The organism is Psychroflexus torquis ATCC 700755 (genome assembly GCF_000153485.2).
Lineage (GTDB): Bacteria > Bacteroidota > Bacteroidia > Flavobacteriales > Flavobacteriaceae > Psychroflexus > Psychroflexus torquis.
The window spans coordinates 1-115,343 of sequence record NC_018721.1; the positions used below are offsets into that span (position 1 = coordinate 1).

102 protein-coding genes and 2 pseudogenes are annotated in these 115,343 nt (G+C 34.2%); 44 read left to right on the forward strand and 60 right to left on the reverse strand.

What is annotated here, in order from left to right; all coding sequences use genetic code 11:
* Positions 1-1,371, reverse strand: a complete 1,371-nt coding sequence (gene ltrA / locus P700755_RS00005; RefSeq protein ID WP_015022701.1) for a group II intron reverse transcriptase/maturase — start codon at positions 1,369-1,371, stop codon at positions 1-3.
* Positions 1,372-1,614: 243 nt separating this feature from the next.
* Between ltrA and P700755_RS19745 the strand changes: the two genes are divergently transcribed.
* Positions 1,615-1,776 (forward strand): hypothetical protein, encoded by a 162-nt coding sequence (locus tag P700755_RS19745; protein WP_157609228.1) that lies wholly within the window; start codon positions 1,615-1,617, stop codon positions 1,774-1,776.
* Between the two features lie 175 nt (positions 1,777-1,951).
* Here the strand turns inward: P700755_RS19745 and P700755_RS00010 are convergent, their stop codons facing one another.
* Positions 1,952-2,572 (reverse strand): hypothetical protein, encoded by a 621-nt coding sequence (locus P700755_RS00010; protein WP_015022702.1) that lies wholly within the window; start codon positions 2,570-2,572, stop codon positions 1,952-1,954.
* A 376-nt stretch (positions 2,573-2,948) separates the two neighbouring features.
* Between P700755_RS00010 and P700755_RS00015 the strand changes: the two genes are divergently transcribed.
* Both P700755_RS00015 and P700755_RS00020 read left to right on the forward strand, forming a co-directional pair.
* A complete protein-coding gene (locus P700755_RS00015; RefSeq protein ID WP_015022703.1) occupies positions 2,949-3,725 on the forward strand; it encodes a tyrosine-type recombinase/integrase in 777 nt (258 codons plus the stop codon).
* Complete coding sequence (locus P700755_RS00020) at positions 3,725-4,858, forward strand: IS91 family transposase (protein WP_015022704.1); 1,134 nt, start codon at positions 3,725-3,727, stop codon at positions 4,856-4,858. The genes P700755_RS00015 and P700755_RS00020 overlap by 1 nt, the downstream gene beginning before the upstream one ends.
* 300 nt (positions 4,859-5,158) lie before the next feature.
* Here P700755_RS00020 and P700755_RS00025 read toward each other — a convergent pair whose 3' ends face one another.
* From P700755_RS00025 to P700755_RS00040, 4 genes and pseudogenes are all read right to left on the reverse strand, one after another.
* Complete coding sequence (locus P700755_RS00025; RefSeq protein WP_015022705.1) at positions 5,159-5,662, reverse strand: hypothetical protein; 504 nt, start codon at positions 5,660-5,662, stop codon at positions 5,159-5,161.
* Positions 5,663-5,673: 11 nt separating this feature from the next.
* The gene (locus P700755_RS00030; RefSeq protein WP_245535975.1) at positions 5,674-6,069 is read right to left on the reverse strand and encodes a hypothetical protein; all 396 of its coding nucleotides are present in this window, start codon (positions 6,067-6,069) and stop codon (positions 5,674-5,676) included.
* A gap of 57 nt (positions 6,070-6,126) precedes the next feature.
* Positions 6,127-6,657, reverse strand: a pseudogene (locus P700755_RS00035) (tyrosine-type recombinase/integrase); the annotation flags it as partial.
* 127 nt (positions 6,658-6,784) lie between these two features.
* Positions 6,785-7,363, reverse strand: a complete 579-nt coding sequence (locus P700755_RS00040) for a phage integrase N-terminal SAM-like domain-containing protein (protein WP_245535976.1) — start codon at positions 7,361-7,363, stop codon at positions 6,785-6,787.
* A 118-nt stretch (positions 7,364-7,481) separates the two neighbouring features.
* On the opposite strand from P700755_RS00040, the gene P700755_RS00045 reads away from it, so the two are divergent.
* Entirely contained in the window at positions 7,482-7,835 is a 354-nt protein-coding gene (locus P700755_RS00045) for a DUF2116 family Zn-ribbon domain-containing protein (RefSeq protein WP_015022707.1), read from the forward strand.
* A gap of 514 nt (positions 7,836-8,349) precedes the next feature.
* On the opposite strand, the gene P700755_RS00050 is transcribed toward P700755_RS00045, so the two are convergent.
* The 7 genes from P700755_RS00050 to P700755_RS00065 all read right to left on the reverse strand — a co-directional run bounded on the left by P700755_RS00050 (position 8,350) and on the right by P700755_RS00065 (position 15,150).
* A complete protein-coding gene (locus P700755_RS00050) occupies positions 8,350-9,540 on the reverse strand; it encodes an MFS transporter (RefSeq protein ID WP_015022708.1) in 1,191 nt (396 codons plus the stop codon).
* A gap of 512 nt (positions 9,541-10,052) precedes the next feature.
* A complete protein-coding gene (locus tag P700755_RS00055; protein ID WP_015022709.1) occupies positions 10,053-11,096 on the reverse strand; it encodes an IS5 family transposase in 1,044 nt (347 codons plus the stop codon).
* Positions 11,097-11,402: 306 nt separating this feature from the next.
* On the reverse strand, positions 11,403-11,981 hold the full coding sequence (locus P700755_RS00060) for a cytochrome b/b6 domain-containing protein (protein WP_015022710.1): 579 nt from the start codon (positions 11,979-11,981) through the stop codon (positions 11,403-11,405).
* A gap of 103 nt (positions 11,982-12,084) precedes the next feature.
* Positions 12,085-12,225 carry a hypothetical protein gene (locus P700755_RS19750; RefSeq protein ID WP_015022711.1) on the reverse strand — a complete coding sequence of 47 codons (141 nt, stop codon included), beginning with the start codon at positions 12,223-12,225 and terminating at the stop codon, positions 12,085-12,087.
* Complete coding sequence (locus P700755_RS20470) at positions 12,225-12,383, reverse strand: hypothetical protein (protein ID WP_245535977.1); 159 nt, start codon at positions 12,381-12,383, stop codon at positions 12,225-12,227. The genes P700755_RS19750 and P700755_RS20470 overlap by 1 nt, the downstream gene beginning before the upstream one ends.
* Positions 12,384-12,393: 10 nt before the next feature.
* Positions 12,394-12,531 carry a type II toxin-antitoxin system HigB family toxin gene (locus tag P700755_RS21150; RefSeq protein WP_425357625.1) on the reverse strand — a complete coding sequence of 46 codons (138 nt, stop codon included), beginning with the start codon at positions 12,529-12,531 and terminating at the stop codon, positions 12,394-12,396.
* A gap of 360 nt (positions 12,532-12,891) precedes the next feature.
* On the reverse strand, positions 12,892-15,150 hold the full coding sequence (locus tag P700755_RS00065; protein ID WP_015022712.1) for an FUSC family protein: 2,259 nt from the start codon (positions 15,148-15,150) through the stop codon (positions 12,892-12,894).
* Positions 15,151-15,562: 412 nt separating this feature from the next.
* Here P700755_RS00065 and P700755_RS00070 point away from each other — a divergent pair, with 412 nt between their 5' ends.
* Genes P700755_RS00070 through P700755_RS00080 form a run of 3 tightly spaced genes read left to right on the forward strand, consistent with a single transcriptional unit; the run spans position 15,563 to position 18,737 of the window.
* The gene (locus tag P700755_RS00070) at positions 15,563-16,921 is read left to right on the forward strand and encodes a dihydroorotase (RefSeq protein WP_015022713.1); all 1,359 of its coding nucleotides are present in this window, start codon (positions 15,563-15,565) and stop codon (positions 16,919-16,921) included.
* The gene (locus tag P700755_RS00075; RefSeq protein WP_015022714.1) at positions 16,918-17,874 is read left to right on the forward strand and encodes an L-threonylcarbamoyladenylate synthase; all 957 of its coding nucleotides are present in this window, start codon (positions 16,918-16,920) and stop codon (positions 17,872-17,874) included. Before P700755_RS00070 ends, P700755_RS00075 begins: the two co-directional genes overlap by 4 nt.
* Before the next feature lie 14 nt (positions 17,875-17,888).
* Entirely contained in the window at positions 17,889-18,737 is an 849-nt protein-coding gene (locus P700755_RS00080) for a DC1 domain-containing protein (RefSeq protein WP_015022715.1), read from the forward strand.
* Between the two features lie 456 nt (positions 18,738-19,193).
* Here the strand turns inward: P700755_RS00080 and P700755_RS00085 are convergent, their stop codons facing one another.
* The 6 genes from P700755_RS00085 to P700755_RS00110 form a co-directional block, all read right to left on the reverse strand.
* On the reverse strand, positions 19,194-19,925 hold the full coding sequence (locus P700755_RS00085) for a hypothetical protein (protein ID WP_015022716.1): 732 nt from the start codon (positions 19,923-19,925) through the stop codon (positions 19,194-19,196).
* A gap of 125 nt (positions 19,926-20,050) precedes the next feature.
* Positions 20,051-21,220 carry a DUF6268 family outer membrane beta-barrel protein gene (locus P700755_RS00090; protein WP_015022717.1) on the reverse strand — a complete coding sequence of 390 codons (1,170 nt, stop codon included), beginning with the start codon at positions 21,218-21,220 and terminating at the stop codon, positions 20,051-20,053.
* A gap of 45 nt (positions 21,221-21,265) precedes the next feature.
* On the reverse strand, positions 21,266-21,712 hold the full coding sequence (locus P700755_RS00095; RefSeq protein WP_041758532.1) for a DUF2147 domain-containing protein: 447 nt from the start codon (positions 21,710-21,712) through the stop codon (positions 21,266-21,268).
* A gap of 16 nt (positions 21,713-21,728) precedes the next feature.
* Positions 21,729-22,202 carry a hypothetical protein gene (locus tag P700755_RS00100; RefSeq protein WP_015022719.1) on the reverse strand — a complete coding sequence of 158 codons (474 nt, stop codon included), beginning with the start codon at positions 22,200-22,202 and terminating at the stop codon, positions 21,729-21,731.
* A 1,206-nt stretch (positions 22,203-23,408) separates the two neighbouring features.
* Positions 23,409-24,443, reverse strand: a complete 1,035-nt coding sequence (locus P700755_RS00105) for an IS630 family transposase (protein ID WP_015022720.1) — start codon at positions 24,441-24,443, stop codon at positions 23,409-23,411.
* Positions 24,444-24,480: 37 nt separating this feature from the next.
* Entirely contained in the window at positions 24,481-25,320 is an 840-nt protein-coding gene (locus tag P700755_RS00110) for a hypothetical protein (protein WP_015022721.1), read from the reverse strand.
* Between the two features lie 556 nt (positions 25,321-25,876).
* Here P700755_RS00110 and P700755_RS00115 point away from each other — a divergent pair.
* Positions 25,877-28,747 carry a TonB-dependent receptor gene (locus P700755_RS00115; protein ID WP_015022722.1) on the forward strand — a complete coding sequence of 957 codons (2,871 nt, stop codon included), beginning with the start codon at positions 25,877-25,879 and terminating at the stop codon, positions 28,745-28,747.
* Positions 28,748-28,903: 156 nt separating this feature from the next.
* Here P700755_RS00115 and P700755_RS00120 read toward each other — a convergent pair whose 3' ends face one another.
* The 3 genes from P700755_RS00120 to P700755_RS00130 all read right to left on the reverse strand — a co-directional run bounded on the left by P700755_RS00120 (position 28,904) and on the right by P700755_RS00130 (position 31,648).
* Positions 28,904-29,092 (reverse strand): hypothetical protein, encoded by a 189-nt coding sequence (locus P700755_RS00120; protein WP_041758087.1) that lies wholly within the window; start codon positions 29,090-29,092, stop codon positions 28,904-28,906.
* Positions 29,093-29,458: 366 nt separating this feature from the next.
* The gene (locus P700755_RS00125) at positions 29,459-30,826 is read right to left on the reverse strand and encodes an alpha/beta hydrolase family protein (protein ID WP_015022723.1); all 1,368 of its coding nucleotides are present in this window, start codon (positions 30,824-30,826) and stop codon (positions 29,459-29,461) included.
* A gap of 66 nt (positions 30,827-30,892) precedes the next feature.
* Positions 30,893-31,648 carry an MBL fold metallo-hydrolase gene (locus P700755_RS00130; protein WP_015022724.1) on the reverse strand — a complete coding sequence of 252 codons (756 nt, stop codon included), beginning with the start codon at positions 31,646-31,648 and terminating at the stop codon, positions 30,893-30,895.
* Positions 31,649-31,883: 235 nt separating this feature from the next.
* On the opposite strand from P700755_RS00130, the gene P700755_RS00135 reads away from it, so the two are divergent.
* From P700755_RS00135 to P700755_RS00150, 4 genes are all read left to right on the forward strand, one after another.
* Complete coding sequence (locus P700755_RS00135) at positions 31,884-33,317, forward strand: IS4-like element ISPto3 family transposase (protein ID WP_015022725.1); 1,434 nt, start codon at positions 31,884-31,886, stop codon at positions 33,315-33,317.
* Positions 33,318-33,327: 10 nt separating this feature from the next.
* Positions 33,328-33,849 carry a GNAT family N-acetyltransferase gene (locus P700755_RS00140; protein ID WP_015022726.1) on the forward strand — a complete coding sequence of 174 codons (522 nt, stop codon included), beginning with the start codon at positions 33,328-33,330 and terminating at the stop codon, positions 33,847-33,849.
* A gap of 361 nt (positions 33,850-34,210) precedes the next feature.
* Positions 34,211-34,720, forward strand: a complete 510-nt coding sequence (locus P700755_RS00145) for an NADPH-dependent FMN reductase (protein ID WP_015022727.1) — start codon at positions 34,211-34,213, stop codon at positions 34,718-34,720.
* Positions 34,721-34,782: 62 nt separating this feature from the next.
* Positions 34,783-36,939 carry a T9SS type A sorting domain-containing protein gene (locus P700755_RS00150; RefSeq protein WP_015022728.1) on the forward strand — a complete coding sequence of 719 codons (2,157 nt, stop codon included), beginning with the start codon at positions 34,783-34,785 and terminating at the stop codon, positions 36,937-36,939.
* A 515-nt stretch (positions 36,940-37,454) separates the two neighbouring features.
* Here P700755_RS00150 and P700755_RS00155 read toward each other — a convergent pair.
* From P700755_RS00155 to P700755_RS00165, 3 genes are all read right to left on the reverse strand, one after another.
* Positions 37,455-38,132, reverse strand: coding sequence for a dienelactone hydrolase family protein (locus P700755_RS00155; RefSeq protein WP_015022729.1), 678 nt, complete (start codon positions 38,130-38,132; stop codon positions 37,455-37,457).
* A 167-nt stretch (positions 38,133-38,299) separates the two neighbouring features.
* Positions 38,300-39,010, reverse strand: coding sequence for a DUF3307 domain-containing protein (locus P700755_RS00160; RefSeq protein ID WP_015022730.1), 711 nt, complete (start codon positions 39,008-39,010; stop codon positions 38,300-38,302).
* A complete protein-coding gene (locus P700755_RS00165; RefSeq protein ID WP_015022731.1) occupies positions 39,007-39,606 on the reverse strand; it encodes a hypothetical protein in 600 nt (199 codons plus the stop codon). Before P700755_RS00165 ends, P700755_RS00160 begins: the two co-directional genes overlap by 4 nt.
* A 272-nt stretch (positions 39,607-39,878) precedes the next feature.
* Here P700755_RS00165 and P700755_RS00170 point away from each other — a divergent pair, with 272 nt between their 5' ends.
* The 5 genes from P700755_RS00170 (at position 39,879) to P700755_RS00190 (ending at position 44,034) form a co-directional block, all read left to right on the forward strand.
* On the forward strand, positions 39,879-40,751 hold the full coding sequence (locus P700755_RS00170) for a PPK2 family polyphosphate kinase (protein WP_015022732.1): 873 nt from the start codon (positions 39,879-39,881) through the stop codon (positions 40,749-40,751).
* A gap of 105 nt (positions 40,752-40,856) precedes the next feature.
* Positions 40,857-41,744, forward strand: coding sequence for a phospholipase A (locus P700755_RS00175; RefSeq protein ID WP_015022733.1), 888 nt, complete (start codon positions 40,857-40,859; stop codon positions 41,742-41,744).
* Between the two features lie 243 nt (positions 41,745-41,987).
* Positions 41,988-43,259, forward strand: a complete 1,272-nt coding sequence (locus P700755_RS00180; RefSeq protein WP_015022734.1) for a DEAD/DEAH box helicase — start codon at positions 41,988-41,990, stop codon at positions 43,257-43,259.
* Between the two features lie 18 nt (positions 43,260-43,277).
* Complete coding sequence (locus tag P700755_RS00185) at positions 43,278-43,505, forward strand: VF530 family protein (RefSeq protein WP_041758088.1); 228 nt, start codon at positions 43,278-43,280, stop codon at positions 43,503-43,505.
* Positions 43,498-44,034, forward strand: coding sequence for a DinB family protein (locus P700755_RS00190; protein ID WP_015022736.1), 537 nt, complete (start codon positions 43,498-43,500; stop codon positions 44,032-44,034). The genes P700755_RS00185 and P700755_RS00190 overlap by 8 nt, the downstream gene beginning before the upstream one ends.
* Positions 44,035-44,043: 9 nt before the next feature.
* On the opposite strand, the gene P700755_RS00195 is transcribed toward P700755_RS00190, so the two are convergent.
* On the reverse strand, positions 44,044-44,505 hold the full coding sequence (locus P700755_RS00195; protein WP_015022737.1) for a YehS family protein: 462 nt from the start codon (positions 44,503-44,505) through the stop codon (positions 44,044-44,046).
* A 137-nt stretch (positions 44,506-44,642) separates the two neighbouring features.
* Between P700755_RS00195 and P700755_RS00200 the strand changes: the two genes are divergently transcribed.
* The 3 genes from P700755_RS00200 to P700755_RS00210 all read left to right on the forward strand — a co-directional run bounded on the left by P700755_RS00200 (position 44,643) and on the right by P700755_RS00210 (position 47,738).
* Positions 44,643-45,215, forward strand: a complete 573-nt coding sequence (locus P700755_RS00200) for a Crp/Fnr family transcriptional regulator (RefSeq protein WP_015022738.1) — start codon at positions 44,643-44,645, stop codon at positions 45,213-45,215.
* Between the two features lie 126 nt (positions 45,216-45,341).
* Positions 45,342-46,025, forward strand: a complete 684-nt coding sequence (locus tag P700755_RS00205; protein WP_015022739.1) for a type 1 glutamine amidotransferase domain-containing protein — start codon at positions 45,342-45,344, stop codon at positions 46,023-46,025.
* A 120-nt stretch (positions 46,026-46,145) separates the two neighbouring features.
* Positions 46,146-47,738 carry an NAD(P)/FAD-dependent oxidoreductase gene (locus P700755_RS00210; RefSeq protein ID WP_015022740.1) on the forward strand — a complete coding sequence of 531 codons (1,593 nt, stop codon included), beginning with the start codon at positions 46,146-46,148 and terminating at the stop codon, positions 47,736-47,738.
* A 54-nt stretch (positions 47,739-47,792) separates the two neighbouring features.
* Here the strand turns inward: P700755_RS00210 and P700755_RS00215 are convergent, their stop codons facing one another.
* The gene (locus P700755_RS00215; protein ID WP_015022741.1) at positions 47,793-49,367 is read right to left on the reverse strand and encodes an asparagine synthase-related protein; all 1,575 of its coding nucleotides are present in this window, start codon (positions 49,365-49,367) and stop codon (positions 47,793-47,795) included.
* A 119-nt stretch (positions 49,368-49,486) separates the two neighbouring features.
* On the opposite strand from P700755_RS00215, the gene P700755_RS00220 reads away from it, so the two are divergent.
* A complete protein-coding gene (locus P700755_RS00220) occupies positions 49,487-49,933 on the forward strand; it encodes an Lrp/AsnC family transcriptional regulator (RefSeq protein ID WP_015022742.1) in 447 nt (148 codons plus the stop codon).
* Positions 49,934-49,949: 16 nt separating this feature from the next.
* Here P700755_RS00220 and P700755_RS00225 read toward each other — a convergent pair whose 3' ends face one another.
* Positions 49,950-51,500, reverse strand: coding sequence for a hypothetical protein (locus P700755_RS00225; protein ID WP_015022743.1), 1,551 nt, complete (start codon positions 51,498-51,500; stop codon positions 49,950-49,952).
* A 146-nt stretch (positions 51,501-51,646) separates the two neighbouring features.
* Between P700755_RS00225 and P700755_RS00230 the strand changes: the two genes are divergently transcribed.
* From P700755_RS00230 to leuB, 4 genes are all read left to right on the forward strand, one after another.
* The gene (locus tag P700755_RS00230; RefSeq protein WP_015022744.1) at positions 51,647-52,822 is read left to right on the forward strand and encodes a 2-isopropylmalate synthase; all 1,176 of its coding nucleotides are present in this window, start codon (positions 51,647-51,649) and stop codon (positions 52,820-52,822) included.
* Between the two features lie 10 nt (positions 52,823-52,832).
* Positions 52,833-54,215 carry a 3-isopropylmalate dehydratase large subunit gene (gene leuC / locus P700755_RS00235; RefSeq protein ID WP_015022745.1) on the forward strand — a complete coding sequence of 461 codons (1,383 nt, stop codon included), beginning with the start codon at positions 52,833-52,835 and terminating at the stop codon, positions 54,213-54,215.
* A gap of 1 nt (position 54,216) precedes the next feature.
* Entirely contained in the window at positions 54,217-54,822 is a 606-nt protein-coding gene (leuD, locus tag P700755_RS00240) for a 3-isopropylmalate dehydratase small subunit (protein ID WP_015022746.1), read from the forward strand.
* A 127-nt stretch (positions 54,823-54,949) separates the two neighbouring features.
* Positions 54,950-56,059 carry a 3-isopropylmalate dehydrogenase gene (leuB, locus tag P700755_RS00245; RefSeq protein WP_015022747.1) on the forward strand — a complete coding sequence of 370 codons (1,110 nt, stop codon included), beginning with the start codon at positions 54,950-54,952 and terminating at the stop codon, positions 56,057-56,059.
* Between the two features lie 63 nt (positions 56,060-56,122).
* On the opposite strand, the gene argH is transcribed toward leuB, so the two are convergent.
* The 22 genes from argH to P700755_RS00350 form a co-directional block, all read right to left on the reverse strand.
* Positions 56,123-57,397: an argininosuccinate lyase gene (gene argH / locus P700755_RS00250; protein WP_015022748.1), complete on the reverse strand. Its 1,275-nt coding sequence runs from the start codon at positions 57,395-57,397 to the stop codon at positions 56,123-56,125.
* Between the two features lie 19 nt (positions 57,398-57,416).
* Entirely contained in the window at positions 57,417-58,490 is a 1,074-nt protein-coding gene (locus tag P700755_RS00255; RefSeq protein WP_015022749.1) for a M20 family metallo-hydrolase, read from the reverse strand.
* The gene (argB, locus tag P700755_RS00260; RefSeq protein WP_015022750.1) at positions 58,487-59,269 is read right to left on the reverse strand and encodes an acetylglutamate kinase; all 783 of its coding nucleotides are present in this window, start codon (positions 59,267-59,269) and stop codon (positions 58,487-58,489) included. The genes P700755_RS00255 and argB overlap by 4 nt, the downstream gene beginning before the upstream one ends.
* A 25-nt stretch (positions 59,270-59,294) precedes the next feature.
* Entirely contained in the window at positions 59,295-60,236 is a 942-nt protein-coding gene (locus P700755_RS00265; RefSeq protein WP_041758089.1) for an N-acetylornithine carbamoyltransferase, read from the reverse strand.
* Between the two features lies 1 nt (position 60,237).
* Positions 60,238-61,362 (reverse strand): aspartate aminotransferase family protein, encoded by a 1,125-nt coding sequence (locus P700755_RS00270; RefSeq protein WP_015022752.1) that lies wholly within the window; start codon positions 61,360-61,362, stop codon positions 60,238-60,240.
* Positions 61,359-62,159, reverse strand: coding sequence for a pyrroline-5-carboxylate reductase (gene proC / locus P700755_RS00275; RefSeq protein ID WP_015022753.1), 801 nt, complete (start codon positions 62,157-62,159; stop codon positions 61,359-61,361). The genes P700755_RS00270 and proC overlap by 4 nt, the downstream gene beginning before the upstream one ends.
* A 63-nt stretch (positions 62,160-62,222) precedes the next feature.
* Positions 62,223-63,200: an N-acetyl-gamma-glutamyl-phosphate reductase gene (gene argC / locus P700755_RS00280; protein ID WP_015022754.1), complete on the reverse strand. Its 978-nt coding sequence runs from the start codon at positions 63,198-63,200 to the stop codon at positions 62,223-62,225.
* Positions 63,197-64,381, reverse strand: a complete 1,185-nt coding sequence (locus P700755_RS00285) for an argininosuccinate synthase (RefSeq protein WP_015022755.1) — start codon at positions 64,379-64,381, stop codon at positions 63,197-63,199. Before P700755_RS00285 ends, argC begins: the two co-directional genes overlap by 4 nt.
* Positions 64,378-65,001 (reverse strand): GNAT family N-acetyltransferase, encoded by a 624-nt coding sequence (locus P700755_RS00290; protein WP_015022756.1) that lies wholly within the window; start codon positions 64,999-65,001, stop codon positions 64,378-64,380. Before P700755_RS00290 ends, P700755_RS00285 begins: the two co-directional genes overlap by 4 nt.
* A 367-nt stretch (positions 65,002-65,368) precedes the next feature.
* Positions 65,369-66,634 carry a threonine ammonia-lyase gene (gene ilvA, locus P700755_RS00295; RefSeq protein WP_015022757.1) on the reverse strand — a complete coding sequence of 422 codons (1,266 nt, stop codon included), beginning with the start codon at positions 66,632-66,634 and terminating at the stop codon, positions 65,369-65,371.
* Between the two features lies 1 nt (position 66,635).
* Positions 66,636-68,132: a ketol-acid reductoisomerase gene (ilvC, locus tag P700755_RS00300; RefSeq protein WP_015022758.1), complete on the reverse strand. Its 1,497-nt coding sequence runs from the start codon at positions 68,130-68,132 to the stop codon at positions 66,636-66,638.
* A gap of 17 nt (positions 68,133-68,149) precedes the next feature.
* Positions 68,150-68,671: an acetolactate synthase small subunit gene (gene ilvN / locus P700755_RS00305; protein WP_015022759.1), complete on the reverse strand. Its 522-nt coding sequence runs from the start codon at positions 68,669-68,671 to the stop codon at positions 68,150-68,152.
* 1 nt (position 68,672) lies between these two features.
* Entirely contained in the window at positions 68,673-70,406 is a 1,734-nt protein-coding gene (gene ilvB / locus P700755_RS00310; protein WP_015022760.1) for a biosynthetic-type acetolactate synthase large subunit, read from the reverse strand.
* 33 nt (positions 70,407-70,439) lie between these two features.
* Entirely contained in the window at positions 70,440-72,116 is a 1,677-nt protein-coding gene (gene ilvD, locus P700755_RS00315) for a dihydroxy-acid dehydratase (RefSeq protein WP_041758090.1), read from the reverse strand.
* 607 nt (positions 72,117-72,723) lie between these two features.
* Positions 72,724-74,016, reverse strand: coding sequence for a threonine synthase (thrC, locus tag P700755_RS00320; protein WP_015022762.1), 1,293 nt, complete (start codon positions 74,014-74,016; stop codon positions 72,724-72,726).
* Positions 74,017-74,037: 21 nt separating this feature from the next.
* Positions 74,038-74,967 (reverse strand): homoserine kinase, encoded by a 930-nt coding sequence (locus tag P700755_RS00325; RefSeq protein ID WP_015022763.1) that lies wholly within the window; start codon positions 74,965-74,967, stop codon positions 74,038-74,040.
* Between the two features lie 50 nt (positions 74,968-75,017).
* Complete coding sequence (gene thrA / locus P700755_RS00330) at positions 75,018-77,465, reverse strand: bifunctional aspartate kinase/homoserine dehydrogenase I (protein ID WP_015022764.1); 2,448 nt, start codon at positions 77,463-77,465, stop codon at positions 75,018-75,020.
* A 70-nt stretch (positions 77,466-77,535) separates the two neighbouring features.
* A complete protein-coding gene (locus P700755_RS00335; protein WP_083858537.1) occupies positions 77,536-78,651 on the reverse strand; it encodes an ISAs1-like element ISPto5 family transposase in 1,116 nt (371 codons plus the stop codon).
* Between the two features lie 673 nt (positions 78,652-79,324).
* Complete coding sequence (locus P700755_RS00340) at positions 79,325-79,774, reverse strand: c-type cytochrome (protein WP_015022766.1); 450 nt, start codon at positions 79,772-79,774, stop codon at positions 79,325-79,327.
* Positions 79,775-79,776: 2 nt separating this feature from the next.
* Entirely contained in the window at positions 79,777-80,889 is a 1,113-nt protein-coding gene (locus tag P700755_RS00345; RefSeq protein ID WP_015022767.1) for a PQQ-dependent sugar dehydrogenase, read from the reverse strand.
* Between the two features lie 63 nt (positions 80,890-80,952).
* Complete coding sequence (locus P700755_RS19760; RefSeq protein ID WP_157609229.1) at positions 80,953-81,102, reverse strand: hypothetical protein; 150 nt, start codon at positions 81,100-81,102, stop codon at positions 80,953-80,955.
* The gene (locus P700755_RS00350) at positions 81,102-81,878 is read right to left on the reverse strand and encodes an MBL fold metallo-hydrolase (protein WP_015022768.1); all 777 of its coding nucleotides are present in this window, start codon (positions 81,876-81,878) and stop codon (positions 81,102-81,104) included. The genes P700755_RS19760 and P700755_RS00350 overlap by 1 nt, the downstream gene beginning before the upstream one ends.
* Positions 81,879-81,971: 93 nt before the next feature.
* Between P700755_RS00350 and P700755_RS00355 the strand changes: the two genes are divergently transcribed.
* Positions 81,972-83,306 (forward strand): hypothetical protein, encoded by a 1,335-nt coding sequence (locus tag P700755_RS00355; protein ID WP_015022769.1) that lies wholly within the window; start codon positions 81,972-81,974, stop codon positions 83,304-83,306.
* 52 nt (positions 83,307-83,358) lie between these two features.
* On the opposite strand, the gene P700755_RS00360 is transcribed toward P700755_RS00355, so the two are convergent.
* The 3 genes from P700755_RS00360 to trkA form a co-directional block, all read right to left on the reverse strand.
* Positions 83,359-84,594: an IS4-like element ISPto2 family transposase gene (locus P700755_RS00360; RefSeq protein ID WP_015022770.1), complete on the reverse strand. Its 1,236-nt coding sequence runs from the start codon at positions 84,592-84,594 to the stop codon at positions 83,359-83,361.
* Between the two features lie 293 nt (positions 84,595-84,887).
* A complete protein-coding gene (locus P700755_RS00365) occupies positions 84,888-86,348 on the reverse strand; it encodes a TrkH family potassium uptake protein (protein WP_015022771.1) in 1,461 nt (486 codons plus the stop codon).
* A gap of 37 nt (positions 86,349-86,385) precedes the next feature.
* Positions 86,386-87,750 carry a Trk system potassium transporter TrkA gene (gene trkA, locus P700755_RS00370; protein WP_015022772.1) on the reverse strand — a complete coding sequence of 455 codons (1,365 nt, stop codon included), beginning with the start codon at positions 87,748-87,750 and terminating at the stop codon, positions 86,386-86,388.
* Between the two features lie 104 nt (positions 87,751-87,854).
* Here trkA and ubiE point away from each other — a divergent pair, with 104 nt between their 5' ends.
* Together ubiE and porT are read left to right on the forward strand one after the other, a co-directional pair.
* Positions 87,855-88,586 carry a bifunctional demethylmenaquinone methyltransferase/2-methoxy-6-polyprenyl-1,4-benzoquinol methylase UbiE gene (ubiE, locus tag P700755_RS00375; protein WP_015022773.1) on the forward strand — a complete coding sequence of 244 codons (732 nt, stop codon included), beginning with the start codon at positions 87,855-87,857 and terminating at the stop codon, positions 88,584-88,586.
* Between the two features lie 2 nt (positions 88,587-88,588).
* Positions 88,589-89,287, forward strand: coding sequence for a type IX secretion/gliding motility protein PorT/SprT (gene porT / locus P700755_RS00380; protein WP_015022774.1), 699 nt, complete (start codon positions 88,589-88,591; stop codon positions 89,285-89,287).
* 1 nt (position 89,288) lies between these two features.
* On the opposite strand, the gene P700755_RS00385 is transcribed toward porT, so the two are convergent.
* Positions 89,289-90,017 carry a TrmH family RNA methyltransferase gene (locus tag P700755_RS00385; protein WP_015022775.1) on the reverse strand — a complete coding sequence of 243 codons (729 nt, stop codon included), beginning with the start codon at positions 90,015-90,017 and terminating at the stop codon, positions 89,289-89,291.
* A gap of 31 nt (positions 90,018-90,048) precedes the next feature.
* Here P700755_RS00385 and tamL point away from each other — a divergent pair, with 31 nt between their 5' ends.
* The 3 genes from tamL to accD are packed head-to-tail and all read left to right on the forward strand — an operon-like array spanning position 90,049 to position 94,599.
* Positions 90,049-92,604 carry a translocation and assembly module lipoprotein TamL gene (gene tamL / locus P700755_RS00390; RefSeq protein WP_015022776.1) on the forward strand — a complete coding sequence of 852 codons (2,556 nt, stop codon included), beginning with the start codon at positions 90,049-90,051 and terminating at the stop codon, positions 92,602-92,604.
* A 48-nt stretch (positions 92,605-92,652) separates the two neighbouring features.
* Entirely contained in the window at positions 92,653-93,720 is a 1,068-nt protein-coding gene (gene fbaA / locus P700755_RS00395; RefSeq protein ID WP_015022777.1) for a class II fructose-bisphosphate aldolase, read from the forward strand.
* A gap of 18 nt (positions 93,721-93,738) precedes the next feature.
* On the forward strand, positions 93,739-94,599 hold the full coding sequence (accD, locus tag P700755_RS00400) for an acetyl-CoA carboxylase, carboxyltransferase subunit beta (protein WP_015022778.1): 861 nt from the start codon (positions 93,739-93,741) through the stop codon (positions 94,597-94,599).
* A gap of 241 nt (positions 94,600-94,840) precedes the next feature.
* Here the strand turns inward: accD and P700755_RS19765 are convergent, their stop codons facing one another.
* Positions 94,841-94,987 carry an integrase core domain-containing protein gene (locus P700755_RS19765; RefSeq protein ID WP_342626364.1) on the reverse strand — a complete coding sequence of 49 codons (147 nt, stop codon included), beginning with the start codon at positions 94,985-94,987 and terminating at the stop codon, positions 94,841-94,843.
* Between the two features lie 532 nt (positions 94,988-95,519).
* On the reverse strand, positions 95,520-96,143 hold the full coding sequence (locus P700755_RS00405; RefSeq protein ID WP_015022779.1) for an NUDIX hydrolase: 624 nt from the start codon (positions 96,141-96,143) through the stop codon (positions 95,520-95,522).
* Positions 96,144-96,151: 8 nt separating this feature from the next.
* Here P700755_RS00405 and pyrE point away from each other — a divergent pair, with 8 nt between their 5' ends.
* The 6 genes from pyrE to P700755_RS00435 all read left to right on the forward strand — a co-directional run bounded on the left by pyrE (position 96,152) and on the right by P700755_RS00435 (position 105,958).
* Entirely contained in the window at positions 96,152-96,796 is a 645-nt protein-coding gene (gene pyrE / locus P700755_RS00410; RefSeq protein ID WP_015022780.1) for an orotate phosphoribosyltransferase, read from the forward strand.
* 3 nt (positions 96,797-96,799) lie between these two features.
* Complete coding sequence (locus P700755_RS00415; RefSeq protein WP_015022781.1) at positions 96,800-97,192, forward strand: hypothetical protein; 393 nt, start codon at positions 96,800-96,802, stop codon at positions 97,190-97,192.
* Positions 97,193-97,308: 116 nt separating this feature from the next.
* Positions 97,309-101,286: a PAS domain S-box protein gene (locus tag P700755_RS00420; protein WP_015022782.1), complete on the forward strand. Its 3,978-nt coding sequence runs from the start codon at positions 97,309-97,311 to the stop codon at positions 101,284-101,286.
* Positions 101,287-101,420: 134 nt separating this feature from the next.
* Positions 101,421-102,326, forward strand: coding sequence for a sterol desaturase family protein (locus P700755_RS00425; protein ID WP_041758538.1), 906 nt, complete (start codon positions 101,421-101,423; stop codon positions 102,324-102,326).
* Positions 102,327-102,366: 40 nt separating this feature from the next.
* A complete protein-coding gene (locus tag P700755_RS00430) occupies positions 102,367-103,398 on the forward strand; it encodes an IS1595-like element ISPto1 family transposase (RefSeq protein WP_015022784.1) in 1,032 nt (343 codons plus the stop codon).
* A gap of 88 nt (positions 103,399-103,486) precedes the next feature.
* A complete protein-coding gene (locus P700755_RS00435; protein WP_015022785.1) occupies positions 103,487-105,958 on the forward strand; it encodes a M14 family metallopeptidase in 2,472 nt (823 codons plus the stop codon).
* 8 nt (positions 105,959-105,966) lie between these two features.
* Here the strand turns inward: P700755_RS00435 and P700755_RS00440 are convergent, their stop codons facing one another.
* From P700755_RS00440 to P700755_RS00450, 3 genes are read right to left on the reverse strand one after another with little or no spacing between them, the layout of a single operon-like run.
* Entirely contained in the window at positions 105,967-107,262 is a 1,296-nt protein-coding gene (locus P700755_RS00440) for a hypothetical protein (RefSeq protein WP_015022786.1), read from the reverse strand.
* A complete protein-coding gene (locus P700755_RS00445; protein ID WP_015022787.1) occupies positions 107,234-107,776 on the reverse strand; it encodes a hypothetical protein in 543 nt (180 codons plus the stop codon). Before P700755_RS00445 ends, P700755_RS00440 begins: the two co-directional genes overlap by 29 nt.
* Positions 107,760-108,305, reverse strand: a complete 546-nt coding sequence (locus P700755_RS00450) for an RNA polymerase sigma factor (RefSeq protein ID WP_015022788.1) — start codon at positions 108,303-108,305, stop codon at positions 107,760-107,762. The genes P700755_RS00445 and P700755_RS00450 overlap by 17 nt, the downstream gene beginning before the upstream one ends.
* Positions 108,306-108,713: 408 nt before the next feature.
* Between P700755_RS00450 and P700755_RS21155 the strand changes: the two genes are divergently transcribed.
* From P700755_RS21155 to P700755_RS00465, 5 genes are all read left to right on the forward strand, one after another.
* Positions 108,714-108,959: a pirin family protein gene (locus P700755_RS21155; RefSeq protein ID WP_169314473.1), complete on the forward strand. Its 246-nt coding sequence runs from the start codon at positions 108,714-108,716 to the stop codon at positions 108,957-108,959.
* Positions 108,960-109,091: 132 nt separating this feature from the next.
* Entirely contained in the window at positions 109,092-109,733 is a 642-nt protein-coding gene (locus tag P700755_RS00455; RefSeq protein ID WP_015022789.1) for an SDR family oxidoreductase, read from the forward strand.
* A gap of 40 nt (positions 109,734-109,773) precedes the next feature.
* A complete protein-coding gene (locus P700755_RS00460) occupies positions 109,774-109,998 on the forward strand; it encodes a hypothetical protein (protein WP_041758091.1) in 225 nt (74 codons plus the stop codon).
* 243 nt (positions 109,999-110,241) lie between these two features.
* Entirely contained in the window at positions 110,242-110,382 is a 141-nt protein-coding gene (locus P700755_RS19770; RefSeq protein ID WP_157609230.1) for a hypothetical protein, read from the forward strand.
* A gap of 85 nt (positions 110,383-110,467) precedes the next feature.
* Positions 110,468-110,989: a DUF4468 domain-containing protein gene (locus P700755_RS00465; protein WP_015022790.1), complete on the forward strand. Its 522-nt coding sequence runs from the start codon at positions 110,468-110,470 to the stop codon at positions 110,987-110,989.
* Positions 110,990-111,162: 173 nt separating this feature from the next.
* Here P700755_RS00465 and tnpA read toward each other — a convergent pair.
* A pseudogene (gene tnpA, locus P700755_RS21160) lies at positions 111,163-111,606 on the reverse strand (IS200/IS605 family transposase).
* A gap of 443 nt (positions 111,607-112,049) precedes the next feature.
* Here tnpA and P700755_RS00475 point away from each other — a divergent pair.
* Together P700755_RS00475 and P700755_RS00480 are read left to right on the forward strand one after the other, a co-directional pair.
* Positions 112,050-114,311, forward strand: a complete 2,262-nt coding sequence (locus P700755_RS00475) for a T9SS type B sorting domain-containing protein (protein WP_015022791.1) — start codon at positions 112,050-112,052, stop codon at positions 114,309-114,311.
* A 2-nt stretch (positions 114,312-114,313) separates the two neighbouring features.
* Positions 114,314-115,240 (forward strand): PorP/SprF family type IX secretion system membrane protein, encoded by a 927-nt coding sequence (locus P700755_RS00480; protein ID WP_245535978.1) that lies wholly within the window; start codon positions 114,314-114,316, stop codon positions 115,238-115,240.
* Positions 115,241-115,343: the final 103 nt, after the last annotated feature.

Genomic DNA, 115,343 nt, shown 5'->3' on the forward strand with positions numbered 1-115,343 from the left:
TTATTGAGCTTTCGCAAGGGTTTTCAAACGTGCATACTTTTCTATGTCAAATAGGTTGTAAAATTTAACCAAATTCTCATAGGGTCGCTGGCGTAGCTTCCGATGCGCTTTCCTTCCTTTGCACTTCATCCATTTAAATAATTTGTAATCCAGATGCTTTTTAATGATTTTTATGGTTTCCCAAATATGTGTAACCTTACTGATAGAAAAGTAATTTAGCCAACCTCTTAATAATTGATTAACCTTCCATACTATCCACTCAATTGTCCAATGTTTTCGATTTGCAAATAATTCTCGCAATTTTGAAAACAATTTAGACCGTGACTTCATACTGGGTCGTACATTGGTGTAATTCTTGGCATTCCATCCAAATTTGGACTTTATACTTCTAAATTCAAACCCCAAAAAGAATAAACTGCTCTTGCTACTATGCAGAAGTTTTGTCTTTTCTTTATTTAACGTTAATCCCATATTGTCCATTATACTAGTGATATAGTCCAGTATCTCTTTGCTGAAATACCATTTACCCATCAATAGAAAATCATCTGCATAACGAACTATGCGGATGTTTGCCTTGGCAAACTTCCCCTTTGGATTGTTTACAATCTGGTCAAATGCATGGAGATATATGTTGGATAATAATGGCGAGATAACTCCCCCTTGTGGACTTCCTTTGGTACTCGCTACTAGCTTTCCGTTGGGTAGCCGTACAGGCGCAGTTAACCATTGATGTATCAAACTTAAAATACTATGATCTACCAACCTTTTCTTTAGTAAAATAAATAATTTAGTATGCGGGATGGTGTCAAAATACTTCGACAAGTCCGCATCATAGACAAATTGATGCCTATCATAAATATTTTGTTTTACTTGCTTTATGGCGTCTTTTGCTCCTCGTTTGGGTCTAAATCCAAAAGAGGTATGCTCAAAATCTGCCTCCCAAAGTGGCTCTATTAGCATCTTTACTGCCATTTGAACCACGCGGTCGCGAATTGTTGGTATTCCTAATACCCTAAAATCTCCTTCCTTTTCCTTGGGGATGAGCTTTTGCTTTACTGCTTGGCTCCTGTAGGTGTGACCTTGTAAGTCTTGTTGAATCTCGCCAAGAAAAACAGATATTCCTTGCTTTTCAATAGCGTCAAAACTTTGATTGTCTACACCTACCCCTTTAGAATAGTTGCTCCTAACTCGTCGAAAAGCTTCTATAAGCGTATTGCCTTCACAGAGTTTTCCGTAAAGACTATAAGCCTTGAAGCCCTTATCTTGCTTGGCTCTAATATATAGCTTCCTCTGAAAAACACGAATAGCTGCATCGCTTTGCGATGGACTTGTTAATAGATTTACATCAATACTTGTCATTCTGTCTTTCATATAAGCATATCTAAAGTAGTGTCCCTTTCCTAATTAGAGTTTTGTTGTCTCTAACATCATAGGTACTATGAACACCTCCGACTTCTCTTGCTACAGCTAGTAATTTCGTAATACTTATGTACTAGCTTTTATAGTTGCCACCATTTGTAACAAGAGACCTCCCACGTTTCGTAGTTTTCCATCTATAACCACGCCATCCCTATGACTCCGGTAGATTGTTACACTTCATACTACTGTTTATCCATGCAACATAACAGGGTTCGAGAACGTCGAAACTCTCCCCAATCTACAGATACACTTATCGAAGCTACTACGGGTTCACACTTGCGTATTACAGCTTGGTTATTTGAACATGCCCAGCTTCAGCGAAATCCTCACAAATTTAACTGTCGGCAGCTCTTCTAAATGAACAGCAAATTATTTAGGTAGGATTTACACCTACTGGAAAACCACAACTTCGTGGCGCACCAACGTGTTTGTATAAGGTTAGTGGCGTGTTTGAGTAACTAATTTAGTAAAGAAAAGCCGAGTAGAAAATCTGCGAGGATTTTCGTAAGTAGGCGAGGACTAGCCATTAATTTTATACGTTGTTGGCAACTGTTTTTTTTATAATTTCACTTAATAATCCAATATTCAATATGTTTATAAATAAAATCAAAAGTAGTGTTCCTCCGTTTTCCAATAAATAGTTAAATATGTAAAATTGTGTTTTAGGTTTTTTAATTTTCCCTTCACCTCTTTTAAGCTTAAAAAAAAGTTTTTCAACTTCATAAAAGTCTGTTTTACTCAAACTTATTAATTCAATTTTTTCTGAATTTTTTAGTGAAATTATAGTTTTATAATTAGATAACAAAAATCCCTTTTCAAACATATTCACTCCTGAGTAAATTTTTGTTTTTTCCTCAGTTTGTTTTATAGTTTTTATTTCCTCAAACTTTAAATTAGTTTTTTGAGGAAGTAAATATTTTTTTATTGTTATTCCATTTCTAGATATTTTTAATATTCGGATTTTAAATAATTGGTATAAAATTATAATAGAAAATAAAGCAAAAATTCCAGCAAAACAATAGCCAATTATTTGATGTTCACCATTTGAAACTTGTAAACAAAAAAGTGCCACAATTAAAAAGAAAAAGAAACCGGAAATAAGTCCGCCAAAAAGGAATAATCTCGGTTTTGTTTTAAATAAAATATCCTTCATTCTTCAAATTTCAGTTTGTTACACAAATAGTTGCCAATGGTTTGTGTATGGTTAGTTGCGTGGTTAAGCAACTAAATTAATAAACAAATACGGACTAGAGAAAATTCCGAAGGAATTTTCCAAATAAGCACTTGCCAAAGCAATTAATTATACACCGTGTTGAACTAATCCTCGTACCTCGGAAGCTTCTAGAGTCAAGCTAAAAATACATTATCTTGATGGATTCACAAAAAACCTATAATGATGTATTTAAAAAAAAGTCAAAACGATTTTAGAAACGGCCTTAGACCAAGTTCCCGACTTTAAAGAACTTGCCCTTACTTTAGAAAAAAGCTTTGCCATCAATGGTAAAGCAAAAAGCACCTTAAACAATTACTTGCGCTGCCTTGCTCACTTGGCTATTTACTATAAATGCAGTCCTGTCCACCTTAGTGAAGAAGAGATCAACGACTACTTATTCCACTGCCAGAACCTACACAACACGCCTTCCGAAAGCTTTTTTAAACACACCATCTATGGTCTTCGATCTGCTTACAAGGTGATGGGAATGGATAAAAAGCGCATCCAGCTTCCGCAAATAAAAAGGCAGAATGATCTTCCCATTGTGCTCAACAAAAAGGAAGTTCGCGAGTTATTAAAGGCTCCTAAATACCTAAAACATCAATTGATGTTAGCTATGCTTTACGGCTGCGGATTGCGTAGCTACGAGCTTTGTAATTTGTTGCAGGCTGATATTGACTTTGAGCGTAAAACGGTATTTGTAAAAAAACAGAAAGGAAAAATAGACCGCTACGTTCCTTTGAGTGCTCATTTAATTAGAGGCTTACAAAAATATTTTAAAACAGAAAATCCTGTAAAACATGTTTTCAACAGTCAGAAAACCACAGATTGTCTGCCAGGACCGATCACTACAAGAGCTCTCCAATGGGTTATTAAAGAATGTCGTCCTAAGGTAAACACACAAAAGAAGTTCACAGCCCACACTCTTAGACATTCCTACGCCACCCATTTGCTTGAAGATGGGCTCAATATTATGTGTTTAAAAGAGCTTTTGGGGCACGCTCATATAGAAACTACCATTGTGTATTTGCAAGTGTCCAATTCTGGAAGTTCAGTTAAATTCAGTCCCCTGGATACCTTGTTTACAAACTAATGCAACCCAAACATAGAGTAGCAGATGTATTGAATCTAGAGGTAGATCATCTACAAGAAATAGCCCATACCAGTTGGAATGAAAGAGCTTTGCATGCGATAAGAAAATGCCGCACTAAAGCTCTTGGTGGACATTTAGATTGGTGTATGAATTGCAAGAAGCTCCATTTGCAATTCAATTCCTGTCGCAATAGGCATTGTCCTACTTGCCAAGGGCATAAGCAGCATGAGTGGGTTGCTGCAAGAACGCAAGAACTCCTTCCTGTGCCTTATTTTCATGTTGTTTTTACACTCCCAGACCATCTCAATTCTGTGGCAATACCTTATCCCAAAGTGCTTTATAAGATCTTATTTGATAGCGCTTGGGAAACCCTATCTGCCTTTGGACACAACCCCAAACATCTAGGTGCAAAACTAGGGATGATTGCCGTGCTACATACTTGGGGTCAGAATTTGCAATTGCACCCGCATTTGCACTGTATTGTTCCAGGGGGAGGTGTTTGTGAGGCAGGATTCTGGAAAAAAGGAACAGCAAAAGATGATTTTCTATTTTCAGTAGAGGCGATGAGTGATAAATTTAGAGGTCGTTTTGTGTCCAAATTACGAAAAGCACTTCCCCAATTACCCCAATCTTTATATGATAAGTTGTTCAAAAAAGAGTGGGTGGTGTATGCCAAATCTCCTTTTGGAAAACCAGAACATGTGATTGAATATTTAGGTAGGTACACCCATAAAATAGCGATAAGTAATCACCGTATCTTGTCGATTGATAAAGAAAAAAGGAGGATTACATTTAGTTTAAAAGACTATAGAAAAGGTGGGCAAAAAACCACACTAACACTCTCCACTAAAGAGTTTATAAGGCGTTTTCAACTCCATATTCTTTCCAAAGGCTTTACTCGAATAAGGCATTATGGGTTTTTGAGCAGCAGTTGGAAAAAAGAGAAGTTGCCGCTACTACAATTGCAATTAAGAGATAAAAACTTGGCACACATATTAACCTTTGCCACTCAAGAGAAGTCCTTACATCGCTGTTGTCCAAGTTGTAAAAAGCAAACCTTGATCACACTTTTTACTTTTGACAGTCGCGGGCCGCCAAAGGATCACAAAAAAATTATAAAGGATAAACTATAATACAAAAATTAAAAAACAGTTCTAAAAAGAGCCTTGACTTACTAGTGCCTAAACTGAAGGAAAATGATAAAAAACAGCAGATTCTAACACAAAAAAAGCATGATCTCACTAAAAAGTACCTTATTTAGATAAGCAACTGAATAAAAAGGGATGCAAAGCACTCTAAAAACAACCTTCTCCTCTTGTAAGGTTCCTGCCAACTCATCGAATTCCCCCTTACCAGCAATCCCGGATCAGTCAACAAATCATATAGCTTTGGCCTATCGGCAAGCCATATGCTTAGTTATTGTAAAACGTTTTTTATTCAGACGGGAATTTATATTTACCATCTATTAACTCCCAATTATTTTTCTTTCGGTCAAACACAAATCTCATATCAGGAACGTAGCCATTTGTTCCGCCACATTCTAATGCAAAATCCGCTTTTTTAAATCTCAGTCCGTTGTTGAAATGAATTTTCCGCTTTCCTGTAATATTTACAATTCCAAAATTCACGTCAACTGTATCAATTCCAATTATTTTGTGAGTAAGACGCAAAACCCGAATTGTCTTTTTTCCTTTAATTGACAAATCAATTAGTTCTTCATTAGTCAAGAATTTGTATCGGTCAGATACATTCAGTTTGGAAATTCGTTTTCCGTTTTCATTTAGTTCGATATATTTCCAACCGCTGGAAAGCAAAAGATCAAATCTACTATTCAATACTTGGACATAAATACTGTCCAATTCGCCTTTTTCAATCGTATTCAGTTCGTTTTCTTGTCCAAAAGTCAAAAACCCAATTAAAGTCAATATGATTGTCAAAATATTTTTTTTTATTTTATTCGTACAAATTTTCCAGAATGTGAAATCACGTGTAAATTCACTCGCATTGTAAAATCAATCGTATCATTTTTACAATCCGTAATCTCATAGTATGGTTTTCCATTTGACATTAGGCTTTTTTGGAATTCAGTCAACGAGTCTTTTGGTTTTTCAATAGTTTTTAATCTAAAAGAGTTCTCTCCAAGACTTTCAATCTTATATTTACGGTTCAATTCAGAGTTTGTTTCGGTTAAGTTTTGTCCGTTTATTTCGAACTCAAATTTTGGATAGTTAGAAAACTGTTTGTCATAAATAACTTTATACTTACCGTTATTCAAATCGCAATTGGTATCAGCGCATTTAAATCCGAAACAGAATAATATTAATATGTACAGAGTTTTTTTCAAAATGTTTTACAACGTACGGATAACACAACAAGTTGTGTTATCTCCATTATTAAAACACTAATCTAAGGGATTTTTTATTGATTTAAATGTATTTGTTGCCACATGAGTGTAAATTTCTGTCGTTTTAGTGGATTGATGCCCTAATAATACCTGTATTTGTCTTAAGTCAACTCCTGCTTCTAGAAGATGTGTAGCAAAACTATGCCTGAGCATATGAGGAGTTACAGGAATTCTAATCTTTGCTTTAAAAGCCGCTTTCTTTACAACGTTAACGACCGCTTGACCACTGTACTTACCAACCTTCTGCCCTTCAAATAAATACGCTTTCGGTTTCCAGTTTCTGTAATAGCAGCGTAAATCTAACAATGCATTTTGCGATAATAGGGTAAGCCTATCCTTATTCCCCTTGGCCTTTTTTATCCGCACAAGCATACGTTTACTATCTATATCTTCAAGTTTTAAATTAATCAATTCACTGCGGCGTAAACCAGAGCCATACAGAAGTTCAACAATACACCTGTGTTTAAGGTTATTGGTGTGAGCAATAAGGGCCAGAACCTCTTCCTTGGAAATTATAGTAGGTAGCTTATATCAATTTAGTTTTTAAATGTTGTATTAAAAATTTGAATTATTTTTTACTTAATTGAGGAAAAAAATATAAGCATAGCATTAGTTACGGTTCTATTTTATGACGATTAATAAGTGAAAAAGAAACTTATTTTATCCGACATTTAGATACTATATTGGTATGAAACTCCTTTCTAGGTCTTTCTATCTCATAAAACCGATTAGGCATACCCAATACAACTTCATAATAAAATTTGATGGCGTTAATGGCTTGATTAACGCAAGAGTTGGACTTACCTTGGCGAATAAGCAGTTGTAGATACGCCCGTATGTGGCTTTCATTAATGGCCTGCAAATCTATATGTGGATACTGGTTTATAAAGTGTTCAAAAAAATGAACATAAGTTCGTATCGTGCTATTCGCATACCGTTTAAGCTCTAGTTTTAGTAAGTATTCTTCCGGACAAACACGGTGCTGTTTGGTGACTTTCCGTTTTCTGTACCAGTCAATATCTACCTCTTCATTAGAGGTATGAATAGGTCTATTGGTTAGAAATCGGTTATAATTAATCCAAGCCACTCCTTTAAAAGTAGTGTAAATAGTAGACAGGTTGTTTTTGGTATTTAAAACATAGGCCATATTATGATCTGCACTCCATTTAGGATTATCCAGACTTTTTATAAGCGCCTGTAAAACCTTATCTGGTGTAAACTTGATACCTATCATTTTTTTATTGTTGAGCATCAAATGATAGAGAGTAATGTTCTTGAGCATATTCATAATTCAATACTACATTAGTTTTAGATTTTAAATGGTATATTAGTCGTATAATATACGTTTAAAAATGATTGATCATAAAATCTGTCCAGTCTGTGAATCTCCCCTAAAAGGAAGATCAGATAAGAAGTTTTGCTCTACAAAATGCAAGTCGATTCACCAGTACGAAACTCGGCAGAAAAAAGAAGCCTTCTATTTGGAAGTAGACCGACGATTGAAAACGAATCGGAAAGTATTAAAAACATATAATTTTAGGGGATTTACTACTGTGCGGAAAGAATTGCTTATCAACGATGGGTTTGATCCTAATTTTTTCACACACTACTGGAAAAATAGCAAAGGAGATATCTATCTTTTCGTTTACGATTATGGATTTTTAGACCTTAAAAAGTCAGGGAAGGACAAATACCTTATTGTTTAATGGCAAGAGTATATGAGGAAATAAATACTCTTGTACACTTAGCCAGTTTCTGAGCAATTAAGAAAAAAAACTCCTGCCAACCTCTAGGATAGATTAAAGATGTTTCACTACAGAAGTCATAATCAAAAGAAACCTTTTGAAATAGAGGGTTAGTGTCTTAACTGGTGGAAACTTGACTTCATCCTTGGAAGGCAAGTCGAACCACTTACATGAATTTTGATTGTAGTAATTTCAGTTTTTTTTTACCACTTTTTCTCTTCCCCTAGCTTCTTTTCTGTGGAAACAGTCTTATACTTAAGTAAATTTATAAAGACGTGTAAATAAATTGAATTATACGACGACCTAACTCAGCAGAAATTTTTTATGGATTGAAGTTAAAATAATTTGCATTGCCTTAGCTACGGTAATCATTTTTGATAAAAAGTAGACGAAAAAAGCCTGTGCCTAAATCGTTTCAGTAAAACGATATCTGGCACATTATAGGTTTAAATTAGTATAGTAGGTTTGGTGAAATTTAGGTCTTGTGGGAAAGAACACCTATAGTTTTGCGTCTTAGCGCAATCAAACCTAGAATAGGGCCTAGAGCTAAAATGACATAAATGCTATTTGAATCGGTTAACTTAATCATCATAGTCATTATTTGAATGCTAATTATGGTTATGGAATACCCTATACAATTAACGATAGTAAGTGCGGTGCCTTTCATCTCTGCTGGTGCATTCTGAGCAACAAGTGTTGATAAAAGGGGTGAATCTGCAATGACTACTATTCCCCAAAACATAAGAAATCCAAGAAACAAGCTTTCAAATTCACTAGTAAATACCCATGGAGAAATAAGGCAACATCCACAGGATAAAAGAAGGACCATAAAGGCTGTCCGTTTGGTCCCTAAAACTTGTGAGAGATAGCCGCCAAATAGACAGCCCATCGCTCCTACTCCAATAATTAGAAATGATAGTAGAGGAATATTAAATATGACTTGTGGATGTTCTACGTTGTATTTTTTTAGCATAATGGGTATAAAGGCCCAGAAAGCATATAACTCCCACATATGTCCAAAATATCCAAAAGCCACAGACCGAAATTTTAGATTGCGGAATACGCTAAAAAATGCTGATAAATCCGTTCGCTTGCTTTGTTTTCTGAACGGACCATCAGGCACCAGTATAAACATTAACAAGCCCCCTAAAACCCCAAGAGATGAAGTTGTTATCAGTACCGATTTCCAAGAATATACAAGAGTCATTTCGCTTAACAAATGAGGAAATGCAGTTCCCAACACTAAGGCACCAACTAAAAATCCCAGCGACTTACCAAGTCCTTTTTCATAATAATCCGCGGCAATTTTCATCCCAACTGGATAGATACCCGCGAGAAAAAAGCCTGTAAAGAAACGAAGTGTAACTAAGCTCAATAAATTGTTTGCCTCCCATATGACTCCTAAATTGAAGAGTGATCCCAATAAAGCACTCACTAAAAAAACTTTTGAAGGTGGAAAGCGATCCGCGATTGTCAAAATAGCGAAAATCAAAGTGCCGATGATAAATCCAAACTGTACGGCTGAAGTTAAGTGCCCCAAAGCACTCACACCAAGATCAAAACTTATAACAAGATCGTTTATCACACCATTCCCAGCAAACCAAAGCGAAGTGCAGCAGAACTGAGAAAAAACAATGACGGGAAGTATTAATTTAGAGTGTTTCACTTAGAATAATATTCAATTTTACTTAACGCCTTAGTAAAATGAATACAGCGTTAAAACATCTAAACTAACACATACTCACCAAACCTACTAGCTAAAAGACTCATAGAATAATTAATCGTTGCAACCATGTTTCAAGACGCCTATTTCCAACTGAAGTATATTGATTTTGGACATTATAAATGCTTTGAATAGTTCTGAATTTTTGATAACCAAAGATGATATAATGCCAAATTATATTTATAATGCCGTATGAATAAATTGAATTATTTTTTGATTGATTGAAATCAAAAATAACTAGCATAGCCTTAGCTACGGTAATTATTTTTGATGAAAAGCAGGCGAAAAAAACCTGTGCCGAATTCGTATCGGTAAAACGATTTAAGACCGTTGCATAATCCAACGATTTCGCTATAATCTCTTTTTTATGCTGATTATTTTTGGTGTTTTGTCTAAAACCTTCTTTTTAAGTTCTATTTCTAGCCTTTATAGTTATTTTTCTTATTGTTTTTCTCCTAAATTTTACAATTAGACGCAATTATCCCTGGACTTCGATACAAATTGTAACACATGGCTTCCATAAGATTTTGGGTATGCATTTTTTCTATTCCTCGATATCTTGCTAACCCTCCGTTAAACCATCTTTTTATTCCTCCAAATGTACGCTCTACCTTGAATCTTGTTTTACCTATTAATTTATTGAACTTCCTTTCCCAACGTGTTAAAGGTTTGTTCTTGTAAGCTTTTCTTAGAATATGATTTTTTAGATTTCGCTTTTTGAGTAGTCCTGCATTTTTCTTTGACTGATACCCTTTATCTGCTTTTAATGGGATGCCTTTTGGTAAATCTATATTCACTGTTTCTAGCACGTCTTCTAAATTGGCTATCTCATTTTTACTTGCCGTAGTGGTTAAGACTCCTATGACAAGACCTTCGTTATCAGTCACATGATGTTTTTTAAATCCAAAATGATACTTCCCTCTTTTCTTTAGCCATGTTCCATCTGTATCTACACTGTCAGCATACTGCTTTTTTACCTTTATCTCTTCTTCGCTGCGATCTTCGGTTACCTCGTGATTGGTCTTTCCTTTTGGTCGAAGTGGGGTATCGATGACACTAGCATCGACTATGATCCCCTTTTTAACAATGATGTTGTGAGCTTCCAATTGTGCATTAATGATGCTGAATAGCTTCTCAAAAGTTTTAGTTTTTGTTAACGCGGTTCTAAATCTACTCAAGGTGCTATGATCTGGCGCAACTTCATCTATATTCATCCCGCAGAAATAACTGAAAGAGATGCTGTCGTTCAACCTATCTTCTACTTCATAATCACTCAATCCATACCAACTTTGCAAAAGACACATTTTAAACAACAGTAGACCGCTATAGGAAGGTTTACCTACAGCACTTTTACCTCTAGAATAATCAGTATCTATTAGCTTTTCGATGTTATCCCAATCGATTAGTGTATTTATTTGGCTGAAAAACGTTCTTTTTATCTTTCTTGATCGCAAATCACAAATTGTGTCTGCTATTGTAGGCTGTTTCTGTAGTTTCATACATTAAAAATAAGACTTAATACCCTTATATACAAACAATTAAGGTGATTTAAAAACTTTATTTATTAGATTTTACCTTGCAACGGTCTTGATTTATTGCGTCATTATAGGTCTAATTTGGTATAATATATGCATGATAAAAGCTTTAGTAAACATTAGCGCCTAAGCATTAAAAAAGAAGAACTAATCCAGGAAGAGTTGTTAAGTTTCGATTCACTTTATGGGATTCAAATTTGAAATAAATTTTGCAGAGTTTTAGGTTAGGCTTTAAAGCTCATGAGAGCCATTGAAAGGACGAATTACAACTTATTTTTCCTTTTTGGAGCCACTTACTATCCTAGAAACAATTCCTTTTTGGTCTGTAAATTCTGCTATCAGGACACCCGACCAATGGAGAACGATAAAGCCAACTAAGTAATAAACACCAAGCTCATGAATCTCTTCCATTGACTTTTTGAATGCTTTGGGACCAAATTCTATAATCAGCCCAGTAGCTAATGAAACAACTACACAGATGTAAAAAAAGATATAGGTCCATTTCTGAAATTTCTCTTTGATGGATAGGTTATTCGCAAAAGGATTTTGAAATTTCATTTTTCCAAAAAGAGGAAGAATAAAACGAATACTGAATAAACCAGTCAAGACATATCCCATATATATATGCCAGTCCCACATAGGTTGTCTTATTTTCTTAGCTAGAGAAATAAGTTGGTCTTGAGTAAGTGTAAAGTCTGTATCACTAAGGTAAGTTTCAATAATAGCAGCGACACTATACTTATTCAACCAGGTTAACCTAAGGAAAATCGTAATTAACAAAAGCAAAAAAGCAATAGAAATTGCCCAGTGAACTAGTCTATACAGGTTAGAATACTTTTTAGTCCTCATGATTTTTTACTTATAGGATGATGCATTAGTATTAAATAATATATAAAAATACCCCTATAAAATAGATAACTGAACTTCTATAGCAGTAACATTTTAAAATGATCTAAAAGTAGAATGATTTCTTTAAAGCATCCATCGAACCTCTAGAATTTTGAAATTTTGGATTAATTGGGTCAAAATGATGCAATCCATCTGATAATAGATTACTAGGGTTGTCTTCATAGCTATCAAACTTTTCAATCATTAATTTGATGAGGATATATTTTTATCATTTAAATATGAGATGGAAGTATTTAACTGCATGGACCTTTCTTTTATGTCAATTGGAGAATCGAAAATCGCTTCCAATCGCTCAAGTGCGTTTCGGTAATCTTTTTCGGATTTAATTGGCTTTAATTTCATAATATTATTTTTAAATCGTTTCAGCCTCTATTTTGTCATACCCGCCTGCCTGAAGTGCAGGTTCGGCGTGTGTAACAATAAAACCGATGAATGCCCCTTGTTTTTCATTACTGAATTTGACAATCAGTCGATAAGAATTTCCTTTTATATTGAAAACTACTCGACCATTTTTTTTAGAATACTTGCATTGATGTAAGTCTGTTTTACATCATTTGGTGAAAACCATTTTACACCTTTAGCCGTATCATAACAAGTCTTCAACTACTGTTCTGAATCAGAGTGCTTTTTCTACTATTCCCAAAGTATGCTCTTTGCAATTATTCGTTTCATTTATACGGCTAAACAACGCAAATACAAAAGTTCTTATATATAGAACCTGTATCAATATTTTTCACTTGAAGGCTAGCTTAATAAAAATCAATAATATTATAAAGTGCTTTTAATTCAAACCTTTGAAACGCTTTTATTGTAGTATAAGAATAACCATATATCCAAAACATCCACCCCTTCACGACTGTTTATCGATGATAGAATACCGATAGCGTTCTGTTGCCTTTTCTAAGCTTTCTGAAAGCGATTTTAACCAGCCCATGTGATTGGATATCAAATAGGCTTCCTGAAGGGCATGAAGCGTTTCAGTGTCTAATTCAGTATAACCTTGTCTGATGTTTTCATCTCTCTTTTTTGATAAATGTTGGTAGTTGCCCAACAACTTCTCCTGTGCATCTTCCCCGGTTTCTTCAGAAACTTTTTTCTTTAATTGAATAGGGTCCAAGCTATCACAAGCCATCTGTAGCGTGTTGGCAATTTTTTGGATAAGTAGATTAAACTCTACAGAAGCAGGAGTGGTTCTATGATTAATGATAAAATTGCCGATGGACGCAATGGCAGAAATCATAGTCTGATTGAGTGTCACCATTTCATAAATTAATTGGAATTCATTTTGTTTCGATTTTGGATCTTGCGTCAATCGTTGGAAGGCTGCATTTAAATTACTAATCGCCAGAAAAGCGTCTTTCCTTGCCAGATTATAAGAGAGTTTGTTTGTTGAGGGATCTTGATATAATTCTTGTGTTGCTAAGAGGTATTTTTTATTCATTTCTAAAGCATTCAAAAGCACCTGTTTGAGATTGTTTGCTTCCCAACTAGGAAATATGGTGTAGTTTGCAACAACGGCGATTGCCGCTCCAATTAGGGTGTCGAGGACGCGGTATTGAATTACCTCGAAGGCATCGGGATTGATTAAGGAATACACAAAGACAATACTGATGGTGATTAATGCAGCTGCAGACTTATAATTTTGCTGAATTAATGCAAATGCAAATATCAACGATACTAATGCTAATACAGAATAGACCACTACATTTTGAGTAATAAGCACAATACCAACAGCCACTCCAGCGCCTATAAGGGTTCCAATGATACGATCTTTTGAGCGCTCTTTGGTTAAGCCGTAGCTAGGGCGCATAATAACAACGATCGTTAGCAAAATCCAATAGGTGTTTTGAATATCCAAAAGAAAACCTAATAGATAGGCCAGAACAATAGCAATGCTAAGACGTAAGGAATGTCTAAACATGGTGGAATCCAAACTCAAGTTTTGAACAAGAACATTCAATCTGTATTCTTGGAGTGTTAAAAACTGACTCGAATCTTGTCTTTTTAAGGAGACTTTGGAGGCTTCTTGGACATTTGCCATCACCCGTCTAATAGCTTTGATCTCTTGAAGTAACTGTTTTTGATAATCGTATAAATTTTTCAATACCAAAGCACCCTCGCGCGCTTGGGGTAATTTCACAGCATCGATATAATTTGAGATGGAATCATCAGCATTTGAAAGCGCCTTTAATAAATGTTCTTTATCTGGCATTTCATCATTTTGAATCAATAATTCTGACAAGCGTATGAGATGGTTACCCATAACTTTATTCAGGGTTTTGAAGGCTTTTAGAAATTCTTTATGCTCGCCAAAAATTCCATCGATTGTCTTATAATCTAAATGTTTAGCTTCTATCAATTCAAAAATCTTGATGGAAGAAAGGAAGATCAATAGTTGCTTCTCTTCATAACGCGAACGCCCAGAACGTTTACGGGCTGTAAGAAGTGTTTCTCGAAGTGTCTCGTGCTTATCGTTGATTTGATGTTGAAGGACGAAGGTTTGATTGAGGCGTCCATCCCGCTTGTTTTTCTTGGTTAATAGTTTTGCTCGTAATTTTAGGTAGTCCCCTATGAGATGGAGCGTATCTGACAAGAGTTGATTCTGATCTTTTTTAGGAAAAATCTTTTGAAAAATTAAAGATAGGGTCAAATACCAAAGCCCTCCAACTCCCATCAAGGCGACATGAACAAAAATTTCATGTGCTGTTTCTTTTTGAGCGGCAAAAGCGAGGACCATGGCCAGCAAACCAGAAAAGGAAACCAAAGACGCTCTAAAACCATACACTGAAATGAGTGATACTACAAACGAAATAACTATAATGACCAACAGCAAAAGAGGTAAGAAAGGTTTTGAAAATAAGATGATACTAGTAATAAGCATGGTTAGCCCAATACTTATCAAGACAGCATTAACTTTACGCTTATTACTTCCAGGAATGTCTCCAGGTGCGTTTAAAAAAGCACCTACGGCAACAGGTAACGCATATTCAAAATATCCTAAAAAATACATCACACCAAAAGGCACAGCTACCCCAACCCCAAGCCGAATACCACGGTCAAAATTGGTGCTTTTTAAAAATAATTCTAGTTGTTTGAGTTTTTCTTTCAAGCAGTTATTTATGTTTAAAAACAAAGTTAAGGTAATTGTGGGGGAAGCATTGTCTAGTAAGTTTATTTTAGTAGGTGTTCAAACATGACTATAAAATCACCAAACATTAACTGTTTTTAAAACCCTTTTCAGTACTGACTGATTTTGTGTTGTAGTCAATTGAAGAAATCAGCTGTCCGAAAACAGATTTACTTGAAAAACAATTACTTTTACCCATCGTGTATTGTATTTCACAATACTAAATTACAATTCATTTAAAAAAGCCCTCTTTTGGGTTTCTTTTTTATCGGACAACAAGGATTAAAAATATAATATGGTTTGCTTTTTTAAAAAATCCACTTATAAATGAGGAGTAAATGTAAAGAACAGCCTTAATTAAATACAAAAAAAATCTAACTCTTAGACAAATAAAATGAATGAAAGCACTTTAATTAAAAATGTAACTCTTGTGAATGAAGGGAAAATACAAGTTGTAGATGTACTCATTGCTGAGGGACTTATACAGCAAATTGGAAAGATTGAGGTTAACCCAAACCACAAAATAATAGACGGCACTGGCAAACACCTCTTCCCAGGAATCATAGATGGTCAAGTTCATTTTAGAGACCCAGGCCTAACCCATAAAGGCGACTTATACACCGAAAGCAAAGCCGCTATAGCTGGTGGAGTGACTTCTTTTATAGATATGCCAAATACAGTTCCAAATATCTTGACTGTTGAAAGCTTAAAAGAAAAATTTGACATTGCTTCCAAAAAATCACTAGCAAACTACTCCTTCTTCCTCGGTGTAAATGGTGATAATATAGATGAGGTTGTAAAAATGGATACAAGCCAATTTATTGGTGTTTCTGATGATGGCTTGTATTTTACCAAAAAAGGAAATCTACTGGCAGATAATCCTGAAATAATGGAAAAACTATTTGCCAACTGCAAATCTATTATCGCCATTCATTCTGAAAAGGAAGAAATTGTAGAAAAAAACGAACAGGCCTTTAGAGAGAAATACGGCGATGATATACCTGCAAAATTTCATCCTGTGATCAGGAGCACTGAAGGCTGTTATGAAGCTACCAAACGCGCTATAGATTTAGCAAAAAAACACGACGCCAGATTGCATATTTTGCATTTAACTACGGAAGCAGAAACTCATTTATTTCGTAACGATATCCCACTGAAAGAAAAAAAAATAACAACCGAAGTTTCTGTACATCACCTCTGGTTTTCAGACGTCGACTATGAGCGATTAGGAATGCTTATTAAATGGAATCCAGCCATAAAAACAAAAAAAGACAAAGAAGGCTTATTAAAGGCACTACTTGATGATAGAATAGATCTTATAACCACAGACCACGCCCCGCATACGTTGGAAGAAAAACAACAACCCTATTTTCAATCTATGTCGGGTGCACCCATGGTTCAGCATACGCTCAATTGTATGTTGGAGTTTTATAAACAAGGCCTCATTTCATTAGAGAAAATTGTCGAAAAAATGTGCCATAACCCTGCTATTTTATATAGTATGACCAACAGGGGATTTATCCGAGAAGGGTATTACGCTGACTTAACCTTAGTAGATTTAAACAACCCGTGGACAGTGACCAAAGACAACCTGCTTTACAAATGCGGTTGGTCTCCTCTGGAAGGAACAGCATTTCAAACAAAAATTGAACACACTTTTGTAAATGGAAATTTGATTTATGACCATGGTAGTTTTAAGGAAGATACATTTGGGATGCCCATAGATTTCAATACTAAAGAGAAACAAAAATGACCCAAATTTCAAGTGACATTTCAAAAGCAATTGAACTCCTAAATAAAGAAGATGTCGTAGCAATACCTACCGAAACTGTTTATGGATTGGCAGGAAATATCTATAGTGAAAAAGCAATTCGAAAAATATTTCAGGTCAAACAAAGACCTTTATTTAATCCGTTAATTGTTCATATACCTTCTATCGACCAACTTGAAAAAGTAGCACGTGAATTTCCGATTAAGGCTCAAAAGCTGGCTGAAGCCTTTTGGCCTGGTTCTTTAACGCTAATTTTGCCTAAAAAATCAAACATACTTGAGATAGTAACTGGGGGTAAAGATACCGTTGGCGTTAGAATTCCAAACCACCCCGTTACTCTAAGTTTGTTAAAACAATTATCTTTTCCACTAGCAGCTCCAAGCGCAAATCCCTATAACAGGATTAGTCCCACAAGTTCTTATCACGTTGAAGGGTATTTTGGAAACGCATTACCTATGGTGCTTGAAGGTGGTGAATGCAAAAACGGAATAGAATCTACCATTATTGGCTTCGAAAATAACGAAGCTATACTCTATAGGCTAGGAGCTATTTCTGTAGAAGAAATTGAAAAAATAATTGGAAAAATTCAGATAAGAAACAAAAGCGACACAACCCCTAATGCCCCAGGAATGTTAGCAAAACACTACGCCCCCAAAACAAAGATGTACCTTTTGGACGATATTGATGAATTTATTGAAAATAACAAAAGTAAGAAAATTGGTGTCCTAAGATTCCAAGGAAAGCTGAATACCACGCGTTTTGAACATATAGAAATCTTATCAAAATCTGGAGATTTAAAGGAAGCTGCTTCCAAGCTCTACAGTACATTACATAAACTAGATAACTTAAATTTAGATATAATTGTAGCTGAAAGATTTCCAGATGTTGGTCTAGGTAAATCTATTAATGATAGATTAGAAAGAGCCATAAAATAATTATTACTTACTTCATGGATACTGCTTTATTTAAAAATAGACGTCTAGTCATAGCCACAAAACACGAAAAGGAAAGAGTGATTGCACCTCTTTTAGAGGAGGCTTTAGGAGTATCATGCTTTATAAAAGAGGGTTTCGATACAGACAAGTGGGGAACTTTTTCTGGCGAGGTAGAAAGAAAACAAGACCCCATAGCTACTGCAAGGCAAAAATGTTTGAAGGCAATGGAACTAAGCAATTGTGAGTTAGGTGTAGCTAGTGAAGGTTCCTTTGGCGCTCATCCTTCCGTATTCTTTACAAGTGCTGATGATGAGTTTTTGATTTTTATTGATAAGAAAAACAACTTGGAAATTATAGCCAGAGAATTAAGTATGGAAACCAATTTTAATGGTCAGGAAATTAAAACAGAGACAGATCTATTGGACTTTGCAGAATTGGTAAAATTCCCATCGCATGGCCTTATACTTCGTGAGTCAAAAACGGACACTACTACTATAATAAAAGGGATAACAGATGTAAGTCAATTAAAAAAGGCCTTTAAAGAACTGATGAACACGTTAGATTCTGTTTATGCAGAAACGGATATGAGAGCAATGTTCAACCCAAGCAGAATGGCTGTCATTGAAAATGCAACCAAAAATTTGATTGCTAAAGTAAATTCCTGCTGTCCCCGATGTACTAGTCCTGGTTTTGGAATATCGGATGTTAAGAAAGGATTAAAATGCAGCTGGTGTGGATTGCCTACCAACTCGACATTAAGTTTTATATATAGCTGCCAGAAATGCAATTTTACTAAAGAAGACATGTATCCACATAAAAAAAGAACAGAAGACCCCATGTATTGCGATTATTGCAATCCATAAATGAATGAATAATAGGAATAAGGCATGGAATAGAAATTTTTTTAATGACCAAAATGGATTTTAAAATTGAGTAAGCAAAGAAAATATAATTTGAACGAAATTGGATGTCATGTTAAGTAGTGTAAACTAAGACTTTAACATTCCAAATTGAAAGTTGGTCTTCTGCTCAAACTGGTGAAATAATACCACATAGAAAATTCAATCATAGCAGTAAATCTAAGTTGGAAGGAAATCTCAACCGAACGCGCTGAACAAACTGAATTTAAAGAAAATCAAAAAAAATACCTTAGGTCTATAATTGCAATCAATTTTATCTTTTTTACTATCGAAATGTCTACGGCTTATTCTCAAAACCCAAGGGTTTTGTTGTCGATAGCTTATATATGCAAGCAAATAGCTTAGTCCACAAAATTGGTTTATTTAAGAACTGGAATAATGCTATCTCCAAAATCACACTTATTTTTGGTAAGCCTTCTGGTAAGATGACCATATTTCGTAGATGGGCTGTCCTTTGGAACTATTCCCTTGGTGATGCCATTCTCCCTTTATAACCTCATAATTAAATTCTAGATCTGCCCCTACTCGATCTTTATCCTTTGAGAAAAAAGTAATACGCTCGGTATAAATACCGTTTTGGGCAGTGTATGTTCCACCACCACTAGCTCCTAAAGTTTTAGTATCAGAATTAAACGCTATCCATTGAAAACGACCACCTCCCAGAATTTTAACGGTACGTCTATCACCTGGTGTCATAGTCTTCATCTCTCCATCGCGTTGCCTACCCGTAATGACCCAATTACCATTTAGATCGTCATTATTTATAGAAACCCTTTCCCAAACCTTGTTCGAGGTTGCACTTGAAAGTTGAATACTACTTTCGTTAACCCAAGTCATTAAATACTGGTGCTCTATCCCGATCTTAGAATCATCATAAGTATCAAAGTCTCTAATTTCTATAAGATTTTTATTATCTATACGAAACTCACCTCCGGCTGCTCCTAGAAATGAATTATCCAATACATCCCTAGATCCTAAAGCAAAGTAACCCTCCTGTACAATCTTTATAACTTCTCGATTGGTTACAGCCTCACCGTTTAGATAGGTAAGCGTCCAAGCTCCATCCATAGTTTGTGCCTTTGAAATAAATAGACCTAGAAAAAGGACACATAAAAAGAGTAGGCATTTCATCAGTTTTGGAATTAGATTAGAACTCTTAATTTAGAAAAATAAGAGTTCTAATGGTTAAGTGAACCAATACAATTATGGTCTAAACATCTACTCTAAGGATGCTATTGAAGTCGCACTGTTACACGTTATGGACTTACAAAATTAAGCCCTACATTAAAGAAAAAAGGATTTTCAAAACTATTTACCATTCCAAAATCCTGGTCGCCAAAAAATCCTCTAAAAAAATCTGCATCACCGTCTAATTCATCAGCATCATAAGACCAATCATATCTGAGTCCAGCTTGGACACTTGCCCAGATGTATCCTGAAATTTTAGTTTGAAATTCCAATTTAGGTCTAACTTCTCCTCTTCGTATTTCATAAGAATTTCCATTAACTGAATAATCATCTATGCGGTAACTTTGACCCTCTAAATCAAATCCTGCAAGAAGAAGTGAGTTTTGGTTGATGTTGTAACGCAAATACGCTCTAGCTGGAAATAAGATCTCTGTTCCCCATTTTTTATTATCAGAAGTCCAATCAAACATGATAACAGGCACATAATTTAGATTTCCGACTCTATATGTTCTAGATACACCTACTCCCCATCGGAAATAATCATTTACCCGTCTTCCATAGATAGCAGCTGCACTATATCTAATGGTGCTCAAAGACTGGAATTCGTCCAAACCGTAATTACCACTTAAATCCATCTGAGTTTGAAACACTAAAAATTCTGTCTCATTCAGAGGGAAAAAGAAGGTATTGGTCCAGTTGATATTTCGAAGTCCATCCTCATTTAGAATACGACCTAAACTTCTTGCTTCGGTCCCATCTGGAAGGAATGTTGGAGACCGAGGAGAATTCAAATTTTCTCTTATATTATAACGCGTATCCATAAAATTAATTCCCGATTGCCAAACAAAACTACTTTTTGAAATAATAGGAATGTTGGTGTTCAATCTGAAACCACCAGTAAAATTTGCTCGCCCAGTTTCATTAATAGCTGGATTCTCCTCATCTACATCAAAACCATTATCAAGAGATTGAGGAAAGGTGACATTTGAAAACTCATACTTATAGGGCATCTGAGCATCAAAACTAACCCCTATAAATTTCTGGGGACTCATCCCAGAAATTTTAGGACTAGCATAGCGTTTTACCGGAGTGTCATCCTCCAATTCAAAATCATCATACTTACTGTAATCTTCTTCATCCTCTTGAGCTTGAATTGTATTCATACCAAAACCAAAAAGTACAAGCAGCGCAAAAATTTTGTAATTGTAATTCATATGTCCAAGATTGATTAAAAACATTTAGTAAAGGTATTAACCTCAACAACTTAATGTTTAAATTGATAGTTATTTTTTTCTAATAAGTCTTCTCCAAGTGTCTGTTCTACCAAAGGTTTTTACCCCCACATAACCTCGAATATCTAAGGTGTTTTCATCTTTCATAGTAATTATACAGCTGTAGCTTGTTCCATTTTCTGGATCGTATATAGTACCTTCTTCCCATATTCCTTCGCCTTGATATTCAAAGTCTTTTAAAATACGGAAGCCACGCAAAGGTGCATTTTGCATACTTTCATCTGGATTATTTTTATCTACTTTAGGCTCTCCAGTAACTGGATCGATAGGCTCTTTTAGCCAAACAATTTTTCCGTAAAATTTGTTATCAATCTTATCGATTTTCACCTTTGCCTTACCGTGTCCTGGTTCCCATACTCCAACAATATCGCCTGCTTCTTGAGCAAAACTAAAGTAACCTAATAAACAAAATGTGATCAAAAAAAGCTTAGTCTTCATAGTTTTCAATATTAAATTAATTTTTGGTTTCAATTTCTAAAGTCACTATTAAATCGAAGATAACATCTTCGTAATATTCATCTTCTAGCATGTCAAAATCTCCAATAAAAGTGATACGCTCGTCTGAAATTGCTGTTTGCAAATCTTCTTGCTCATCTGCCACTTGAAAAGTGTATTTTTTGTTGGGTTGAATATTATCGTCTAAAAGACCAATCTTAGTCATATCTGTATACTTAGATGTCATTTCAATTACCATTTTCCCAATCTTTGGAAAATCCATTCCCTCTCGAGTCTGAATTTGAATTGACTTTACTTGCGCTTTTTCAATTTTGATAGTCTCTTCGAGTTTTGGAAATAAATCTTCCAAAGAGAATTCCCAAGTTGCCGTTGCTGTGTTTGACCCTTCAAAAAGAGGACCTATAGCCTTTAGATCAAGAACAGGTGTTGTGATTTCATGCTTTTCAGTCTCCACAGAACGTTGTGATTTCATGCTTTTCAGTCTCCACAGAACATGAAAACATAAAACAAATGAGAAGTAGATAACTTCCTAATATTTTTAAATTATGATACATTGGTTGTTTTTTTTAAAATAAATCTTTATAAAATATACTTATTTCCATAAATAAGAATTTAAGGAATTTATTTATTCAAAAAAAGTTAATATATATTATAAATAAATTTTATATATCATTTTTATCAAATGAATAATAGTGAGTTATAGCTCTTAAAACAAAATTCAGAAGTGAAAATTGACGGCTAAATTTATTTTGTAAAAGTTATACCTATTAAAAATAAGTCTTAGTGTTCATTAGTCATATAAGTTCGGTGAACCCAAAGTGAATTTAAATTGAGAACTTTAAATAATTCTTTTGGCTCGAATGTGGTTTGGATGTTAATTAGTCTGGTTCCATCGATATGGTATTGGTTGAGCTGTAAACGTCGGACTTTGGCACCGCTTAAATTTTAATAACCAACACTAAAATGAAGGTTGAATTTTGAAAGTGGGTAATCAATTCTAAGACTGAACACATCCACACCACCAAGAGCTTCTAATCTTGACTTAGAGATAGAAATGACACCACCCAAACTCTTTTGAAAACAAAAAACGACCTACTTAAAAGCTACTATTTAGGCAGCGCCAACTTCCACTTTGGAAATAAATCAATTCAGCTTAAAACTCAAAACATTTGTACTTTATCCTGATTGTACCTATCGGTTTACCTTATCGAATTGTTAGTCTTAAAATAAAGATTGAGACTGTGCTTATTGTAATCCAAGCTCATCTATCCATAAGAAGTCTTCAAATTCCTTCTTTATTAAAATATCATAGAACGAAAATCCCACTAGTCTTCTCTTCCTAAAATTGGATCAACTGTGTTGAGATCGATTCCTATTGTTTTATAAGTGAAACTGGTTTAACTTTTCAGATTCCCATGAGATCCATTATGCTTAAATCGCAAGTATTAATGAAAAAAATGTAAAAGGATACTTTATGTATACATAGAGAATAGATGTGGATAGAGAACAGTTCTAGTTCAATCAATGAATATTTAAAAGAGCATCTATTGATTTTTTATCTTCAGAATTTTTATAATTTCACTTTTAGCTGAAGCGGAATTGGTAATTCTTAAAAATAATGGTCCCATAGGTATAATTCATTTAAAGATATTAACCTCGCACTTAAAGATCTTTAATTTTATGCAGCATATTTGATGCTCTCATGTTTAAAATATTTTGCTACCCTTTCGCTATCATTTTGAAGCATTTTCATATGATTCTCTAAATTTTCTTTCATTTTTTCTTGTGTTTTTGGTGCCGGTTTATCCGAGAGTCCATACTTTAAATCGCAATTCAGATATTCATCTGGGTTTCGCTCAGGTGAGTATGATGGCAGGTAAAATAGTTCTATGGTTTCGCCATTTTCTTCCGCCCATTTCTTTACAACTTTACTATGATGGACTCGTAAATTATCAAGGATTAAGAATACTTTGGTTTCTTGCGATTTGATGAGCTGTTCTAAAAATTGAATAAATACATCTGAGTTCATATTTTCTTTATATATCATAAACTGAATTAAACCCTGATTTGTAACTGTAGAAATCATGTTGATTGAAAACCGCTTCGACATATGTTTTTTAACAGGAGTTTTTCCTTTTGGAGCATAGGAACGTCCATGATGATTATTGTTTTTTACACCCGTTTCATCCCCCCAATGGATAGTTGCCTTCTCTTGTTTTGCCTTCCCTTTTATTGCTGGGTATTCTTCGTCTAACCATTTTTGAACTTTTTTGGAACATTGTTCATAAGCTCTCTTTTTTGGCTTTTGAGGCGTGAATCCCCAAGCGTTGAGATAATTACCGACAGCTCTTCTTCCGATTGTAATACTAAACTCTCTTGCTATCAAATCCCTTACTGCCCTTGTAGTCCACAAAGCATAATCTAACTTTAGTTGATCGGGCATTACATCAATAATCATTTTTTGGATTGCAGCTTCTTGATCTTTATTGAGTAGTTTTCGATCTTCTGATTTGACTCCTCGTTTTTGATATGACAAAGATTTATGACCTTCTTTATTGTAAAGCTTCCACCAATCTCTAACAGTATTTACATGAACACCGTAAAACAGAGCTATGTCTTTTTTTTTATCTCCACGTTTTATCATTTTTACAGCATCCCTTCGAATTATACCTCTTTCCTGATCAGAAACACTCCTTAAGTCTATTTTTTCCATCTATAAATATACGAAATATTTAACTATAAATAAAGAACTATTGATTCGAAGTTAATAGTTCATTTAGATTCGACACCTCATTTTGATATAAATCACTACCAGTTGCGGAAAATAGACTGATATTCAATTTATTATAAGTACTTGAAAATTGAATTTTTGAATCTTTTGTAATTGGATTAGGATAAACTACTGCCATTTTTGTTGGTTTATTTTCAAAAGAGTCTAGATTTAAAAGACCCCCTTCTTCAATGCAGACGAAAAAATCAAGAGAATTTAAAAACCCTCCCATCATTTCACCAAATTCTTCAAAAGACCTAAGAAAAACAACTCTAGCCAACAAAGGCGAAAGGGTGCCTGTAAAGGCATTATCAGCATCGATAATATTCTTTTCAAGATAATTGATGTCATCATCAGAAATTTGATCATTGGCGATAATAAAGTTGATGAACTCTTCTTTCTGAAAATCATCAGGCAAACTACTAATTTCAAGAACAACATAATACTGATAGACCCCTTCAATGGGCAAACACTCATAATCAAAACAACTAAAAAATTTGAAGGAATCATCATAATCAACTAAAATGGAATACATTTCCTGATTAGCCTCTATTGAAACTCTTCGAGAATTTGAGTTCTCAGGATTAATTTTTTCAACATTGATAATATCATCATTCAAAGTAATGATCTCTTCTTCTGATATATTTTCTTTAAGAGTTATAAAATCAATCAAGTCATTTTTATTGAAATCATCACTCAAAATTTCTATGTCTAATTGAGCAGTGTATTGAAACAATCCCTCTTCTGTCTGACAAGAATTTTGAGTATAGGATATGTTCACTAAAAGAATAATACATAAATAGGTGAAGTTTAATTTCATAAAAAATACTTAATATTAAAATAAACAATTGATAATCAGATAAATATAGTTAGATAAAACATCATAATCTAAAAATAAAAAGCTTTTTCAGAATTTACAGTTCTTATTTTACGGTTTTTTCAAATCCATTCTGAAATCAATTTTAAAACCACCGGAGACATCGTTTGCTCTATAAGTTGATATTCAAAATATCTCCTGTATCACTGTCTTGGAAAAGGTGATTTAAGCCTTTAAGCTCCTAGGTCTTCACATTTATAATTTCTTACTTTTTAAAATTCAATGGAGAACACTCAATATGTTTTACTATGAATGAATCAATTTATTAGATGCATCCTAACAAAACATAAATCAACTATTCAATTTTTCTCTAACAGGATCGAGGGAGAAACCCTCAATTAGTATTTTACTTAACTTTTCTGAATGAAATTAATCGCTAAGCCTTCTACAAACGCTTATGTATGTTAAACATTTTTAATAAAAATAAATTAAAACTTAATTTTAACATAAATTATCTTATTTTAGCATAAATTAGTCTAATAAATCAAAAAATGTTAACATGAAAAAAAATTATGTATTACGATTAATGGTAATGTTTTTATTCAGTTTTTCTTTCTTTGCACAGGAAGTTGAAATAAAAGGAGTAATCACAGACCAAGACAACCAGCCGCTCCCCGGAGTTACTGTGGTGGTTGAAGGAACAAATAGAGGAGCTACAACAGATTTTGATGGCAACTACACTATCAAGGTAGAAAAGGGAGAAACACTTTTATTTTCTTATATTGGTTTTGACCCACAAAAGATCAAGATTGAGAATAATACGACTATTAATGTCACCTTAAAGATGGGTATGCAGCTTGATTCTGTAGTCGTTATAGGTTCCAGGAGCCCTGGAAGAACGACTGTGAATTCTGCAGTAGCTATAGATGTCTTTGATATTCAACAACTTACCAAAGCTAGTCCGCAGGTAAACTTGAACCAAATATTAAATTATGTGGCACCATCTTTTACGTCCAACACACAAACCATATCGGATGGAACAGACCATGTTGATCCAGCTTCTTTAAGAGGTTTAGGTCCAGATCAAGTTTTGGTTCTTATCAACGGAAAAAGAAGACATACGTCTTCTTTGATCAATGTCAACGGAACCTTTGGTCGGGGAAGTGTAGGAACAGATCTTAATGCTATACCAGCGGCGGCTGTTCAGAATATTGAGGTGTTACGAGACGGTGCCGCGGCTCAATATGGTTCTGATGCTATTGCTGGTGTTATCAATATAATTTTAACAGATAAAACAAATGAGCTTCAACTCAATGTAACTTCTGGAGCCAATTTTTCAAGAAATGCCAACAGCCAAACTGGAGGTGTTGATGGAGAGACTACAAATGTTAGTGCCAGTTACGGTTTGGACTTGGGAGATAAAGGTGGATTTATCAATTTTAGTGGAGACTTCGATATTCGTGAAGATTATAACAGAATGAAAGAATGGGAAGGTGATGTATACAATAGATACAACACTGTAGAGCGATTTGCCAATGCTGATGGTTACGATATCACCAATCTTCTAGATAATGATGTTTCTGATGTGATCCAATACGGTAATCAAGCTGGTTTTAATTTGGATCCAAATGCAACAAAAGAACAACTACAAGATATCTTATCGGTAGACAATACCTCTGCTGAACTTGAAGCAAGAAATCAGGTAAGAAGTGATTTCAATATGAGAGTTGGTCAATCCAGGCTTAGGGGTGGTCGCTTGTTTGTAAATTTTGCTTTACCTCTTGATGATGATGGTACAGAATTATACTCGTTTGCAGGAATAAGTTCAAGAAACGGAAATTCTGCAGGTTTCTACAGGCTACCGAATCAGAGTAGAACATTTACACCTACTTATATCAATGGATTTTTACCAGAAATTAATTCTAAAGTAAAAGATGAATCTCTTTCAGTTGGTATTAAAGGTTCAGTTGGTGACTGGAATGTGGATTTCAGCAATACTTATGGAAAAAATAGTTTCCTTTATGTCATTGGTAATACTTCCAATGCGTCCTTGCAAAATGCATCTCCAACTGTTTTTGATGCTGGTGGATTTTCTTTTGCTCAAAACACTACCAATCTTGATGTCAGTCAATTTTTTGAAGATGTATCTAAAGGGCTTAATGTTGCTTTTGGTGGAGAACACCGTTTGGAGACTTACGAAATTGTTGCTGGACAAGAATCATCTTATTCTCAATATACCTCAGCAGGAGAAGTTATTACTTTAGCTTCGCAACAACCAGCAACAGACTTTTTTGGAGCAGCAAGGCCTGGAGGTGCTCAGGTTTTTCCTGGTTTTAGCCCAAAAAATGAATTAAACAGAAGTCGTTCTAGTGTTGCCGGTTACGTAGATGTAGAGCTTGATGTCAGTGAGGAATTTCTATTAAGCTTTGCTAGTCGCTATGAAGACTATTCAGATTTTGGTTCAACTGTTAATTTTAAACTTGCATCTCGTTATAAACTTACAGACAATGTCAACTTAAGGGCTTCTGCCAATACTGGATTTAGAGCACCATCTTTGCATCAATTAAATTTCAACTCTACGTCTACTATTTTCGATCAAAATGGCGATCCACAGGAAGTGGGTACCTTTGCCAACGATAGCAGAGCTGCTGAATTACTAGGTATTCCCGAATTAAAACAAGAAATTTCCAGAAGTATAAGTTTAGGATTAACGGGGAAATTTCCTGAAGCTAATCTTACATTCACAGCAGATGCCTATTGGGTAGGAATTGATGATAGAGTGGTTTATACGGGCCAATTTACTGGCCCAGGAACGGGAACTGAACTGGATAATCTCCTAAGACAAGCTAATGCTTCGAGAGCTTCCTTTTTTGCTAATGCTATTGATACAGAGTCCAGAGGTTTTGATTTTGTCATTACTCATAAAACCAATATCGGTACCAATTCCAAGCTTAACACAGACCTTTCTGGAACTCTATCACAAACACGACAAGTTGGCGACATTAAGGCCTCTGAAGTCTTAACTAATGCAGGACTTGTTGATACTTATTTCCCACAAGATAGCAGAGTTTATCTTGAAGAAGCTGTGCCTAGAACCAAAATTAATCTAACCAATAATTATACAGTTGGAAATTTTAATGTTTTCCTTAGAAACGTATTTTTTGGTAAGGTCACTGAAGCAACTCCAACAATAGAAAATCAGCAAATTTTTAGTGAAAAATTAGTCACCGATTTATCCTTCGGCTATGTTGCGTCTCCTAGTTTAACTTTTACTCTTGGTGCTAATAATATATTCGATATTTATCCAGACCGTGCAGAAGATGCATTTGGAAATAGAAGCGGTGGTCGTTTTGACTGGTCAAGGCGTGCTCAGCAATTTGGCATTGCCGGCCGTTTCCTTTTTGCTAGAATGAGTATTACACTCCAATAAAATTGTTTAATCTATAAAATAAGAGACCCTATTTCAAAATTGAAATAGGGTCTCTTATTTTATAATGAATTGATATATGTAAATTTAAAAAAAGATGATTACCCATTAAGTTCTAAAAATTAGTACTTATTATGAGCTGTTTTTGAAAAGATTTCTTTAATATACTTCGTGACTTGAAGAGATCTTTTCTATAATACCATACTCTTTACTATCCTCGGTTTCTATCTTCTGGAAAAGAGGGTTTAAACTTTTAAACTCCATAGTCTCCACATTTGTATTTTCATCCTTTTTAATTTCCAACTCTATAACTGCAAGATTTTCTTTAAGAGTTATAAAATCAATCAAGTCATTTTTATTGAAATCATCACTAAATATTTCTATGTCTAATTAAGCAGTGTATTGAAACAATCCCTCTTCTGTTTGACAAGAATTTTGAGTATAGTATAAATTCACTTAAAGAATAATACATAAATAGGTGAAGCTTAATTTCATAAAAGAACATTTAACGTTAAAATAAAAAATTGATAATCAGATAAATAAAATTGATACATCTAAAAAGCAAAGAATCCTTGGGGCAAGCCCACGAGGCATTTAGATGGTCGTTTTTGATTGATGAAAACCATCCGTTTTCAAACTTTTCTTAAAACACGAGGCAAGCCTCGTGGAATTAAACCCAATAGAGATTAAAGCCTTTTTCGGAATTTACAGTTTCTATTTTACAATTTTTGACACCCATTCTGTAATCAATTGTAAAACCACCGGAGACATTATTTGCTCTATAAGTTGATATTCTAAAATATCTCCTGTATCGCTATCTTGGAAGAGGTGATTTAAACCTTCTAGCTCGTGAGTTTCAACTTCCGTATTACCGCCATCACCCAACGCTTTATCTATAGCTGCTAAATTCTCTTTGGCAGACACTTGAAAGTCTTTACTTCCGTTAAGGGCAAGTACAGGACAAGATACTTTTTGGAAGTAATTGGCAGGACTAGATGTTAGGATCGCCATCAATTCTAGATTATTGACGATAGAATTTACCATATCGTTAAGCTCCTTTTCAGGTATAGTAGTTTGGTATTTAATTGCTAGATTTTTTTGTAATTCTGATTTGAGAGCTTCGCCTTCTAGATTTGATTTTCTAAGTTCTGAGTATAGGCTAGCTAACATTTCATTGGTCCCATCAATTTGTTTATCTGTCGCCCCTCTTAGTATAAGGAGATCTTTGCGCTGCTTAAGCATCATCACATCACCGTTAACCCCCGGAGCAGCTAGTAAAACTAAAAAGTCAATGTCGTTTTCAATAGCGAGTTTTGGGGCGAGTATACCTCCCAAGCTATGTCCTAACAAACCTATTTTAGTACTATTTATTTGAGTGTTGGATAAAAGAAAATTGATGCCCGCTTGTGCATCTCCCATTTGAGTAGCTATAGTCATTTCTGAAGTTCGTCCACCAGACTCTCCTACCCCTCGCTCATCGAATCTCAAAACTGCAATCCCACTTTGGGTAAGTTCATGAGCCAAAAGCAAAAATGGCTTATGACCAAATATATTGCTATCTCTATCCTGAGGTCCACTGCCACTCAAAAGCAATACAGCAGGAAATGGACCGTCTCCTTTTGGTAAGCTAAGTGTCCCTGCCAAAACGACATCGTCACTTGTGCTTTTATAACTCACCTCCTTAATCACATAAGCATATGGTGGCTTTGGTTCTTGAGGTCTATTCGGAAGAGTGTTCCCTCTTTTAAAATCAAGTTTGAAAGACATTCCATTTTGTGAAAAATTACCAACGATGGTATCTTTTAGGGCTAATTTTCCCTGATACTGAATACCTAACTCCTTAATTTTGATGGTTAACAAAGAATCAATATAAGTGGTGGCGTCAGACTTATATCCTTCTACACCTTGTAAAGGGACATCCATCGTTGAAGCAAATCCGTTTTCTGTTGCATTAATATGGAAATTTATACCAAGAGAATTCCCTTGAAACTTCAACTCACCTTGCCAGTCTCCTGTAATGTCTTGAGCTAAAGTAATTGAGGATAAAACTAGTGTTAATAAAAAAGTGCAAAGTGTTTTCATAGGAATTTATTTAATTTACAAATTTGGTTGCCATTTTAAATATGCCTTCAAAAGAAGTCAAGTAAGTTAAGTATACTCTTTTTTCGCTCCATCTTCAGGAATCCATAAGGTATCCAAAGAGATATTATTTTTAAGATCCTTTCGCTGAGTAGGGCAATGATTTAGAGCTTCCAAATGGTTACAAATCACTTGACCTTTACTTTCCTCCACAAATTTTATAATATCTACCATAGTCATCAAAATTGGGTCGTGCTCATCGAGTTGAGCAGACCCGCAGGGGATCACACTTACATCAGGTTCTTTTTTGAACACAATGTCCTTAACCTCTTGGGTGTAAATTGTATCAGAACTTAAATATAGACTAGGTTCATTCGGCAATTCTATATAAAATCCCATCACGTTACCCATTAATTCAGCTACTTTACCATAACCATGAGTCGCAGAAGTGCCTTGTATAGTTCCTCCCAAAAAAGAAACGGCTTTGTTATACTCCAATTCTTGGACGACATGTAAACCTTTGGACTTTAGAGCATCCGCATCCAACTTACTGCAAGTTATAGGGATTTGTCTTTCTTTTAAGAAATCGATTCCAGCTTCATCTATGTGGTCTGCATGTTGGTGAGTAATCAAGGCATGCGTGGTTTTATCTAATACGTCTGAGGCTTGTTCTGGTAAAGCGACTAAAGGATTCCTAAAAGGCGGAAAGCGTTTAGAAGTGAATGTTTCTATGCTTCCCACTTCGCCAAGCATAGGATCTACTAAGATATGCTTAGTTTCTGTTTCGATAACAGCAGTAGCATTTCTAAGGTGATGATATGTCATTATTCTGATTTTGTTTTTAATTGGCCCAATGCTCAAAGATAATTCAACTTTTATTATGAAGTTAAATTGATGCTATTGCTTTTATTTGCAGAAAAATCAAAAGATGCAGATAAGTATAAAACTCAAGTTTCGCACCCATTATTCACAGGGTTTAATTGGAAAAAAATAGCATGAAAACCAAGGGAAACCCCTGGTTTTACTGTATCTTTAAGTAACTAAACACAAAGTACAAAACATGCTACAACACGAATATATTGCAAAAGTTCAAGAAATAAAAGGGAAGTTTAATAAGGTTTGGTTTAATTCAGACTATTTACGGGCACATCTAAATATTTTAGGCTTCAATAGAATAAAAAAACAATTCAGTTGGTGCAAAAAGGCGGGTTTTTCATTTGAGGATTTGATCGCTACACTCTTGATTTTGCCCCTTATTGGAATTAATTCTATTTATGGACTTACAACTGACAAAGATCCAGAACTTAATAAATGTGGAAAAGATTCATACTATCGAATCTTGGCAAATCAAAAAATTAATTGGAGAGCTTTTTTGGCCCAGTTTGTAAAGCAATATCTATTGAAAGATGAACTCTTCACCCCCTCAGCAGACCCTACAAGATGCTTGATCTTTGATGATACTGATCTTTCAAAAACAGGAAAGACTATTGAAGGAGTCTCAAAGATCTACAACCATGTGTCAAAGACCTACTATTTAGGTTTCAAGCTACTTGTGGCTGGGTATTGGAATGGAAGTGTTTTTATCCCCATTGATTTTAGTCTGCACCGTGAGAGCAAAACATCAAGATTAAAATATGGTCTAACCGCAAAGCAGCGTAAGGCCCAAAAGAAGACACCAAGATGTAGTAAAACAGTTGCGGCAAAGAGGTATAGGGAACTCAATAAAAAGAAAACAGACCTAGTAGTGCAAATGTTTTCCAGGGTTGTAAAGCGTAAAATTCCTGTAGACTATATTTTAATAGATACCTGGTTTACAAGTGTGGGATTACTTAAAAAGTTACGAAGTATTTGCAGTTCGACCCATATTATTGGGATGTATAAATACAATAGTAAAATTGAAGTCAGATCAAAGGTCAAAACTTTAGCACAACTTAAAAAACAGAAAGCAAAGCCCAAGCGCTGTCGTAAATTCAATTACTACTACCATCATTACATAGCTGAAATTGATGGGCTCAAGGTTGCTCTCTTTATTTCAAAGCGTGGGAAGAACGGCAAATGGCACACCTTAATAACCACTGATACATCACTCAAATTTGTAAAAGCAATTGAAGTATATAGTATTCGATGGTCAATTGAAGTCTTTTTTAAAGAAGCCAAGCAGCTCTTTGGTCTTGGAAAGTGTCAGTCTACCAATTTTGATGTCCAGATTGCACAAATAACAATTGCAATGACCCAATATCTGCTTACAAGTATTCGGTACAGAATGGAGGCTTATGAAACCATAGGCGGATTATTTAAAGATTTAAAACAGGATTATATTGAAAATAAGCTGAATATCAGAATATTGGCAGTTGTCAACTTAATTTTAACCAATTTGGAAAAACTAGTAGAATCAATTGATATTGAACTTATTACATCCAAAATAATAGAGGATATTGAGAGTTATGGGTTTCTAACAAATACCCATAGCTTTAATCATCAGGGTGTTAAGTGAAATTGATTAGGTGCGAAACTTGAGTATAAAACCTTTTAGTTCCTCTGAAGTTGAATCCCTCGAAGAGTTGAGCCAGAAGACCTTTAAAGAATCCCATGGACATAGTGCTACTGAAATAGATGTCCAAAACTATGTTGATTATCACTTCAACACCCACACTTTATCAAAAGATCTTGATGACTCCACTATCTACTTCAATAAAATACTTTTTGACGACCAACTGGCTGGATATTCCAAATTAATAGTAGACAAACCTCATCCTCTTTCCGATATATCGCCAATAGCTAAATTTGAAAGGCTTTATCTTTTAAAAGATTTTTACGGACTTGGTCTTGGCAAAGAGCTTCTAAAACACAATATAGAAATCGCTAGAACACATCAACAAAAAGCCCTTTGGATATTTGTATGGACTGAAAATGAAAACGGACTTAAGTTTTATAAAAAAAATGATTTTAAAATTATTGGCACTCACAACTTCAAAATAAGTGACCAACATTCCAATCCCAATTTTGTAATGTTGAAATTATTATAAGTTTTTCAAAAATTGTAATGCCCTCTATAAATTCCTTACCTGTTTGAGAAGAAACTGTAGCCAAATCTCCCCGTTTTAAATAGGAATCTTCATATCATGACTCGTCAAAATCTTAAGAGCCTCATAGTTTTTGAAATTTTAAGCTTAAAAGAAAGCACCTAAAATCTCATTTGGATTTTAAACCACCGTTACAAAGGATATGATTCGTGAAAAAATAATTAAATAGAACTAAACTATGACCAGCAGATTTTTTAAAGATATAAGACATTTCAAACTCTAGCAAACCTTATGATATTGCAGCTATTTTCTTTTGAATTTAGGGACAAATCGTCTTATCTTTCCCTAAATAAACTTAGAACCTATGAAAGTACTTGGTATTTCAGGCTCGGCTAGTCGGTATAGTAGTAATTACTATCTTCTTAAAGCGATACAAAGTTACGCTGAAGGTGAGCATACTATGAGCGTTTACGATCTCCTACCAAACTTTGAATTGTTTACCCCTGATAAACTTAAAAACGGAGTCCCTCAAAACATTTTAACATTCAAAACCCAAGTAATAGATGCTGATGCTATCATTATTTGCACACCAGAATACACCCATAATATCCCAGCTGTTTTAAAAAATATGATAGAATGGTGTACCGCTTCTGGTGAATTTGCTCATAAGAGAATCTTGCCCATTACCTTTACACCTATTGCTCCTAGAGGTGAATTTGCGATGTCCTCTTTACTGATGTCGTTACAAACTATGGATGCTAAAGTCGTTTCTCAACTTCCGCTTTATAAAACCGATGTGGATATAGAGCACCAGCAGATTGAACTTTCAGAAGACGTCCGAGACCTCGTTGGAGCTGCTCTGGAATTGTTTTAAAGTATTGTTTTAAATTTAACAGTTTTATAAATTAAAGTTAAATATATTGTTTCAAAAATAGCATGAAAATAATTTATTTAATAGTTTTTTTAATATGTGCTAATACTTTCTCTCAGAACTTCTCATCCATTGAAGAAGCAATGGAAAATGCTAGTAAAAAAAGTGAAAACTTTAAAGAGTATGCTGTTTTTGAGCAGTCTACACAAAAAATAAATTCTTCACTTAGAGACATTGCCCCAGACATCCAGTCTATTTATGTAAATAAATTAGCTCTTACAACTATTCAAAAAGAAACCCCTGAGTTTATTCACTTTTATGTTTACCATCAAGGGGATACATTATCTGTTAAAATGCAAAGACATCAAGTTTTAACAGATGACTTTAAAGTTCGTAATCAAGACGGCGACATTTTGAAATACAAACCCGGACTATATTACCGTGGAATAGTTAATAATGACTTTAAATCTTTAGCTGTTTTTAGTTTTTTCGATGAAACTGTGAATGGAATAATTTCAATCCCCTCTAAAGGGAATAGAATTGTCGCTCAGCTTCTTAATAAAGATCAATTTGTCATATACAACGATGCGAAAATGACTATGGACCACGATTTTTCTTGTCAAGTATATGAAATTGAACACTTTGGAAATTTAGTCCCTCAGACAGATTTTTCAAATAGTACTTCTGCCTCTGCAAATTGCGTTAAAGTATTTTATGAACTGACGAATGATATTTATGTAAACAATTCTTCATCTACGAGTTTAACTTTAAACTGGTTAACATCGGTGCATAATATTGTTGCAACATTGTATAGTAATTCCGATATTCCAACTGCATTAAGTGAAGTCTTAATTTGGCAAGTTGAAGACCCATATACAGGAGACAATATAGATAAATTGATTTTTTTCAGAGAGAATAGAATTGCATTTAATGGGGACATAGCTCATCTCTTAGACTTACCAGCAACTGGAGGTGTTGCTTATATAGATAGTTTGTGTCAAGATTTTAACCATGCCTTTTCAGGACTATTTTTAAATTATCAAGAATTACCCACTTATTCATTTACAGTAATGATTATATCACACGAGATGGGCCATTCTCTGGGATCGCCTCATACTCATGCGTGTTTTTGGAATGGGGACAATACAGCCATTGATGCCTGTGGTCCAAATAATGGATTTTCAGAAGGATGTGATGATGCCGAGATACCATCAGAAGGGGGGACTATAATGAGCTATTGCTATCTTGATGCAACTGGAACCAACCTTGCCTTGGGATTTCATCCGCAGGTTGAAGCATACATGAACAGTAATATCGATACAAAATCATGTCTTGGCACTGACTGTATAAATTCATGCACAAGAACTATTGCAGGAGTGACTGTAAGCCAATCTAATGAAAACTCTTTTACTGTAAATATCGAAGATGTTATCTCTAATTCTTGGATATATAGAATTTATGAACAAAATACAGTTCCTGGTCCTATCAATTCTACCAATAGCAATTCAATCCTATTTAACGAAGATGTAAAGCCCAACACGTATTATATAATCCAAGTAGCTAATAATTGCTCTAGCGGTGATGTGGGCGGATCATTTCAATCAAATTATCTAACTGATGATGATTGGTGTTCTGGAAGACTATTTACAGATATAGGAGGTTTAAATGGTAATTACCCGAATAATCATAATTTCCTAAAAACATTCTATCCTGAAGATTCTGCAGATAAGATTAGTTTGACTGTAAATGATTTTGATCTTGAAGATGGAGCTGATTTTATGACGATTTACGATGGAGAATCTATCAACTCACCTATATTTTTGGAGGGTGAGAATCTTACTGGAAATAATTTAACGACAACTTATTTCGAGGCTTCCAATACCACTGGTGCTATTACTGTAAGTTTTACATCCAACTTTGCAAATGCTAATAATTCTGGATGGGAGATTTTAGTTTCTTGTGAGACTCTATCAACACTAGAGTTCTCTGAAGATGATATCGCTATCTATCCAAACCCTTTTAATGATAAATTATTCATCACTTCTAATGTAAATTTCGATAAAGTATTGATATATGACATAAATGGTAAGCAAGTTTATAAAAAAAACATTGAGTCTCTATCAGAAAATTATCTGAACTTGAATCAGCTGAATACAGGCATCTACTTTCTTGAGTTGATTAGCAAAGACTCTTCTTATATAAAAAGAATCATCAAAAGATAACCTGAACTTCTAAAAAAAAAGTTCAAAACGATTTGAATTTTTTAATTAAAATATGATCTCTGTATTATCTATAAACTGACTTTCAACTTATAAATAATGCAGAGATTTTTTTTATGTTAATTCTACTTCGTTGTATTTTAGACTCACTATAATCCAGAGGTTTATAAAATAATTAAGCATACATGTTCTTCTAATACCAAATTATATTTATAATGCCGTATGAATAAATTGAATTATTTTTTGATTGATTGATTGAAATCAAAAATAACTAGCATAGCCTTAGCTCCGGTAATTATTTTTGATGAAAAGCAGGCGAAAAAAGCCTGTGCCGATTTCATATCGGTAAAACGATTTATTGCGTCATTATAGGTCTAATTTGGTATAACCAATTACAGGAGTATGTTGTGGGTTTCAAAAGTAAAAAACATAAAATCTCAATGTTTTAAGACAGTTTGTGTCTTATTTCAAAAAGACTAATCAATTTTATAAGACTCAATTTGAATTTAAATTAAACCCTATTTTAAAATCTTTAAAAGCCGATCCCATGCCTTTTCTCTAGCTTGGCTATTTTCCAAAGAGGCGTCTGGTTGTGCACCACTTCTCATAAACCCATGTCGGCCACCTAGGTAGATGTCATAGTCATAAAAATTTCCAAGTTGATTCATACCTTCTTCTGTTTTTGGTATAGTTGCATTTACTCTAGCATCGTTACCTCCATAAAATGCGTATACTGGAACTTGAATCTTTGCTAGATCTGCTTTATCTTTTGGAGCAGTACCGTAAAAGACAATAGCCTCTTCCAAATCTGGATTGTGAGTAGCATAGCTAAAACTTTGTGAGCCCCCCCAACAAAATCCAACGACAGAAATTTCTCCATTTCCTGCAGGAATAGATCTAGCATAGTCGAAGACAGCATCCAAATCTGAAGTTACTTGCTTTGAGTTCAATTCATATAAGGCATTACGAGCAGCATCAGAATTTTCAAAATCGCTAGTTTTGGACATATTTTCTGAAGTGCTGGATAATAAATCTGGAGCTATGGCTATAAATCCTTTAGCAGCCATCTCATCTGCAAAACGTCTTGCCCAGTCGTTTAGCCCTCTATTTTCATGAATGACTAAAATCACTTTTGCTTTTTGGGATACTTCTGGATAAACGACAAAATTGTAGAAGGTGCGCCCATCATTCTCCAATTCTAACCATTCGTGATGCCTCTATGACTTTTCTAAGACTTCTAAATCCGATTACGCAGATATTGTAAGGCTAATAAACAGCAAGCCAATTGTCAAAATTTTTGAAAGCATCATTTCTATGATTTAAGCTCAATTTTTAAGTTTAACAATTTAATAAATTTAGATCACTACTGCCGAAGGACCCATAAAGCTCCTAAAGCAATAACAATAGCGAGTCCGTAACTCAACAAGGTCCCAATAAGCACATATTCTGTTAGCTTTCTGTCCTTAGATCTAGATAGATCGCTAAAGCGAAATATAGATTTAGCTGCAATCAAAAACCCTATACCAGCCCAATACTCCATAACTACAAATCCAAAAATGAATAAACGTTCTAATATCCCTATATATAAGCCTGCCTTCTCCAGAGCTTCACCATCGAAGGTTTTGAGATCCCATTTGGATAAAGCTACTTTCAAAATAACAGCAGAAACGGAAGTAAGCATTATAAAAGCTAAAATCCATATCATCCATTGCTCTGAAGGATTTAAAAAGCTAATCCAATTGATGTCAAAATAAATCCCTAGTGCCCCTACAAGAATAAGAAGGTGCAACAATTGATCTCCAAAAAAAAGATAGGAAGCCGGTAAGCGATGCTTTAGTTTTATTTTAATGACATCTATGATTAAATGACTAAATCCAATAGCTACGATGACTGGAATTAATTTGATCTTAAAAGCTGTAAAAACAAACATCAAAAGGAAGTGAATACCTATATGCAGCCATAAGTAGATAGACTTCAATCCTTTTTCTTCTTTATCTTTTACCCACTTGTTAGCTTGCAAGACAAAATCTCCCAAAAAGTGTGCTAGTAAGAATTGAAGTAAAATCGTTGTCATTGTTTTAACATAATTGATTTATAATACTTCAATAAACTTTGAATTTCCTTATATCCAGCCTTCTGAAGTGTAAAACTTAATGTACTTGGCGACTTTTTGAGCAGTTCTGCAATTTGCTTTTGAGTATAGCCTGGATGTTCTAAAATAACTTTAAGAGTAACCGAATCTACACTTGACCAGGCATTGAAGGTAAGTAAACCCAAATCCAGCATTAAATTCAAAATTATATCTTGTTGTTCATCCCCAGTATTTACAGCTAAATGATCTGATTTTAAATTTTCAAAACACTCACCCGACCTGTAAAATGCGTCCCCTTGCTCCTCTGTTATTTTGCCAATAGGCCCTTTTGAATTTCCTATGCCTATAGCCAATCTTACATCTAAAGCACTAAATTGTTTAATGCAGGCTTTAATGTATAAACAAGCTTCTAAACTAGATTCTATGTTGGTCTTTAATTGAAAGCTATCTCCTCTATAAACTTCCCAATCTTCAGAAGAATTTCCATACCGATTCAAGGCATTCTTTAAAGACTCAAGCCAATCTAAAGATTTTCCTTCTCTAGAATTAATAATGTCTCCAGTGATTACAGCTATCATAAAAATTATTTTGAACAGTATAAAAATACAAAAATATTCGATATATACATCGGATTACTAGTTATTCGTTATATGTATCGAATTATTAATTATTCGATACATATAACGAATTTAATTCAATTCCAGGATTTATTTTTAAGTTTAAGTTATAGCTTGGTCAATTAAATGAAGAAGAAAGCATTGATTTAATATTGAACATAAACCAATAGACTTATCTACTCCAATTTTACAAATAGAAATTCTATATTTAATTGCATTTAAAACTTGATCTAATGACCAAAAAAGCAAACGAATTTCAAGTCACTTCAAAGATAAATTTAAGAAAAACCCCCACTTCTTTAACTCCAAAAAAGGGAGATAAAAAAATGAAAAAAGAGTTGGAAAAAGTAAGGAGAGAATTAGGTGATTTGCAGAATATACTTTACGCTCACGGAAAATATTCTGTACTTGTTTGTATACAAGGCATGGATACTTCAGGAAAAGATAGCTTAATTCGTGAGGTGTTTAAAGACTTCAACATTAGAGGGATTATTGCTCACAGTTTCAAAAAACCAACATTACAAGAACTTAAGCATGATTTCCTTTGGAGACATTATAAAGCTTTGCCTGCTCGTGGAAAGTATGCCGTCTTCAATCGGTCACATTACGAAAATATTATTATCTCAAGAGTTCACCCAGAAATTATTCTCAATGAAAACAATCCATACATCAACTCTATTGAAGACATAACTGAAGAGTTTTGGACCAAAAGAATTCAGCAAATTAAAAATTTTGAAAATACTATCAGTAGCAATGGGTGTATCATCTTCAAATTTTATTTACACATTTCTAAAGAGGAACAAAAACATAGGCTTTTGAGGAGATTAAATAAGCCAGATAAAAACTGGAAATTCGCCCCAGAAGATATAGAAGAGCGCAAATTGTGGGAGGATTATAGTCTAAACTATGAGAAAGCCATTAATGAAACCTCCACAAAAAGTGCTCCATGGTATGTCATCCCTTCAGATCATAAAGATCAAGCCCGGCTATTGGTTGCTAAAATTTTAAAAGAAAAAATGTCGTCTTACAAGGATATTCAAAATCCAAGCTTGCCTCCTCATTTGGAAATGAAGCTAGATGAATACAAAAAAATATTAAAAGAGTAATATATCTTAACGTGTATTATCCTGGAGACATCCACTTGAAACTAAATATAAAGTAAGCTTACCTTATTTTACAGTAGCTTATATTTGCGCTTGATACTAGCTTCAATGAAAACTAAAATTCTCATATTATTTATTTTTGCATTTCAAATTAGCCATTCTCAATCCATATTTGGAGAGGATAAAGTCATTACAAAAAGCATGTCAGAGCGCTGGGAATTAGATGATGAAGATAAAAATGGGACCTTTAAATTAACTTATTACAATCCTGTGTATGTTTTACCCACACGATGGTCCAACAACCCGAACGAACTACCACAAAGTGAAAACCCAGAGAATAGCTTTGAAGACCCTGAAAATTATAATCAGATAGAAGCCAAATTTCAATTGAGTTTAAAAACTAAGCTCATTCAATCCTTTTTATTCGGTCATGGTGATATATGGTTAGGTTACACTCAGTTAGCAAATTGGCAAGTTTACAACGACCCCATCTCAAGACCTTTTAGAGAATTAAATTATGAGCCTGAACTTATTGTCAACTTTCCGCTCAACATCACTCTATTTGGGCTGGATTTGAGAATGGCTGGTTTTGCCTTTAATCATCAATCCAATGGTAGAGATTTACCAAGATCTAGAAGCTGGAATAGATTAGTATTCCATGCCGCTTTCGAAAGAGATAACTTTCAAATGTACCTAAGACCATGGATAAGAATAGAAAGTTCCGACAAGGACGACAACCCTTCTATAGAAAATTATATAGGTCGTCTGGAAGCCACTTTTATATATAATATAAATAAGCATAGCTTATTAGTTATTGGAAAAAATGCAATGGATTTTGATGAAAACCGAGGGAGTTTGGAGGTTAACTATTTATATTCTGTAAAATCTAATCTTAGACTTCACTTACAAGTATTTACTGGCTATGGAGAAACCTTGATCGATTATAATCACAAGCAAACGACCATTGGTCTTGGAGTTTCCTTTATAGACTGGTAAGACACCGCAAGTCAATTTTTATTATACCCGTCTGTAAATCTTTAGCGGGTGGATTTAAGAAAATAAAAAGGATTAAAATAACATCGTAAACAAGATTAAAATTACTCTTATTTTGTGGTTTGTTTTATAAAAACTAAGCAGATTTTATGAATAATTCTTTTGCGCAGGATTAAAATGTACCTTTGCAAATAATTATATAAATGACCTATAATCCTATAGATTGTCATTTCAAAAAAACACTTTATGTTATTTAAGTCATTAGGACTCTCTGAAGCTCTTGTAAAAGCTGTAAGCTCACAAGGCTATGATACCCCAACACCTATCCAAGAAAAATCGATCCCTGCAGTATTGGAAGGGAAAGATGTTTTGGCATCTGCCCAAACAGGGACGGGTAAAACCGCAGGTTTTACTTTACCCCTACTCCAATTGCTATCTCAAACACCACCCTTAAGAAATAGACCTGTTCGTGCATTAATTTTGACACCAACCCGAGAGTTGGCTGCCCAAGTTCATCAAAGCGTAAAAGACTATGGGAAATTTGTTGATTTAAGATCTACCGTTATTTTTGGTGGTGTCAATCAAAAGTCTCAAGTGTCTACCCTTCGAAATGGAGTAGATGTTTTAGTTGCAACTCCAGGTCGACTTATAGATTTGAACAATCAGGGTTTATTATCTCTCGCAAAAGTTGAAATCCTAGTTTTGGATGAAGCAGACCGTATGCTTGATATGGGCTTTTTAAGAGATATCAAAAAAATAATGAAACTTATTCCAAAACAAAGGCAAACTCTACTGTTCTCTGCTACGTTTTCTAGAGAAATAAGATCGCTAGCGAGTGAGTTTTTGAAAAACCCTGTGTCTGTAGAATCCACTCCTGAAAATACGACTGTGGAAGCTATTGAGCAGCAAGTCTATCGCGTTGCTAAAGAAAAAAAGACAGACTTGTTGATAAAATTAATTTCTGAAGGGAATTGGGAGCAAGTTCTTGTGTTTTCAAGAACTAAACACGGCGCTAATAAGTTAGCTAAGAAATTGGAAGCTGCTAAAATAGGAGCTGCTGCTATTCATGGTAATAAAAGCCAAGGTGCTAGAACCAAAGCTTTAGCGGGTTTTAAAAGTGGTAGTGTAAAAGTATTAGTAGCCACAGATATCGCTTCTCGTGGATTAGATATTCCATTATTACCCTATGTAGTCAATTTTGAATTACCTAATGTATCTGAAGATTACGTGCATAGAATTGGAAGAACAGGAAGAGCAGGTGCCAGTGGACTTGCCGTTTCTCTAGTAAGTGCAGACGAAACCGTTTTTCTAAAAGATATTGAAAAGTTAATTGGTGATAAAATCCCTATGGATATTATTGAAGGTTTTGAGCCAGACCCTAACGCTTCCACCAAACCTTTTAATCCTCAGCAGCGAGGAAGAAAACCACAATCCAATTCTCGTTCTGGACAATCTAATAGACCTCAAAGAGAAAAATCTGGTAGCTCTAGACAAAGTTCGAACAAGCCAAGGCGATAAACTTCAAAAAAGGGAAACATGAGCGTTCAAAAGAATAACCCTTTGCACGGCATTACTTTAGAGCAAATCTTAACCGATTTGGAAGCTTTTTATGGGTGGGAATACCTTGGAGTGACTATCAACATACGGTGTTTTAAAGAAAACCCTTCTGTAAAATCTAGCCTTAAGTTTCTTCGTAAAACCCCTTGGGCAAGAACTAAAGTAGAGCAGTTATATCTGAAGTTTCAAAGAGAAATTAATGGATAAGGCTCCACCAGAATATTGGCTTAGGGGCTCTATTAAAGGTGTTCCAGATTTATTACAGCCTGCTGCTCATGCCTTATTACAATCCAAACTAGAAGCCTACAAATATACTAAGTCATTTGATGAAACCTTGCTTTGGAAAACGCCTCATAGTAGAGCAAGTGTTGGATTTCACTTACAGCATATCACCGGAGTTTTAGACAGAATGCTATCCTACGCGCAAGAAAAAAGTTTATCTGAAGTTCAATTTAAGGAATTAGAAAACGAAGGTGTCCCTAATGCTGAAATTACAATAGATACCTTATGTCGTAACTTCGATACTAAAGTGGAAAAGGCGATAGACTATTTTAAAAAACTTCACCATACCGAATTAACCAGTAAGCGATGTGTTGGTAGACAAGAATTACCATCCACACTTATTGGAGTCTTATTTCATGCTGCTGAACATAGTCAACGTCATATTGGACAACTTCTCGTCACTGTAAGTAGTCTTAAATCTAAAGATAGTGAGGCGAAATCTGCTCTTCTTTAGTTCTTATAATTAAGAGTTTCTATGCTTTAATTGAAGCCCATAGAGAAAATTTCTTAAGTATTGGTCCATAAGTTCTCTGTATTGAGGTTGAGTAGGTCTCCTTAAAAAAGCACTTAACTCGTGCTTACTCACTTTTTTTCCTGCTAATTGATAAAGCTCTATAATCTCGTCTGACTTTAATTGAAACGCTATTTTTAATTTTTTAAGCACATCGTTATTATTCAAAAAAGTTTCTAACGCTGGTTGAGGTCCCTCCTTTTTTCCTCGTTTATCAACAATAAGTCCATTTAAGAAGATGGCAAGCATCTTATCTTCCATTTCCACATAAGCCTCATCTTCCTCATCCTTCAACCAATCGCTCACTTCTGCCCTAGTGACTTCTTTGCTCCCCATGGCAAAAAGAGACATCATTTTGGAATCGGAATAATCGAATGTATAACGTAGTCTTCGCAAAATATCATTAGTGGTCATAATTCATCATTTAAATAAGCCAGGAAGTCTCCTTCTCTTATACTTGTTATATAATAGTTGTCAAAAATAAAGAAGACTATAAGAAGATGTTCGTTTTTTTATGGAATATATATGTAAACTTGTATTTTTATTTTTTCATGTACAAACAACTACTTAAGCATTTATCCAAGGATATTGAACTCACACCAGAAGAAGAACAAGAGTTCCTCAGCATATTAGAGCATCATACTTTTTTTAAAAAAAGTCTCCTTATACAGCCTGGCCAAAAAGTTGCCAAAGAATATTATGTACTCAAAGGTTGCTTAATAGCCTATTATCTAGATAAAGCTGGACAAAAACATATTATACAATTTGCTATAGAAGATTGGTGGATCAGTGACTTTGAGGCATTTTTCAATGCTTATCCAGCTCAATTGTTTGTGGAATGTATTGAGAATAGCGAAGTTTTAAGTCTTGACATATCGGTTTTAGAGGATTTATACTTTAGAATCCCAAAATTCGAGCGTTTTTTCAGACTTAAAATTACTAAAGCCTTTGTGGCCTTAAGAAACCGAATACTTTCTTCACTTCAAAAAGATAGCAAAACACGGTATCTAGAATTTTGTGAGCAATATCCAAACCTTCAAGGCAGAGTTGCCAATTATCATATTGCCAATTACCTTGGCATTACACCCGAAAGTTTAAGTAGACTTCGAAAAGGACTTCATTAATTTACGGTATTGAATTCATAACTAGCACTTTAATATTGACAGATTAACATAGATTAACGCTATGAATTGATCTACATCAATTTTTAAGGAGACCTGAGTCAGTATATTTGTATAAAATAAAATACCATGAAAAAAATACTTTTTGTTATAACAAGCAACGATAAATTAGGAGATACAGGAAACAAAACTGGATTTTGGATAGAAGAATTTGCAGCCCCTTATTATAAGTTAAAAGATGCAGGTTTCGACCTTACTTTAGCGTCTCCAAATGGAGGACAACCCCCAGTAGATCCTAACTCTGAAACTGAAGATGCTGCTACAAAAGCAACAGAGCGTTTCAATTTGGATAAAGAAACTCAAGCCTTACTTGCCAAGACCCATTCTTTGTCAGAAATTAAAGAATCTGATTATGATGCTATTTTTTACCCTGGAGGTCATGGTTTACTTTGGGACTTAGTGGAGGATAAAAAATCGAAAGAATTGATTGAATCTTTTAACGCCAATAAAAAACCACTCGCCTTTGTGTGTCATTCCCCAGCAATACTAAAAAATATAAAAGGCACAGATGGGCATCCATTAGTAAAAGATAAAAAAGTAACAGGCTTTACCAATCAAGAAGAGGACGCTGTTCAATTATCGAGTGTTGTTCCATTCCTATTAGAAGATATGTTAATTGAAAATGGTGGTGTATACACTAAGATTGAAGATTGGCATCCTTATGCTGTAGAAGATGGCAACTTGATTACTGGTCAAAATCCTGCTTCATCAGAAAAAGTAGCTGAACTTTTAGAAAAACAACTTAATGCATAATTTCATGCTTTGAGTATAATCAACTTAAGCCTCCTTTTGGGAGGCTTTTTTAATGGGTAATACCCACTTTTCCATATATTTCAACATGGATTTGGTTACCTTTGCGTTATAATTTAGATCATGCCATCCCTACCCCATCATATTGATATAAGAGTTAATCCAGAAGTTGCTCATGATACTGAAGGCTTAAAAAAAGCCATTACTCAGTATCTCGACATTCCATCAAGCGACCTTTTAGATTTTAAAATTCTTAAACGTTCGATTGATGCTAGAGCGAGACAAATTAAGTTTCAGTTACGCATAGCCTATTATTCAAAAGGAGAAGAGGTGAATTGGCCATCACTACCGGTAAAAAAATATCAGCATACCAACGAACAGAGTCCTAAAGTCATTGTAGTGGGAAGTGGGCCCGCAGGACTCTATGCCGCTTTAAAACTTCTTGAAAAAGGTCTAAAACCCGTTGTCATAGAACGTGGAAAAGAAGTAAGAGCCAGACGCCGAGATTTAGCAAAAATCAACAAAGAGCATTTGGTAAATCCAGAATCCAACTATTGTTTTGGTGAAGGAGGAGCTGGCACTTATTCAGACGGAAAATTATACACCCGTTCCGGTCATAAAAAAGCCATAAAAGAAGTGCTGGAAATTTTTGTTGAGCATGGGGCTAGTGAAGATATTCTCGTAGATGCACATCCGCATATCGGTACTAATAAGCTACCAAATATCATCACTAAGATGAGGGAAACAATTTTAGAATTTGGTGGAGAAATACACTTTAACAGTAAGCTAACCGACTTTATCATAGATAAAGACCGCCTTACAGGTGTGGAGATTAACCAGAACCTAACTATCTATGCAGAGGCTTGTATTCTAGCTACTGGACATTCTGCAAGGGATATATTCTATCTGCTTCATGATCGAAACATAAAAATAGAATTTAAAACCTTTGCTATGGGAGTTCGTGTGGAGCATCCTCAATCACTTATAGATCAAATACAATATAAAAAACCAGAACGTGGAGAATACTTACCCCCTTCGGCTTATAGTTTGGTCGAGCAGGTAGATGACAAAGGAGTTTATTCCTTTTGCATGTGTCCTGGTGGCATAATTGCCCCCTGTGCCACTTCCCCTGGTGAAGTAGTCACCAATGGATGGTCACCCTCCAAAAGGAATAATCCTTATGGCAATTCTGGCATTGTAGTGACTGTTGATGACGAACAATTGGAAGATTATAAAAAATATGGACCATTAAAAGGTTTAAAATTTCAGGAATATATTGAAAAAAAATGCTGGGCATTAGCTGGAGAATCTCAAAATGTTCCCGCTCAGCGTCTTCAGGATTTTATTAAAAAAAGGAAATCTGACTCTATCCCCAAAAATTCATACCAACCAGGAACAACTTCAGTAGAAATGGATACTATTTTTCCTGAAACCATAACAAAGAGACTTCGACAAGGGTTTATAAATTTTACTCAAAAGATGAAAGGCTTTGATCATCCTGATGCTGTTATTTTGGCTCCAGAGTCTAGGACGTCCTCTCCTGTGAGAATTCCAAGAGACAAGGATACGTTAGAACATCCTGATTTAAAAGGCTTATATCCTTGTGGTGAAGGAGCAGGTTACGCTGGAGGAATTGTTTCAGCGGCATTGGATGGCGAGCGTTGTGCCAATGCCATAGCAAAAGTAATGATGGACTCTCCTCAAATTTCTAAATAAAAAAACTGCCTATTTGAGATAAATAGGCAGTAACAAACTAAAATTAAAAATAAATTAATCGGCTTGATATATCTCTAAAACCCTAGCTGAAGGATCTTTAACATCCCCACACCATTTAGGCAACCACTGATAAGGGGTGAGTTGAAAGTGTGATTTATAATAATATTCAAAGGTTTTGAGATAATAATATGCTTCTTTTGTTGCGGGTTCAGGAGAATATTTAAACTTTTCAGTTTGAAATTCTTCGTCAGAGACTAAAGTATTGACGTGTTCTTGGATGACTGTACTCCATGATTTTTGCTTACTGCTCACACTATCTGAAAATCCGTTTTTACGACGCCATAGTATTTCTTCTGGAATTAAGTTTTCCTTTTCAAAAGCTTTTCTGATCAGGTACTTTTCAATTTTTTGGTCAGAAAATAGTCTGCTTTCAGGAGGTATAGACATGAAGAATTTCACAAAAGCTTTGTCAGCAAAGGGAACTCTTGCTTCTAGTCCCGCATTTGAAATTGACCTATCCGCTCTCTTCATATCAAAAAACTGAATATCCTTAAGCAATCTTATGGATTCATGCTGAAAGCTTTCTGAGTCTGGTGCATTTTGAAAATACAGATAAGATCCAAATTCATCTGCAGTTTCTCCAGAGAATAAGACTTTCACATCGGAGTGGTCTCTTACATATTTGGCGACAAGTTGGTGACCCACCGAAGCGCGTATAGTCGTGACATCATAACTTCCTAGCATATACACTGTATGCTCTAGTTCGTCTAAGAAATCTTGTTCTGTACAAACGATGCTATGGTGAATACTTCCTATATGATCTGCTACTATTTTGGCAGCAACAATATCTGGGCTTCCTTCTAAACCAATAGAAAACGTTTCTAATTGTTTCCCTTTTTCTTTTAATTTTCTAGCCAGTATTCCTGCTACAAGACTGCTATCTAACCCTCCGCTTAATAAGCAGCCTAGAGGTCTTTCACTCATCATCCGTTTTTCAACAGATCGAGTTAATAAGGTATTGATTTTTTCACAGTACTCCTCTTCAGTGAGATCTGTAGTGTCATAATCATGAAAGAAGTAAGGTGTCACTTTATCCGTATAGGAATTCCAATAATGCCCTGGAGGAAATTGGTTTAATTCTTTTGAAAAGAGAATAGCTTTGGCTTCTGAGGCAAAATAAATTTCAGAGTCGTCATATCCCATATACATGCCTCTCACGCCTAAGTGATCTCGTGCAGCGATATATAGATCTTTGGATTCGTCATAAATAACAAAAGCAAACTCCCCGTCTATTTCTTGAAGCATTTTCTCTTCACCTATCAATTGATATAAATCGATAAGAATTTCACAATCCGATCCTGTCTCTAACTTAATATCATATTTATCTGCTAATTCTAAATAATTAAATATTTCTGCGTTGGCGACTAGCCAAACACCATTTTTATACATCGGTTGGTTTCCCATTGGTGTTAAGCCATTTATGGCTAAACGATGAAAACCAAAATAGGTATTTTCTTTAATGGTCTTAAAGTCTGAGGAGTCTGGTCCACGGTGTTTGATTTTCATGAACTCATCCACTAAGAATTGACTAGATTTTGCACTTTCGATAGCTACAAATATTCCACACATAACAGATTATATTTAAATTATTTAAAGCAAATAAGAGATAATACTTAATATAAAACAACTTAAAAGACATAATTATTAAAAATAAGTTTTAATTTAGCTAAATACTAAAAATTATAAAGATGCTAGATGTAACTGATAAGAAAATCTTAAATATATTAAGTAAGGACGCTAGAGCTCCTCTAAAGCAAATTGGAAATGAATGCAACATGAGTCCTACAGCGGTTCATCTGCGGGTGAAAAAACTAGAGGAACAAAAGATTATCACTGGTTCGAAGAGTGTCATAGACACGTATTTATTGGGCTATCAAACTCAGAGTTTTATCGGTATTTACTTCAATAAAGCCAATATTTATAGGAAAGTAAGTCAAGCTTTGTATAAAATTGATGAAGTGGTAGAATGCAATTATACAACAGGTAACTTTTCACTATTAGTCAAAGTGATATGCAAAGACAATAAACACCTCACCGAAGTTTTAAGCAACAAGATTCAAACAATAGATGGCGTCGCTAGGACAGAAACCTTTATTTGTTTGGAACAGACCTTCACTAGAGAAATAGAATTTTAGAGTTAATAATACCGAGTTAATGCATTGATTTTTTTTCTAAAAACTTATTCCTTATGATTTGGTCTACAGATACGTTTGTAATTTTACTTTCTAACCAAGATATAATATCTAGATATAAAAATGCTCTACGCTCGTAAGGGTCATCTTCGTATGTCTTGAGTTTTTCTAAAACTTCTCTAAAAGCTGATTTGAGGTCGTGAGGAAAAATATCTGGTAAGGCTTTCATAAAACTGATAATTTCCATTTGTACATCATTCAACTCATTCATTTTGATAAGAAACTTATAAGTACTTCTTAAATGTGACTCCAAGTGGTAATCCATACCAGCGTCATAATGTGCGAAGAGATTTAATATTCTTGAGAAACACATCAAATCTTCTCTCATGGTTAAAGATTTGTTGGAAATAATTTTATCCAAATAATGTATACACTCTTTATTGTTTCCTACACAAAAATAAAGGCTCGCTATTTTGTAATAGAAAACCATAATGTGGTGTTCATCAATTCTGTTTTGAAAATGTTTTATACCCTTTAGGATATCAGTCACTAAGCTAAGCCCCTCTTCAAATAAACCTTTTATAAAACAGAGGTTTAATCTATCGGTATTTAGATATAAAAAGACCAGCCCCTCAATATTATCATCTTTTGGAAAGGATTTTTTTGAAATATTCATTTCCATGTCTTCCAACACAGCTTCAAACCTTTTGTGATCTTGTATGTAAAATAAAGATTCCAACAGATATTGATTTCCTTTTAAAAACCAAACAGGGTTGAGGGAAATCATTTTAGGATAGTCTTGAAATAATTCTACCCATTTTTTGGAATATTTGTAACAGGCTATAAAATCTTGGATTAAGAAACTCAACCATAAGTAAGAATTATAAAGCCATAGTTTTTCTCTAAATCCTAAATCCTTTACATCAAATTTTGGCAGATTAGAATTAAAGTAATCAAGAACTTCAACCTTCTCTTGGTCACTTTTTACATAGCCTGACTTTAAAATAATACTATAAAGTTTAAGTGACAAATTAGATAAACTACTCGCAATCAAATTAAGATTGCTAAATCTGCTGGACTGTTCAATCAAATCATCTGCCCTACTTTCGATACTTCTAGTAATATACTGTGACTCTATAAGTTTTTCCAACTCAACAATCTCAAATACTAAATTCTTTTCTTCATGACTTACCGCTATTTCTTTAGCTTTACCTAAGATTTTTAGGCTTTGCTTATACAAACCCTTATGGTAAAGAATAGTAGCAAATTCTGTTTGTTCTCTTATTTGTGAACGTACATTCTGATGAAAAGGATTAAGCTTAAGGCTGATTAAAATCTGCTTATATAAATGTGCTTTTACATTGGCTAATTGTTGTTTTTTCACAAAGCCCGTCGTCAAAATATCCTTTTCCTTATACTTAGAAGCCTTTTCCAAAAAGTTGAATAAATTCAAAAATTTTGAATCCTCATTATCTTCCAATCGACCTACATATAGCTTAAACTGGCGCTTTTCAGATTTGGTTAAAGACTTTATCAATAAAAATAGGTTGTCTTTTTGATCTTTAATCATCAATGAAATTTTTATATACAATATTAATTATCAGTGTCTTACTTGAAAAAAACTGAAATTGAACGTCGTAAAAATACCAATTATCGGTTATTTTTCAACGCTAATAACATATAGTTTTGAAATAGAAACATATAAATAATTTTGATATGTCACATGATAAAGTTGAAATTTTCGATACTTCATTAAGAGATGGAGAGCAAGTCCCTGGATGCAAACTCAATACCGAGCAAAAGCTCATTATTGCCAAAGAGCTTGATGAGTTAGGCGTAGATGTTATTGAAGCAGGATTTGCCGTATCGAGTCCTGGTGACTTCAACTCTATTGTTGCTATTTCTAAACTCGTTAAAAATGCTAGAGTATGTAGCTTAAGTCGAGCGGTTGAAAACGATATTAAGGTTGCTGCAGAATCTATTACCTACGCTAAAAGACCAAGAATCCATACAGGTATAGGGACTTCAGACTCTCACATAAAATATAAATTTAAATCCAACAGAGAAGAAATCATACAACGAGCTTACGATGCCGTAAGTTATGCTAAAACTTTTGTCGAAGATGTTGAGTTTTATGCTGAAGATGCTGGTCGTACCGACAACGACTACCTAGCTAAAGTATGTGAAGTTGCTATAAAAGCAGGAGCTACTGTATTGAACATTCCTGATACTACAGGTTATTGTTTACCTAGCGAATATGGTGCAAAAATCAAGTACCTTAAAGAGAATGTAAAGAATATTGATAAAGCCATTATTTCTTGTCATTGTCACAATGACTTAGGGCTTGCCACTGCCAATTCTATAGAAGCCGTTATAAATGGAGCAAGACAAGTGGAATGCACCATTAATGGCATAGGAGAACGTGCTGGAAATACAGCTTTGGAAGAAATCGTAATGATTTTGAAACAACATCCTTACTTAAATTTTGACACTAATATCAATACCAAACATCTTTTTAAATTAAGTCAGTTAATTTCTAAGCACATGGGTATTAGCCCACAACCTAATAAAGCAATAGTGGGAGCCAATGCCTTTGCACATAGTTCTGGAATTCACCAAGATGGGGTTATCAAAAGAAGAGATACTTATGAAATAATAGACCCCGCAGATGTAGGTGTTACAGAATCTGCTATTATCCTTACAGCTAGAAGCGGTAGGGCTGCTCTAGCTTATAAAGCTAAAAACGTCGGGTATGATTTAACTAAACTACAACTGGATGAAGTCTACGCTAACTTCTTAAATTTTGCAGATCAGCGTAAAGAGGTTAATGATGAAGACATTCACCAAATTATAGAAACAAGCAAAGTCTACAGAGATATTATGTCGGCTTAAAGATAAAACTATGAGTAAAACATTATTTGAAAAGGTCTGGGATGCACATGTTGTAGATACAATCGAAGATGGTCCCCAGATTTTATATATCGATAAGCATTTAATCCACGAGGTCACCAGCCCACAAGCTTTTCAAGAACTAGAGAGAAGAAATATTCCAGTTTTCAGACCTGAAGAAATTGTTGCCACAGCAGACCATAATACCCCAACTGTGGATCAACATTTACCAGTGAAGGACGAATTGTCAAGAAAACAACTTGCTCAATTATCCGAAAATTGTAAAAAGAACAACATAAAGCTATACGAACTTGGACATAAATACAATGGAATAGTCCATGTTATAGCTCCAGAATTGGGGATTACCCAACCTGGCATGACTATAGTTTGTGGTGACTCACACACGTCTACACATGGGGCCTTTGGTAGCATTGCATTTGGGATTGGAACAAGCCAAGTGACTCAAGTATTTGCAAGTCAGTGTTTGTTACTGACCAAGCCAAAAAGCATGAGAATAAAAGTAAATGGAACTTTGAAAAATGGTGTCCTCCCCAAGGATGTGATTCTATACATCATCTCGAAGCTAGGAACCAATGTTGGAACTGGATATTTCTGTGAATACGCAGGAGAGGTATTTGAAAATATGTCCATGGAGGGTCGAATGACCGTTTGTAATATGAGCATTGAAATGGGTGCTCGAGGAGGAATGATTGCTCCCGACCAAACTACTTTTGATTATGTGAAAGGTAAAAAGTTTGCCCCTAAAGCTGAAAAATGGAAGTCTTCACTTGATTATTGGAAGACTTTACCATCTGATAAGGCTGCCATTTTTGATAGAAAATTCGTTTTTGATGCTGAAGATATTGACCCGATGATCACCTTTGGTACAAATCCTGGAATGAGCATTAAAGTAGGGCAGAAAATTCCTGACAAAAAAGATGCTTCTTTTGAAAAATCTTTGAAATATATGAACTTTCAAAAGGGTGAAGCTATGGCAGGCAAACCTATCAATTATGTATTTATAGGGAGCTGTACAAATTCTAGAATCGAAGACTTTAGAGTTGTTGCCCATTATGTAAAAGGAAAGCAAAAAGCAAAAAACGTGACCGCTTGGCTTGTTCCAGGCAGCAGACAGGTAGAAAACCAGATTGAAAAAGAAGGCTTAAAAGATATATTCCAAAAGGCAGGATTTGAATTACGACAACCTGGCTGCAGTGCTTGTTTGGCTATGAATGATGATAAAATTCCCGAAGGTGAATATTGTGTATCTACCTCAAATAGGAATTTTGAGGGAAGACAAGGTCAAGGCTCTAGGACTATTTTAGCAAGCCCTTTGGTTGCAGCTGCTGCAGCTATTGAAGGTAGAATTGTAGATATTACTAAACAACTGAACTAAAATGGAAAAGTTTACAACCCTAAACTCAAGAGCTATTCCGCTAGATATTGAAAATGTCGATACAGATCAAATCATCCCAGCGCGTTTTTTGAAAACTACAAGTCGAGAAGGTTTTGGAGAAAACCTTTTTAGAGATTGGAGATACGATAAAAAAGGATCAGAACGATCTGATTTTATTTTAAACGACAAACTCTACTCTGGTAGTGTATTAATAGCTGGCGATAATTTTGGCTGTGGATCCAGTCGAGAACATGCTGCGTGGGCACTTTCAGATTATGGTTTTAAAGCCATAGTGTCTAGTTTTTTTGCGGATATTTTTAAAGGTAATGCCCTCAATAATGGTTTGTTACCCATTCAGGTAAGTCCGGATTTCCTTAAGAAAATTATGAAATTGATTTCTGAAAAGCCTGAAACTCTAGTAAGAGTAGATCTTGAAAGCCAAACTATTTCTATAGAAAATTCAAAGCTTAAGGAAAGTTTTAAAATTGATACTTATAAAAAAACTTGCATGATCAATGGGTATGATGACATTGACTTTTTATTGAGTAAAAAAAATAAAATAGAACACTTTGAGAATCAAAGAAAGTTACTTAACGTTTATGATTGATGGGTTTGTGCGAGTTCTGTTTCTTTTAATTAAAGAAAAAAACGAGTTGTGTAAGCACGACTTTATTCTCGTATTTATAAATATAAAGAAACGCTAAAAATAATAATAATTATAAAAAATATTAAAGATGAAATTGAATATAGCTGTTTTAGCTGGAGATGGAATTGGGCCAGAAGTAAGCGATCAAGCTATTAAAGCATTGAATGCAATTGCTTTGGAATTTGACCACAAGTTTTCGTTTAACTATGCCAAGGTAGGAGGTGCTGCGATTGACGACTGCGGAGATCCCTTCCCACAAAAGACCTTAGAGCTTTGTAAAACTAGCGATGCTATATTGTTTGGGGCAATTGGTGATCCAAAATACGATAATGCTGAAATACGTCCAGAACAAGGTTTACTTAAAATGAGAAAAGAATTAGGTCTATTTGCAAACATAAGACCTGTAAAAGCTTTTGACTCATTATTGGATAAGTCCCCTCTAAAAACCCATCTTATAAAAGATGTTGACATTAGTATTTATCGAGAATTAACGGGTGGAATTTATTTTGGAAAAAAAGAGGTAAGTCAAGATGGTAATTATGCCTCTGATTTGTGTGAGTATTCCAAAAAAGAAATTGAACGCGTAGCTCATTTAGCTTTTAAAGCAGCTAAAGCTAGACGCCAAAAGGTCACCTTAATTGATAAAGCAAATGTCCTAGAAACTTCTCGCCTATGGAGACGAACCGTTACTGAACTTTCCAAAGCTTATCCTGAGGTAAAACTGGAGTATTTGTATGTAGATAATGCTGCCATGCAAATGATATTAAACCCTAAACAATTCGACGTGATTTTGACAGAGAATATGTTTGGCGATATTATAAGTGATGAAGCAAGTGTTATCGGTGGCTCTATAGGTTTAATACCCTCAGCTTCTATTGGAGATAAGTATGCCTTATTTGAGCCTATTCATGGCTCCTACCCTGAGGCTAATGGAAAAGGCATTGCCAATCCTATCGCAGCTATTCTATCTGCAGCTATGCTTTTAGAACATTTTGGACTATTTGATGAGGCTGAAATAATTAATTATGCCGTAGAAAAATCACTGAAATTAGGCATCACTACCCCAGATTTAGGTATAAAACATGAGGAAATCTCGACTTCTAAAGTCGGTGACTTTATAGCGGATTTCATCAGTAACCCGACTGACTCCAATCATAATTTTTTAAATATTCATATTGGACAGTCGACCATAATTTAAGCTTTAAAATCTCTTTTTATTAACAACTTTCAAAACACAGCATTTCTTAAGAAATGCTGTGTTTTATTTTGGAAATTTAGCTTTTATTTCTTCTAAACAGAGATTTCCTATACTGCCTTCGTGAGTGTGGCTTTTAGCAGAATCCGAAGTATAGGTCCCTTCTTGAACTTGCTTCCCTATAGTTTGATAAGCTTCTCTAAATGACATTCCTTCAATTACCAGATTATTTATGCTATCTACAGTAGATAAATGCTGGTACTTTTCATCTGTTAAATCAATGTCTTTTACAATCACTTTTTGAATAGTATAATTAAAAATGTCAAGTATGTCTTTTACATCTTCAACTGCTGCAATGCTGTTTTCTTTTAATAATTGGAAGTCTCTATGATAACCGCTTGGCAAATTATTGGTAATTAAAACCATCTCGGTATGTAAAGCTTGAATTTTGTTGCATTTCCCTCTTATAAGCTCAAAAACATCAGGGTTTTTTTTATGTGGCATAATGCTACTCCCTGTAGTCAATTGGTCTGGAAAGGAAATAAATCCAAAATTCTGACTGTTATACAAACAGATATCCATAGCAAAACGCGACATAGTATTGCATAAACTTCCCAGAGCTAATGCTAAAGTTCGTTCGCTTTTACCACGACTCATTTGAGCAGCTACCACATTGTATTTTAATGTCGAAAAGCCTAGTTCTTTGGTTGTCAACTTTCTATTTATGGGGAATGAACTTCCATATCCAGCAGCGGAACCCAAAGGGTTCTGGTCTACCGTTTTTAAAGCCGCATCCAATAAAAAGACATCGTCTATTAACTGTTCAGCATAGGCTGAAAACCACAAACCGAAAGAGGATGGCATAGCCACTTGTAAATGAGTGTAACCAGGAAGCAAAGAGTTTTTATAGGTGTCTGCAAGCGATAGAAGCGTATCAAAAAAAGTTTTCGTTTTCGTTTTAATTTCCTTCAAATGGTCTTTATAAAACAAGTGTAAAGCAACCAAAACTTGATCGTTTCTAGAACGTGCCGTGTGAATTTTTTTACCAACTTCACCTAAACTAGTGGTCAATTCAAATTCAATTTTAGAATGAACGTCTTCAAACTGAGGTTCAATTTTAAAAGTACCTTTTTCAATTTGTTGTGCTAGACCTTTTAAACCTTGTTCTAATAGAATTAATTCGTCACCAGTTAAAATACCGATGTGCCTTAACATTTTAGCATGTGCTAGAGATGCTTGAACATCGTATTTAGCAATATGTAAATCGATTTCACGGTCGTTACCAACAGTAAATTGTTCTATTTTTTTGTCGATTGAAATACCTTTGTCCCAAAGTTTCATAAGTGTAGTTTTACTAGTTTCAAATCTCAGTTTTATAGTACTTTTTTAGTAAATTAATGTAAGTTTTAATCCCATCTTCAATTTCATTTACATAAATAAATTCATCTGCAGTATGCGATCGCGTACTGTCGCCTGGACCTAATTTTAACGAAGGGCAAGTTAATATCGCTTGGTCTGAGAGTGTTGGCGAGCCATAGGTTGTCCTTCCCAATTCTGTACCCGCTTTCACCAATTCGTGTTCGAGAGGAATAGAAGAAGAATTTAATCGAGTACTTCGAGGTATAATACTTGAGCAAGGTGCATTTTCTTGAAGAGTTTGTACAATTTCCTCGTTGGTATAGCATTCGTTCACTCTCACATCGACGACCAACTCCACCTCCCCTGGTATCGCGTTGTGTTGTTTACCTGCTTTTATTTGTGTTACGGTCATTTTTACATCACCTAAAACAGTTGATGTTCGTTCAAATTTATAATCTTGAAACCATTGCAAAACGGGTATGCAGTTATAAATAGCATTGTCGGTATTAGGATGAGCAGCATGACTAGGTGTGCCTTTTATTTTAGCATCAAAAACCACCAAGCCTTTTTCGGCAACAGCAAGCTGCATTAAGGTGGGTTCACCAACAATAGCCACCTCTATTTTTGGAATAATGGACAACATACTATTTAAGCCATTATCGCCGCTGTTTTCCTCTTCAGCAGAGGCTACGATGACTAAGTTGTACTTCAAGTCTTTCTTTGCATAAAAATAGGCGAAAGTGGCTAGTAAAGAGACCAAGCATCCACCAGCATCATTACTTCCAAGTCCATATAGCTTTCCGTCTTCAACCACAGCCTTAAATGGATCCTTGGTGTAACTACTATTAGGTTGTACAGTATCGTGATGAGAGTTGAGTAAGATCGTAGGTTTACTTTCATCAAAATATTTATTGGTTGACCAAATATTATTTTTGTGACGGTTAAATGGAATGCCTTGATGTTGAAACCAATGCTTTATAAGTTGCGCTGTCTGTTCTTCTTCAAAAGAAAAGGATGGCGTTTCTACGAGTTGTTTCAATAAGTTGATGGCTTTAGTTGTTAATTTGTCTATCATTTTGTTATGCTTGTAAAATATGTAAATGGGTTAAAAATCATTTCAGATTTGCCAATGCAGACTTTATTGACTTTATGATTAACGGCGTTTATGCTATTCTTAATTTTAGGAAGCATACCATCGGAAATTATTTTATTTTGAATTAACTCTTGCACATTATCTGGAGTTATAGATTCTATAACTGAAAATTCGTCGTTTATATCTCTTAAAACTCCACTTTTTTCAAAACAGTAATATAATTCTGTTTGGTAGGTCTTAGCCAAAGCGATAGCTAATTCTGAAGCAATGGTATCGGCATTGGTGTTTAAAAGTTGTCCATTTTTATCATGTGTAATGGCGCAAAATACAGGCGTTATATTTTGGTTAATCAATAATTCCAGAACTTCTGTATTGACTTGAGTCACATCGCCTGCAAATCCAAAATCAACTGGAGTAGTAGGTCTTTTTGTAGAGATGATGCTATTTCCATCTGCGCCTGAAAACCCGATAGCATTGCACTGGTTAGCCTGTAGATTTGCAACTATATATTTATTGATTTTACCGGCATACATCATAACAATTATATCTAGAGTGTGGACATCGGTTATACGTCTACCATCAATCATTTTAACTTCTACACCCATTTTTTTTGCCAAATCTGTCGCCGATTTTCCACCACCATGGACCAAAAGTTTAGGGCCTTTAAGGTTTGAAAAGTCTTTTAGAAACCCCAACAAAGCTTCATTATCATCTATAATATCCCCGCCTATTTTAATGACTTTAAGTGTTTTCATTCCCATACTAATCTTCCCAGAGGGAAGGGTTTTATTTATTCAAATTTTCTACGAGTTGCTTCAAAACCACTTGTGCAGCGAAGGTTCTGTTATTGGCTTGTTGCATCACAATGGACTGATTACTATCTAAAACAGCATCTTCAACCACAACATTCCGCCTTACAGGTAAGCAATGCATAAATTTCGCATTGCCTAGTTTAGCTTTGGTCATTCTCCAGTTGTCATCTTGAGATAAAATCTGACCATATTCCTTATAACTACTCCAATTTTTTACATACACAAAATCAGCATCTTTCAAGGCTTCTTCTTGATTGTAATTAATCTGTGAGTGTTTAGTAATTTCAGGGTTTAACTCATAGTCTTTAGGATGCGTGATACAAAAATCAACCTCCAAAAGCTGCATCATTTCAACAAATGAATTGGGTACAGCTTGAGGCAAAGCTTTTGGATGTGGTGCCCAAGACAATACCACTTTAGGTTTTCGTTTTGTGGTTAATTCTGAAATTGTTATCGCATCTGTCAATGCTTGTAAAGGATGTGACGTTGCACTTTCCATATTAATAACTGGAACCGATGCATATTTTACAAAGCTATTCAACACATATTCAGACTCATCCTTTTTTTTGTCTTTTAGAGTTGGAAATGCCCGAACTGCAATCACGTCTGCATATTGCGAAATAACTTGAGCCGCCTCCTTAATATGCTCAGAAGTGTTGGTATTCATAACCGTGCCATCTTCAAATTCTAACTGCCATGCGTCGTTTACATTTAAAATCATGACTTCCATACCCAAGTTTCTAGCAGCTTTTTCTGTGCTTAATCGGGTACGTAAGCTGGCATTAAAAAATAACATGACTAAGGTTTTATGCTTGCCTAATTCCGAATAAAGAAAAGGATTATTTTTCAGCGATATGGCTTGCATAATAGTCTCACTAAGATTTGAAATATCTGATATATTGGTATATTTTTTCATTTTACAATTCTAGTTTTAGGGCTTCAAATAAGAGGTCTATATGTTTTTTTTGAATAGTCAAAGGTGGGAGAATTCTAATGAGATTAGGATTTTTAGAACTTCCTGTAAATATGTGTTGATGATAAAGAAGATTTTTCCTTAAGGTAGCAACGGGAAAATCAAACTCCAGACCTAGCATTAATCCACGTCCTTTAACAGCTTTTAATTTTGGGATTTTTTCAGCTTTACCAACAAAATAATTAGACATTTCTTTGGCATTTTGCATCAAGTTTTCTTTCTCTAAAACGTCTAGGACAGAAAGCGTAGCTGCACAAGCTAGATGGTTTCCTCCAAAAGTAGTGCCTAAAAGTCCGTAAGATGCCTGGATACTTGGGTGGATTAAAATACCACCAACGGGGAAGCCATTGCCCATGCCTTTAGCTATTGAAATAATATCCGGTTTAAAATTATGCTTTTCAAAAGCGAAAAAATCACCAGTTCTACCAAAACCAGACTGTACTTCATCAGCAATTAGTACTGTATTGTATTGTTTACAAAGTTTTTCTAAACCTTGACAAAACTCAGTTGTACTTTGGTCTAAACCACCAACACCTTGAATGCATTCAACAATGACTGCACAAGTTTCGTTTTGTTTTAGAATATCTTCAACTGCATTTAAGTTACCCAACTCTACAAAATCAACACCTTGTTGAGCATTCAAAGGCGCTACAATCTTTGTATTATCTGTGGCAGCCACCGCTGCCGAAGTACGACCGTGAAAGGAATTTTTAAAAGCTAAAATTCTGTGCTTTTGATTATGAAACGATGCTAATTTTAGAGCATTTTCATTAGCCTCTGCTCCAGAACTACACATAAATAAGTGGTAGCCTTTACAAGCAGAAAGGGCTTCGAGTTTATTAGCCAATTTAGCTTGTAACGGATTCTGAATAGCATTACTATAGAATCCGAGAGTTTGAATTTGTTCTGTGATTGCAGCTACATATGTTGGGTGGGAATGCCCAATAGAAATTACTGCATGTCCACCATAAAGGTCTAAATATTCAATGCCTTTATCATCGTAAACGTAAACATCTTTTGCACTAACAGGTGTGACGTCAAATAATGGATATACTTTAAATATACTCATATCTGTTCTTTTTTAATGTTGTTAATCTTATTAAATGAAGCGACCATACCTTGTATTAGAGATGAGCTCAATCCTTTATGCTCCATTTCATTTAAGCCTTCAATGGTACACCCTTTAGGCGTAGTCACACGGTCAATTTCTTCTTCTGGATGTAGACCATTTGTAATCAATAAATTGGCAGCACCTTCACTGGTATACATAGCCAGTTCCTGGGCTTCTTTAGCATCAAAACCTAGTTGAATTGCGGCTTGAGTTGAGGCGCGAATGAGTCTCATCCAAAAGGCAATTCCACTTGCACAAATTACAGTTGCTGCTTGCATTTGAGATTCTGGAATAGCCAAAGTATGTCCTAATCTATTAAAAATAGCTTCAGCAACTTTTATGCGTTTAGCGCCTTTTTCATTACTACATAAACAAGTCATAGATTTTCCAACAGCAATTGCTGTGTTTGGCATAGCTCGAATAATGAACTGGTCGTTACCAACTAAACCTTCAATCTTTGAAATTAAAAATCCAGTTATGGTTGAAATTAAGATGTGATTTTCTGTTAGATAAGGCTTTATATCTATTAGGATTTGTTCAAAATGTGTTGGCTGAACTGCAAAGATTAAAATATCGGATTGTTTTACAGCTTCAAGGTTTTCTGTAGTTAACGTTACATTTTTATAGCCATCAAATTCTTGAATATCATTCAAATCTCTTTTGGTTAAATATAAAGATGTAATCGCATTATTTGTAAGGAGTCCTTTTGCAATGGACTTCCCTAAATTTCCTGTTCCTATGATTGCAATTTTCATGTTGTTGTGTTTTTTATTAACACCTGACAGGTTTTTAGAACTAACAGGTTTTTGGTGAACTTGTTAAAAATAATTTGCTTTCAACTGTAAGCCTTCTTTTTCATTAAAACCAAACATCAAATTCATGTTTTGAACCGCTTGCCCTGAAGCCCCTTTTAAAAGATTATCAATAATACTTGTAACTAATAGTTTGTCGTTGTGTTTATGTAAATGAAGAATACATTTATTGGTATTTACCACTTGCTTTAAATGAATAGGATCGTCGGAAACAAAAGTAAATGCTGCATTTTTATAAAAATCTGAATACATTTTTTTTGCTTCTTCTATACTTCCTTCAAACTTTGTGTATAGTGTAGAGAAAATTCCTCTTGAATGGTTCCCGCGATTTGGCATAAAATTAATTTCTGAATTAAAATTAGACTGTAATTGATTTACAGTTTGGTTAATCTCCGCTAAATGCTGATGTGTAAATGCTTTGTAATGCGAAAAATTGTTGTCCCTCCAAGTAAAATGTGTCGTTGCTGATAGAGAGGTTCCTGCTCCAGTAGCTCCTGTCACTGCGTTAATATGTACATCATCTTTTATACCATTGGACTTGGCTAGTGGTAATAATGCCAATTGAATTGCGGTTGCAAAACATCCTGGATTTGCAATATAATTCGCTTCTTTAATAGCTTTTTTTTGTAATTCTGGCAAACCATAAACAAAGGCTTTTCCATTTAAATTAGAATCTGCTTCTAATCTAAAATCAGTGCTTAAATCAATAATTTTTGTGGTTTCAGAAAAGCTGTTTTTTTCTAAAAATGCTTTAGAATTACCATGACCTAGACATAAAAACAAAACATCGATCTCCGAATTTATTTTGCTTGAAAACACCAAGTCTGTTGACCCAATTAAATCCTGATGGATTTTACTGATTTTATGTTCAGCATTGGAAGTGCTATAAATAAAATTAATGTGAGTTTCAGGATGATTGAGTAGTAGTCTTATCAATTCTCCCGCTGTATATCCTGCACCGCCTATTATACCTACCTGTATCATGATTCTGAATTTACCTGTTGATAGATTTTATTCTGATTACCAAATATTTTAATGAATCCTTTGGCTTCTTCTGCCGTCCATCCTTTGTTCTCTTCTCCATAACTCCCGAATTTGGCATTCATTAAATCATGCTTAGACTCTATACCATCCAACATAAAATGATAAGGCTTTAAACTCACAACCACATTTCCAGAAACTTTGGCTTGACTGCTTTCTAAAAAGGCCTCCGTATCTCTCATCACTGGATCTAAATACAGACCTTCATGTAAATGCATCCCATAGAAACTAGATAAGTATTCTTTATGCTGAAGTTGCCATTTGGTGAGTGTATGTTTTTCCAGTAAATGATGAGCTTTGATAATAATTAGAGCTGCAGCGGCTTCAAAGCCAACCCTCCCTTTAATGCCAACAATGGTATCCCCTACATGAATATCTCTACCAATTGCGTATGCCGAGGCTAGTTTGTTTAATAACTCGATATTTTTCTCTGGTGAATTTTTAGTGCTGTTTAAAGCTACAAATTCACCTTTTTCAAAGCTTAAGATAACTTTTTCACCTACTCCTTTTTTAAGTTGTGAAGGATATGCTGATTCTGGTAATGGATTTTGAGAGGTCAAAGTCTCCTTGCCACCAACACTTGTACCCCACAGTCCTTGATTGATAGAATATTTTGCTTTATCCCATGGCATCTCAATACCATTGGACTTCAAATAATCTATTTCTTCTTGTCTGGTTAATTTTCCATCTCTTATTGGTGTTATAATTTCTATTTCAGGTGCTAAAGTTTGAAAGATCATATCAAAACGCACTTGGTCATTACCAGCACCTGTACTGCCGTGAGCTATATATTGGGCATTGATGCTTTTAGCGTATTGAACAATTTCAATAGCTTGAATAATACGTTCAGCACTTACAGACAATGGATAAGTATTGTTTTTTAGAACATTACCATAAATAAGATATTTAATCACCTTTTGATAATACGATTGAATAGCATCGATATTTTGATAGGTTGCCACACCCATTTTAAGGGCTTTAGCTTCGATTTTTTTAATTTCTTCTGAAGTAAATCCTCCTGTATTTACACTTACGGCATGTACTTCGTATCCTGCTTTTGATAGGCTTACTGCACAATATGACGTATCTAAACCACCGCTGTAGGCTATAACTAATTTTTTCATTTTTTATCTTTTTTTAGAAAAATGGACTGTTTCAATTCTTTTATTCGCTTCCATATTTTTTTATCAAATGGGTGTTTTTTTGTTTTAGGTTCTTTTTCGGCTTTAGGGTCAAAAAGCATTCCTGTGCACAAGCACATTTTCTGATTTGTTCGTTGAAGTATATCGTAATTTTTACAGGTTTGACAACCGTTCCAAAAAGACTGATCATCTGTTAATTCAGAAAAGGGCATAGGTTTGTAACCCAAATCGCTATTCATTTTCAAAACAGCTAATCCCGTAGTAATGCTAAATATTTTAGCGTCTGGGAATTTAATTCTGGATTGATCAAAAATTTTCTGCTTAATCTGTTTTGCCAAGCCAATATTTCGATAATCGGGATCTACAATTAAGCCTGAATTGGCTACAAATTTACCATGGCTCCAAGATTCAATGTAACAGAAGCCTGCAAACTGATCTCCGTCTAAAGCGATAACAGCATCACCCTTTTTCATTTTAGCGTTAATGTATTCAGGCTCTCGCTTAGCGATACCAGTACCCCTAATTTGTGCAGCTTTAGCAATAGCTTGGCAAATAATTTCAGCATAAATACTATGCGACTTATCAGCAATAAGAATTCTCATTGTGATTGATGTTTTAAAAATTAAGAAAAAAAATTAGAGTTTGAAAAGTAGAACCGAACACATCTAAGTTCTGAAAATAGAATAGCCCCTAAGGGCGACGAAATAGATTAAAAAAACTAATCGAAGTTATAGCAGTATTAAAACTGACTAGTGAATTTTTATATGTGATGTGAATAGACATAATGATAAAATAAAATTATGATAAAAGAAATTATAGCTTTGGAGAGATAAAAACTAGCTACGGCGGAGAATTTCTATTATTAGATTGTGTGGTATAATTTTATTTTTGGGTGATTCCATATTTCAAATATAAAATTATTATTCATATAACCAATTAAAGATCAAATATTTATTCCAATTATTAGCGTTAAACTAAAAATTGAAACAAATCTGGTTTATTGTTTAAGTAATCTCCATAAAACTTTTTGTCTTTCATACGCTTTATTAAAGGATCGAAGTCTTCTTTCGATTTCAGTTCTAATCCTACTACTGCGGCACCGTTTTCTCTATTGGTTTTTTTGGTATATTGAAAGTAAGTAATATCGTCATCAGGCCCTAAAATTTCAGCAACGAACTGACGCAAAGCTCCAGCCCTCTGAGGGAATTTGACAATAAAATAGTGTTTTAACTGAGCATACAGCATAGCTCGTTCTTTTATTTCTGCAGTTCGCGTAATATCGTTGTTACTCCCACTTATAACGCAAACTACATTTTTACCTTCAATTTCTTCTGCATAACGCTCTAAAGCAGCGATACTAAGAGCTGCTGCAGGTTCCGCAACAATAGCCTCTTTATTATATAAATCTAATATAGTCTGGCAAATATGACCTTCATCTACAGTTATCATATCGTACAAGTTTTGCTTAGCGATAGAAAAAGTCAAATCACCTACACGTTTCACAGCTGCTCCTTCTACAAAGTTTTCAATTGTATTCAGTTCAATATTTTCATCATTCTTTATAGAATTTGACATGGAAGGAGCTCCTTTAGGCTCTACCCCAATTATTTTGGTAGACGGAGATAAATGCTTAAAAATAGAGGAAAGTCCTGACGCTAATCCACCGCCCCCAACGGGAAGAAACACGTAATCTATTGTTTTTTCTTCAGATTGGTTTATAATTTCAAGACCAACCGTAGCTTGTCCCTCAATGACCTTTGGATCGTTAAACGGGTGTATAAAGGTCTGGTTTAATCTGTCGCTTTGTTCCATAGCTGCATGATAAGCGTCATCAAAACTATCTCCAATCAAAATGATATTTACAAATTCTTCCCCAAACATTTCCACCTGATCTATTTTTTGATTGGGTGTTGGGGAAGGCATAAAGATTGTTCCTTTAATCTTTAAAATTTTACAAGAAATAGCAACACCTTGGCCATGATTTCCGGCACTAGCGCAAACAATTCCGTTTTTTATTTCATCTTCTAAAAGTGAAGACATTTTATTGTAAGCTCCTCTTATTTTATAAGAACGAACTTGTTGTAAATCCTCTCTTTTGAAAAAAATATTGGACTTGTATTGCTTCGAGTATCTTAAATTATGGCTTAAAGGAGTAACAATAGCGACCCCTTTAAGATTTTCGGATGCTTTTATCACATCCTCAAGTTTTGGGAAATAAGCAGTTTCTACTTCCATATTATAAAGTGACTTTTTCTTTAGATTCTTTTTTGAGACCTTTCATGGCTATCATCGCTGTTCTCAAGCGTTTACCTACCTTTTCTATAGGGTGATTTCTTATCTCAGCATTTACCTCTATCAATTTAATGTTATCGAGTTCATCTGCGTTAGGATAAGGCTGCCCAATAACTGAAGTATCTAGAGACTCCATAAAATCGGCTAACAACGGCTTGCTGGCATGATCAAATAAATAGCAACCATACTCTGCTGTATCAGAAATGACTCTATTCATTTCAAATAATTTTTTTCTCGCAATAGTATTGGCTATTAAAGGTAATTCATGTAAAGATTCATAATAGGCAGAATCTTCAATTATCCCAGCACTTACCATGGTTTCAAAAGCTAATTCAACTCCTGATTTAGCAAAAGCAACGAGAAGGACAGCGTTGTCAAAATACTCTTGTTCATTGATATGTGCTTCGGTTAATTTTGTTTTTTCGAAAGCAGTTTCACCTGTTTCAGCCCTCCATTTTAAGAGATTAGCATCATCATTAGCCCAGTCTTCCATCATAGTTTTAGAAAAATGACCAGAAAGGATATCGTCCATGTGTTTTTCGAATAAAGGTCTTAGAATAGTTTTTAATTCTTCGGAAAGTTTAAAGGCTTTTATTTTAGACGAGTTAGAAAGACGATCCATCATATTGGTTATCCCTCCGTGTTTAAGAGCTTCGGTAATGGTTTCCCATCCGTATTGAATTAATTTTACAGCATAGCTTGGCTCTATACCTTCATCTATCATTTTGTCGAAAGATAAAATAGCACCAGTTTGTAGCACTCCACAAAGAATCGTTTGTTCTCCCATCAAATCACTTTTCACCTCAGCAATAAATGAAGATTCTAGAACACCCGCTTTATCTCCGCCAGTGCCTACTGCATAGGCTTTTGCTTGTTCCCAGCCTTTCTGTTCAGGATCATTTTCAGGATGAACCGCTATGAGAGTTGGAACCCCAAAACCTCTTTTGTACTCTTCTCTGACTTCTGTTCCAGGACATTTTGGTGCGACCATAATCACGGTGATGTCCTTTCTTATGTCCATTCCTTCTTCCACAATATTAAACCCATGAGAATAACTTAAAGTCGACCCAGTCTTCATCAGAGGCATAATACTTTTAATCACATGAGTATGTTGTTTATCTGGGGTTAAATTCAAAACCAAATCCGCCTCTGGGATCAATTCTCGATAAGTTCCCACTCTAAAATCGTTTGACTTCGCATTTTTAAAAGAATCTCTCTCCTCATCAATAGCCGCTTGTCTAAGAGCATATGAAATATCGAGGCCAGAATCCCTCATGTTAAGACCTTGATTTAAGCCTTGAGCTCCACAACCAACGATCACGATTTTCTTGCCTTTAAGGACTTTTACTCCACCTTCAAACTCAGAAGATTCCATAAACCTACATTTACCCAACTGTTTGAGCTGTTGTCTTAAGCTTAGTGTGTTAAAATAATTTGCCATTTTACTGTGTTTTAGTTTTAAAATACCTTGAGCATTTCACTTATTTTCATTTCATCCTTGGTTACCGCTATGCGACCAGATCGAGTAAATTGCATGATTCCAAAGGCTTTTAATTCTCTATGAAATAATTCGATATCCTCAGTTCTCCCCGATTTTTCTAAAACAAAAAACTCTCGGTTCACGTGAACTATCTTTGCATTGCTATCTTTGATAATGTTTTGAATTTGTCGTTCTTCAAAAAGGAATTCTGATTTTATTTTGAACAAACACGATTCTTGGTAAATGATCTCATCTTCTTTATGATAATAAGCCTTGATCACTTCCACTTGTTTTTCTATTTGTCCGATGATTTTCTTCATTCGATCTTCTGACAGTTCTACAACAATAGTCCATTTTGAAATATGGTCAATTTCAGAAGACGACGTATTAATACTTTCAATATTGATATGTCTTCGTTGAAAAATAGCAGAGATCCTATTTAGTAATCCAATGTTATTTTCGGTATAAATCGAAACGGTATAGACTTTATTTTCACACATATTATTCTAATCTTATTTCTGAAACACTCGCTCCTGAGGGTATCATTGGAAATACATTACCTTCTTTTTCAACACAAACTTCCAAGAAGTAAGGACCAACACTTGCCATCATTTCTTGAACAGCCAACTTTAATTCTGATCGCTTAGTCACTTTTTGAGCATCTATATAATATCCTTTAGCAATAGCTACAAAATCTGGATTTGTCATTTCTGTAGAGGCATATCGTTTATCAAAAAACAACTGTTGCCATTGCCTTACCATACCCAAAAACTCATTGTTTAAGACCACTATTTTTAGGGGTATTCTTTGTTGAAACACAGTTCCTAACTCTTGAATAGTCATTTGGTAACCTCCATCACCAATAATTGCAATGACATCGCGTTCTGGAGCAGCCATTTTAGCTCCAATGGCCGCCGGAAGAGCAAAACCCATAGTTCCTAATCCACCGGAAGTAATATTGCTTTTTGTAATATTAAAGTTTGAATATCGGCAAGCGATCATTTGATGTTGACCTACATCACTTACAATAGCGGCATTACCTTTTGTCTGGAGATTGATCTGGTGAATAACTTCGCCCATAGTGAGGCCTTCTTTTGTAGGATGAATATCATTCTTGATAACTTTATCATATTCAATAGCATATAAATCTTTGAATTTCTGATGCCAATCGGAGTAGGTTTTTTCTTCCAAATAAGGTAATAACTGAGTCAAACTATCCTTAGCATCGCCAAGAATTGCAATATCCGCAGTCACATTTTTATCAATTTCAGCAGGATCAATTTCAAAATGAATGACTTTAGCCTGTTTGGCATAAGAGTCTAGATTACCTGTGACTCTATCATCGAATCTCATGCCTATAGCAATAAGGACATCACATTCGTTTGTGAGCATATTGGGGCCATAGTTACCATGCATACCGACCATCCCAACATTCAAGGAATGAGAAGTAGGCAAGGCAGAAGCTCCTAGAATAGTCCACGCTGCTGGAATACCTGATTTTTCAACTAGGGCTTTAAAAATGTCTTCAGCTTCACTTAAAATGATCCCTTGACCCCAAACAATAAGAGGCTGCTTTGCCGAATTTATTAATGCTGCTGCTGCTTCAATTTGTTTTTTGTTCACTATAGGAACAGGCTTATAGCTTCGTATACCTATACATTTTTGATAAGAAAAATCAAATTCTTCAAACTGAGCATCTTTAGTGATATCGATTAAAACAGGACCTGGTCTTCCGCTTTTAGCAATGAAAAAAGCTTTAGCAAGAACCTTGGGAATGTCCTCAGCTTTTGTAATTTGGTGATTCCATTTGGTAACAGATGTAGAAATTCCTATAATATCTGTTTCTTGAAAAGCATCACTTCCTAATAAGTGAGAAGATACTTGACCCGTAATGCAAACCAAAGGAGTAGAATCTATTTGAGCATCTGCAATACCAGTTACTAAATTTGTCGCTCCTGGGCCTGATGTTGCTATGACTACTCCTACTTTACCCGAAATTCTAGAATAGCCTTGAGCCGCATGAGTCGCTCCTTGTTCGTGGCGAGCCATGACATGGTGAATTCGATCTTGATATTTGTAAAGTTGATCATAAACAGGCATTATAGCTCCACCAGGATAACCATATAAGGTTTCAACTCCTTCTGCCATCAAGCATTTCATCAATGCCTCACTACCCGAAATACTTTCTTTAGTGATTGTTTTTTCTTTTTTTTCAAGGGTATAACTTTCTTCCATTCTTGCCGATTTTTTCTTCTTTTTAAACTATTCTTAAAATTCGTCTGTTACGCACCCTTTTGATGCAGAATTAACCATTCTCGCATATTTATAAAGAACACCTCGTTTAAATTTTAAATTTGGTGCCTTCCAATTTTTTTTCCTTTTGATGAGCTCCTCATCAGATACTTCTAAATTGATACTGTTTGTCTCGGCATCAATAGTGATATAATCCCCTTCTTCAACAAGGGCAATCGTGCCGCCTTCTTGGGCTTCTGGAGTGATATGCCCAACTACAAAACCATGAGTTCCTCCAGAGAATCTTCCATCGGTAATCAAAGCGACATCTTTGCCTAACCCTGCTCCCATTATTGCAGCAGTAGGTTTCAGCATTTCTGGCATACCTGGACCTCCTTTAGGGCCTTCATAACGGATAACCACTACATCTCCTTTTTGAACTTTTCCATCTCTAATTCCGTCATTAGCTTTGTATTCCCCTTCAAAAACCTTGGCCTTTCCTCGAAATTTTAAACCTTCTTTTCCTGTAATTTTAGCAACACTGCCCTCTTCAGCTAAATTCCCAAAGAGCATTCTTAGATGTCCTGAGATTTTAATAGGGCTTTCTATTGGTTTGATGACCTCCTGACCTTCTTTAAGATCCTCTACATCACGTAAATTTTCTGCTAAAGTTTTTCCTGTAACGGTTAGGCAGTCTCCATAAATAAGGCCTTTTTTAAGCAAATATTTCAAAACTGCTGGAATTCCACCTACCTCATGTAAATCTTCCATAAGGTACTTACCACTCGGTTTTAAGTCTGCTAAAAAAGGAGTATTATCGCTAATCGTTTGAAAATCAGTTAAAGTGAAATCAATTTCAGCGGCTCTAGCAATTGCTAAAAAATGTAAAACAGCATTTGTAGATCCTCCTAAAATTGTAATTAACCGTATGGCATTTTCTAAAGATTTTCTTGTAATTATATCTGAAGGTTTGATGTCTTTTTCCAATAAAACTCTCAAAGCTTCACCTGCTTTAATAGACTCTTGTTTTTTTTCTGGACTAAGCGCTGGATTGGAAGAATTATAAGGTAAAGTCATTCCTAAAGCTTCTATAGAAGAGGCCATCGTATTAGCAGTATACATCCCTCCACAAGCACCAGCTCCAGGACACGCTTTTTCTACAATGCTTTGGTATTCTTCTTCTTGCATGGTTCCAGCCACTTTACTTCCCCAAGCTTCAAAAGCGGAAACCACGTCCAATTTTTTTCCATTATGACAACCAGAATCGATGGTTCCTCCATAAATCATAATGCAAGGTCTGTCGAGTCGAATCATCGCTATTAATGCACCGGGCATGTTTTTATCGCAGCCTACGACAGTAATTAAACCATCATAACTCATAGCTTGAACAACAGTTTCCATGGAGTCTGCGATGATATCCCTAGAAGGTAGAGAGTAACGCATTCCTGGTGTGCCCATAGAAATTCCATCACTCACCCCTATGGTATTAAATATTAAACCTATAATATCTTCATTTGCTGTCCCTTGTTTAGCGAGTTTAGCGAGATCGTTTAAATGCATATTACAAGGATTCCCTTCGTATCCAGTACTAGCAATACCAATGATAGGCTTAAAAAAATCTTCTTTAGTTAGACCTATAGCATGCAGCATAGCTTGAGCAGCTGGTTGAGTAGGATCTTGAGTAACGGTTTTGCTATACTTATTTAGTTCCATTGTATCTGTTTCATTTTCAAAAATCAAATCTAAATTTTAAAGGGATGATGACTCTTTTGAAATGAAAGTAATTGTTAAATTCAATCACCAAAAAATAAACACAAAACATTAATGTTCAGATGTTTAATCAATACATATTGGAATACTCAACTCTTTAAATTTTTATTTTTTTTTGAACATGATGAAATCGCTTAGCCCAAGATTTAATTTTAGAGTGTTGTGATCGCTTTTGGAATGGAGTAGAAAAGTCTTTCTACAGGCATTAAATACTAGTCAGGCATAGACAATCTGTTATGCCAATTTAAACCTATAATGTCGCAATAAATCGTTCTACCAAAACGAATTCGGCACAGGCTTTTTATCAAAAATAAGTATTGCAGCTAGAGCTATGCTTGTCATTTTTAACTTCTATCAATCAAGAAACCTCTGCTTAGCTAGGTTGCAGTAGACTTCAATTTTGTGTCATTTATATATTTCCAAGCTTCAGTACTATCGATGTCCAAGTTGCTAGAAAAAGTGAACTAAACGGTTAACACGAGTAATATCTCATTAGCAGTATTGGGAGTAAATTCAGAAGAAAATATAATCTGCTAAAAGCTCAACTCCTTTAGTTGAGTAAAATAGATTTAAGTTCATCGTAAGTAGAGATTTTGATGGACTTTTTCTCTTTATTAATCACAGCCTTAATCTGTGATGGCAGCTCTACTTTCGTGTCAATAGCTTTTTCTACAGTTTCCAAAAATTTGCTAGGATGAGCGGTCTCTAAAAACACACAATGGGTATCTGGATATTTTTGTTGATACTCTTTTGCAGCTAAAAAACCGATAGCTCCATGCGGATCTGCTATATAATTATAATCGCTATAAAGCTCTTTAATCCCTTCTACAGTTGAACTATCTGAAAAGCTACTCGAAGACAAGTGAGCCTTGAGATTGCTAAACTCATTTTTGAATAGTTCTTGAATTCTAATAAAATTACTAGGATTACCAACATCCATAGCATTACTTATAGTTTGTACTGTAGGTTTTGGCTGGTAATTTTCGGTTTCCAAATAGTCCGTAACAACTTGATTAGTGTTGTTGGCGGCAATAAAATGATGAATAGGTAAGCCTAATTTTTGTGCCATAAGCCCAGCGCAAATATTTCCAAAATTGCCGCTAGGGACAGAAAAAACAATTTTTTTATGATTTTTATAAAGCTGTTTGTAAGCAAAGAAAAAATAAAACATTTGAGGCAACCAGCGAGCCACGTTGATGGAATTAGCCGAAGTGAGTTGAATGTGATCTGTAATTTGACGATCTAAAAAGGCTTTCTTCACCATGTCTTGGCAATCATCAAAAAAACCATCGACTTCCAGTGCGGTAATATTCTGTCCCAAAGTAGTGAGTTGCTTCTCCTGTACTTTGCTCACTTTATCCTTAGGGTAAAGTATGACCACCTTGACACCTTTTACGCCTAAAAAACCGTTAGCGACTGCTCCCCCCGTATCTCCGGAGGTAGCCACCAAAACCGTTATATCATTTTTTTGTTCAGAATGAAAAAGCCGGAGGCATCTGGACATAAACCTCGCGCCAACATCTTTAAAAGCCATCGTTGGACCATGAAATAACTCTAGAGAAGATATGTTTTTATCTAAAGTCACCACGGGGAAGTCGAAACTAAGAGTTTCAGAAATAATCCGTTTTAAGTCCTCATTTGAAATTTCTGCTGTAACAAATTGATGAATAGCTTCAAAAGCAATCTCTTCATAAGATAAATCCCCTATGGATTCGAAAAATGAATTTGGTAATGGTTTTATTGAGGTTGGAAAATATAAGCCTTTATCTGATGCTAGTCCTTTGAGGACCGCTTCTTTAAAACTTACTTCTGGGGCTTGTTTGTTGAGTGAATAAAAATTCATTTTGGTATTTTTTATAGAAACTTATGCCTCTATGATTTTAATGCCTTTGGAGTTGATTTTGGAAACGTAAGTTTCGAATTGAATGGCTGTTTTGGTATATACTTTGCGCATAGCATCTTCCACCTCTTTTGCTGTTTTTTCTCCTTTGGACAAAGCAAAAATTGAAGGTCCAGAACCAGAAATACCAATTCCAAGGGCTCCTGAAGCTAAAGTGGCTAATTTTATATCTTCAAAATGAGGAATAAGCTTACTGCGGTAAGGCTCCACAATGCTATCATGAAGAGACCGCTGCAAGAGTTCATAATCTCCATTATGTAAGGCATGGACTAAACTCCCCAAGTTTGACCACTGTGTAATAGCATCGTGCAATGGAACAGATTTTGGTAAAATAGCTCTGGCTTCAGCAGTTTTAATCTCAATTTGAGGATGTATAATGGTCGCATAAAGCTCATCTGGGATTGGAAGCTTTAAGATTTCTAAAGGACAAAGACTTTTCACCAATGTAAAGCCACCAAAAAGGGCTGGAGCTAGATTATCAGCATGTTCACTTTGACTTGCTAAGGCTTCACCTTTCATTGCAAAACGAGTCAATTCTGTTTTGGTATAAGGTTTTCCCATGAGTTCATTAATAGCAAACACGCTACCTGCAGCACTTGCAGCACTACTTCCTATTCCGCTACCTGGTTTTATAAATTTATAGATTTCAATTTCAAAACCACAGTCTGGTTTTAGATCAGCGATGAGCGCTTGCGCAGAAACTCCAGCTACATTTTTATGTGTTTCAAAAGGCAAATCAAAACCTTCAATCTTTGTTATTCGGATCCCTTTTTCTGAAGATATTCTCACGACCATTTCGTCACCAACGGTATCTAAGCAAAACCCCAAAACATCAAACCCACAGGATACATTGGCAACCGTACCTGGGGAAAATATGCGTATTTCTTTATTCAAAACCACTCTATTTTATAAAGTTATCAAAAATTCTACTTTTCTTAGTTCATTTATCTATTGCTTACTCTTATGATATCTGCAAAGAGTCCAGAGGCTGTAACCTCTGCTCCAGCACCAGCACCTTTTACAATGATAGGCTGTTCTGGATATCGCTGAGAATAAAACATAACGATGTTATCTTTGCCTTCTAGATTGTAAAAAGGATGACCTTGAGGAATCTCTTTTAAAGCGACATTAGCTTTTCCCTGGTTAAACTGGGCAACATATTTCAATTGGGAGTCATTGGCTTGAGCAGAATCGAATAGGTCCTGAAAATGCTTTTCATCTTCGATAAGTGTTTTATAAAAATCGACCACACTGTCGCTTTTTAGATTGGCTTGAGTCAAAAAAGATTTGTTCGCAATATCGTCTAGATTCATTTCATAGCCGCTTTCCCTTGCAAGAATAAGTATCTTTCGAGCGACATCTACACCGCTTAAATCTATTCTAGGATCTGGTTCTGTAAAGCCTTCTGCTTGGGCTTGCTTTACGACATCATGAAATTTTGTTGAACTGTTGAAATTATTAAAAACAAAGTTTAAACTTCCAGATAAAACAGCTTCAATAGATGTTATTTTGTCTCCTGAAGCCACTAAATTATTTAGCGTATCAATTATAGGTAAGCCAGCTCCGACATTGGTTTCGAACAGAAATGAAGCATTGTATTTTTTGGCAAGGTCTTTAAGGTTTTGATAATTTTTGTAATCACTAGAACAAGCAATCTTATTACAAGCAACTACAGAAATACTTCGTTTTAAATACTCTGCATACATGTTGGAAACAGATTCACTTGCTGTAATATCTATAAAAATACTGTTTCGTTTATTCAATAAAGTAGTTTTCTCTAAAAAACTATGAAGGGATGCTGGTTCACCAAATGAAAGCAATTCTTTCCAGTTTTCTAGTGGAATGCCATCGTCATCAAAAACCATTTTTTTAGAATTCGAAATTCCTATAACTCTCAAATTAATATGCAATTCTTTTTTTAAAAATTTGCTTTGTTGGTGAATCTGAGACAACAATCGTTCTCCAACATTTCCTACACCAGCAATAAAGACATTAAGTTGTTTCGTTTTAACTTCAAAAAAAGTTTCATGAAGAGAATTCAAGGCCTTCTTGACGTCTTTCTTAAAGATAACTGCCGATATATTTTTTTCAGATGCTCCTTGAGCTATTGCTCTAACATTAATATTGTTCTTTCCTAAAGCACTAAACATCTTGCCGCTTATACCTTGATGGTTTTTCATATTATCCCCGACCACAGCGACAATTGACAAGTCTTTTTCGACAGTTACAGGTCTGATTTTTCGTTTTGAAATTTCATATTCAAATTCCTCATCTACAGCAGTGGTGGCAAGCATTGCATCATATTCTGAAATTCCGAAGCAAATAGAATGCTCGGAGGAAGCCTGAGTAATAAAAATGACATTAATTTTTTCAAGAGCTAAAACTTCAAACAAACGTTTAGAGAAGCCTGGAATGCCAATCATTCCATTACCTTGGAGCGTAAGCAAAGCAATATTATCTACGCTGGATATTCCACTCACTACATTAGCTCTAAGACCTAGGTTACCTTGAGTTTTGATTAAAGTCCCATTATCATTCGGCTTTAGCGTATTTTTAATTAAAATTGGTATTTCTGAGTCCAAAGCGGGTTGGATTGTAGGTGGAAATAAAACCTTAGCCCCAAAATGAGACAACTCCATGGCTTCCTGATAAGACAATACTTCTATTGGAGAAGCTTGTTTCACGAGCTTAGGATTAGCGGTATACATGCCGCTAACATCAGTCCAGATTTCTAGTTGTTTTACTCTAAGAGCCGCAGCAATAATAGAGGCTGTAAAATCTGATCCTCCTCGACCAAGAGTCGTTATTTCTCCAATATTAGATTTTGAAACAAACCCTGGAAGAATTGTAAGTCTATGGCTTTCTTGAAAATAGTCTTGAATATTTTTGTTGGTGACCAAATAATTAACATCTGCTTTTGTAAACATAGAATTGGTCACAATAAGTTCTTGACTGTTTTTTCTTACAGCGTCAATACCTCTTGTTTTAAGGGCTTCTGTAATAATAAATGAAGACATTAATTCTCCAAAACTCACCAGTTTATCGGATGTTTTAGGGGTTAATTCGTTGATCAGAAAAATCCCATCCAACAGATTTTTTAAGTAATTTAGTTCACTTGATAAATAATCTTGAGCTATTTCATTACCAGATTGAATTAATTCTGAAAGAATTTTAAAATGGATATTTTTTATAGCTTCAAATTCTGTGATATAGTCTTCATTTTTATTTAAGGCTAGTAAGCCACAGTTAAGCAGTTTATCTGTGATACCGCCTATAGCAGAAACCACACAGATCACTTTTCCTTTTTTTGAATAACTTTCTAGAATATCCATAACTTTAGTTATGTTTTCTGAGTTACCTACTGAAGACCCTCCAAATTTTAATACATCCATGACCATCATTTTTTCGTTACTGAAACACAAATTTTTAGTTAAAATAGTCTACAAATCCAGGGCAAACGCATTAAACTTTCATTAGATTCAGCACTTTTATCAGATAGTGATTGTCCCATCCCGCTTGAAGTCTTCTGCTCTTCACCCCTGTTTTTAATGATTTTTCATTTTTCAATAAATTTAGTGCAATTTTATTGAGTATGGAGAAATTTTGAGTGGAGTTACCTGTTCTTTTTCTAGAAGCATCTTCTGAAAAAGCAACATCTAAAGTCCAGTGTAACTTATTTTCTATAGACCAATGAGAACGAATGGCTTTTTGAAAATCTTGGGAGCTAGCCTTTATACTTGAAATATAATATCGTATTGCGTGTTGTGCAGGCTTTTGTGAGTTTTTAAACTCACGTTTGCTTTCTATTTTTATAACACTTGTTAGGTTTTCCCAGTTATTGTTTTTTAAAATAAACTTAAAGTTGCTTATTACACTGCACGTCCTGGTTTCTATTCTGCCATGGTCTAATTCTTGGCTAAGGTTTGATTCCATAGTTTTTCCAAATCTAAATTCATCTTCAATATGCTCTAGTAACTGAGGTTGATTCTCTTTTACAGCCAAGATATAGTCTGCATTTTTTTTAACGATGGCCTTAGCTATTTTAGTTTGACATCCCATAGCATCAATAGTTACAATAGTATTTTCTATGGATAAGACTTTTAATAATTTTGGAATGGCAGTGATCTCATTTGACTTGTGGGAAACTTTCACTTGTCCTAAAACCAAATTATTGTCATTTGCCCAAGCACTAACCATGTGTACTGGGGATTTTTTACCGCCAGCTTTAGCACCTCTAATTGTTTTACCATCTATAGCAATGATTTCTCTGGGCTGTAGTTGTGCAAGAGCACTAACCCATTGTATAAAGCATTTTTCAAATTGATTACTGTCAATATTAGAAAAAACGCGATTAAATGTGTCGTGCGAGGGGATACCATTAGGCAAATCAAGGAAGCTACGAAGAAATTCTTCTTTTGAGTTGGCGTAGTTTTCCATTTCATTCCATGAATCTGCTCCACAAATCACTGAAATAATCCCGATGAGAAGGATGCTTTCTAAATCGTAAAGTTGCTTGTGGGAACGTCTAAAGTCGGGTATTTGACCAAATATGGTCTTTAGCTTTTGGGTAGTTTTCAAAATGTATAAAGTATTGGTTATCAATATAATATACAATATTTTAAACTAAAAAACAACAAATAATATGATGAATTTTAAGTGATTAACACTCATTTTTACCCAATTAACTTAAACTTTTTTTAATGCGTTCGCCCTGTCTACAAATCACGGTTAATTTATTTTCATCGAAAAGAGTTTATAGCTCTTTTCGATGAAAATAAATTATTCTAAGCAAAAGCAGCATTTCGCTGAAAATAAATTAAAGGAACGAGTTTAAATTAATAAATCTGTAACACCAAATTAAGTTTATTATGTTGAATGAATAAATTGGATTATACTACGACGTAGCTCAGCATAGGTTTTTTGATTGATTAAAGTTAAAAATCAGCCTAGCTTCAAATTGTTTTGATAAAAAACAAGTGAAAGAAAAACAATTTATTTCTAGATTATAGTTCTAAATTAGTGCAAAGATAATTTTGTTTGAGTAGAATTAGAAATTGATATTTGTCTCAAAACAAAAAAAATCCTCTACTACTTACAAAAAGAGAGTTTATAAAATTTGAGATATAATAAATCATAGGTTTTAGGACGACTTTAAATCTACATTTATTACCCATTATTCTGTAGTAAGTCTCTTTGAAGATTCGTAGACTATATTCTTGATCTAAAGGATAAAAATTTAATAAGAAGTAAACTACTCTTTACTAAGCTTTAAAACTTCTTTTAAAGTGACTTGAGAAATATCTCTATCTTCATTACCAAAGTTATTCATGATATAGTTCATCACATCAGCAACTTCTCTATCGGTAAGCCCCATAGAGGCCATGTAGTTATTGTATGTTTTTCCATTAACTTCTATTTCACCTTTAAGTCCATATTTGACAGACTTAATGCTTTCCATTCTTTTTTCTGAAAGCCAATTTGAGTTTGCTAAAGGTGGATATATTCCTTCAACTCCCTCTCCTTCGGATAAGTGGCAACGCATACAAAAGCCTGAATACACCGCTTGTCCATCTTTGATACTTTTTTTTAGATCTTTTTCCTGACTAATAGGAAAATAGTGAGGAGTATTTTTGGATTCAAATTCAATACTAAAGGAGTATAAATTAAAAGCTATAAAAAGTAGTACAAACAGATATTTCATACTTAAGATTTAGGAAGCATTTTAACGATACCGACTCCTTCTATACCCACATAAATAAAACCATCTGTGCTTTGTTTTACAGTTCTCACTCGCCCTACATTATTTAAAAGTTTTTCTCTTTTCTGAACACCATTTTCGTCGATAACTAAATGTTCTAAGTATTGAAACTTTAGAGAACCTGCTAGAATATTGCCTTTCAATTTTGGATATTTATCTGAAGTGACAAAGGTCATTCCACTAGGAGCGATAGAAGGGACCCAATAGTAAAATGGCTGTTCCATACCTGGTTGTGAAGTTTGGTCTGTCAACTCGGTACCGTTATAATTGATTCCATAACTGATGACAGGCCAGCCATAATTTGCTCCTTTTTTAATGATATTGATCTCATCACCTCCTCTTGGACCGTGTTCATGAACCCAGATTTTACCAGACTCTGGATGCATTTCCATGCCCTGGGGGTTTCTGTGACCATAAGAATAAATAGCTTTTATGGCATTTTCATCAGTATAAAAAGGATTATCCTCAGGAATAGAACCATCATCGTTAAATCTATAGATCTTACCTCCATCTCTACTGATGTCTTGAGGATTTACTTCCCTCTCCCCTCTTTCTCCAACAGACATATATAAATACCCGTCATTATCAAACTCCAATCGACTACCAAAATGGACCCCTTTTGTTGTGTTTGGCGATGCTTTATAAAGAGTCTCCATATTAGACAGCTGTCCATCGATAAAATCGGCTTTTACAAGTGCTGTATGACCTCCATCTTCATCACCTAGAGTAGATGCATGTGTAAAATATATCCAAGGTTTTTGTGGATAATCTGGATGAATTTTCACGTCTAATAATCCCCCTTGCCCCCTGTTATATAGATTTGGCACATCAGCAACTTTAGTGGTTGCTCCGTTTTTATGGTAATAAATTTGGCCCTCTTTTGAAGTTGCTAAAAAGCTTCCATCTTCAAAAAAATCCAGTCCCCATGGTATTTCTATATCTGCGATAATAACTTCATGAGAAAAGTCTTCTTCTAAAGTATCAATTGTACTATCGTTTTGAGCACAAGTTATAAAGCTAATACTTAATAATCCAAGAGTCAATGCTTTTATATTCATCACCTAAAATTTTAAATCCAATTTCGAAAATAGATCTTTATTTCACACTTAATTAAGAAAAATTTATTGTTTTGCTTCTAGGTTTTCAATTTTCGTTTGAAGCTCATTGATAGTTTTTTCTTGATCATCGATTATCCGCTTGCCATTCATATATAAAAAAACAGCCATTAGTGCAGATAATACAAAAAGATATAAGTAGATATTTTTAGCCATTACACTTCAATTTTTAAGTTATCGTAGGACAGAAAAACACCTTCTGGTAATTCACTTTGAACGTCATCGTGAAATCCCATGTGGTGACTTATATGAGTGAAATAAGCTCTCTCAGGCTTTAAATAATCAACCACATCCAAAGCTTGACTCAAATTCAAATGGGATCTGTGTTCCTCTTTTCTTAATGCATTCAACACTAGAGTTTTCACACCTTTAAGTTTTTCTAATTCTTCATCTGGAATGATCTTGGCATCTGTTACGTAGGCGAAATCGCCAAATCTAAAGCCATAAACTTGAAGTTCTGGATGGTAAACATTCATAGGAATAACTTCTTTGTTCCCTATTAAAAAAGGCGAATCATCAATAATAGTGGTGTCCAGAGTTGGTGCACCAGGGTATTTATTTTCAGTTTCGAATACATATTGAAACCTTTGTTTTAAACTCTCTAGAACTCTTTTATGAGAATAAATTGAAATATTACCTTGCCTAAAATAAAATGGCCTAATATCATCAAGACCAATAACGTGGTCGTTATGTTCGTGAGTGAATAAAATACCATCTATTTTTTTTACATTATTGGCTAACATTTGCTGCCTAAAGTCTGGCCCACAGTCAATTACATAAGAAAAGTCTTCCCACTCTAGAAGCACTGAAACCCTTAAGCGCTTGTCTTTTGGGTTTTTACTTAAACACACTGGATGATCACTGCCTATAATGGGAACTCCCTGTGAAGTCCCTGTACCTAAAAATGTTACCTTCAAAACGTTATTTTTCATACAAAACTATAGTTTTTTTTTCTTAAGATAAGAGTATTACGTATTTTTGTTGTGAGTTTAAAAACTGTTTAAGACTTCATAAAATTTCAGCTTATGTCTATTACAATAATGGGTGACAAAGACTTTGAAAGTGCACTTTCCATCAAAGACAAATCCTTAAGAATAAACCTCAACGAAAATATTTACGGAACTTTTGCTGAAATTGGTGCTGGCCAAGAAACCGTGAGGAATTTTTTTCGCGCTGGTGGCTCCTCTGGAACCATAGCAAAGACTATGAGTGCCTACGACAAGGATTTTAGTGATGCTATCTATGGTATTGAAGAAGATAGACGCTATGTTACAGAAAGTAGACTTCAGAAGATGCTGGACCACGAGACCAATCTAATTGAAGAAAGGATTCACAGAAGTAAACACCCTAATAAATTATTTTTCACCTACGGGAATACAGTCGCTACAATAGATTTTGCAAAGCGCTATAAAGGCCATGGGTGGGTTGGAATCAAATACCAATTAAAGCCTAAATCTGAATATAACAAAATAGCTTTGCACATTCGTTTTAAGGAAAATGATGCCAGATTACAGCAAAACACATTGGGAACTTTAGGAACGAACCTTATATATGCAGCTTACTATGCCCATAATAATCCTAAGCAAATCCTAAATGAACTTTATGACCATTTACATAAAGATCAGATAGAAATTGATACCATAAACTTTTCTGGACCTGTTTTTAAAGAAGTAGATAATAGGTTAATGAGTTTACAATTGGTAAAAAACGGCATGACAGAAGCCGTTATGTTTGCTCCAGATGGCAATAATATCTTGCCTGCTAAAGCTTTATATAAAAAGAATATCTTAGCCCTAAGAGGGAGCTTTAGGCCGGTCACTAAAGTAAATATGGATATTTATGATACCGCTCTAGAACTTTTTGAGAAGGAAAAGAAAGTTAAAAAAGAAAATATCCAAGCCGTATTTGAAATTACATTATCCAACTTAAGATCTGAAGGAGAAATAAACGAAGAAGACTTTATGGATAGAGCGAAGCTACTTTGCTCACTAGGTCATACAGTTATGATTTCAAACTTTCAAGAATACTATAAACTTGTAGAATACTTTTCTAACTATACCAAAGAAAGAATGGGCCTTGCTATGGGTGTCAATAATCTTATAGATGTTTTTGATGAAAAGTATTACAGACACTTAAGCGGAGGAATTCTTGAAGCTTTTGGTAAACTATTTTTTAAAGATTTAAGGGTTTATTTATATCCTTATAAAGATCCAAAAACAGAAAAAGTAACTGATAGTGACAACTTAAAAGTTCACCCTCGTATGAAAGAGCTTTACAAATTCTTTAAGCATAACGGAAGAGTTGTTGATATTGAAAATTATGATAAAGATATTTTAACACTAGCATCCGAAAGTTTTTAGAAAGAAGTAAGAAACATGTTTCTACCCCAATGTTTACATTAAAAAGCTCACTTTACCCAGAAAATAAGTCCCTCTCTAACACTAATACTTTTTGTGGTGAAATTGTCACTTTACGAACACCTTCTCTGACTTCATTGCACACATAGTCTAGTGATAAGTAGTGATATAAGCAAAATCTCACTTTTTCTGACAAATTAGAAAAAGCAACTGCTTTTTTGGAAATAGTTCGCTTTATAAGCTCTAAAAGTAGATAATTTATCAGCGCTACATATATTTGCGATTTTACTGCATTCTCACTGGTTCCCCAGAAGGTTTTTACTTGTAGGTTTTGTTTTAAAGCTTTAAAAAACAATTCAATATCCCAACGTTTCTTATATAATGCTGCAATGGTATTGTATTCCCAATCAAGTTGGTTGGTAATAATGGCAATTACTTTGTTTTCATCTTCTTTATAAACATGTACCAATCTTAGTTTATGCTTTGAAATACCCGTTTCTATCGCCCTACCTGATGTAAGTTGTATTATTTCATCTTTAAGAATATGTTGGTCAACATCATCAGCAAGCTCCAGCTCCTCTATCGTTTCATACAAAGTGTTGGACTTAATTCTAGTAACAAATACATTTTCTGCTTTTATTCTATTGAGCATTAATTCAAAATCGAAATAAGCTCTGTCTTCAACTATAATAGTGTCTTTAGGGAAAATCAGTTGCTTTAATCCATATCTGTCATGAACCTTTGCTTCTGTTATATTTACTACATCAGGTATCATTAAATTATAATCCCAGCTAGTGTGCAATTTAATACCTCCTTTAGCTGTCCGAAACTCTGCCCAATCAAACATAGCCAGACACAAGGAAATCGTTGAGCTATCTATTAGTTTAACTACCTTGCCCTTAATCTCTTCTATAATATGGGTGTTATGATGCTGTTTTAGCACCGATTTATAGTGACTTAATAAACGATAATACAAGCTCTCAAACACCTGCCAGTCACGCTTTTTATTGCCATCGCTCATTGTAGAACGAGCAGGGCTTTGGGTTAAACCTAAGTCGCTTATAAAAATCTCGCTAACTCCAATTCCTGCTGATATATCATTGAGGCTCTGGCACTTATTAAGCTGTCCGAAAGTTAAAGCAACAAACTGGTCGTAAGTTCTATACTTATGAACACCTTTATCTGTTTTGTAGGTATTGGTGCAACTTCTAAATAACCAATGGGGTACTAAATCTAAAATTTGTCGAATGACTGGTTTATTGTTATTTTTGTTTCGCCTGAAGAGTCCCATATTTGAAAAGTTTTTGGTAGAACTCAAAAATACGTGATTCTGAGGGCTTTTTAAAATCCCGACTTTCGGATGCTAGTGATATTTTAAGTATATTTTCCCGAGATATTCTGCAGAAAATCTCAAACGGTGAAAATGGTTGGCAGGAAGCTTTACCTGAAAAAACTGCTAAAATGATCGAGGAACAAGAGCTATTTCAAAGAGAATATAAAAAAACATCTGAAAAAGTAGGCTTTTAAAATCTTTTTTGAATTCTATATTAAAAGCTGCTTAGGAAAACTTAAGCAGCTTTTATTTTAAGTGTTTTTCCAAAAGTAGGGTGTAAACAAAATCAATACTGTAAATAATTCTAATCTGCCTAACAGCATTAAAAAGGAGCTCCAAAATTTACCAAATACAGAAAGTGAAACATAATTATCTACAGGACTGAGCTCTCCAAAGGCTGGCCCAACATTTCCTAGAGAGGATGCAGAGGCTCCTAAAGCAGTTTCAAAATCTAGTCCAGTTCCTGCAAAAACTGCAGCACCTATAATGAAAGAAAGAGAGTATAATATAAAAAATCCCAAAATATTATAAACGATTTTTTGGTCCACAGAGGACCCTTTATATCTCACTGGAAGGATAGCGTTAGGGTGAAGTATTCTTCTAAACTCTTGAAATCCATTTTTGATCATAATAAGATGTCTTATCACTTTTATTCCACCCGAAGTTGATCCTGCAGACCCTCCGAGAAAAAACAACCCAAAGAATAAAACAGTAAGTAAAGGTGTCCATAAGGTATAATCTGCAGAGACGAATCCTGTTGTTGTTATTATAGCGAGAACTTGAAATAGACCATGACGTATAGCACTTTCAGCCTCACCAAATACCATAGGATATTCTATGCTCGCAAGAGATGGATCTGAAAAATAATAGATCGATAATGAAGTAATTGCAGTAGCCCCAATAATAAATAGGAAATACCATTTAAACTCTTCATTATGAAGAACGTTAGCCATTTTACCTTTAAAGGCATAATAGCTTACAACAAAATTGGTGCCTGCCAAAAACATAAAAAATATAACGATGTATTGTATGGATGGATTATCATTCCAATAGGCTAAATTTGCATTTTTTGTTGAAAATCCTCCAGTAGAAAGAGTACTAAGGGCGTGATTGCACGCATCAAACCAGGTCATACCCGCAACTTTAAGCAGAATTGTTTCTGAGAGAGTATATCCAAAATAAATAAGCCATAAACGCTTAGCTGTATCTGCTATTTTAGGCTTGACTTTGTCGGCACTAGGGCCAGGAGATTCTGCGGAAAACAATTGCATCCCTCCTATTCCAAATAAAGGTAATATAGCTACAGCAAGAACGATAATTCCCATACCCCCTATCCAATGCGTAAGGCTTCTCCAAAGTAAAATACCTTCTGGTAATGCCTCAATATCGTTTATAATTGAAGCTCCTGTAGTGGTATACCCCGACATCGTTTCAAAAAAGATATTTTCAATCCCCTTTATTTCTCCAGACAAAGCGTAGGGCAGCATTCCACTTAACACCATAAAGAGCCAACCTAAAGTCACAATTAAATATCCTTCTCTCTGGGAAATATCTTTGTCGTGATTTTTAGTAAAAAACATCGCTAATAGACCAATAAATATTGAAATAATAGCTGAGACCGCTATAGAAAATGCGACAGACTCTTGAGAAAGCCAGCTATAAATAGCGGGTATAAGCATAAAGCCCCCATTGAAGACAAGGAGCACGCCCATGATGTGCGCAACTATTTTAAAATTCAAATTCAACACATTAACAGAATAAATTCTCTACACTTTTTATGGACTTAGGGAGCGTACAAACGACAATCCTATCTCCTTCTCTAATTTTAAAATCACCAAGAGCAATTATTCCTTTGCCATCTCTTATTACACCGCCAACAACAGCTGTCCGAGGAAAGTTGATATCAACGATTTTACTGTTTGTCACTTTAGAATTTGCTTTTACCACAAACTCAAGTAATTCAGCATTCATATTGTTGAGTTTTGTCATAGCAATGACATCTCCTTTTCGTAAATATCTGAATATACTATTGGCAGCTAATAGTTTTTTATTAACCAATGAGTGAATCCCTATGGAATGGCTCAATTGAAAATAATCCACGTTTTCAACCAATGCTATGGTTTTTCTTACGCCTTTAGAATTGGCCACAAGGCAAGTGATAATATTTGTTTCGGAATCCTCAGTCACAGCGATAAAGGCATCCATTTTACTGATGTTTTCCTCTTTTAAGATTTCAACATTTCTACCATCGGCATTAATGATTAAAGCATCTGGTAAAATATTGGCTAGGTGAGTCGCCTTCTTGAGATCTTTCTCTATAATTTTGACTGCAAATTTCTCCTTGCAAAGTTTTTCGGCAAGTGTTTTACCAATATTACTACCACCCAAAATCATTACTTTTTTTATAGATCGCTTTTCTGCTCCAGTAAGTTTATACAACTCTTCAACTCCTTCAGAATCTGTAATAAAATAAACTCTATCCCCTCTTTTAAAAATAGTGTCTCCCCTAGGCATGACGGTAAGTTGAGTTCCATAGCGTTGTAAGGCTATCGGTACAAAGTGTAAACCTGGGAAAATATCAGCTGCTTCTTGTACTGTGTTACCTATAAACGGTGCTTTAGACCTTAAGGTAAGCCCAATCATAGTAAGGGCGCCGTCATCAAATTTAAAAGTATCTGTAAAGGCAGATTGGTTTAATAGCATTTCCACTTCCTTAGCTGCTAGAGATTCAGGGGAAATCATTTCATCAATCCCTAAAGCTTTCATGTCTATAACTTTTTCACTTCCCAATTGATGAGATTCCAAGAGCTCTTGGTTAGAAACTCTAGCGACAGTTCTACCAGCTCCCATCTGTTTAGCAAAGACACAAACGGATATATTGATAGACTGGTTAGAGGTAACAGCAATAACCATATCTGAATGAACAACATCTGCCTCTTTCAATGAACTTGGAAGGGTAGCATCGCCTAAAATCGTTTTAATATCTAAATGTTTGTTGGCGTACTCTAATCTATCTTCATCAATGTCTAAAAGGGTAATAGCGTGAGATTCGTAAGAGAAAAGTTTGGCAAGATGAAAACCAACTTCTCCAGCACCAGCAATAATTATTTTCATAGGCACAAAATTAAGGTAAAATTTTAAAAAAGTACCATTAACTACTTATATATTGGACAAAGGTATTCTTTAGAAGATGTATCTTCGCCAAAAAAAAATAGGCTATGAGTAAGGACGTTAAGCCCTACAAAGATTCTGAAGTAGAAAAGAAAAAACAAGTCGAACAGATGTTTGATAATATTTCAGGAAATTACGACGGTTTAAACCGTGTCATTACTTTCGGTATAGACCTTAAATGGAGAAAAAAAGTAATAGAGATGGTAAAAAAAACCAATCCTAAATATATTTTGGATGTCGCCACTGGTACTGGAGATTTAGCTATTGCTATGGCAGATTCTGATGCCGAAAAAATTGTTGGGCTGGATATTTCTGCTGGGATGCTTCAAGTTGGGAAAGATAAAATTCAGAAAAAAAAGTTAAACAAACGCATTGAAATGGTTCAAGCTGATTCTGAAAATTTACCCTACCCAGATCACACTTTCGATGCTATTACAGTTGCTTTTGGTGTTCGTAATTTTGAAAATTTAGATAAAGGCTTATCAGAAATTTATCGAGTCCTTTCTCCTGGAGGAATCTTTGTTATCCTAGAAACATCAGTCCCCACCAAATTTCCTTTTAAACAAGGCTATAAAGTTTACTCTAACTATATATTACCTAACATTGGAAAACTTTTTTCTAAAGACAAAAGTGCTTATCAATATTTAAGTGAAAGTGCCTCTGTTTTTCCTTTTGGAGAAAAGTTCAACAATATTTTAAGGAAAGTTGGGTTTACAGATGTAGAAAACCTTCCACAAACATTTGGAGTTTCTACAATTTATTCTGCAACTAAAAAGTGATTATGAGGCTTATTTTTCTACTGGTTTTTTTATTGAATTTTAACTATGTAAATGCTCAACTTTTCAGTGAGGAAAAGGTTCTTAATAAAGAAAATTTGGATAAAAAAAGATGGTCTTGGGGCTATTTCCTTGGATTTAATATGTACGATTTCCAAATTAAATATAAAGACCAAGGAGAAGAGATAAAAGTTGAAAAAAATCCTAGTTTTAGTGTTGGATTAATCGGAAACTTTAGGCTAAATGATTATGTAGATTTAAGACTGGAGCCAGGTGTTGTATTTGCCAGTAGAAATTTGAATTTTAATTTTACTGATTTCGGAAATCAAGCTGATAGTTTTAGGGAGGTACAATCTTCTTACATCCACATCCCTTTGCTTTTGAAATTTTCGACCAAGCGTATCAATAACTTTAAACCTTTTGTCATTGGAGGTGCTTCTATATCTCATAATTTATCCAGTAATGAAGACAATCCACAGGATAACTCTGCTGGACAATTCCGTCTAAAAACTCAAAATTATTATTATGAAGTAGGCTTTGGAATAGATTTTTATTTTGACTATTTCAAATTCACCCCATCAATTAGAGGTGTTTTTGGGATGAACGATGAGCTAGTTAGAGACGAAAATCCAAGTAGTCCATGGACCGCTAATATTGAATCTTTAAAAACCAGAGGGATTTTTATCAACTTTACGTTTCAATAACTTATCTACGTTTGAATTCACTAAGCATAATGGCCCCAGCCATAGCTACATTTAGACTTTCCGCACTTTTTATAACACCATGTCTAGGTATAGATATCTTAGCATCCAGTTGGGAGTTAATTTCTGAACTAATACCGTTAGCTTCATTTCCTAAAACTATAATGGCGTTTTTAGTTTTTAATGAAGTTTCATAAATATTTTCACCATCCATAAAAGCTCCATATTTAAAATTGGACGTACTTAATAAGTAAGACTCCAGGTCTGTAAAAATAACATTTACCCTTGTTAGAGATCCCATGGTAGCCTGGACTACTTTAGGGTTAAAACAATCTACTGTATCCAAAGAGCAAATCAACTGCTTTACTCCAAACCAATCGCACATTCTAATTATAGTTCCTAAATTCCCAGGATCCCTTATGCTATCTAAGGCAAGAGTCAGCTCCACTTTTTCATCGGGAACAGAAGATTTAGGAATCTCAAAAACTGCCAATGCAGTTTGAGCTGTTTTAAGATTTGAAATTTGCTGTAGATCTTTTTCTGAAATAATATGACTTTCACCTTCTTCAATATGAAAAATATCTGCTATTGAATATAATGCATTAAGCCTGAATGGACTTTTTAGAAATTCTTTGATTACTTTTACACCTTCAGCTACAAAAAGACCGTTCTCCAATCGGTGCTTTTTTTTATTTAAACTTTTTATGAGTTTAATTTGATTTTTACTAAGCATTTAAAATTACATTTTTGAAAACAAGAAACACTTGAAATATAGACTCACAAAACTACCATTAATTCTTTTAATAGTAGTCCTATTTTTTTCTTGTGATGTAACTAGAAAGCTAAAGAGTGATGAGTTTTTAATTACAGAGCAATCTATCTACAGCAAAGATTCCTTAGTCATAAAAAGAGAACTTTACAATCAGTTATCTCAACAGGTAAATTCCAAACTTCTTAGCTTCCCTCTTAAACTTCATATTTATAATTTAGGTCAACGTAATCCTGAAAAGCGATTTATAAATTGGGTAAATAAGAAAGACAAAAGATCGGATAAGTTAGTTTCATTTTTATCAAAACGCCAAGTAATTCAATTGAAAAAATCTTGGATTAATATCAATAATTCTATTAAAAAAACAGGAGAAGTTCCAATTATTTTTGATGAAACTAAAACTGAAAACTCACTTAAAAAATTAGAATCTTGGTATTGGAACAAAGGTTGGTTTAATGCTAAAGCTGAATACTCGGTAAAGACAGACTCTATTCGACAGACAGTTGAAATCAATTACACTGTTAATCCTGGCTTCTTATACCTTATAGATTCGATTTCAGAAAATATTGCATCTCCTTCAGCAGATTCTTTATATCAAATTATCAAAAAAAACTCAAAAGTTAAAGTGGGTCAACCTTACAATACCATTCAGTTTAATATTGACAGAGATCGAATTAGCACCTATTTTAGAAATCATGGACTCTATCATTTTGAGAAAGAGTTTATTACCTACTACGCTGATACTATCAATAATGACAAAAAGATAAACCTTGAATTAAACATTTCCAACCGCAGCATTGACGTGAGGGATACCGTTGCATCCATTCCGTTTAAGGTTCATAAAATAAGTGAAGTCAATGTCTTTTCAGATTATGACGGAACGTCTACCAATATAGAAGATTCATTGCGCCTAAAAGGTTTAAATATTTTTAGTTTTGGAAGCCTAAAGATCAAACCTCAAGTCTTGTCTGACTTTATTTTTATTAAAAAAGATAGTGTTTATAGGGATGTAGATAGGACAAGAACAAACAATAGAATTTCTGAAACTCGAATTTTCAAGTACCCAAATATTCTTTATCAAGAAGACCCAAGAGATACTACCGGCACAGACCTAATAGCCAATGTTCTCTTAACTCCAAAGGAGAGATTTTCTACCAACTTTAGTGTGGACGTAAGCCAAAGCAATATTCAAGAATTTGGTGTTGGTTTTAACACTTCTATTTTAGCGAGAAATATTTTTAGAGGGGCAGAAACTTTAGAGCTTTCAGGAAGAGGAAATTTTGGTGCTTCCCGAGATTTAGCAAATTCTGAGGATCAATTTTTGGATATTCTAGAGTATGGAGCAGATCTAAGACTGAATTTTCCTAGAATTATCCTTCCTTTCTCGACTCAAAGCATCATAAACAACAGGATGTCTCCATTTACTTCTGCAAGTGTTGGGTTTAGCACGCAAGAAAACATCGGTTTAGATCGAAGAAATCTGAATGCTACTTTTGGCTATCGCTGGAAACCTAAAGAAAGAAGGTCTTATCAATTCAATTTAATGAATGTTCAGTTTGTAAATAATTTAAATGTAGATAACTTTTTCAACGTCTTTAGAAATTCTTACACAGAGTTAAATGAAATAGCAATAGCTAATATAGAGCAGGTGAATCCAGAATTCCTTGTCGGAAATAATGAAGGTGATTTCAACCTCATTATTCCTCAAGGTGCTGAAGGCTTTATTAATTCTATTAATAACGGAACAACCAGACTAAATGTAGATGAACAACAAATTGCGAATTCATTAATTGAAAGAAAAGAACGCCTTACAGAAAATAACCTTATAATCGCTTCCGATTTTGTGTACGACTACAGTTCAAGACAGAATATCTATGATGAAAACTTTTCACAATTTAGAGCTAAGGTAGAATGGGCCGGGAACCTCTTGTCTGCTTTAGCCAAGCCCTTAGGTTTAGAACAAACTGAGGCTGGAAATTATAGATTATTTGGCGTTCAGTTTTCTCAATATGTCAAAACAGAGCTTAACTACATAAAGCATTGGGATTTGGGCAACCAACGCGTTATTGCAACAAGAGCTTATGGAGGTATTGCCATTCCTTTTGGAAACGCAAACTCTATTCCATTCCCAAGAAGTTTTTTTGGAGGTGGCCCCAATGACAACAGAGGATGGAGACCTTACGATCTTGGACCAGGAAGCACCAATGCTGTGAATGATTTTAATGAGGCTAATTTTAAATTATCCTTTAATGCAGAATATAGGTTTAATCTTTTTGGTTCACTAAACAGTGCTTTATTTATAGATGCAGGAAATATCTGGAATGTATTAGATAATGTAGAAGACCCAGCAGCAAGGTTTGATGGGTTAAAAGATCTTAGTGAGTTATCCATTGCTTCTGGTTTTGGATTAAGATATGATATTGATTTTTTCGTGATCCGGATGGATCTTGGTTTTAAAACCTATAATCCTGGTAGTGAAGGGTCTAAATGGTTTAAAGATTATAATTTTAGCAACGTTATTTTTAACTTCGGGATCAATTATCCATTCTAAAAGATTATTATTTCTTAAATTTACCGTTTAACTTTTAAAATATAAACTATGAGTCATAACATAAAACCAGGCGTTGCTACTGGAAAAGAAGTTCAAGAGATTTTCCAACATGCAAAAGAGAACAATTATGCCTTACCAGCTGTAAACGTTGTAGGGTCTAATACAATCAATGCAGTTTTAGAAACTGCTGCAAAACTAAATTCGCCAGTTATTCTTCAATTTTCGAATGGAGGTGCTCAGTTTAATGCTGGAAAAGGTTTGAGCAATGATAACGAGCTTGCAGCAATCAAGGGAGCTGCCACTGGTGCAAAACATGTTCATGATTTAGCAGAAGCTTATGGTGCAACTGTCATCTTACATACAGACCACTGTGCTAAAAAATTATTGCCATGGATCGACGGTTTGCTAGATGAAGGTGAAGAATTTTTTAAAGTTCACGGTAAACCGCTTTATAGTTCTCATATGATTGACTTGTCGGAAGAGCCTATAGAAGAGAACATAGAGATCTGTAAGACATACTTGGAGAGAATGAAGAAAATGGGAATGACTTTAGAAATCGAACTTGGAGTAACAGGAGGTGAAGAAGATGGCGTAGACAATACAGATATAGATTCTTCTAAGCTTTACACACAGCCTGAGGAAGTTGCTTATGCCTACGAAGAGTTGAGCAAAGTATCCGATCAATTTACAATCGCTGCAGCTTTTGGAAATGTACATGGAGTCTACAAGTCAGGTAATGTAAAATTAACCCCAAAGATTCTTAAAAATTCTCAAGAATACGTATCCAAAAAATACAATGTCGAAGAAAATCATATCGATTTCGTCTTTCATGGAGGAAGTGGTTCTACAGTAGAAGAGATAAAAGAGGCTATTGGATATGGGGTGATCAAAATGAATATTGATACAGATCTTCAATATGCGTTTGCAGAAGGCATAAGAGATTACATGAGTGATCATGCTGAGTATGTTTCTACTCAAATTGGAAATCCTGAAGGAGGCGATGTTCCAAACAAAAAATATTACGATCCTAGAAAGTGGCTTAGAGAAGGTGAAAAAACATTAATAGCCAGATTAACAAAAGCTTTCGAGGATTTAAACAACGTCAACACGTTATAATAGTTATATAAAAAAGATATGGCAGCTTGGTTTAGAAGAAAGAAAAAAGGAATACAAACCGCTACCGAAGACAAAAAAGATGTTCCCAAGGGTCTTTGGTATAAATCTCCTACAGGTAAAATTATTGATTCGGAGCAACTAGCAAAAAACTTTTATGTAAGTCCAGAGGATGGTTATCACGTTAGAATTGGTTCTGCAGAATATTTTGACATTTTGTTTGATAATGGAAAATTTGAAGAACTAGATGAAAAACTCAAGTCGAAAGATCCCTTAAAGTTTGAGGATACGAAAAAATATAAAGACAGACTTAAAGAAGTTCAAGATAAAACTCAATTAAATGATGCCATCAGAACAGGTATTGGCAAATCTAAAGGTAAAGAGGTAGTCATTGCAGCGATGGATTTTAAATTTATTGGTGGCTCTATGGGCTCTGTAGTTGGTGAGAAAATTGCTAGAGCAGTAGATCATGCTATTGCCCACAAGTGTCCATTAATTATCATTTCAAAATCTGGAGGAGCAAGAATGATGGAAGCCGCCTTATCTCTAATGCAATTGGCTAAAACATCTATAAAACTGACACAACTTGCTAATGCAAAATTGCCATATATCTCACTTTGTACAGATCCTACTACAGGGGGGACTACAGCTTCTTTTGCTATGTTAGGAGACATTAATATATCAGAACCTGGTGCCTTAATAGGTTTTGCAGGGCCTAGAGTTGTAAAAGATACTACGGGTAAAGACCTTCCAAAAGGTTTTCAATCTTCAGAATTTTTAAAAGAACATGGGTTTTTAGATTTCATTTCACACAGAAAAGAATTGAAAAATAAAATCAATTTATACTTGGATCTGATCATGAATCAACCGGTAAGAGCTTAAAAAAGGCGGCATCATTGCCGCCTTTTTTATTTACAAATACCGAAACATTTATTCTAGTAATTATCATAAAATCGCATTATCTACGGATAAAGCGATTTTTTTTACGCTAAGTTTAATTTAATAAAATCGTGTATTTCAGTTTTTTTTGGGGCACACCAAATTAAATTTATAATGTCGTATAAATAAATTGAATTATACGACGACGAAGTTTGGAATAGCTAGTAAATTTGTGACTAATTTTTTAAGCTACTTTTTTAATAAATCCTCTCAATTTTATTTCCATTTCTAGAGGTGAGAGATATCCTAAACTAGAATGCAATTTTTCGGTATTATACCAATGCATGTAGCTATCAATAGACTCATATAATTGTGGAGTGTCTATTTTTATTGTGAAGGATTTGCAGGACTATCTAGATGAATATTTTTATTGATTCAATAGAAGTTTCATGAAAGAAAAAATATTTGATGACCTATTACAAAGAATGATTCAACTCGAAACTTGTTTAATTAAAAAAGAAGTGATTCAATCCCTATGTTCATAGGTTATAAGACACGAACTTTACCTGTAAAGGACATCATCTATATTTTGAAATTAAGGCAAAAGTTGTAACTATTAAAAAACTAATCAAAAAGGAAATGTTTTGGTAAAAACTAATCAAACAGTGACACTCTTTACTACTAAAACTTTAGAACCAACGGGTTTTAATTTGTTTTTTAATTGGTATTTCTTGATACTATCTCATAATAAAAAGAAGACTTTTTACCTCATTTATTTGAAGATTTGTCTGTTGAAAATTTAAAAAACAACCCCAACTTTAAAGCTGAGTTTAAAAATAGGCAAAATATAGATTCTGATTATACTAAAAATTGACATAAACAATTGGATCCACAAACATTCAAAATATTTTGAAGACACACATTTAATTTCCCTTATCGTTAGGGTTTTGAAGTAAATATTCTTTCGGAAATAGCAATTTAATGTTGGCGTAAGATTTTAAAAGAGCTTTTTGGGATTTTTCAAAATTTTTCCACTTAGCTTTTTTGATGCCCTCGGAAGCTTCGGGTATAAGTTTCCCCTGGAAGTCGGTTTTCATTTCATACCAATGGGTTTCTTTCAACTTATATTTCCCGTTACGGTTGATAATATGATAGGTGGTTTGTAAAAATTTAACAATCTTTAAGCCTTCAACATGAGTTTCTTCTTCGACTTCTCGGATAGCAGTTTCCTCAATATTCTCATCCATTTCAGCCTTTCCTTTAGGCAGGTCCCATTTTTTATTGCGATAAATAAATAATATTTCTTTTTGGGAATTATACACTAAACCTCCAGCAGCAACAATAACTTTTAACTTCTTCTTAAGATGCTTCAAAAGCTTATGTTCTTTCTTATGGTAGAGGTTAACATAATGGAGCTCTCCAGTTTCGATCTTATGGATAAGCTTTTTGATTTTAGCCTTTTTAATGTTTATATTAATATATTGTGAACCTATATTTTCTTGAGTAGATAATATTATTGGCACGTCATTCACGAAAACTTTATACATTTGTAAACATGATTTTAGATGAAAGCACAGCTCATAAGACCGCAGAACTATTATTGCAAATTAACGCAATAAAATTAAACCCACAAGAACCTTTTATTTGGGCAAGTGGTTTGAAGTCACCCATATATTGCGATAATCGAATTATCCTATCCTATCCTCCTATCAGGAATTTTATCGTTTCTGAATTAGCCAAGTCCATAGAAACCCTTTTCGGCAAACCCGATATCATTGCGGGTGTAGCCACTGGAGCCATTGGGGTTGGAGCTATAATAGCAGATTATTTAGGATTACCCTTCGTATATGTAAGGCCTGAGCCCAAAAAACATGGTAGAAAAAATCAAATAGAAGGTAAATTGGATCCACATGCCAATGTGGTTGTTATTGAAGATCTCATTAGCACAGGCAAAAGTAGTTTGAACGCTATAAAAGCGTTAAAAGAGGAAGGTCAAGCCAATATTAAAGGGATGATGGCTATATTCACTTATGGATTTAATGAAGCAGAAACCAGATTTAAAGAAGAACATATCGACGTTTACACGCTTGGTAATTATGATATCCTACTTGAAGAAGCTTACAAAACCAATTATCTAAATAAAAAAGAACTTGAATTATTAAAAACCTGGCGAGAAGATCCCGCCAATTGGAACACATAAACTATGCACCTAGAAAGCGAAAAAGTAAGTATTGCTAAAAGTCAGAAAGAGACTTTTGAATTTTTAAAAAACGTAGAGAACTTTAAAAAATTAATGCCTGAAAGTATTGAAAAATTTGAAATGCTTTCAACCGATAGCTTCCTTTTTCAACTTAAAGGAATGCCCACCATAAAATTAAAATTAGAGAAGACGGAGCCCAATCATTTAGTTGTTTTGGCTGCTTCAAGTGATAAACTCCCTTTCACCTTAAGGGGAGAAATTGAAGAAGTAAACGAAAGAGATTCTTCAGTTCAACTTATTTTTGAAGGTGAGTTCAATAGCATGATGGCTATGATGATTAAAAATCCTATCAAAAAATTCATTACCACATTAAGTGAAAATCTTAAAGCCATTTAAATTTTAAAATGTTACTTATTTTAGAGCCTAGAGTTATAAGTCAGCACTTCATTATCAGATGAATATTAGCTATAATTAAAATATTAACCTAAATTTAAACTGTAATAATATTTTTTATGGAGAAAGAAAGACTCAAGGCGCTCTACAGTTATAATATAATTAACTCTGTAAAAGACGAAAGTTTTGATAGGCTCGTAGAGATAGCTGCAAAAGTTTGTGATTGCTCCTATGCTCATATTGCCTTTATTGAAAAAGATAAACTTTGGATTAAAGCCAAGTTCAATTACGAAGTTAAGGAAATTCAAAGAATTAATTCCTTGTGTAATATTACCATCAAAAATCCTGAGGTTTTAATCATCATTCCTGATGTTTCCAAAGATAAAGATCTAAAAAACAAAACTTTCGTTTTAAATACTCCTGGTGTGAGATTTTACGCAGGTAAAGCTATTGTAGATCATAATGGTTATGCTCTTGGTACATTAAGTGTATTTGACTCAAGTCCTAAAGAGCTTTCTGATGCTCAAAAAGACATTCTTGAGAAATTATCTCAAGAAGTCATGGATAAAATAATCTCCCACAAAAAACAGGTTGAATTAAAAAAACTAAATGAAAGCATTTCTGATGGAAAACACCGCTTCCAAACCCTTTTAAACAATACTGGGGATATGGTTTTCCTACTGAATGCAGAGCTAAAATTTTTAGAGTTTTATGGTAAAGAAGACAATCTGCTATTAAAAAAACAAACGTTTATTAATAAAAGAATAGATGAGATTGACCTTGATCACCAATTGGTGAGTAAGTTAAAACTAGCGGTTGAGTCCAGCAAGCAAAACAATTCAAGTATTCCTATTGAATATAATTTATTGGCCAATAAATCTCAAAAATGGTTTAATATGAATGTAACTGTCGTGCAGCGTAAAAACTCAGAAACAGAGGTTTTATGTGTTATACGTGAAGTTACAGACCGAAAAAATGCAGAGAAAGAATTGAAACTTATCAATAATTTATTTAGCGAAGCAGAGAGCTTATCACAAATTGGAGGTTGGCATTATGATGTAAAAAAAGAAAAGTTATTCTGGACCCCTATCCTTAAAGAAATCGCTGAAATTGAAAGTCATGAACAGCCAGACCTAGAAGGAGCGCTCTCCTTTTTTAAAAGCGGAGAAAGTGCTAAACGCATGACCGAAAAAGTCCAAGATTGTATTCATAACCATATCTCTTATACAGGAGAGTTTGAAACACAAACCGCAAAAGGAAGATCTATATGGGCTTTAGTGAACATAAAGCCAGAAATTGTAGATAAAGAATGTGTTGGATTATATGGGACCTTTCAGGATATTACTGATATAAAAAATACCAAAATAAAACTCAAAAAAGAAAGAAGTAGGCTTAATAACATCATTGATGCTACCAATTTAGGCACCTGGGAATGGAATGTACAAACTGGAGAAGCTCTATTTAACAATAGGTTTGTAGAAATGCTTGGGTATACCACAAAAGAAATGACTCTTAGCAATTCTATAGATGTTTGGAATAATGCAACACATCCAATTGATTTACCTGAAAGCGATAAGGCATTACAAGAGCATTTTGATGGGAAAAGTGATTTCTATAAAATGGATTTACGCTTAAAACATAAATTAGGGCATTGGATTTGGGTACTTGATAAAGGAAAAGTAATTTCATGGACTGAAGACGGCCAACCAGAATGGATGTTTGGAACACATCATGATATAACAGATAAAAAGGTTTTGGAAAAAGACCTTAAAAAAAATGTTCAACAGTTTAAAAATATTTTTGAATTATCTCCTGTAGGTATAATTATTACAGATTTTAAGAGTGGTAATTTCCTGGATGTCAATAAAGCAATGCAAGACATGGTTGGTTATACCAAAGATGAAATTCTAGACATGAATATCTGGTCTATAACTCCAGAAAAAGAGGTTGTTGAAAAAGATCGCCAAGCGATTCAAAATTTGAAGGACTTAAAAAAGATAGGACCTTTGGAAAAGGTCCTCAAAGCTAAAACTGGAGAATTTATTAAGGTTATGATCAATGGATTAATCCATTTTAATGAAGATGGAAATCGCATTGTCATTTCAACAATACAAGATATTACAGAACAAAAACGCTTTGAGAAAAAACTTGAAAAGTCTAAAGTTGAAGCCATAAAAGCGAGTCAGGCCAAATCTGAGTTTGTTGCCAATATGAGTCATGAAATTAGAACGCCCTTAAATGGAGTTATTGGATTTTCCGACCTTTTGATGAAAACTCCTTTGAATGAGGTACAGCATAAATACATGAAAACAGTATTTCAATCTGCCAACACACTCTTGGACTTAATCAACGATGTTTTGAATTTTTCAAAAATTGAATCTGGAAAACTTCAGCTGGATATAGAAAAAACCAGCTTAATTAAATTAGTTAACGAAGTAGTAGATCTAACTAAGTATGATGCGCATAAAAAAGGCCTTGAATTCGTTTTAGTCATAGAGGATAAGATACCAGATTATATCTGGATAGATGGGGTTAGGCTCAAACAAATCTTGATGAATTTAATAAGTAATGCCATTAAATTCACTCATAGAGGCTATGTGAAGCTCAAGGTGCACTTCAAAAATAAAACCAATAACTTAACAACTATTTCATTTTCTGTAGAAGATAAAGGTATAGGAATTGCAAAAGGAAATCAAAAGAAGATTTTTAATGCCTTTATACAAGAAGACGCTTCTGTTACAAAAAAATATGGCGGGACAGGTTTAGGCTTATCGATATCTGGGAAAATTTTGGGATTGATGAACAGCAAATTAAAACTGAAGAGCCAACTTGGAATAGGGAGTGAATTTTATTTTGATGTATCTGTTAGGTCAGAAATTAAAAATAAAGTCAAACTGCCTCTGTCTAAAGACATAACTAGAATCCTCGTTATTGGCAATGTAAATGAACACTGTGAATCTATAGAAAGTTACTTAAAGCCATTTAATATTCAGACTAAAAATGCTCAAGATCTAGATCGTGCTTCTCAGAAAATGATGGACTACTCACCTCAAATCATATTTATAAATCATATGGTTTCTGGCGTAAGTAGCTCTGTTATAATCTCCAAATTAAAAACCTATAAAGGTTCAAAATCTGTGCGTTTCGTTTTACTTAAAAATTCCAATACAGAAGAAGAAGGAATTGATTACCAAACTTTGGGTTTTAACCAATGTATTAATAAACCTATAAAACAAAAATCTTTATTTAATGCTTTAAGAAAAATCAATAGCCCAAAGGTTATTAATAGACAGAAAAGCACTGAAAATATAAATTTTAATAAAGAGACGAGTCTTAAATTTTTAATTGCTGAAGATAATTTGATCAATATGGAGTTGATTAAATCCTATCTTAAAAACATATATTCTAATGTAAAGATTTACGAAGCTGAAGATGGCCAAATTGCCTTAAAATTATTTAAGACCCATCAACCAGATTTTATTTTTTCGGATATACAAATGCCGAATATGAATGGCTACGAACTTACAAAAGCCATCAGAAAGGATAAGAATGGTAAGCAGGTACCAATCATTGCTATCACTGCAGGAACAGTAGAGGGAACTAAAGAAAAATGTTTAGAATCTGGTATGAACGATTATGTATCGAAACCTATACTACAAGAATCTATAAAAAATATTATTTTCGAGTATTCGAGTAAGATTCAAAAGCAAGAAATCAAAAAACCTATTATTAAACCTTCTTTAAAAAATTCTGAGAAGGTAAATTCAAGCTCCTTTAATAAAGACTACTTAATGGAAAGTATTGGTCATAAAGAAGAGTTTTATAACGAGTTGATCAAATTGGCTATTGAAACTCTGTCTGAAGATTTAGAAGAGTTAAAAGCTATCAACTTTCAAAAAAATGAAAAACAATTAAAAAAACTAGCTCACAAGGTTAAAGGGACAGCACTTAATCTAGGTGCTGAAAATTTATCGGAATGTGCATTAGACATTGAAAAATCATCTTTCCCCAAGGCCTCAGACTTTTCTGAGGGATGTGATAAGCTTTCTGATGAAATTCAAAATTTACTTGATACTTTATCTGTATACTCCTTCTAAAAAGTACAAATTGCAACAATAGGCTCAGGGATTAATTGTCATAAAAGCTTAAACAGAGCATAAAGCCTATAAAGTTTTGCTGAAAACTTAGTGATAATGTTTTTTCAAAACTTATGTTTGTAAAAAAAATGCAAATGGAGAAAGTTAAAATCAGTCTAGAAGATGTAGCCAATTTAGATTTTACGACTATTATTTGGATTGCAGCCCCTGTGATGTTTAGTTTAGTGGCATTAGAGTTCTATTTCAGCTATAAACAAAACAAAAAACTATACGAAGGGAAGGATTTTATGTCCTCTACATTTATTGGAGTAGTAAATATTCTTTTAAATGGTGTGATGAAACTGGGTGTTTTTGGTTTCTTCCTTTTCTTTTATAATCTTACTCCTTTTTATATACCACAGACTTGGTGGTCTTATCTCCTTTGTTTTATTGCTTTAGATTTTGTGAGGTATTGGTCTCATAGAATTGCTCATGAGCAACGTTTCTGGTGGTCTACACACGTGGTACACCATAACTCTGAATATTATAACCTTTCTACTTCTTTTAGATTGTCATGGACACAAAATCTTAAAATTATTTTCTTTTTACCAGTGATTTTGATGGGATTTCATCCTTTTGTATTTTTAGTTGTTCATCAAATAGAAGTTTTATATCAATTCTGGATACATACAGAGTTTATTAAAAAATTACCAAGACCTATTGAATTCATTTTTACTACACCTTCTCACCATAGGGTTCACCACTCTAAAAATGAAAAGTATTTGGATAAAAATTATGGATCAACCTTAATCATTTGGGATAGGCTATTTGGCACTTTTGAAGAAGAAGTCGAAAAGCCTATTTACGGGATTACTAAACCTATTAATACATACAATCCCTTTACGTTAGTATTTCACGAGTGGATTGCATTATTTAAAGATTTAACGAAAGCTAGATCTATAAAAGAAGCATATTTAACAGCTTTTGGAAGTCCTGTGGATTATCATAAATCTGAAATGAAAAAAATGGAACTTAGCAGTGAAGAAATTTTAAAAAAATAAGGCTCTAGTTTAATACAGCTATTATATGTATATTTAGATTATGAACATAGATAATCTAAAAGAGGAAATACTATCACTATCCACTCTAGATCGTGATAATCTGTTAAAGGATATTACAGATTCACTTGAGCATAATCAATTGGTTGAGCGGGCTTCCCGTCGCCATATTTTAGATAATAAAATGGGCGGATGCCCACATTGTTTACATGAAAAATATGTTCGTTTTGGAGTTGACAAAGGCTCGCAGCGCTATAAGTGCAAGTCTTGCAATAGAAGCTTTACTGAATATACTGGCACTTGGATGGCGGGACTTCAAAGAAAGGATATGATTTCATCTTATTTAAGTCTTATGGTTCAAGAAAAAAGTTTAGATAAAATAAGTTCAGAATTAGGCATCAATAAAAAGACAGCCTTTGATTGGCGTCATAAGATATTAGCTTCATTCGATACTAAAAATGACGATGACCAAGACAACTTTACAGGTATTACAGAGAGTGACGAAACCTTTTTCCTAAGATCAGAAAAAGGTATGGAGGTAAAAGATAGGGAATCAAGAAAAAGAGGCGGTAAGTCTAAAAAGAGAGGTATAAGTAAAGATCAAGTTGCGGTAATTGTAACACAGGATAGAAAATCAACATTAGACCTTAGCGTGGCTAAACTCGGTCGAATAGGAAAAGTAGATATAGAAAATGCTATCGGTAAACGTGTTATAAAGGATATAACCATATTGTGTAGCGATGCCCATCACAGTTATAAAGGGTTTGCCAAAGATAGCGAAACAGAGTTCCACATCGTAAATGCATCAAAAGGAGAAAGAGTAAAAGGAAAGTATCACATACAACACGTTAATTCTACTCACAATAGAGTTAAAAAATGGATTGAAAATACCTTTTGGGGAGTATCAACAAAATATCTACAACAATATATGAATTGGTATCGAATAAAGGAAAATATAAAGTCTAGAAGCGATAGAGCCAACGCCTTTGTGGAAGAAACAATTGCTCTAGGTACATTGAAACGGTATAATCAAATCGAATCTAGATATGAAAACTTAATATCAACGCAGACCTAAACTAGAGCCAAAAATAACTATATTAAATTCTTTAGAATAGATTTGATGTTGAGTGTTTTCTTATAATTTTACGAAAAACACTCATAACATGAAATACATCTTTACTATTGTAATATTAGTTAGCCTTTTTAATTTAAGTAATGCTCAAGACTTAAAGTCTCCAGATGAATTTTTAGGTTACCCAATAGGATCGGAGTTTACTCGCCATCATGAAATTATAAATTATTTTGAGCATCTCGCTAAAAATAGTTCCCTAGCTACTTTTTCATCTTATGGTCAAACCAACGAACGAAGACCCTTAAGCTATGTGGTAATTACTTCAGAAGAGAATCATAATAATCTTGAAAGCATACGAAAAAACAATTTAAAACAAACGGGCATTTTGGATGGAGACTTCTCTTCAGACATAGCTATTGTTTGGTTAAGTTATAATGTTCATGGTAATGAGGCCTCTAGTGCAGAAGCCTCTATGGTTACTGCTTATGAACTTATGACCAATCAGGAAAACGTGTTGGACAATACAATTGTTATAATAGATCCAAGTGTAAATCCAGATGGCAGAGATCGTTATGTTAACTGGTACAACCAAGTAAAATCATCCCCTTACACAGCATATCAAGATGCTATTGAGCATAACGAACCATGGCCTGGAGGAAGACCCAACCACTATCTTTTCGATTTAAATAGAGACTGGATGTGGGCTACTCAAATAGAAACCCAACAACGACTAAAAATTTATAACTTATGGATGCCTCATGTTCATGTAGATTTTCATGAACAAGGCATTAACAGTCCTTATTATTTTGCACCAGCAGCAAAGCCCTTTCATAAGATTATTACCAATTTTCAAAGAGAGTTTCAGACCCAAATTGGAAAAAATAATGCTAAAGCATTTGACGAAAAAAAATGGGCCTATTTCACTAGAGAACGTTTCGATTTATTTTACCCCAGTTACGGAGATACCTACCCTACTTACAATGGAGCTATAGGTATGACTTACGAACAAGCGGGAAGTGGCCAAGCTGGCCTTGGTGTAAATACCGATGAAGGTTACGAGCTCACCTTAAAAGATCGTATAAAGCACCATGTGCAAAGTGGGTTATCCACGGTAAAAACATCTTCTGAAAATGCTGAAAAACTTAATTCTGAATTTAAAAACTACTTTAAAAATACTGTAGATTTTGATTACTATGTTCTTGTTGGTGAGCAGAGTAAACTAAATACACTGACTAAATTATTTGATCAACATGATTATGAGTACCAGTTCTCAAAAGAAAAAAAACTAAAGGGTAAACCTATTTACAGCACTGCAAAAATATCTTTTGATGCTGACCAGGCTTTAGTTGTCCCAGCTAATCAACCCAAGTCTAAAATGCTAAAAGTCCTATTGGAAGCGGACCCAGAGTTGAGCACTCCCCTCACCTACGATATCACCTCTTGGAATCTTGCCTTAGCTCATGGAGTGGAGGCTTATACAATTAGCGGTGATATAAACACTCAACCAAATGAAAATCCATATTCTCAAGAATCTGTTGAGGTGGGAACTGTGGGCTACATTGCCCCATGGAAGAGTATAACTGATGCCAAATTCTTAACAGAGTTACTCAAGAACAAGATTGATGTAAGAGCGACAACAAAACCTTTTAAAATCGAAAATGAATCTTATGATAGAGGTAGCCTAATTTTAACAAAGACCAATAACAGAGATTCCAATTTTGATTCTCTGGTTGTTGAACTCGCTAATAAGTATCGTATCAAATTAGCAGCTACTAAAACTAGTTTTTCAGATTCGGGAACAGATTTTGGCTCTCCAGATATAAAGAAAATTAACTCACAACGCATTGCTGTTTTAAGGGGTGATGATGTGTCATCTTTGAGTTATGGGTCTATTTGGCATTTCTTTGAACAAGAACTGAACTACCCTATTATTTCTATAGATACTGAGGATCTTACTGGGATAGACCTAAATAATTACGATATTTTAATCCTACCGAGTGGATCTTACTCTAAAATTTTTAATAAAAAGAAATTATCTTCTATGTCCGATTGGATTAAAAATGGAGGGAAACTTATAGCTATGAGCAATGCTTTATCCACTTTTGAAGGAAAGAAAGGATTTGGCCTAGAAAAAGTGGAAGTTAAAAAAGACTCCACTCAAAATAATCTTATCTCTTATGCTGAAAGAAAAAAAGAAGGTACCAAGGATAATATCACTGGTGCTATCTTTAATATTAAGGTAGATAACACCCACCCCTTAGCCTTTGGATATACAGATTCTTATGCCACCTTAAAAACCAGTTCTGCAGCCTATAAACACCTCAAAAACGGCTTTAATGTTGGCTATATAGAAAATACTCCAGAACGCTTAAGCGGTTTCGCTGGCGAAAAGGCTTTAGAAAAAATTTCTAAATCTCTAGTTTTTGGAGAACAACGCTTAGGTCGTGGAAGTATTATTTATATGGTAGATGATGTCTTATTCCGATCCTTTTGGGAAAATGGCAAACTCTTTTTCGTTAATGCTCTGTTTATGGTTAATAATAGGAGTCAAACTTTTAAATAATCACTGACTTAGTTTAATTTTAGGTTACTGTAATTTGCAATAATGTTGAAAATCTGTGAACTTTTTTTTGAATTTGGATTTGTATAAATAACATCATCAAAATTTTTGGTCATGCTAAAATCTAACTCCGAGTTGACTTCAATCTTGGAGTTAGAGGATTTGGCGTAAAACCTAAAGTTTTTATCAGTTGGCAATTTCAAATTTGCACTGGATTTCTCCAAATGAATATCTATAAGTGAAAAGTCATCGTCTATCCTATCGATATTTAGGTTTCCATAGGTGCCTTTAATAATGGCTTGGTTTTGAATAGAGCCAATCTTTAACTCCGACATTTTAGAGGTCACATTTAATTGGTCTACTTTTTTTAAATCAACCTTTTTGGAATAGTCTATATCCAAGTTTAAACTCTCCGCAGAATTAATAGAAAGCGTTGAATAACTCATTACTATTTTTGAATTCTGACCAGTGGCAGTGTCCAATTGCAAACCTGAGTAGCTAAGGTTTGCATCAACATTATGGAGACTTGAAACTTCCATAGTACTATGCCTTAAATTCATCTCAAACTTTGCAGACTTTGGCACCTTTATTTCAATCAATCGCTTTACCGATCGTTTCATCATCCAGCCGTTCTTGGCCTCCTGGTATCCTTCCTTAAATTCTTCTACCCAAGGTTTTATGTTTTCCCTAATGACACGTGCATACTGTCTTAAAGAATCTTGGAAGCTTCTATTATCCTTTTGGTCATTCCTAATATCCTTTAAATCATCTCTAAAGTTTTTAAGCTCGTCTCTCCAAACCAGCATCGTCTCCCGAAAATTAGTAGAATCCAATTGCTCCTTAAATTTTTCCAAATAGTCTCTCCCCTCTTCTTTAAAAGCCTCGTAGTCAAAATCTATTTCTATTAAAGGCTTTGGTGGTTTTGGTGGAAGAGGAGGTCTTGGTGGATTTGGAGGAACAGGAGTTTGGAAAAACCAAACACCATTACGTTTCGCATTTCGATTTTTTCTAGACGTAATTTCTATCCGTTTGCTGTTTCCAAGTACTTTGATTTCTGAGGTGTCAAAAGCTTCGTTTAAAGCTTCTTTATTCTCCTCATCGGAAGTTAAAGTCGTTTTTACCTCTACTCTATTTTTATTCCAAGTTTCAATAATGACTGTAGAATGCGATAGGTCTAAGATGACTATCGGGCTTTTCTCCACATCAAAACTTTCGGTCGATACTCTCTTTTGCTGAGAAAAAATAAAGAGTGGCGCTAGCAATAAAAGGACTAGTAAACTACAATTGGTATATACTTTCGCTATCATGATTTAAGGTTTTTAATTCGGTTAACTTGAGTTTTAAATTTTGAAGCAATTCTAACCTAAGTTGTAAATTTTCTATCATAGCTTCTATAAGAGTTTCATCGAAGCCTTGCTTAGTTAATTCATCTTGAAGGCGTTTATATTCATCATCAATTTTTTCCACTTCCAATACATAGGAATTCACTAAATCGTCATAATCACCAGCTTCTAGAGTGGCTAATTCATAATTGATTGAGGCTTGATAAAACGATTCAATTTTTTGAAATTCTGGTGAGAAATTTCCCAGACTTATCAAATTAGGGTTTTCATTTTGCTGAATTTGATCTGGTGTAGTTTGAAACCATAAAATAGAACTCACAAGTCCTACAATAAGAACTGCTGCACTCTTTTGCAAAGTTTCGCTCCTCGAAACGACTTTCGATTCTTTTCTTAATTTGGTTTCAAATAGTTGTTGATGACCTTCAGACATATGTAAAGGCGCATCCTCATAATTAAAATCTTTACGCAAATCTTTCATAACCCTGCTTTATTAATTCGTTTTTCAACATCGTTTTCCCTCTGTGCAATTGAGTTCTAGAAGCATTTTCTGAAATTTTTAAGATTTCAGAAATCTCTTGGTGATCATAGCCCTCCATTAAAAACAGTTTCAAAACAAGACTGTACTTTAAGGGTAGGTTTTCTACTATAGATTTTATAAGCTCTACTGATATGGAGTCCTCTACTTTCCAACTTTTTTCTTCCTGTTCAGGTAGAATCATATGATCGTATTCTAGACTAAGATCATATGTCTTCCTTCTTAAACAATCGATAGATTGATAAATAACAATCTGCTTCAACCAGGCACCAAAAGTGCAGCGACCATCGAAGGTGTGTAAGTTTGAAAAGGCTTTAATAAAAGCTTCTTGAGTGATGTCTTCAGCGAGATCTCTTTGCTTAACATATCGGAAGGCTATAGTCAACATAGCATCACAATAGGTGTTGTACAGCTTCAATTGTGCCTTTTCATTTCCTTTTATACATTTTGATATCAAATCAGTTGCTAACAAATTCAGAGGAGATAAATTAAAATTGCTTCACCTTAAATACGTTTGAAGTTATGAAACGTTACAAACTTTATCGATTATTTAAAAAAGTTCTTTCCTTTTCTGTTATAATTCAGCCTAAAAAGAATGAAAACAGTTGTGCATAAAGCTAAAATCCAAGATCATAACAGCCATTGTTGTTTAAATTGAAACCTCAGTTTTAGTTTAAGCGGTTTATTATAATTCAGGGCAGATGAACTTTGGAGTATTAAGAGTCTTGAATGATTATAGTGTCGCTACAGGAATGGGCTTTGACACTTATGCCTACCAAAATATAGTGATTTTATAAATTTGGATTCTTCCCAATCAACAAAACGTGACTCCTAGATATGATTAAATTTCGATTGATTCCTCAAAAATAATTTTCAACAAATCTTATCACCAAATAAAAAGTATACCAAGGTTTTAATTTATCAAAAGGCTTGGTTTCATATACATAGATTTAATAAAGTTTTAGAGGAAGTTTATAACCTAAAACAAGCAGAAAAGAGAGTTTACATCTTTGTACTCGAGGGTAAAATTAGAATTTATAACTATCTGTTAAGCAAAAGAGGTACCATAGGTTTCACCGAGACTTCTGCAATCGATTTCGATATAATGGAAAATTCTAAAGCCTAATTGATAGAAGTACCTGTCTTAAAATTATCACTTTAATACTATTTAACTTAATAAACGAATTATTTATGGGTATTTTAGATGCTTTACAAATGCTAATCTATACATTCGCAAAAACAAGAAATACTTAAAAAAATGCAAAATATTTTAGTTATTGGTGCAAACGGAACAACAGGAAGGTTAGTTTCTAAAATTCTTAGAGATTCCTCCGATTTCAAACCATTTGCCATGATAAGAAAAGAAACTCAAAAGCCTTTTTTTGAAAATCAAGGGATAGAGACTCGTCACGGCGATCTTGAAGGAGATTTTACTAGCGCCTTTAGAGGTATGGATAAAGTTATTTTCGCTGCTGGATCTGGTGGAAAAGGTGGTGATGAAAAAACAATAGCGGTAGATCAAAAAGGAGCAATAAAAGCTGTAGAATTTGCAAAAGCTAATAAACTACAAAAGTTTGTTATGTTGAGTTCTATGGGAACCGATAACCCAAGTAAAATTGAAGGCTTAGAACAGTATTTAGAATCTAAAAAAACTGCAGACGATTTCTTAAGAGAATCTAATGTTGTTTACACTATAGTCCAACCTGGAGGTTTAACCGACAAAAAGGGAACTGAAAAAGTAGAGCTTGCTCATAAGCTTAAAAAAATGGGTGAAATCTCTAGAGAAGATGTTGCACATACTCTTTTGTATGCTCTAGAACTTGAGCGTGCTAAGAATACATCCTTTGAAGTTGTCTCTGGGAATGATGAGCTTAAACAAAGCATTAAGAATTATAAGTAAAATTTAATAAGCTATACCCGAAGTAATCTCCGGGTTTTTTTTGAATCCTACAAAAGAGTTTTGGGATAAGTGTTTTGCGAAAAAAGAATTTGTTTATGGCATTAAGCTTAATGTATTCTTTAGGTCTGAAATAGATAAAATAAAAAATAAGGATAAAGCTCTGTTTCCCTTCGAAGGAGAAGGAAGAAACGCTTCCTTTGCTGCTCAACTTGGATGGGAAGCAGGCGCCTTTGATTTTTCTGAATCTGGAAAACAAAAGCTTTAAAACTTTTCGATAAAAATCAAACATCTATAGATCACCAAATTGTCAAAATTGAAGATTACAAAGTGAAAAAAGACACTTACAATTTAATTGTACTCATTTTGCACATTTAGATCTAGAAAACAGAATTTTATGGCATGAGAAAGCTATGGGCTCTTTAAAACTAGGAGGAAAATTTATTATTGAAGTTCTCATCCTTAAAAACTTAAGGATAATTATCTCTCTAGAGATTTAAAAAATAAAGACTTGCTCTATACTTTAACTCAACTAAAAGATGATTTTAAATTTTTATCAAAAAGTGATGGTAGCAAAATGGAGATAAATTTAGCTGGAGGATATTACCTTTACGGAAGAGCTTTTGTAACACGATTTATAGAAACTAAATAATTGCTTTGTTAACTCAATAATAGCATTAATTGAGATTTTAATTGCTACTTTTATTTTTTAATTATATCCTATAAAATTCGACTACATGACCTTTAAATATGTGCTAGCTTTTTGTTTTATAAGTCTATTAAGTAATTTATCGCTTAGCCAGACCACAGAACTTCCCTCCTTCAATTTTGAAAATTATGAATTCCCTAAAGTTGTTGTAGTTGACGTAAAAGAGAAGAAAGCAAAAGTCATAAGAGATAAAACGCAAAGTTGGATCGACAGTTACTTTACAAAAGAACAACTTATCGGAAGTGAAAATTCTGAGGGAACACTAGTTGTTAAGGCTGTCAGCAAAAATCTTCTTAGTATCAAAAATTTATCTAACGATTTAATATATACGCTCAAAATCTCATTTAGAGATCAGAAATATAGATTAGAAATTAGCCAAATAAGTTATAATTACTATACAGAAATTCGAAGAATAACGCCTCTAAACCTTAAAACGGACGATGCTATCAAAAAAGATTTAGTAAAAAGTCAACCTATTTTAACTTCTTTTTTCAATGACTTAAATTTAAATCTTTACAATTCAATATTAAAAGACAATGATGAATGGTAAGTCAAGTATCACTCTGATTTTCTAAAAAATATTTTAAAGAATCTGAAATTGATATTTAAATATTTTAAATTTAAAATATTTTTCCCTTAGCTCAAAACAAATCTTTTGTATTAAATAAAACCTATAATTTCGCAATAAATGGTTTTTTTTCATCAGATTTTTAATGAACTACCTCATCTGGTTTTTTTATGTATCCCATCATATTCATTATCCATTCCATGATAGCTAGCGTATTTCGATGTAATGCTTTCATTCCCAAATTTACTGACAGTATCCACAAAATAACCACTGGACCAAAAAGCTTCACTCCATAATATTTTTTTTACTTCCGGATGCCTCTGAAATATCTCTCTGGCCGTAATACTTTTCAACATCTTCACTATTCACGTGGGATTTATCATCGGAACCAGTTGCAACAAAAAATGAACGTGATCCTTATAGGTACCAATCTCTAAAAAATGAATCTTATAGCGTTTTTAGATTTTGAGACACACCTCTGCAAAAGTTTGATTCATTTTTTTGTTAAAAACTAACCTTCGATACTTTGCAGGGAAAACAAGATGGTAAAACAATACAGAAACATTATGTGATTTGTGTATATATTGACTGTCGGTCATACACAAATCTAATGCTTACGCTGCAACCAGCTAAAAATTAAACCCTAAGAGAAAAAAATAATTAGCGTAGCTAAGGCTATTCCAATATTTTTTTATTTCAATTAATCAAAAAACCTGTGCTGAGCTATATCGCAGTATAATTCAATTTTTATACTTGATTATAAATTTAATTTGGTAATGTTTGTAATATTGTAGATATTTTGCACTATTATCATAAATTTTGCTGGATATAAATGTGATTCAAACAGTTAATTCACAGCTACTTACCAATTAATAATTGAATTAATCGCTAAATCTCACCTTTTATTTTTTAACAATTGCTTTGATATCATAGTAATTGTTGTTAGTTTTGTAGTATAAGTTCTACAACTTATATAGTCAAATTATATTTCAAATTCTGTTTGACTTTAATTAGACACTATTTTTAGTAAAAACTAAAGCTAATGAAAATAAAACTACTCAACTCATTTTTTATTCGATGTTCTTTCATTGTTGGATTAGCTATTCTCAGTCTAATCCCCAAAGAAGAATCAAGCGCGCAAGAAACGAAACTTATAGCTGGAGTAAAAATTGACAATCTTAATAATTTTAAATCAAGTAAATCTGTTACATCTTTCTTCAAAAATTTCATCAATCAAGCCTTAAATCCTCCTTCTACTTCAGAATTAAATATAGATAACATTTTAGGCCATGTAGGATACAATAGTGATAGACAAAGTGGTACAAAAACATTTTTAAGATGCACCAATCATTTAAACAATAATGGCAACTTCGAATTTTTTAATCCTGATATACCTGTTACTCCCCAATTTATAGACCAGGGCGATTCAATAACATGTACTCAAGTTGAAGATCATATTTATATATCAGAAATACATACACTAATAAATTCTATTACTTTTCCTGATATAACCTCAAATAATAATAAGTTTAAAGTATTTGTAAGAGAATTCACCAGTAGAATATTAACGTCCGCTACTAGTATTAATTTAGCTTACACTTTCAAATGGCTTAAAGATAAAGTAGTTATCGCTACAACTCAAAATCAAGAAAATATCGATGCTGGATATTCCATCATCGTTGCGACCGATAAAAATACTGATATTGATGGTTTTAATACAAATGAACAGAAGCCTATTGAAATTCGTGTTGTTGAAAAAACAGCTGTCGTTTGTAATAGTAAAATTGAAATTCTTGGTGCTTTCAGTCCTCAAAATTTATCAGATGATTTTAATGGCTTTATAAATATTGATATCTTAGGGGGAAATCTTCTCGAGACAGATTCAAATGGTCTTGCATATCAGTACGAATGGAAAAATGAGGTTGATGATGTGATTTCTACTGAAAAAAACTTGACTGATGTCGGTCCAGGTCTATATAAAATAAATATTTACGATAATTCTGTTTGGATTGCTTCGAAAGATGTGGAGTTAGTCATGCCCGACCCTATAGACATTACAATAAATAGTAAAGATGAAACTTGTGTCTTTAAAGAAGATGGCACTATAACACTAGACATAACTGGTGGAACAGAACCCTACAATATCGTTTGGGATACTGGAGATACAGGTGCAATATTGAACAATCTACAACCCGGAACTTATAAAGCTATCATTATAGATAAGTACAATTGTAATGAAGAAGTTAGTGTTAAAATTGAGGGTGCAAACGTTTTAGAGATTGACCATTATACAGAAAGTATAAGCTGTTTTAATACGGCTGATGGTTTTATAGATGTCAATGTAAATGGTGGTAGACAGTTTACTGATGGTTCTTATGAATACCAATGGACTGGTCCCGATGGCTTTACAAGTACCCAAGCCAGCATCAGTAACTTGTCTATTGAGGGAACCTATAAGCTTGTCGTTACAGATGCAAGCAACTGCACAGAATTTCTTGACGTTTTTATCAATAAACCAGCACCATTAAAAGTAAGTTTCCAAACTACTCAAGTAAATTGTTTTGGTATAGACGATGGGACCATCACTCTTTTCGTAAATGGAGGGACCCCTCCGTATACCTCTAATTTTGGTCCTGGAAATAAAACCTTTCTTTTTGAAAATCTTGAACCTGGTATCTATGATATTGATGTCATGGATGACAACGGGTGTATTGAATTGCTTGAAATCGAAATCGAACCAGATTACATCAATCAAATTAATCCTCCTCAAGGAGAACCTTTTCAGGAGTTTTGCATTGAAGACCAACCAATGCTTAGTGATCTTAATGTAAAAGGAACAGGTATCAAGTGGTATTTTTCACCCTCTAGCTATGATGCGCTACCTAATGATCATTTAATTGAAGAAAGCGCCATTTTATATGCTAGAAATTTTGATGAATCTTTAAAATGCTTAAGTAGCCAAACTCTAAGAGTTGAAATTCGCATTATTGAGGGTATTCTAAAAGTCAACAATTTCATAACAATTAATGGAAATAACTTAAACGAAAAACTTAATGTCATCAACATGGAATTATTTCCTGAAAATGAAATGAAAATCTACAACCGCTATGGAAAATTAGTTTGGGAAACTACTAACTATGAAAATATAAATAATACTTTTAAAGGAATGTCGAATGTTGGAGGAAAAATTAGCCAATCTAATTTTTTACCAAAGGGAACCTACTTCTATATTTTAAATTATAAATCACCATGTAATAAAAACACTAAAAAAGGATTTATACAAGTGGAAAATAATAACGGATGAAAATGAAATTTCTAAAAAATATAGGATATATATTACTAATTTTCACTGGGATTGGAGTTCAATTACAAGCTCAAACCGATGTGAAATTATCTAACTTTATTTATGCACCATTGGTGTATAATCCCGCTTACGCAGGAAGTTCTAATGGTTATAGCGCAAATGCCTTTTATACTTCCCAATGGGTTGGTTTTGATGGTGCACCAGAAACTTTAATTATCACCGGACATGATAAAATCGAGTTCTTTAATCTCGGAGTTGGTTTTGATATAATGAGCGACAATATTGGTGCTACCAAAGAAAATAGAGTAGTTGGAAATGTAGCTTATCACATTAGGCTAGACAAAAACTGGTCTCTTTCTACAGGTATAAAATTTGGAGTGAATAATTATGCCATTGATTACTCATTGTTTTCTATTGAAGATCAAGTGGAATTTAATGCAAATGGTAATTTATCTAAATTAAGCCCAATCTTTGGAACAGGATTTTTTCTTCACACAGAAAATTTTTTTGCTGGCGTTTCGGTTCCGAATTTTTTAATCACAAATTTTATAGAAGACTTCAGCCAAACAATATCCAGTACTACTCCTAATTATTTTATAACTACGGGCTATAAAATTGAGTTAAAAAGTGAGGTGTATATTCAACCTACAGTAATGGTAAGAATCACTAAAGGAGCTCCATACAGTGCTTTGGTTTCATTTAACTTGAACTGGAAAGATAAGTTTTATGCAAGCGCAAATTATGAACATAATGTCACAGCTGGTGCATTTGTTGGTCTTAGGATTACAGATCAAATCATGGCAGGGTATGCCTATGATACATCTATTAACAGCTTTGCTCAGTATAACGGGGGCATACATTCTTTTATGATCAGCTATAGAGCTAAAGAAAGATTTAGGAGAGATTCTTGTGGCTGCTTTACCTATTAAAAGATCAAGAAAGCTTTATCTATTTAGCTTTTGACAAAAATCTCAATGGGTCACAATCTATTCAGATTTGTGGTTTTAGATTGAGTGTTTAGATTACTTTTAC

Coding starts and splice junctions, on each gene's coding strand:
- P700755_RS00425 (WP_041758538.1), top strand. CDS start 101,421: ATGGAGAAAGTTAAAATCAGTCTAGAAGATGTAGCCAATTTAGATTTT.
- P700755_RS00115 (WP_015022722.1), top strand. CDS start 25,877: ATGAAAAAAAATTATGTATTACGATTAATGGTAATGTTTTTATTCAGT.
- leuC (WP_015022745.1), top strand. CDS start 52,833: ATGAGTAAAACATTATTTGAAAAGGTCTGGGATGCACATGTTGTAGAT.
- P700755_RS00125 (WP_015022723.1), bottom strand. CDS start 30,826: ATGAAAACACTTTGCACTTTTTTATTAACACTAGTTTTATCCTCAATT.
- thrC (WP_015022762.1), bottom strand. CDS start 74,016: ATGAATTTTTATTCACTCAACAAACAAGCCCCAGAAGTAAGTTTTAAA.
- P700755_RS00170 (WP_015022732.1), top strand. CDS start 39,879: ATGACCAAAAAAGCAAACGAATTTCAAGTCACTTCAAAGATAAATTTA.
- P700755_RS00210 (WP_015022740.1), top strand. CDS start 46,146: ATGCCATCCCTACCCCATCATATTGATATAAGAGTTAATCCAGAAGTT.
- P700755_RS00270 (WP_015022752.1), bottom strand. CDS start 61,362: ATGAGTATATTTAAAGTATATCCATTATTTGACGTCACACCTGTTAGT.
- P700755_RS00215 (WP_015022741.1), bottom strand. CDS start 49,367: ATGTGTGGAATATTTGTAGCTATCGAAAGTGCAAAATCTAGTCAATTC.
- P700755_RS00200 (WP_015022738.1), top strand. CDS start 44,643: ATGTACAAACAACTACTTAAGCATTTATCCAAGGATATTGAACTCACA.
- accD (WP_015022778.1), top strand. CDS start 93,739: ATGGCAGCTTGGTTTAGAAGAAAGAAAAAAGGAATACAAACCGCTACC.
- argH (WP_015022748.1), bottom strand. CDS start 57,397: ATGAAACTTTGGGACAAAGGTATTTCAATCGACAAAAAAATAGAACAA.
- P700755_RS00040 (WP_245535976.1), bottom strand. CDS start 7,363: ATGATAGGTATCAAGTTTACACCAGATAAGGTTTTACAGGCGCTTATA.
- P700755_RS00220 (WP_015022742.1), top strand. CDS start 49,487: ATGCTAGATGTAACTGATAAGAAAATCTTAAATATATTAAGTAAGGAC.
- P700755_RS00080 (WP_015022715.1), top strand. CDS start 17,889: ATGGATACTGCTTTATTTAAAAATAGACGTCTAGTCATAGCCACAAAA.
- P700755_RS00195 (WP_015022737.1), bottom strand. CDS start 44,505: ATGACCACTAATGATATTTTGCGAAGACTACGTTATACATTCGATTAT.
- P700755_RS00010 (WP_015022702.1), bottom strand. CDS start 2,572: ATGAAGGATATTTTATTTAAAACAAAACCGAGATTATTCCTTTTTGGC.
- P700755_RS00090 (WP_015022717.1), bottom strand. CDS start 21,220: ATGTTTTTAATCAATCTTGGACATATGAATTACAATTACAAAATTTTT.
- P700755_RS00340 (WP_015022766.1), bottom strand. CDS start 79,774: ATGAAATATCTGTTTGTACTACTTTTTATAGCTTTTAATTTATACTCC.
- thrA (WP_015022764.1), bottom strand. CDS start 77,465: ATGGATGTATTAAAATTTGGAGGGTCTTCAGTAGGTAACTCAGAAAAC.
- P700755_RS00175 (WP_015022733.1), top strand. CDS start 40,857: ATGAAAACTAAAATTCTCATATTATTTATTTTTGCATTTCAAATTAGC.
- P700755_RS00445 (WP_015022787.1), bottom strand. CDS start 107,776: ATGAAAGATTTGCGTAAAGATTTTAATTATGAGGATGCGCCTTTACAT.
- P700755_RS00285 (WP_015022755.1), bottom strand. CDS start 64,381: ATGAAAAAATTAGTTATAGCCTACAGCGGTGGTTTAGATACGTCATAT.
- P700755_RS00290 (WP_015022756.1), bottom strand. CDS start 65,001: ATGAGAATTCTTATTGCTGATAAGTCGCATAGTATTTATGCTGAAATT.
- P700755_RS00045 (WP_015022707.1), top strand. CDS start 7,482: ATGATTGATCATAAAATCTGTCCAGTCTGTGAATCTCCCCTAAAAGGA.
- porT (WP_015022774.1), top strand. CDS start 88,589: ATGAGGCTTATTTTTCTACTGGTTTTTTTATTGAATTTTAACTATGTA.
- ilvC (WP_015022758.1), bottom strand. CDS start 68,132: ATGGCAAATTATTTTAACACACTAAGCTTAAGACAACAGCTCAAACAG.
- P700755_RS00100 (WP_015022719.1), bottom strand. CDS start 22,202: ATGAAATCACAACGTTCTGTGGAGACTGAAAAGCATGAAATCACAACA.
- P700755_RS00420 (WP_015022782.1), top strand. CDS start 97,309: ATGGAGAAAGAAAGACTCAAGGCGCTCTACAGTTATAATATAATTAAC.
- P700755_RS00075 (WP_015022714.1), top strand. CDS start 16,918: ATGACCCAAATTTCAAGTGACATTTCAAAAGCAATTGAACTCCTAAAT.
- ilvA (WP_015022757.1), bottom strand. CDS start 66,634: ATGGAAGTAGAAACTGCTTATTTCCCAAAACTTGAGGATGTGATAAAA.
- P700755_RS00455 (WP_015022789.1), top strand. CDS start 109,092: ATGCAAAATATTTTAGTTATTGGTGCAAACGGAACAACAGGAAGGTTA.
- P700755_RS00350 (WP_015022768.1), bottom strand. CDS start 81,878: ATGAAAAATAACGTTTTGAAGGTAACATTTTTAGGTACAGGGACTTCA.
- P700755_RS00430 (WP_015022784.1), top strand. CDS start 102,367: ATGAACATAGATAATCTAAAAGAGGAAATACTATCACTATCCACTCTA.
- ilvD (WP_041758090.1), bottom strand. CDS start 72,116: ATGGAACTAAATAAGTATAGCAAAACCGTTACTCAAGATCCTACTCAA.
- P700755_RS00265 (WP_041758089.1), bottom strand. CDS start 60,236: ATGAAAAAATATACCAATATATCAGATATTTCAAATCTTAGTGAGACT.
- P700755_RS00475 (WP_015022791.1), top strand. CDS start 112,050: ATGAAAATAAAACTACTCAACTCATTTTTTATTCGATGTTCTTTCATT.
- P700755_RS00150 (WP_015022728.1), top strand. CDS start 34,783: ATGAAAATAATTTATTTAATAGTTTTTTTAATATGTGCTAATACTTTC.
- P700755_RS00160 (WP_015022730.1), bottom strand. CDS start 39,010: ATGACAACGATTTTACTTCAATTCTTACTAGCACACTTTTTGGGAGAT.
- P700755_RS00180 (WP_015022734.1), top strand. CDS start 41,988: ATGTTATTTAAGTCATTAGGACTCTCTGAAGCTCTTGTAAAAGCTGTA.
- P700755_RS00205 (WP_015022739.1), top strand. CDS start 45,342: ATGAAAAAAATACTTTTTGTTATAACAAGCAACGATAAATTAGGAGAT.
- P700755_RS19760 (WP_157609229.1), bottom strand. CDS start 81,102: ATGGCTAAAAATATCTACTTATATCTTTTTGTATTATCTGCACTAATG.
- ilvB (WP_015022760.1), bottom strand. CDS start 70,406: ATGGAAGAAAGTTATACCCTTGAAAAAAAAGAAAAAACAATCACTAAA.
- P700755_RS19745 (WP_157609228.1), top strand. CDS start 1,615: ATGCAACATAACAGGGTTCGAGAACGTCGAAACTCTCCCCAATCTACA.
- fbaA (WP_015022777.1), top strand. CDS start 92,653: ATGAGTCATAACATAAAACCAGGCGTTGCTACTGGAAAAGAAGTTCAA.
- trkA (WP_015022772.1), bottom strand. CDS start 87,750: ATGAAAATAATTATTGCTGGTGCTGGAGAAGTTGGTTTTCATCTTGCC.
- P700755_RS20470 (WP_245535977.1), bottom strand. CDS start 12,383: ATGAAATTAAAGCCAATTAAATCCGAAAAAGATTACCGAAACGCACTT.
- ilvN (WP_015022759.1), bottom strand. CDS start 68,671: ATGTGTGAAAATAAAGTCTATACCGTTTCGATTTATACCGAAAATAAC.
- P700755_RS00405 (WP_015022779.1), bottom strand. CDS start 96,143: ATGTATAAAGTTTTCGTGAATGACGTGCCAATAATATTATCTACTCAA.
- pyrE (WP_015022780.1), top strand. CDS start 96,152: ATGATTTTAGATGAAAGCACAGCTCATAAGACCGCAGAACTATTATTG.
- P700755_RS00105 (WP_015022720.1), bottom strand. CDS start 24,443: ATGGAAAAAATAGACTTAAGGAGTGTTTCTGATCAGGAAAGAGGTATA.
- P700755_RS00355 (WP_015022769.1), top strand. CDS start 81,972: ATGTCTATTACAATAATGGGTGACAAAGACTTTGAAAGTGCACTTTCC.
- P700755_RS00415 (WP_015022781.1), top strand. CDS start 96,800: ATGCACCTAGAAAGCGAAAAAGTAAGTATTGCTAAAAGTCAGAAAGAG.
- P700755_RS00145 (WP_015022727.1), top strand. CDS start 34,211: ATGAAAGTACTTGGTATTTCAGGCTCGGCTAGTCGGTATAGTAGTAAT.
- P700755_RS00060 (WP_015022710.1), bottom strand. CDS start 11,981: ATGAGGACTAAAAAGTATTCTAACCTGTATAGACTAGTTCACTGGGCA.
- P700755_RS00225 (WP_015022743.1), bottom strand. CDS start 51,500: ATGATTAAAGATCAAAAAGACAACCTATTTTTATTGATAAAGTCTTTA.
- P700755_RS00440 (WP_015022786.1), bottom strand. CDS start 107,262: ATGATAGCGAAAGTATATACCAATTGTAGTTTACTAGTCCTTTTATTG.
- P700755_RS00130 (WP_015022724.1), bottom strand. CDS start 31,648: ATGACATATCATCACCTTAGAAATGCTACTGCTGTTATCGAAACAGAA.
- P700755_RS00365 (WP_015022771.1), bottom strand. CDS start 86,348: ATGGGCGTGCTCCTTGTCTTCAATGGGGGCTTTATGCTTATACCCGCT.
- P700755_RS00345 (WP_015022767.1), bottom strand. CDS start 80,889: ATGAATATAAAAGCATTGACTCTTGGATTATTAAGTATTAGCTTTATA.
- P700755_RS00020 (WP_015022704.1), top strand. CDS start 3,725: ATGCAACCCAAACATAGAGTAGCAGATGTATTGAATCTAGAGGTAGAT.
- P700755_RS00110 (WP_015022721.1), bottom strand. CDS start 25,320: ATGAAATTAAACTTCACCTATTTATGTATTATTCTTTTAGTGAACATA.
- P700755_RS00185 (WP_041758088.1), top strand. CDS start 43,278: ATGAGCGTTCAAAAGAATAACCCTTTGCACGGCATTACTTTAGAGCAA.
- ltrA (WP_015022701.1), bottom strand. CDS start 1,371: ATGAAAGACAGAATGACAAGTATTGATGTAAATCTATTAACAAGTCCA.
- P700755_RS00085 (WP_015022716.1), bottom strand. CDS start 19,925: ATGAAATGCCTACTCTTTTTATGTGTCCTTTTTCTAGGTCTATTTATT.
- P700755_RS00230 (WP_015022744.1), top strand. CDS start 51,647: ATGTCACATGATAAAGTTGAAATTTTCGATACTTCATTAAGAGATGGA.
- P700755_RS00070 (WP_015022713.1), top strand. CDS start 15,563: ATGAATGAAAGCACTTTAATTAAAAATGTAACTCTTGTGAATGAAGGG.
- P700755_RS00135 (WP_015022725.1), top strand. CDS start 31,884: ATGCTACAACACGAATATATTGCAAAAGTTCAAGAAATAAAAGGGAAG.
- argC (WP_015022754.1), bottom strand. CDS start 63,200: ATGATACAGGTAGGTATAATAGGCGGTGCAGGATATACAGCGGGAGAA.
- leuD (WP_015022746.1), top strand. CDS start 54,217: ATGGAAAAGTTTACAACCCTAAACTCAAGAGCTATTCCGCTAGATATT.
- P700755_RS00255 (WP_015022749.1), bottom strand. CDS start 58,490: ATGATAGACAAATTAACAACTAAAGCCATCAACTTATTGAAACAACTC.
- P700755_RS00165 (WP_015022731.1), bottom strand. CDS start 39,606: ATGATAGCTGTAATCACTGGAGACATTATTAATTCTAGAGAAGGAAAA.
- leuB (WP_015022747.1), top strand. CDS start 54,950: ATGAAATTGAATATAGCTGTTTTAGCTGGAGATGGAATTGGGCCAGAA.
- P700755_RS00435 (WP_015022785.1), top strand. CDS start 103,487: ATGAAATACATCTTTACTATTGTAATATTAGTTAGCCTTTTTAATTTA.
- P700755_RS00095 (WP_041758532.1), bottom strand. CDS start 21,712: ATGAAGACTAAGCTTTTTTTGATCACATTTTGTTTATTAGGTTACTTT.
- proC (WP_015022753.1), bottom strand. CDS start 62,159: ATGAAAATTGCAATCATAGGAACAGGAAATTTAGGGAAGTCCATTGCA.
- P700755_RS00465 (WP_015022790.1), top strand. CDS start 110,468: ATGACCTTTAAATATGTGCTAGCTTTTTGTTTTATAAGTCTATTAAGT.
- ubiE (WP_015022773.1), top strand. CDS start 87,855: ATGAGTAAGGACGTTAAGCCCTACAAAGATTCTGAAGTAGAAAAGAAA.
- P700755_RS00190 (WP_015022736.1), top strand. CDS start 43,498: ATGGATAAGGCTCCACCAGAATATTGGCTTAGGGGCTCTATTAAAGGT.
- P700755_RS00480 (WP_245535978.1), top strand. CDS start 114,314: ATGAAATTTCTAAAAAATATAGGATATATATTACTAATTTTCACTGGG.
- P700755_RS00055 (WP_015022709.1), bottom strand. CDS start 11,096: ATGAAACTACAGAAACAGCCTACAATAGCAGACACAATTTGTGATTTG.
- P700755_RS00385 (WP_015022775.1), bottom strand. CDS start 90,017: ATGCTTAGTAAAAATCAAATTAAACTCATAAAAAGTTTAAATAAAAAA.
- P700755_RS00360 (WP_015022770.1), bottom strand. CDS start 84,594: ATGGGACTCTTCAGGCGAAACAAAAATAACAATAAACCAGTCATTCGA.
- argB (WP_015022750.1), bottom strand. CDS start 59,269: ATGGGAATGAAAACACTTAAAGTCATTAAAATAGGCGGGGATATTATA.
- P700755_RS19750 (WP_015022711.1), bottom strand. CDS start 12,225: ATGATTGAAAAGTTTGATAGCTATGAAGACAACCCTAGTAATCTATTA.